This window comes from Cupriavidus sp. UME77 (assembly GCF_014170355.1).
Taxonomy (GTDB): domain Bacteria; phylum Pseudomonadota; class Gammaproteobacteria; order Burkholderiales; family Burkholderiaceae; genus Cupriavidus; species Cupriavidus basilensis.
In genome coordinates this window covers 56,521-168,941 of sequence record NZ_LZZU01000045.1, presented here as the reverse complement: position 1 = coordinate 168,941, position 112,421 = coordinate 56,521, and the positions used below count along the sequence as shown (strand labels likewise).

Below are 112,421 nucleotides of genomic sequence, written 5' to 3'. Positions count from 1 at the left end.
GCCCTGCACGCGGGCGACGGTCAGGGCGACCTGACCCAGGATTTCGGGCAAACCGTCACCACGAATCGTGACAGTACGGTTGGACAGGAACGGCGGGCGGTTGCCCATAGGCGGCACTCCGGCGGGGTGAAGGGGCCCACGAGTGGCACATGCAGCGAATGCTGTATGGCGCGGGGTAGCCAATCAGGCTACCGTGAAATGTGCCGAATAAGTGTCAAAAATTGTGACGTCGGATGCGAGCGGGAGCATTTTCGGAAAAATCCGAAAAGGAGCGAGTGGGAACCCTGCCTTGCTCGCCCAGCGGCGGAAATCGCAGACATTACCGCAAGCATGATGTGGGTAATCGAAAATGCCCATGAAATTGGTATTTGCAATTTACCCATATTATTTGTAAAGTGAGATTACGCATTTGATCGGTAACTCCGGATCACCAAGATGAAACAGCTGCTCACCACCCCCAGCCAGCTCGGGCAAGTGCTGCAATCCGCACGGCGTGCCGCCAAGCTGTCGCAGACGGACCTTGCCGCGCGGCTGGATGTCAGCCAGAGCCGCATCTCCCATATGGAGCTCAACCCGGGCAGCATCAGCGCCGATCAGTTGCTGGCGCTGATCGGCGTCCTCGGCCTGGAGCTCATCGTGCAGGATAGGCACGCGGCAGGCGCCGAAGCTTCGCCGGTGGAGTGGTAGCCATGGGCCGCAGATCGCATGCGCGGGCGCTGTCGGTATGGGCCAATGGCGAGCGGGTAGGGACGTGGCGCATCCCCGCGCGGGGCGACATGGAGTTGCAGTACGACCCAGGCTGGCTGGCCTCGCCCGCCGGACGCCCACTTTCCCTGTCGCTTCCCTTCGGCGTCGATACCTCCCCGCTCAAGGGCGACCGGGTGCGCAACTACTTCGACAACCTGCTGCCCGACAGCGACGCCATCCGCAAGCGCCTGGCCACGCGTTTCAAGGCGGCAACCACGGAAGCCTTCGACCTGCTGGAGGCCATCGGCCGCGATTGCGTCGGCGCTGTGCAATTGCTCGGCGAGAACGAACAGCCGGCGGGCCATGACCGCATCGAAGGCACCCCGCAGTCCGACGCCGATATTGAAAAACTGCTGCGGCAGACGGTCAGCCCCACCGGCATGGGCGCACAGGACGATGACGAAGACTTGCGCATCTCCCTGGCCGGCGCGCAGGAAAAGACCGCGCTGCTGTGGCACGGCAACCAGTGGATGAAGCCCCACGGCGCCACGCCCACCACGCACATCCTCAAGCTGCCGCTCGGGTTGGTGGGCAACAAGCGGGCCGACCTAAGTACCTCGGTCGAGAACGAGTGGCTCTGCCTGACCATCCTTGCCGCCTATGGCCTGCCGGTGGCGCATAGCGAAATCAAGACCTTCGCCAGCCAGAAGGTCCTGAGCGTGCAGCGCTTCGACCGGCAGATGCATTCCTCGGGAGGCTGGATCCTGCGCCTGCCGCAGGAGGATTTCTGCCAGGCGCTTGGCGTCGCCCCGCACCTGAAGTACGAAGCGGATGGCGGCCCGGGCATGCGCGACATCGCCCAGATCCTGCGGCAATCGACCCACGCCGACGAAGACCTGGAAATCTTCCTCACCACGCAGATCCTGTTCTGGATGCTGGCGGCGCCCGACGGGCATGCCAAGAATTTCAGCATCCGCCTGCTGCCTGGCGGGCGCTACCGGATGACGCCGCTCTATGACGTGATGTCGATCTGGCCGGTGGTTGGCTTTGGGGCAAACCAGTGGTCGTGGCACAAGGCCAAGCTGGCCATGGCGGTGGCCGGCAAGAACCGGCACTACCTGTTCAAGGACGTGCAGCGCCGGCATTTCAACGCCATGGCGCCCAAGTGCTTCCACGGCCCGGATGCGGAAGGCATCGTCCAGCGGCTCGTTGCGCAGACGCCGGCGGTCATTGCGACTGTCAGCGCCGCCTTGCCGAAAGGCTTCCCGCAAAAGGTGGCGCACAGCATCCTGCAAGGGCTGGAGGCATCCGCCCGGCAGCTCGATCGCATGCCGCCTGGCTAAGTGGTTGGTTGGGGAGTTGGGGTCTGCCGGGGCCAACCACTTTGCGCAAGACGAAGTGCACGGCGCGGCCTATGGTCGAGGGATGCCGACTTGCATGCAGCACGCCACCCCCGACCCGAAAGCCCACTGACAGCCCCACTGACAGGACCCACGATGAGCCTCCTGACCCTGCCGCCCCTTGCGCACTATTTCACCGCCGAGCACGAACAGTTCCGCAGCACGCTGCGCGACTTTGTGGCCCGCGAGATCACACCTTACGTAAACGAATGGGACGAAGCCGGGACCTTTCCCCGCTCGCTATACCGCCGCGCCGCGGAAGTCGGCCTGCTCGGGCTGGGTTACCCGGAACACTTCGGCGGCACGCCCGGCGACATCTTCTATCACCTGATCCAGGCCGAAGAGTTTGCCCGCTGCGGCTCCGGCGGCGTCAACGCATCGCTGCACTCCCATTCCATCGGCGTGCCGCCCATCGTCGCGGCCGGCAGCCAGGCGCTACAGGAACGCGTGTTGCCCGCGGTCATTGCTGGCGACAAGATCGCCGCCCTGGCCATTACCGAGCCCGGCGGCGGCTCCGATGTGGCCAGCCTGAAGACCACCGCCGTGCGCGACGGCGACCACTACATCGTCAACGGCGAGAAAACCTTCATCACCTCCGGCATGCGCGCCGACTTCATCACCACCGCGGTGCGCACCGATCCCGCCAACAAGGGCGCGGGCGGCATCTCCCTGCTGCTGATCGAAGGCAACCCGCCCGGCCTGACCCGCACCGAACTCAAGAAGATGGGCTGGCTCGCCTCCGACACCGCCCACCTGCACTTCGACAACTGCCGGATCCCGGCCGCCAACCTGATCGGCGAAGAAAACCGTGGCTTCCAGGTCATCATGCGCAACTTCAACGCCGAGCGGCTGGGGATGAGCGCCAGCGCCTATGGCTATGCCGAAGCCTGCCTGCAGGAAGCGCTCGACTGGGCGCGCCAGCGCAGCACCTTCGGCCACCCGCTGGTGGAGCGCCAGGTGATCCGCCACAAGCTGGTCGACATGGCCCTGCGCATCGAAGCCGCCCGCAACCTCGTCTACGACCTGGCTTACCGCGTGCAGCATCAGGCCGGCGACCCGGCGCAACTGGTGGCGCGCACCTGCATGGCCAAGATCCAGGCCACCCAGGCCATGCAGTTCTGCGCCGACCAGGCCGTGCAGATCCTGGGCGGCATGGGTTTCATGCGCGGCACCCTGAGCGAGCGGGTGTACCGCGAGGTCAAGGTCATGATGATCGGCGGCGGGTCGGAGGAAATCATGAAAGACCTGGCCGCGCGGCAGCTGGGGTTTTGAGGCATCTCGTTATACAGAAGTGATGGCCTCCCCTCGACTACATGCAGCCGGGAACTGACGGAATTCAGACTCAGGGGGTTGTAAACATGCGCGGACTCGCGTTTACTCTCGACTTTTCGTTGCGACACGAGGTCGCTTGCAGAAGTTGTTCCCGCGGCAACGGAGGGAACCAACCGTGTCACCGGTTGAATCTAGGAGCCTGAATAAAGAGCGGCTCTGACAACGTAACGAAGCATCGTAAGGTGCGGGGTATCAATCGCGAGAGGCATACCCTTCTGGCAGCCACGCGCCGGTGAAGTGCCAGATAGTCGGTAGGGTGAAAACATTTGAATCTGCGATAAAGATCGTGACGAGAAACAAGCGGAAGTGGCTTCTACGCTTGAACCAAAACGGTAATGGAGGTGGGAACAGGGTTTCGAAAATGCGCTCTCGTGACCCATATGCCTCCCGGTCAATAGCAGGCACCTAACCCGACGTACTTTTGCAAGCGGAACGTGGAAACCCCGTATCGCTCCCTTCGGGGACAGCAGGCTGCAAAGTCTGCCCATGGCGGTGCGGGCACAGGAACGAGGAAAAAGCGAACGCCGACCTGTAATGGGACGGATAGAGGTTGCAACATCACCTCACGCGAAAGCGGGCAGACTTCCTCATGGTCTCTCCTCACCAGAGAGTTTCCAGAACCATCTTAACGGGAGGAAAGCAAATGAGTGCTGCAACACAGGCGCGTGCACCTTCTGGCATGACGTGGGACGGCATCAATTGGGCCGAGGTCCAACGGCATGTAAGAGGGCTGCAAACGCGTATAGTGAAGGCGACACAGGAAGGTCGCCATAACAAGGCGAAAGCCTTGCAATGGCTACTGACCCACTCGTTCAGCGGCAAGGCATTAGCCGTCAAGCGGGTGACTGAAAATCAAGGCAGGAATACCCCCGGTGTGGACAAGGTAACGTGGAAAACACCCGGAGGCAAAGACCAACGCGATGGCGTCGTTGAAGAGGCGGGGCTACTCGCCCCTTCCGCTTCGGAGGGTGTTAATTCCGAAGAAAAACGGCAAGACGAGGCCGCTGGGCATACCCGTGATGAAGTGCCGCGCCATGCAAGCGCTACATTTGCTGGCATTGGAACCGATCGCGGAAACCACCGCCGATCTGAACTCCTATGGGTTCAGGCCGGAGCGCTCAACCGCGGATGCCGGGGGACAGTGTTTCGTCTCGCTCGCGAAAAAGGCAAATGCACAATGGGTGCTAGAGGCCGACATTCAAGGCTGTTTCGACAAAATCAGTCACGACTGGATGCTCGCCCATGTCCCTACGGATAAGGCGGTCCTAAAGAAGTGGCTCAAGGCGGGATTCGTGTATCAAAACGAACTCTTCCCAACTGAGGCAGGTGCCCCGCAAGGGGGAATTATCAGCCCTGTCTTAGCCAACATGACGTTGGACGGTCTCGAAGCAAGGCTAGCGGAGAAGTTTCCGCAGGCAAGGCGGGCAGGCTTAAAAATGAACATGGTGCGTTACGCGGACGACTTCATCATCACTGGCTTCTCGAAAGAATGGCTGGAGAGCGAAGTCATGCCTGCCGTGGTCGAATTCCTGGCGGAGCGTGGGCTTGTCCTATCGCCGGAAAAAACCAAAATAACGCATATCACGGATGGGTTCGACTTCCTCGGATGGAACCTTCGCAAGTACAACGGCAAGCTGTTGGTCAAGCCGTCGAAAGCGAACGTCAAGGCTCATCTTGACAAAATCCGTGAAGTCATCAGGGCCAACAAGACGGCTAAACAGGCAAACCTGATAAGGCTGCTCAATCCGGTATTGCGTGGATGGGCGAATTACCACAGCCATGTAGTCGCCAAGGAAACCTTCGCTCGGGTTGATGCCAATGTCTGGTCAATGCTATGGCGATGGGCGGTGAGAAGACACCCCAATAAAGGAGCCAGATGGGTCAAAGAGAAATACTTCAAGACCCGAGGCACCCGGAACTGGGCATTTACCGCCACAGAAAAACAAGAGGATGGAACGGAACGGGAGCTTACCCTGCTGCAAGAGTCGGACACGCCAATACAGCGGCATGTCAAGATCAAAGCCAACGCGAATCCGCACGACCCCAAATGGGAACAGTACTTCGAGTCCCGGTGGGGCAAGAAAACGCTGAACTCGTCAAGAGGCCGTGCGAAGCTCTACCGCGTCTGGCTCAGGCAAGATCGCCTGTGTCCTACCTGTCAGGAACCTATCACAAAGGGCACTCCTTGGGATGTCCGCCACATTGTGAAAAGAACCGAAGGCGGATCGGACTCAGCGAGCAATCTCGAACTGCACCATCTCGATTGCCGTAGAACTCGGTAGTACGCCAGAACTACAGTTGTGAGACCGGGTACCGAAAGGTGCCTTCGTAGAGGCTTGAGCCGTGTGCGTCGAAAGAAGCATGCACGGTTCTGAGGGGGCCGGGCGCGGGTAACCGCGTCTGGCTACCCGGCAGTGCGAATGGACAACGAGTCGGGGGCGTGGGTGGACGAAGAATTTGAGGGGCTGAATCTAGGCGATCCCAGGCGGGACCGGCGGGCGAAGGAACTGCTCAAGCGGTTTGCAGCCAACCCGACGGCTAGCATTCCGGGCGCTTGCGATGGATGGTCGGAGACCATGGCGGCGTATCGATTTCTCGGTAACGAGGAGATCGAATGGACGGATGTGATGCAGCCACATTGGGAGCGCACCGCTGCCAGGGCTGGCCAATTCCCGGTGGTGTTGTGCATCGCTGACACAACCGAATTGAACTTCAACGGCCAGGAGGTGGAGGGACTAGGGCCGCTGAGCTTTGAAGCGCAGAGGGGAATGTATCTGCATCCGACGTACGCCGTCACGCCGGATCGGGAGCCGCTGGGCGTGATCGATGCATGGATGTGGGCTCGGGAGCCTCGGGACGCTAACGGACAGCGTGGCGGCATCAAGGAAAGCATACGGTGGATCGAAGGGTACGAACGGGTTGCGGAGCAAGCGGCGCTGCTACCTCAGACACGCCTGGTCTATGTGACGGATCGGGAAGGCGACATCGCGGCGCTGATGGCCCGCGCATGTGAACTCGGTCAGCCCGCTGACTGGCTGATCCGTTCCCAATACAACCGCAACCTTGCCGAGGCAGGGAAGCTGTGGGACAACGTCGACGCCAGCCAGGCGCTTGGGGAAATCACCTTCATCCTGCCGGGGCGCGCAGGCCAGAAGGCGCGCGAGGTTAAGCAGGAACTACGCGCACAACGTGTGAAGCTGCCGGGTCAGGCAGGCTCGGTTACTTGTGTGGTGGCCCACGAGACCGGTGCGCCGGCGGGCGTCACACCTGTGGTGTGGCGACTGCTGACCAATCGCGAGGCGCAGAACACGGACGCCATTGTCGAATTAATTGATTGGTATCGAGCCCGATGGGAGATCGAGATGTTCTTCCACGTCCTGAAGACCGGATGCAAGGTCGAGGCGCTGCAGCTATCGCAAATGGAGCGTGTGGAGCGGGCCTTGGTGTTGTACATGGTTGTGGCATGGCGCATTGCCAGGCTGATGCGGTTGGCCAGAACCTGCCCTGAGTTGGACGCATCGCTGTTCTTCGACGCTGACGAGATACGAGGGGCATATGTGCTCGCGAAAAAGGCCCGTCCAAAGACACCGGTTACGCTCAATCAGATGATCCGTTTGGTGGCTTCTCTGGGCGGATTCCTTGGGCGCAAGAGTGATGGCGAGCCCGGCGCCAAAACGATCTGGATCGGCCTCCAGCGAACAATGGATGCCGCGTTCATGATTCAGGCGCTGCGGGAGGACTCATGACTTCTGTATAACGACATGGTTTTGAGGGGGAGCGGGGAGGGGGCTGGGATAGCGGTTAATGTATTCGATCATGCTTTTTAAGAAGCAAAACCAACCGTCACCAAGCTAACGTATCAGATCGAATCTCATATCTGGAATTTTGCTAGGCAGCGTTCTATACTGTCGTCGTACTGATACGTTATCTACACGACGAAAGGCGCAATGCAGCACCTCATTACCGCAACCGCAAGCCTTGGCCAGCTCGCCCGCGCTGCGCGCATGACCCAGAAGCTCACGCGCGACGAACTGGCGCGCGCCACGGGCCTCTCGCCAGCCTTTATCTCAGCGGTTGAACGTGGCAAGGAGACCGCGCAAATCGGCAAGGTGCTGCTCCTGCTACAGGAGCTCGGCGTGACGCTGTTCGGCGAGGCTTCCGGCGTCCAGCAACTGATGGCGGACAAAGACGGGCTCGCCAACCGGCGAGTACGTAAATGAGCGAAGAAGAGCGCACGCTCATCGCCTTTGCCAACGGCGTAAATGCTGGCGTACTACGGCGCGGAATCGGCCGGGGCCATCACGCTTCTGGCGCCGGGCCAGCAGGAACCCGGCGCAGGCCGGGTGCCGCTATCGTTCGAAGAATTGCACCGCCGTATCGCGGACCTGCCGGGGCGCCCGCTTGACGCGAAGGCGCCCAAGCACATGTCGGTGGGTGGCGCGCAGCACAAGCTGGCGGCAATCCTGGAGGGCAGGCAAGGAGAGCAGCGATTGCTGGAACCAATCGGCGCAGAGCCTTCCACCCATATCCTGAAGCCGGAAGCACGCTCTACCGCATGGCCACATACTGCCATCAATGAGTTCTTCTGCATGCGGCTGGCTGCGCGCGTGGGTCTGCCGGTGCCAGCCACGGCGTTCCTGCGCGTGCCGGCGCCGGTCTTCGCTATTTCCCGTTTTGATCGTAAATCGCTGCAGGGCCAGGTGCGGCGCCGGCATGTCATTGACGGCATGCAGCTGCGCGGAAAGAGCCGAACACTAAAGTACACGCAAGCCTCGACGCAGACCCTGAAAGCGCTGATCGAGCTGACACGTACCCGCGCCGCCTCGCGCCTGGCAATTTACCGCTGGATTGTGTTCAACGTGCTGGTTGGCAACGGCGACGCACATATGAAAAACCTGTCGTTCTTCGCGGACCCTGACGGCTACAGCCTTGCTCCGTTCTACGATATCGTCAGCACCGTGGTGCACGACACCAAGAGCTTTCGCGACACCGAGCCGTACTGGCCGGACTCCAAATTGTCCATGCCGATCGGGGCCGCCAGGCATTACGGCGACCTCCAGCGCACCGACCTGATTCAAGCGGGGCAGGAACTTGGGCTGAGTCCAACGGCGGCAGCCTATGAGCTCGACGCAGTGTTGGTTGCCGTAGCGCAGGCCACGAATGAGGTCCGAGCGCAAGTCGAAGCTGAGGCCACGCCGGATGGTGGCGAGGCCCGGCTGCTCAATGCCATCCTGGCCATGCCACTCAAGGAGATGTCCGATCGGCTAAGACGGCCAGTTCGAAGTCCGGCAGCATAGCTGCCTGCACAAGAGAGGAGAGCATTCGTCCAGGGAAGCGCCCAAGCCTTCCCGCGACACGGATCGGCCCCGCCGCGCCGCCTTATAATCCGACCGGAGAATCCACCGCTGGCGCTGCCAGCGGGCGTGTCCTGGAACCGGCCGAATGCCTTCGTACCCCCTTGTCCTCTGCCTCACCTTTGCGGTCGTCGGAAGTCTGATGGTTGCCGTCGCAACCTGGACGCGGCGGGACGACCCCATCGTCAAGGCCTTCCTGGCGCTGGCCCTGGGGAGCGCGCTATGGAGCGGTGGCCGCCTGCTCGAGTTGAACTCCGTCGACCTGGAAACCCGCATCCTGTGGGCCAAGGTGCAATATGTCGGCATTGTCGCCGTGCCCATCGGCTGGCTCTGCGCCATCGTCCAGCTCAGCCGGCCAAGATTCGTCATCCCTTGGTCGCTGCTCTCGCTGCCCATCGTCATCAATATCGTGACGCTGGCCCTGGTCTTTACCAACGAACGGCATCACCTGATCTGGACATCGATCCGGCTGGTGCCGGGGGGCGCGCCGCCGGGCGCCGTCTTCGGCCATGGCCCGGGATACGCCGCCGCGGCGGTCTACACCTACCTGCTGTTGCTGATCAGCGTCTACTTCCTGCTGACGGCGCGGGTGCCAAGCAGCAACCTGACCCGCGGGGGAAGGGCAGTGCTTGCGGGCGGCCTGGCGTTGCCGCTGGTGGCCAATATCGCGTACTTGCGCGGATGGACGGGTCCGCTGGGCGGCGACCTGACCCCCGCCACTTTCGCGGTGACGGCGGTGCTGGTGTGGGTATGCGCGCTGCGCAGGCACCTGGATGACGTTGGCCACTACGCCAGGCTCAGGGTCTTCGATGCCTTGCAAGAGGGCTGCGTGATCGTGAATGCCAACGACATCATTGTCGATTTCAACCCTGCCGCGCGGCGCCTGCTGGTGGAGGTGGAGCGGGGCAGCGCGTTTCCGCCCGCCTGGCGGGACGCGATTGCCGCCAGCCGCAGCGACGCGCCCGGCAGCGGCGGATCGCACCTGATTTCGCAGGCGCGTGTCGACTACGAGCTCACCGTGGATTCGGTGCGCAACCTGCACCGGCAGCCGGTCGGGATCATTGTGTTCCTGCGCGACGTCACGCGCTTTCGCTCGCGCGAGCACGCGTTGACGGTGGAAAACTCCAGCCTGGCGGTGCGGCTCGGCGAGACCGAGGAAAAGCTCTCACGCATCGAGGCGGACCTGTATCGCGATGCGCTCACCGGCGCGCTCAACCGGCGCTACTTCCAGCGCGAGGCCGCCGTCGCGATAGCCGACGCGTTTGAGCGCGGCATTCCCGTCGGCCTGCTGATCATCGACGTCGATTACTTCAAGCAGTACAACGATCTGCACGGCCACGTGCACGGCGACGAATGCCTGCGCCGCGTTGCCGCCGCCATCGGCGAAGCCATGCGCAACGGCCCCAGCGACTTCTGCGCCCGCGTTGGCGGCGAAGAGTTCGTCATCGTGCTGCCGGCGATCGCGCCCGGCGAGACGAGGGAAATCGGCTTGCGCCTGCTCAATGCCGTGCGCTCGCTGGCGCTGCCGCATGGCGGCTGGCCGGAGCACCCGTGCGTCACCATCAGCGTTGGCGCGGTTTGCGAAATCCCGGCGTCGCCGTCGCTGGAGTTCCTGCTAGAAAAGGCCGACGCTGCCATGTACGAGGCCAAGCGCAACGGCCGCGACCGCTTCATGATGCACGACCCGGTGGCGTCGCCTGTGTACCCGGGCTGAACGTCTTTCATGGATTGGCCTGACCGGCCATCAACTCAGGAGTACCCCGCTCATGTCATTCGGCGAATCCGCAGCCATCTACAACCAGGCACGCCAGTCCTACAGCACGGCTGTGATGGACAAGGTCGCAGATATTTTGGCGGCAGCACAGACGCAAGCCATCCTCGACATCGGATGCGGCACGGGTATCGCCACCCGGCAACTGACCGCGTGCGGTTTTCGCCCGGTCGGGATCGACATTGACCCCGACATGATCGACGAGGCGCGCCGGCTTGGGCAGGCGGGCGCGTACCACGTAATGGGCGCCGATCGCCTGGATTTTGCCGACGCGGCATTTGGCGGGGCTACCGCCTTCGGCGCGTTCCACTGGTTCTCGGACGATGCGTCTGTGCGCAACATCCGCCGCGTATTGGTGCCAGGCGCGGCCTTCGTCGTCGTCAACAAGAATGACGCGGGCGATTTTCGCGAGGCCATCGTTGACATCGTCGGCCGCCACGTGGCCCTGAGCCAGGCGCGGCCCAAAGCTGAATACCAGCCTGCCGGGACGCTAGCCGCCGGCGGCTTTCACGCGGTCCGGGAAGACCGGATCCTAACGATGGAGTCGCTCTCCATCGACCATGCGGTTGCGCACGCGCGGTCGATGCGCTTGTGGGAAGAGGTGCCGACATCGCGCCACGCCGCCATCGAGGCTGAGCTGCGTGACTACGCGGGACGTCATCTTGACGCATCCGGCATGTTGCCGCGGCCGCTTGTCGTGACGGTAGTCTCGGGATATCGGTAGCGGCCGAGCAGGCGGCCATGCAGGCCCCAAGCGAGCCCGCCGAGGCCGGATCTCAATTCCACTGCGTGGAAATGCAGGGCTGTATTCGACCGTATTTGCGCTTAATCTGGGTTCATCGATAAACGACGGGCAGGGCAGAAAAATGGCGCCTGTCCCGTCAAGAAACCCAGACGGAGACGCAAGTGCCTAATTCACTCCCCCTCTTCAACAGGGCGCTGGCCACGTTGGCCATTGCGCTTGCCGCCACTGGCGCGCTGGTGCCAGCCGCCAATGCCGCAGCCTTCCCGGAAAAGCCCATTCGCCTCGTCGTGCCCTTCGCCCCGGGCGGTGGCACCGACCTGATCGCCAGGACCATGGGCGTGACGATGTCGCAGGATCTCGGCCAGCCGGTGATCATCGACAACAAGCCTGGAGGCGGCACCATCATCGGCTCCGACACGGTGGCCAAGAGCGCGCCGGATGGCTACACCATGGTAATGGCCACGTTTGCGCACGCGGTCAACCCGAGCATCCACGCCAAGCTGCCCTATGCCACCGACAAGGCATTTGCGCCGGTGATGCTGGTAGGCCAGTCGCCCAACGTGCTGGTGGTTCGCCCGGACAGCCCCTACAAGACGGTGCAGGACCTGATCGCTGCCGCCAAGGCCAAGCCAGGGAAAATCTCGTTTGCATCGCAGGGCCCTGGCACCTCCGCGCACCTCGCGGGTGAACTGTTCAAGTCACTGGCCAAAGTCGACCTTAATCACATTCCCTACCGAGGCGCCGGCCCAGCCATCACAGACTTGCTGGGCGGCCAGGTGGATGTGATGTTCGCCACGGCCTCCGCAGTCGGGTCGTTGCTTGAGAACGGCAAGCTGCGCGCGATCGCGGTGACCACCGCCAAGCGCTCGACAAGCCCGGTGCTGGCCAAGGTGCCCACCATCGCGGAAAGCGGCGTGCCCGGTTACGTGGCCGAAAGCTGGTACGGGCTCTTCGTTCCGGCAGGCACGCCCGCCCCGGTAATTGCCCGCCTGAACGCCGCCGCCAGGAAAGCGGTGCAGACCGAGGCGTTCCGCAAGCGCGCCGAAACCGAGGGCCTGGAAGTCAGCGCGGGAACGCCCGAGGAATTCGGCCGCTATGTGCGCGCCGAGGAGGTCCGCTGGAGCCGGGTGGTCAAGCAAGCCAACATCACCGCGGAGTAGTCCGGCAGCGCTTGATTGCGCATCGGCACGCAATACAGAGAACACCAAGCACCAAGCACAAAACACAAGGTAAAGAGACCCACCATGAACACCACTTCACTGATCACGCTCGACGTCGACGCCGGGATCGCCACCCTGACGCTGAACCGCCCTGAAAAGCGCAACGCCATGACCGACGACATGCGCACAGAGCTGATCGCCGCCCTGGAGCATGTCACGCAGGACAAGACCATTCGGGCGCTGGTGCTCACCGGCAACGGCAAAGGCTTCTGCGCTGGCGGCGATGTGGCCGGCATGCAGCGGCGCATGGACGCACCGGCGGGCGAGGTTGCGTTCAACGGCTGGTCGCGCCAGCAACGGGTGCACCATACCGTGGCGCTGCTGCACAACATGCCCAAGCCCACCATTGCCGCGGTCAATGGCGCCGCCGCCGGGCTCGGTGCCGATATGGCCATGAGCTGCGATTTTGTGATGGCATCGGAAAGCGCCAGTTTCGCCTGGTCGTACATCCATCGCGGCCTGATCCCGGACGGCGGCGGCATGTACTTCCTGCCGCGCCGCACCGGGCTGTCCAAGGCCAAGGAGCTGATCTTCAGCGGGCGCAAGGTCGATGCCGCAGAAGCCCTCCAGCTGGGCATCGCGGATCGCGTGAGCGAGCCGGAGGCGCTGTTGCCCCGTGCCCGGGCCTGGGCGGCGGAGCTGAGCCAGGGCTCCGCAACTGCCCTGGCGCTGAGCAAGTCCATCTTGAACCAGACCTTCGAGTTGCCGGCCGAGCAGGTATTCGCACAGGGCAGCCAGGCACAGGGCATCTGCTACACCAGCGCCGAGCATCGGGAATCCGTGCAGGCATTCCTGGCCAAGATGGCTGGAAAGGAACAGGCCTGACACCATGGAAGCAGATAACGCCGATAACGCAGATAACGCACTCTCCGCCATCGCCCGCCTGGTCAAGCCGCGCAGCGTCGCCATCATCGGTGCATCCGCCGATGCGGCCAAGACCGCCGGGCGCCCGGTCGCCTACCTGAAAAAACACGGCTTCGCCGGCGCCATCTACCCGGTCAACCCGAAGGTGAGCGAGATTGACGGCATCCGCTGCTATGCGGATATCGACGCGTTGCCGGAAGTGCCGGATGTGGGCATTGTGCTGCTGGGCGCGCAGCGCGCCCACCTGGCCGTGCGCGAACTGGCCGCGCTCGGCACCGGCGCCGCCATCGTGCTGGCCAGCGGCTACTCGGAGACGGGCGCCGAAGGCGCGCGCCGCCAGGCGGAACTGATCGAGGCAGCCGGCGCCATGCGCCTGCTCGGCCCCAACACCATCGGCCTGGTCAATCTCACCGACAATATCCCGCTTTCCGCCAGCGGGGCGCTGGAGATGGATCATTTCCCCGTCGGCAACATCGGCGTGGTCTCGCAGAGCGGCGGCATTCTTGGCGCTTTGCTCTCTCGCGCCGCCGCACGCGGCATCGGGCTTTCCAAGCTGGTTTCCACCAGCAACGAAGTGGATCTCGACCTGGCCGATTTCATCGACTACCTGGCGGATGATGAGGCCACCCGCGTGATTGCGCTGTATGTGGAAAGCGTGCGCCACCCCGACCGATTCCGCGCCGCCGCGCTGAAGGCGGCCAGGGCAGGCAAGCCGGTGGTCGCGTTCAAGATCGGCCGCTCCGAGGCGGGGGCCCGTGCCGCGGTGTCGCACACGGGCGCGCTGGCCGGCGCGGACCGGATGTACGACGCGTTGTTCCGGCAAGCCGGCGTGATCCGCGCGCAGACCTTCGCGGACCTGCTCGACATGCCCGCCGCGCTCGCCACCGGGAGGGCGCTGCGCGGCAACCGGGTGGCCATCCTGACCTCGACCGGCGGCGCCGGCACGCTGGTTTCGGACAGCCTCGGCTTGTCCGGCTTCGAGACGCCCGCGCCGGATGAAGCCACCGCGCAACGGCTGCGGGCGCTGCAGCAGGGCGATCACGCGGCACTGGATCGCAACCCCATCGATGTCACCCTGGCAGGCCTGCAGCCGGACCTGCTGCGCGGCGCAATCCGGGCGCTGCTGGATAGCCCGAGCTATGACGCCGTTGCCATCATCGTCGGGTCGTCCGGCCTGGCCATGCCAGACCTGATGGCAGGCGCGATCCAGGAATGCCTGCCCACCAGCGACAAGCCGGTGGTGGCCTTCGTCAGCCCACATGCGCCGCAGGTGGCCAGCCTGCTGACCGCGCGCGGCGTGCCCGCATTCAGCGCGCCCGAGGGCTGTACGGCCGCGCTAAGCGCCATGCTGCGTGCCGGGCAATGGCGCGAGGCGCCTGACGTCCCGGCCCCTGCGGCAGCCCGCATCGCCGGGGAGCTGCCGCACGGCGCGCTGGATGAGGCAGAGGCAAAGCAGCTCTTCGCGCGCTTTGGCATCCCGTCGGTGCGCGAGCGCATCGTAGGCAATGCGCAAGAAGCCAGCGACGCCGCCGACGCCCTCGGTGCCCGCGTGGTCCTTAAGATCCTCAGCGCCGAGATCACGCACAAGAGCGATGTGGGCGGCGTCGCCGTCAACCTGACGCCGCAAGACATAGCGGCGCGGTTGTCGGCGATGGCCGACGAAGTGCGAGCGCATACCGGCGTGGTGCCCCAGCGCTTCCTCGTCCAGGAGATGGTCACCGGCGGCGTGGAGATGATCCTTGGCATGCACCGCGACGCGCTCGGCACCGCGATCCTGCTGGGCATGGGCGGCGTGACCGCCGAGCTGTTCAAGGACACCACCATGCGCATGCTGCCGCCGGCCGGCGGGCTGTCGCACACCGAAGCACTCGGCATGATCCAGGAACTGAAAACCTGGCCGCTGCTGGACGGATTCCGCGGACGGCCCAAGGCCGACGTTGCGGCGCTGGCCAATGCCATTGTAGCGTTTTCCGGCATGACGGCCGCGCTGGGAGAGCAGTTGGTGGAGGCGGAGATCAACCCGGTCTTCGTGCTGCCGGCAGCGCAAGGCGTGCGGGCGGCAGATGGCGTGGTTGTGATGGCGGGCTGACTGCAGAGAGCCGGGCAGGGAGCAAGTTAGTGAGCCGGGCAGGGGAGTCTGGCATAGTCATGCCAGATGATGCGAGACTCCCCCTCTGATGCTTCAATTCCGGCAGTCGGAAATCAGCCCCACCCAGGAGCATGACCTTGGATCCCGAACTAGCGTTGTCGCGAGCGCGTGGCAGGGCGAGCAGCACGTCGGCCAATCGCTCGCTCGAGCGCGGCATGGAGATACTCCGGGCATTTCGTGCTGGCTCGGAAGTGCTCGGCAACAGCGACCTGGCCGAACGCACGGGCCTGCCGCGCTCGACCGTCAGCCGGCTCACGCAAAGCCTGGTCGAGGCCGGCTTCCTCCTGTACGACGCCACGCTGCGCGCTTACCGGCTTGGCCCGCCGGTCCTGAGCCTGGCGCACGCCATGCGCACCGGCTCTGCCGTGCTTCAGGCAGCGGCGCCGTTGATGCGCGAGCTCGCGCAAAGCCAGCACATCAACGTCGGGCTGGCCATGGCCGACCGCGACGAGATGGTTTACCTGGAATCCATCCGCTATAGCCGCAAGGTTTCGCTGCGCAGCGTGGTGACCGGACAGCGTGTGCCCATGGAGCTGACCTCGCTGGGACGCGCCTACCTGGCCGCGGCCCCCGAGCAGGAAACCAAGGCCTTGCTGGAAGGCTTCGGCAAGCGCCTGCGCGCTAACTGGCCCGCGCTTGCACAAGACATCGAGCAAGCCATCGGGCAGGTGCGCAAGCAAGGCTGGTGCATGGCAAGCTGGCAGCCGGAAGTGGTCGCGCTCTCCACGCCACTGGTGTTCAAGCGCTACGCCATCCACGTGCTGAACGTCAGCACCGCCACGCAGGCAACGCCGGCCAGCGCCGCGCGCATTCTCAAGCCACACCTGATGAAGCTTGCCGCGCAGATCCGCAGCGCGATGGGCGACGAGGCCGTGTAGCAGGCGGCTCACGCCTTTGGCTTCAGCATGTGTTCATCCAAGCTCAGGCGCAGGCGCCCGGCGTCGATGCGCAAGCGCAGGCGATGATATTTCGCGAGGTAACGCACGCCGACGATCGCAGCGGCAAAGCCCGCGCCGGCGCCGATGCCAAGCGCCCAGCGTGGCCCGAACGTATCGGCGACCCAGCCGACGATCGGCGCGCCAAGCGGGGTGCCGCCCAAAGCCAGGGCGAGGAGGATGGCCACCACCCGGCCGCGCATGGCGGGTTCGGTCGATAGCTGCACCAGGCTGTTTGTCGACGTGGTCACGGTCTGCGCCGCCACGCCAACCATGATCAGAGCAAGACCAAACAGGGCGTAGCTGGGCATGATCGCGGCTAGCGCGCAGCCTGCCCCGAACACCGTTGCGCCAGCGAGCAAAAGCGAGAAACGCGGCTTGGCCCGCCTTGCCGCCAGCAAGGCGCCGGTAACCGACCCGATCGCCATGATCGACGTCAGGAAACCAAACCGATCCGCCCCGGCATGAAAGACGGTAACCGACATCGTCGAGATGAAAATCGGGAAGTTCAGCCCAAACGTGCCGATCAGGAACAGCATGAGCAAGGCAGCTTTCAGGTCCGGGCGCCGCCAGACATAGCGAAAACCCTCGGCAAAGCTGCCTCGCGTGCGGACCGCCCGGGGCTTCCGATGCAGTTCACCAAGGCGCAGGCGGCTCAACGCCCCCAGCACCGCGACAAAGGACGCCGCATTGATCAGGAATACCCATCCGGTACCCACCACGCTGATCAGCACACCGGCCACCGCAGGGCCAATCATCCGCGCTGCGTTGAACGAGGTGGAATTCAGCGCCACGGCGTTGGACAGATCCGAGTCCCCGACCAGCTCGGCGACAAAGGTCTGGCGCGCGGGAGAATCGAATGCCGTGACACAGCCGAGCAGGAACGCAAACAGGTACACGTGCCACAACTGGACGTGCCCGGACAAGGTCAGGAGTCCCAGCCCGAGCGCCAGCGTGCCCATGGCGGCTTGCGTGGCAAGCAGGAGCTTGCGCCGGTCGAAATGATCCGCCGCAAAGCCGGTCAAGGGTAACAAGAGCAACTGGGGCCCGAACTGCAGCGCCATGACCACGCCCACGGACGTTGCGTTCTTGTGCGTCAGATGCGTGAGCACCAGCCAGTCCTGCGCGGTGCGCTGCATCCAGGTTCCTACATTGGATACGATTGCCCCGCCGGCCCAGAGCCGGTAGTTGAAGTTGTTCAGCGAACGGAAGGTGCCTCTCACCGGCTACCGCCCTTTTCGAGCAGATCGATGATCTCGCGGGTTGTGCCTGTCTCACCCAGCCTCGGGAAAATCCGCGCAATGCTGTTCGCGTGCGCATCCAGGCTCAGGTCGGTCATGGCATCGACGGCGAGAGCAACGTTGAACCCAAGCTCATACGCCTGGCGCGCGGTCGACTCCACGCCGATGCTGGTCGCAACGCCGGCAAGCACCACCTGCGTAACCCCCAGCTTTCTCAGTTGCGCCTCAAGATCGGTATTGGTGAATGCTCCCCAGGTCCGCTTTGTCACCATGTGGTCAGCCGGCTGCCGGTTCAACTCGGGCACCAGATCGGCCCACCCGGCGGGAAGATCGCCAAGCCTGCGTCCCTGTTCCGTACGGCCGGGAGCGCCGCCGGCAACGTTGACCAGCACAACTGGCAGGCCGTGGCCGCGGAACGCGGCGGCAAGTGCCGCAGACTGCTTCACGACTTCGTCGACCGGGTGCACAACGGGAAGCGAGACGATTCCCTGCTGCAGATCGATGACAACGAGAGCGGCTTTGGGATCAAGAACGGTGACTGGCATGGTGTTTTCTCTCGGTCGATAGGGACTACTGGCGGGACTACGGCAGGGACTTCGGCAAGTCCGGAGTGGGACGCTGGCCGGGACTTTGAAAGGGCCCCGTCACGAGTCGGCTAGTCGTTTGAGCAGGGCGATGCCGGCCGCAAGCTCCTCTTGCTCCTTCCCCGCGAGCTTTGTCCGGATGGCACGTAGCAGCCAGTCTTCGCGCGCTGCCCGGGTCGCCAGGATCATCTCCCGCGCGTCAGCCGTGAGCGACAAGATGGTCTGCCGCCCGTCGACCGGATCCGGCGCACCGCTCACCAGCCGGGCTGCTTCCAGGACGGCAACCGTGGCGCCCATGGACTGGGACCGCACACCCTCGGCCCGCGCCAGGGTTGTCACGGTGGCCGGACCGTCGCGCTCCAGGCGCCCCAGAACCGACATCTGGGCCCAGGTGAGATCGCCCGGATGCACCTCTTCACGCAGGCGGCGCCTCAGCTGGCCGATCACGATACGAAGATCGGTTGCCAGCGCGGATGCGCGGGCAACCTGCGGATCATCTTGTTTATGGTTGGAATGCATCTCCCCAATGTAGTCGATACGAAGGAAAACTACAAAGGTAACCTTCTTATTTTGTTCAGGTCCGTCATGATTGACGGTCAGGGAGATCCAATCAGGACGGCGCCAGGTGCGCCGACAAGGTCATAGTCCACCAGCGTTTCCGTGCCTGCATGCGCGCGAACAGGGCTCAGTAGCTCAGCCGCAGGCCCAGGCGCACAGTACGGCCGGCGCCGGGCATGACCCACACGCTGCTATAGGAGCTGGCGTAGTAGGTCTTGTCGAACAGGTTGTCGACGTTAAGCGTCACGCGTGCCGTCTTGCTGTATTGCCAATAGCCCAGCACGTCGGCCAGCGTGTAGGCGGGCAGCGAGAAGCTGTTCTGCGAGTCGCCGGAGCGCTTGCCGACATAGCGGATGCCGCCGCCCACGCCGTAGCGCTGGCCGATGGGGGCCGCATCCTCGTACACTGCCATCACGCTGCCGCTGGTGCGCGGGATGTTGGCCAGCGGCGTGCCGGCGGCGAGCCTGCTGTCCTGGGTGATTTCGGCGTCGGTATAGGCAAAGTTGCCGGTCACGCGCCAATGCGTGCCGAGTTGCCCGGAAGCGTCGAGTTCCACCCCGCGGCTGCGCGCCTCGCCGGCGGCCACCGAGTAGGAGGGATCCAGCGGGTCGGTGGTCAGCACGTTGCGCTTGCGGATCTCGAAGACCGACAGTGTGGCGCCGAGACGGCGGTCGTCGCTGTCGAGCTTCACGCCAGCCTCGACGGCCCGCCCGTGTTCCGCAGAGAACGGGTTGCCAGCGGAATCAGTGCCGGTATTGGGGCGGAACGAGCGGCTGGCGTTGGCGAACAGCGAGACGTTGTTGCTGGCCAGATAGGTGAGGCCGATGCGCGGCGAGACCGCGCTCTGATGCTGGCTGGCACTGGTGCCGAGCAGGCGGTTGTCCAGCGACTGGTTGTAGGCATCGAAACGCACGCCGGCCAGCAGGCGCCAGCGTTCACCCAGCCGCAGTTGGTCCTGGGCATAGAGGCCGAGATTGGTCTGGCGCTCGTAGGTGTCGGTGTTGGCTGCCAGTGTGGGTGGGGTCTGCCCATAGACCGGGTTGTAGATGTCGATGGCATAGGGCGCGCTGGCGGTGGGGTTCTTGCGCAGCTGCACCTGGGTGTTGCCGAAGCGGTAGGCGTCCACGCCGACGATCAGCTCGTGGCCGATCGCGCCGGTGGTGAACTTGCCGGTCATGTCGGCCTGCAGCGAAACGTCGTCGGACTGGTAGTCGCGATAGCGACGCTGGCGTCTCAGGGTACGCTGGTCTGCGGACAGCGCGCTGGCCTCGGTGGAGTAGCCCACCAGGCTGCCGCCGCGGTAGGCCGCGGCCAGGCGGCCCTTCCAGTCCGGCGAGAACTGATGTTCAACACTCAACTGGTGCGACTGGCTGTCGAGGCGGATGTCGCTATCGTTTGGCTCGCCGAGGAAGCGCGAGCGCGGTACGGCGCCCAACTGCCCGTTGATGGCCACCACGCCGCGGTCCAGCGGGGCGGTGTAGCGCTGGAACTCGGCCGCGTACTGCACGATGGTGTCAGCGCCCAGGGTCCAGGTGAACGACGGCGCCACCAGGTAGCGCTTGCTGTTGACGAAATCGCGCGTGCTACCTTCGTGGTCGCCCACGGCGACCAGCCGCCCGGCCACGTTGTCGCTGATGGCGCCGGTGACGTCGGCCGACACACGGTAGCCATCACGGCTGCTGACCTCCATGTCGTAGGCCTGGCTGGGCTTGAACTGTGGCTGCTTGGTGATGACGTTGATGCTGCCGCCGGGTTCGCTGTTACCGTACAGCGAGGAGGTCGGGCCCTTGAGCACCTCCACGCGTTCGATGGTGGCTGCGTCGCGCGGCGCGGTGAAGCCGCGGTTGGCGGCAAAGCCGTTGACAAGGTAGCCAGCGCCGGTGTTCTCGTTGCCGGTGAAGCCGCGTATCGCGTAGTTGTCCCACAGGCCGCCGAAGCTGTTCTGGCGCGACACGCCGCTGGCGTAGTCGAAGGTCTGATCCAGCCGCGTGGCGCCGATATCGTCGAGCAGCTCGCGCGGCAGCACGCGCACGGATTGCGGCACCTCACGCAGCGGGGTTTCGGTACGGGTCGCACCCGTGGAGGTGGAAGGCGCGTAGGTCTTGTCGACGGTGCTGACCACCGAGACTTCGGGGAGCGTCGTCGCGGGCGCCTCCTCGGCATCGGCGAGAGGAGCGGTGAACGCCGTGGCGGCGGCCAGTGCGGCGAGAGGAATACGCCGTCGTTGGCCGGCTGGAGTGACAGAAAGTATCGGCATGTTCGGATCAGAGGAAAGCGCTGGTGCTGGGTAGCCCGTTGGGGATTCGGCAGTGGCGCGACGCGAGACGGCCGGTCCCAACGGGTGGGCCAACGTGATTGACTTCTTATTGCAACTAGGTTGCATTATAAGGGTCTTCTCCATCACTTGTGTGGAATTTCCCGGAGCCGCGGCGCGATGCCACAGGGTCGACATGCCGGCAAGCAGGGCTGGGGGCTATGCCGCTTCCACCAGCCGGTGCAGCGTGAGGTTGCGTGCCACGTCCCGACTGCACTCGATATGAGCGCGCAGCAACCTGCGCGCACCTGGGCAGTCGCGCGCGACGATCTCGTGCAGAACGCCTGCATGCTCATCGTCCGCGCCGCTCGTGGTGCGCTGAAGATGCCTATTGCCGAGCCGCTGAGACACTTCCAACCACATGGCCATCTATGACGGGCTCCGTGGCGCTGGAAGCCGTCAAGCTTACGCTGGCCAAACTCGGACATTTGAGCTTAGCCAAAAGCGGACATTACCGCTTAGCCGCTACAACGTTCCGCAGCATCCCTGCGGACTGTCAAAGCGGCGGCCTACAGGAACAAGTGATAAGCGTCCATTCCCCGTGTCTCCTCCAGTGAATCCACCGATCAACACTACTAAGCGGTATCCCATGCCATCCAATCACGCTGACTATCCGGTCCGTCGCGGTTACACGTGTTGATATCTGGCCGTCCTAAGTCAAGAGATGATTCGATCGTAGAGACAACGTCTGTGGAACATCATCATTTCCCGGTCATTCAGACGTCTTCCATTGCCTCACGTACACTGGTTCTGCTCCGATACTGGTCGATGCAGCAATCGGCGTCTGTGGCAGCGTCACCATCGGCAGGACACCGGCCCAAATTGGCAAATCCAGGTCCGATTCGTCATCAATCGGCCCGCCAGTTCGAACTTTCGCGGCGGCTTCATCGAGCGCGATGCCTAGAATTGTCGTCGCGGCAAACTCCTTCGCGCTCCCCGGCCGGGCATCCCCCTCGCGGCCTGGCGCAATCAGTCTCATGAAAATATCCATCAGTCGGCGCTTTTCCACCTCGTCATTTACAGCATTAAATCGGCCATAAATAATCGCGGATCGATAATTCATGGCGTGATTAAACGCAGACTTTGCCAACACGAGTCCGTCCAGGTGGGTAATGGCCACCGCTGCCTCTTTGGCACTAGTTAGTTTGCGAATAAGCCGCCCGCCATTGGAACCATGGATGTATAGCCTATCGCCATCGCGCCAGCACGCAGTGGGAATGACATGACTGGATTCGCCATCGTAAAAAGAAATATGGCAGACATAAGCTGAATCGATTATCGAATAAAGCGCCGCCTTTTCGTAGAGCGCAAGCTCCGGGAGCCGGCGTATGCGGGTGCGGGGAGTGGGGGACGGCATCCAGCCGAGCCCAATTATTAAGAGCCAGCAAAGGCGTACTCGTTCGACCAATTCTGCCGTAGAACGGTCCGCGCAAATCGTCGTGAGTGGACTAATTTAGAGGGCTAGGGCCAGCGAATGGCCGTTATGGAGAAAACGGAAGGTCTCTTTTTGGGTCGAGGCCGAGTGGAAACGCACTTTGAGTTCCACCAGGACTTTGGTGACCGTCAAGTGGTGCGTGGCCAGCCAGCCCAACATCTGCACGATGAGCCCGCAGCTGTAGAGCAGAGTGGCCTCCGCATGCTCGATGCGATCGGGGAGGTCGACCTGCGCGGAGAAGGTTGGCGGGGCCTGTAGCCATTCGAAGATCTCTGGCGCTTGGCCGAGGGCGCGATCCATCGCCTCGTTCAGTGCATCTGCGGGCGGACGCCAGCCTCCGCCGCCAGGCGTGAGGCGAGGTGCACGAGGTCCCGATAGCATCAAGGCGGGATGTCGCAAGCATCATTTGATTTGCTTGACATATAGTACGCATACAGTATTATATGGACGAAGTGGCGTACCAAGGGTATCCCGGCAGCGCCGCTTCTTGCCACCTTACATTCGCAAAAGGAGCCAGACATGGCTATCGAGATTCTTGAGCTTCATCATCATGCGGTCCGCATGCCTTTGGACAAGGTAGAGGCCATGGGCGCCTTCTACGGCGGCGTGCTGGGCTTGGACACGGACACCGGGCGCTGGAATATTCCCGGCGTTCCAGGCTATTTCCTCGACATGGGCAACGATTGCCAGATCCACCTGTTGGGCAGCGACGGCGTGTCTCCCTACGCCCAGGGCCCCGGGCGCGATCCGGTCGGTAATCACGTTGCGCTGGCCGTGCGCGATATCGTTGCCACCGAGGCAGAACTGCTGCGCATGGACGTGGACTTCTGGAAGCAGGAGAACGTGGCGGCGCCCGAGCTGAAGCAGCTATTCCTGCACGACCCGGCCGGCAACATGATCGAGCTGCACCAGATCGGCCGTTGCCGCTGCAAGCGCAGCGACCGCATTTTCGCCGAGCAGAAAGCGGCTGCCGGCGCCGCGCCAATGGCGCGATCCTGAACTGCGCCGGCCCTTCCACCAGTATCGCCAATCGCTGAAACCCCATGTACATAGATCTGCAAGCGCTCGACGGCGCCGCTCGGCATAAGGTCCTGTCGACCATCGTCGTGCCCCGGCCCATCGCCTGGATTTCCTCGATGGACGAGCATGGCGCGGTCAATGTCGCGCCGTTCTCCTTCTTCAACCTGCTGTCGGCAGACCCGCCTCTGTTTTGCGTGGGGATCGGTGCACGCGATGGCATGCCGAAGGACACTGCCCGCAATATCCGCGCGCGCGGCGAGTTCACGGTGAACATGGTGTCGGCCGCGCTGGCCCGGCGCATGAACGTCACGGCCATTGAGTTTCCCGCCGGAGTAAACGAAGCGCAGGAGGCGGGGCTGATGCTGGCGCCCGGCATCGAGGTGGCGACCCCGCGCATCGCGCAGAGCCCGGCATCCTTCGAATGCCGCGTGCGGCATCTGCTTAACGTCGACGGCCTGCGCACCCTGGTGGTGGCCGATATCGTGGCGATGCACGTGATGGACGAAGCCGTGCTCGACCCCGGCCAGCTCTACCTGGACACGCCTCGCATGGATCTGGTGGGCCGGCTGCACAACCCCGGCTGGTATTGCCGCACCGGCCCGGCCTTCCAAATGCCGCAACTGAGCCTGCAGCAGTGGGATGGGCTCAGGCAGGGCGGAGAGGCCGAACCCTATCTTGTTGGCGGGCCTTAGTGCCTGGCCGCATTTTCCGTATTGAATCTGGAGTCAATCATGAAGTGGTATTTGAACGTCTGTGTATCCGCCTGCGCGATGCTTGGCGCGCCAGGCCCATTGCTCAACGCGATCGGCACCGCGCGCGCGGCGGACCTGCCCGGCACGGCCGCTTGCGTTGCCGCGGTGGGCACATCCCATCGGGCAAGCGAGCGCCGCGACCCCTTCACCGATGGGGCAAGGGCGCCCGCCGGCGCCCGCCATGCCTGCGCTGACGGGCATGCGGTGGACCAGCGCGACCCGTTCTCGCAGGGCGCGTAGGTCATCGCGGGTGATTGCGGTTTGGGCTGCACGCGAAGTCTGATACGATCGGCAAACCATACGCCAGCCGTACCAGCAACTGCATCCCGCCGCGCCATGCGCGGCCACCATCGTACGCAATGACCACTAAGACCGAACTTACGCCGCCCTCCGGGGCCGACCATGCCATAGCCCCGCACCTCAAGCTGCTTGCCGCCACGGCCGAGCGCGGAACCAGCCGCAAAAAGGCTGGTGCCGGCCTGATGCTGCTTTGGCTCAGCGACGACGTCATGAGCGTGGTCAACGCCGGCCTGCGCGAGCATGGCATCACCGAGAACAAGCTGAACGTGCTGATCCTGTTCTCGCTGGCCGAACGCGGCCTGCTCGATATCGGCCCGCTGACGCCTTCGGCGATTGCCGATTACGTCGGCGTGACCCGCTCGTCGGCAACCGGGCTACTGGACTGGCTGGAGACGCGCCAGTTGCTGGCGCGCGAGCATCGCAAGGATGACAGGCGAAGCCTGGAACTAGTGTTGACGGAGAACGGGCGGGCGATTCTCGATCAGGCGCTGCCTTCTTTCTGGCGAGCCTGCGCGCACCTCACGCGCGAACTGAGCGATGAGGATTGTCAGGCGTTGCAGACGATATTGGGGAAGATCTGGCGGGGGATTGAGTAGTCCGGGATAGGGATCACTGTCGTGGTGCGGGGTCACGACATGCTGGTGGCCCAGTTCGCCGACAAGGATGCTCACGCCCAAGCGCTGCAGGAGCAGCTGACGGCGGCGTTGGCACAAACCGGCAGTCTGTCGACACAGGTGCGCGAGCTTGAGCTGGCCCTGGCGAAAGCACAGGCTAAGAATGAGGCGCAGCAAGGCGTCCTGGCCGAGTTGCGCACCTATCTGGTCCGTGCGAAGTCATACCCTTTGTCGGCATGAAGCTTGTCGGGGCGGCTTCGCGGCAGCGAGGGTCGGACCCTAATCGGCGTAATGTTCCTGGATTAGCGCGCGTGGCTGCGCTTCGAGCATTCATGGTGATCAACCCTCGATCCTTCACGGCGCGCTCCCGTCCAACCCAGGCGCTACCAGTATAGGTCTATCCAGAGGACATTCTGATGTGGCTGGAAGCGGACATTCTGATTTGGCCTTTACAGTTCGTGTCTAGGCCAAATTCAAATGTCCTCTCTTTGGCCAGATCAGAATGTCCGGTTTAATGCAGGATGGTTTTGATTCTTTTACGTCTTTTTCCTGGCTGTTTCCGTAAGGCAGTCGAGCTGGCCTGAGGCGGTAAGGTATCTACAGGGTGGGGCGGTTGCGTCAGTTCATCGATGGCGCGACGCAAGTCTTCCGCATTCAGCTGCCGTTGTGGTTTCGTGCCCGGGGCCGCCTGTTCGGGCCGTTGCCGCGGTTTTTGACCGGTCAGCGTGCGCGACGGTGTCGCTAGGGTGCGACGATTGTCGCGCTGGGCCTGCACGCGCTGGGCGATCTCCAGCACGTGCCCCAGTCGCTTGTTCTCCACCACCGCACCCTGATTGATCTCGGACAGCCGGTCATAGAGGACGTAGGGCAGGGCAGCGCCATCGGCCCACAACTCGATACGGCCGTCCGGATACTCGGCTACTTCGATATAGCGATGAATCAGGGGGCGCCGCTCGGGTTGGTCGGTGATGAGATACAGCTTGCGGTCGTACTGCAGCGTCAGCCGGTTGGAGACTTTGCGCCATTCGCGCCAGGTAAAGATGCGCTCGAGGTCCTCGTCGGGCCGTACGGGACGGTGCGCATTGAAGTCGCTTCTGGGCATCTTGGCGAACCGCACATTGAAGTCCGCCAGGAAGATCGGGGCAAAGGCATTGGCCTCGGCCAGCGTCGAGATGCCGCGCTGGCGCAACTCCTTGACCAGCCGGTCCTGCAGCGTGCCATTCATTCGCTCCACGCGGCCCTTGGCCTGGCTGCTGTTGGCGCACAGGCTCTCGATATTCAGCTCGTACAGCGCGCGCCCGAACTGCGTATGGTCTCGCCCTGTGGTGACGCCTTTGGCATTGACCCGGAAGATGCTGGCCTTGTCGCTGTAGAAGGACACCGGCTTGCCATGGCGCTCGATGTAAGCACGCGTCGCGGCAAAATAGGCGAAAGTCGATTCGGTCGGCACGAACAGCAACTGCATCAGGCGGCTGGTGGCATCGTCGACATAGACCAGCAGCGTGCACATGGGCGAACGCTCCTCGAACCACGCGTGCTCGCTGCCATCGATCTGCACCAGTTCACCCAGGCAAGCGCGGCGCTTGCGCGGCTGGTGCAGCTTGGGCGGACGCAGCTTCCTGGGGATCCAGAATCCGGCGTCGATCATGATCCGCCGCACCGTCTCCTTGGCCAGCGCGATGCCATGGCGCTCGCGCAGCTTCTCGCAGGCCAGCGTGGGGCCGTAATCGGCGTAGTGCTGCTGGATTAGCGCGCGTGCCTGCGCTTCGAGCATCCGTGGCAGCTGGCGATGGCCTGGCTGCCCACGCTGGCGCGACAGCAAGCCCATCGGGCCATCGGCTCGCCAGCGCTGGACCAGCCGCCGGACTTGCCGCGCGGTCAAATCCAGGCGCTCTGCGGCGCGCCATTGCGCCAGCAGGCCCTCGGCCGTTGCCTGAATGACCTTGAAGCGGTCAACTTCACGCAGACTCATGGTGATCAACCCTCGATCCTTCACGGCGCGCTCCCGTCCAACCCAGGCGCTACCAGTATAGGTCTATCCAGAGGACATTCTGATGTGGCTGGAAGCGGACATTCTGATTTGGCCTTTACACCGTTGCTGACGCATAATCAAGATTATGTTAAATTTAATCCTTCGTGGACCGGGTGCTATGTCAAATGCTCGCGGAACAAGCTAGAGGGTCTGCAAGACTGCCGTTGTCGTGAACGATCCTACTTAGGTCCGGGTGTTCGCGCAGCAGCGGCCGAGGGGTGCTGCTGCGCGAACTGCCGTTCATGCCGCATGCTACGGCGTGCTGTTGGCGTATCGAGCCCGGATGGCCTTCTTGTCCAGCTTGCTGACCGCGGTCAGCGGCATCAGCTTCAAAGATCACGGTCTTCGGCAGTTAGCCCCGCCGTTTTCGCCAAACCGTGATAGCGCAATTTCGCCCCCCCCCGTGCAATCATGCCCCGCATCAAGCCGGCCGGCTCCTGCTGCGCGACACCGCCCGCAGCTTGCCGATGGGCGCCATCAGCGCGGCGGTGCAGTAATCCACCAGGTCCGCGACGGGAGGCTGGCCGCGCTTTGCAGGGCCCTGGGTCTGGCGGCACCACTGCGCCAGCGAATAGACCACGCTGTTGTTGAACCACATCTGGCGGTTATGCAAGACCTTGCACGGGATGCCGGGCAAGGCAGCGGCAATCATCTTCCTGGACCGCAGCACGCCGGACATCGCGTCGAAATCGATCATGTCCGCGTTGACCAGGCTCGGGCTGAAGGTGGCCTGCGCCAGCACCTGCACATAGAGCGCGCCCCAGGGCGTGTCGCAAATGGTATCGGCAAGCGCGCTGATCGATGCTTCCACGATGGCCCGCACATCGCCACCCAGGCCGGCCGCCTCGACTTCGTCCAGGTAGTGGTTGCGCACCTTGTTGATATGGGTCAGGCGGAAATTAAGCAACTGGCTGACCAGCGCCTCGCGCGAGCCAAAGTGATAGTGCAGCGCCGAGCGGTTGCGCTGGCCCGCTTCGACCACGATCTGGCGCAGCGGCACCAGTTCGACGCCATGCTCGGCAAACAGACGCTCTGCGATCTCGAGCATGCGCCGGGCAGTCTCGCTTTCCAGCGGATTGCTGGTGGCCTGCCCGGCCTCGGCCGAAGCCTTTCGTGCCGGCGGCTTTTCCACTAGCGCGCCATCGGCAAGGACCGTTGCAAGAGAACGCTGGCGTCCATGGCTCATAAACTGTTGCCCCCATATTTTAATATTTGGAATTATGGGTGCAATGCCATCAAGCGGGCAAGCCTGCCGCCCGCGTCCGAGATAAGTACCACTAGCCGTGCAAGCGCCGCAGCGAGCGCGCGGGATTCTGGCCCAGCACGCCGATGATGGCGCCAACCAGCATGACTGCGCCGCATACCATGAAGCCGAGCTCGAAACCATGCGCGCCGGCATGGCCCTGCACCTGCACTAGGCGCCCCATCACCACCGGTGCGATCGCGCCGGCACTGGTCGCTACGGCCGTGCTCAGCGCGATGATGGCGCTGCGCTGCGCATCGGGAACGATCTCGGCAAGAATGGCCGGCCCGACCGCGAACGCAACCGGCGGCAGCGTAGCCGCCAGCGCCAGCAACGCCACCTTCCCCCCCGGCGCAAGCGAAAGCAGCGGCAGCGCGAGGAACAGCAAGCCGCCGGCGCCCACGCAAGCGCTGCCGAACACCGCCCGCGCCACGCGCGAGGAAGCGCCCCGCCGCAGCAACTGCTGCGAGCACCAGCTCAGCGTCAGGCTGACCGGCACGCCAACAGCCACAATGACCGCGAACATCCTGCCGGCTGCCACATCGTCATATCCCAGCCCCTGCCCCAGGTAGGACGGCATCCAGGTCAGCACCAGGGCGAGCCCCCAATAAGCCGCGAAGCCGGCCACGAAGCCCGACAACACGGTCGCGTCCGTGAGCAGCCGGCGGTAAGGCACACGCCGGCCCGCTGCGCTGCGCCGCACCGGCTCGGCTTGCAGCATGCCTTCGCGGCCGAAGCACAGCCAGCCCAGCGCCCACAGTGCCGACGCGGCCGACAAGATGAGGAAATTGGCGCGCCAGCCCCAGTGCTGCGTGATGAAGGGCACGGCTAGCCCTGCCAGCAGTAAGCCGAATACCGCGCCCTGGTTGATCAGGGCCACCGGCAGGTTTCGCTTCTCGTGTGGGAACCACTTGTACAGCGCATGCACCGATACCGGAAAACCCGGTCCCTCGCCAGCGCCGAGAATCACGCGCGACGCCAGCAGCGCCGCGGCGCCGGAGGCGAAAGCCACCGGAAACTGCACCAGCGACCAAAGGATCGCCATGGCCAGCAGCAGCCAGCGCGCCGCCACCCGGTTGCCGATAAAGCCCACGATGGCGGCCGACGCCGAGAACAGCCAGAAGAAGCTGCCCGCGATCAGGCCGAACTGCGTCGGGCTGAGGTGAAGCTCGCGCATGATCGGCACGGCCACCATGCCCAGCACCACTTTGTCCAGGAAGTTGATGGAGGAGAACACCGTCAGCCAGGTGGCCATCGCCCATGCCTTGCGGGGCTGGTACGCGTCGGCGCGCACGGCGGCACCCTGGTCGTGCATGGCGCCCTGCGGCGGGGAAGTTGTCAGCGAATCGGGCATGGTTCAGTACTCCATGGCGCATTCGGCGGGCACGCCGAGAGCCACCTCGGGTGCCGCACCGACCACCTTGAATTAATCCCCAGGATTACCCCGGGCATCGAGCTTAGTTGTAATCGAACGCAGTGCACACGGGGGTTTTCCCCGTATGCGCGGGATCGGGCTTGCTTGCGGCGCGCGCAGCGCCGTACGCGGCGACAGCGCCCTCAGAAGATCGTGCGGATGCCCAGCGAAATCCCGAGCTGCCCGCTGGCGCCCGGCGTCTTGTAGTACGTCTGCGAGGTGGCCGGCAAATAGCCGACCGACTGCCCGTTGGGCAGGTAAGCGATGTTGTCCCAGTTCAGCGAAGCATTGCGGGCATACATCGCCGCGGCGAAGAAATCGGTCCGCTTGGAAATGCTGTAATCCGCCAGCGCCAGATATTGCTGCGGATTCTGCGGATTGACCTTGGTGCCGGCGATGGTGGCCTGCTTGATGTCGTCGTAGTAGTAGGCCAATGTCAGGCGCAGCGCCGAAGTCGCCTCCCAGTTCAGGCCCAGCCAGTACATATTGTCGCGATGCGGAAGCAGCGTAGGCGTGCCGGTGGCGGGCGCCACCGAATTGCCCCAGCGGTAGCCGCCCATCAGCTTGACCTTGCCCAACGTATAGCTCGCGCCGATGGCAGCGCGCATGTCGCGGCCATAGTCGTTCGAGCCGGAGGCGCCAGTGGCCTGGGCAGTGTTAAGCGTCTTCACCTCGTCATAGGCCACACCGAGGCCGAAGCCATCGGAAAAGTACGAGGCGCCAAGGCCATAAGCGGACCCCGCGGCCAGGCTGCCGCTGCGCTCGCCAAGGGACCAATGTGTGTTCAGCGAGACCCCGCCGAACTGGCCCTGGTATTGAACCATGTTGTTCTCGCGGAAGTTCGGACCGGCAAAGCCCACAACCGGTTCGAACTCGGGCGCGTAGGCAGCGGGCATGAAGTTGCCCATGGTCAGGAATGAAGACGTGTACTGGCGCCCGAAGGTCACCCGCCCGTAGCCGCCCTTCAGGCCCACAAAGGCTTGCCGGCCGAACAACAGGCCACCGCCAAGCTGGCCATTGTCGGTGTTGAACTGACTTTCCAGCACGAACAGGCTCTGCAGCCCGCCGCCGAGATCCTCCACGCCGCGCAGGCCGAAGCGCGACTGGGCGATGCCCGACGAGTTCATCAGGTATTGGGAGCCGCTGCCCGGCGCCAGCACGCCGTTGGTCACGTTTTGCGCATGGTTCACGTACTGCATGCTTGCGGTCACGACGCCGTACAGCGTCACCGACGATTGCGCATAAGCCCCCTGCCCCAAGACGCTGGCAGCGGCCACGGCGAACAGCACTTTCTTCTTCATCAGTCTTCCTCCGTTGTGTTCGCTGAAGGGATCGCGCATGGACATGCGTGCTGCGCTCTACCACGCCACCCCTCCTTTTTAATCCTTCGTCTTAATTTGTAATTCAAGAGATTAAGTGCGCGAGTTCGTTCGGGCACCTGGGGATTTCCCGATCTCGTTGCATCCTGTTCCCGGCTCGCTAGGGATAATGCTAGGTATTAATGCATAGGATTATTGCTATCCTGACCTGCCCAGTACACGTATGCGGCGCCCAAACATGGAGAGAGACAGCATGGAAAAGACCGAAAAGACTGAGGCCGGGTCCGGTATCGGCACCTACAACACCACCCCCGGTGCGGGTAGCCACCTGCCCTTTCCAGCGCCACCCAGTGCCAGCGTGGCCGGACGCAAGCTGTCCGAGTCCACCCACCGGCGCCGCAAAGCGCAGCCGCTGCTGCGGGACGCGCCCAACGTGATGATCGTGATGCTGGACGACGCGGGCTTTGCGCACCCGGATACCTTCGGCGGTGAAATCCATACGCCCACGCTCACGCGGCTAGCCGACAGCGGCATCCGCTACAACGCCTTTCATAACTGCGGCGTGTGCTCGCCCACGCGCGCCTCGCTGCTCACCGGGCGTAACGCCCACCGCGTCGGCTACGGGCATATTTCCGAATACGCCACGGACTGGGACGGCTACGTTGGGGTGATTCCCCAAAGCGCCGGCACCCTGGCTGAAGTACTTCGGGCCTGGGGCTACAACACCGCCGCCTTTGGGAAATGGCACAACACACCCGCCAACCTGACCACGCAGATGGGCCCGTTCGACCGCTGGCCCACAGGTCACGGCTTTGACCACTTCTACGGTTTCCTGGGCGGCGAAAGCTCCCAGTACGAGCCGCGCCTGGTCGAGAACACCACGCTGATCGAGCCACCGCATGACGAGAGCTACCACCTGACCGAGGACATGGCCGCGAAGGCCGCGCGCTGGCTGCGCCGCCATAGGGCCATCACACCGGACAAGCCATTCATGATGTACTGGGCGCCTGGCGCGGTGCATGGGCCACATCAGGTCTTCAAGGAATGGACCGACAAGTACAAGGGCAAGTTCGACGATGGATGGGATGCCTACCGGGAACGCGCTTTCGCGCGCCAGAAAGAGATGGGCTGGATCCCGGAATCCGCAGAGCTCACGCCGCGCCCCGACACCCTGCCAGGCTGGGACAGCATCCCCGAAGCCGAACGCCCTTTCCAGAGGCGGCTGATGGAAGTCTATGCGGGCTTCCTGGAACATACCGACGCGCAGCTTGGCAAGATCATTGATGAACTGGAACGCCTGGGCTTGCGCGAGAACACGCTGGTGTTCTTTGTGTTCAGCGACAACGGCGGCAGTGCGGAAGGACAGAACGGCACCGTTGTCGAATTGCTTGCGCAGAACCGCATCCCCAGCACGATCGAGCAGCATCTTGACGTTCTGGATGGCCTGGGAGGGCTCGACGCGCTGGGCGGCCGCAAGACCAGCAATATGTACCACGCCGGCTGGGCCTGGGCCGGATCCACGCCATTTCAGAGCACCAAGCTGATTGCCGCCCACTTCGGCGGCACGCGCACGCCCCTGGTGGTCTCGTGGCCACGCGGCATCAAGCCGGATAGCGTGCCGCGCACGCAGTTCCATCATGTAAACGACATCGCGCCCACCATCTACGACATCCTGGGCATCGCTGCGCCGCTTGAACTCAACGGCGTGGCGCAGGATTCGCTGGACGGCATATCGATGGCCTACACCTTCGCCGAGCCGGCTGCGGCCGGCCGCAAGGGCGTGCAGTACTTCGAGGTCGCCGGCAGCCGCATGGTGCATCACGATGGCTGGACGGCAGGTGTGTTCGGGCCGCGCATTCCCTGGGTTACCACGACGCCTGGGCTGGATACCTGGGATCCGGACAACGATGTCTGGGAGCTTTACCACATCCGCGCGGACTATTCGCAGGCACGTGACCTGGCGCAGGAACAGCCCGGGAAACTGGCGCAGATGAAGGATATGTTCGCCGCGCAGGCAGGGATCAACAAGGTCTACCCGTTGGGCGCGGTCTATCGGGTGGTGACCCATCCGACTGATCGCGTCGCCCCCAGGCAGACTGCCTGGCGCTTTAGCGGGGACATCACGCGCATTCCCGAGAACGCCGCGCCGAACATCCGCTCCCGCGACCACATCGTCACCGTGGATGCCGAGTTCGGCGAGCGCGCCAGCGGCGTGCTCTACGCCATGGGCGGTTTCAGCGGCGGCGTCAGCCTCTTCATGGACGACGGCTACCTCGCCTACGAATACAACATGCTGGGGATGTGCCGCTACAAAGCGCGCTCGCCCGATCGCCTCCCTGCAGGCAGGCACGCCCTGGAGATCGAGTTCACGATGTCCGAAGGCCGCGCACCCGGGCGCGCCGCCAGCTATGTGCTACGCGTGAACGGCGAGCCGATTGCCGCGACAAAGGTAGGCATCACGGTGCCTGGCGCCTTCAGTGCGTGTGAAACCTTCGACGTCGGGTGCGACCTCGGCTCGCCCGTCGCGCACGAGTATTTCGACCGTGCACCGTTCCGGTTCAGCGGCACCGTCCATGAAGTCTGGCTGCGCTACAAATAAGGAGACAGAACATGCAAGATATCGAGGACCGCCCTTCGGCACTCGTGACAGGCGCTGGCTGCGAGGCCGTGGCAGAAGGCGTATGGCTGCTGCACGGCCAAGGCCAGTCTTTCGTGGCCGACGTTGGCGGCGGCTTGCTGGTAGTGGATGCTGGCCCCGGCGGCGCGGTCACGCGCGGCATGATTGCCGCCCTGCGCGCCAGTACGGACCTGCCGGTCATCGCCATCTGCTTTAGCCACGGCCACATCGGCTACAACGCCGGCCTGCCCGAATGGCTGGCACATGCGAGCGGGCGCGGGGAGCCGGCGCCGCGCGTGATCGCCCACGCCAATGTGATCGGCCGCCGGGCCCGTTACCAGGCCACCATGGGCCTGCAGGAACGCATGGCCGAAATCCAGTTCCGGCACCGCGCCGGCAAGCTCGCCGGACGCCTGGTTTGCCCCGCCCCAACCGAGACCTTCACCGATGGGATGGCCCTTGGACAGGGTGCGCGGCGCGCCGAGATCATCTGGGCCCCGTCGGAAACCGACGACGCCATCGCCGTCTGGCTGCCCGGCCCGCGGCTGCTGTATGGCGGCCCGGCCGTCATCGATTCGATCCCGAATATCGGCACACCTTTGCGCACCCTGCGCGACACCGTGCGCTGGGCCGAGACGCTGGAGCGGCTAGCTGCGCTCCAGCCAAGCACGGTGGTACGCGAGTTTGGCGCAACCCTTGAAGGCAGCGAATCGTGCCAGCACGTCTTGACGCAGACTGCGCGCGCGCTGCGCTGGCTGCGCGACGAGGTTGTCAGGCTGATGAATGCGGGCTGCGGCGAGCGCGAGGTACTGGCGTCGCTGGAACTGCCGCCCGAGCTGTTCGACCAGCCCTGGATGCGGCCGACCTATGGCGATCCGAGTTACATCGCACGCGACATCTACCGCTCGGAGAATGGGTGGTGGGACCGCAACCCGACCTCCCTGCATCCGGCACCACCCGAGCGCGCGGCTGCGGAGATCGTCGCGGCCATCGCCGACCATGACGCCGTGATCCGCCATGCGCAGGCGCTGGCAGAACGTGGTGAGACCCAGCTCGCCCTGCATGTGATCGACGTGCTGGCCACCGCGCGCGACGATACGCCCACGCTCGCCAAGGCAAGATCGCTCAAGGCACGCTGGCTGCGGCAGCGCGCCGGCCAGGTCCGAAGCTATGTGTCGCGCAGCCTCTATACGGCAACCGCTGACATGATCGAGCAAGGCAACGGGCACGCCTTTGGCATCCGCTGACCCCGGCACGGGCCCCTCACGGGCTCCAAGGGAGACAAACATGTTCAACATCGCAAAGGACCGCCCGTCGCCCAACCCTGTGCGCAGCGGCGTCATCACGCGGCGGCATGCCATGCGCAGCCTCGGCAGGATCGCCATGGCGGCATTGGCAAGCGCCGGCAGCCTGGCGGCGGCAGGCGCGGCCCATGCCGAACCCGCTTGGCCGGCTCGGCCAATCCGACTGGTTGTGCCGTCTTCGGCCGGTAGCGGCACCGACCTCTTTGCCCGCCTGCTAGCCGAGCGCCTGGGCAAGGCGCTCAAGCAAAGCATCGTGATCGACAACAGGACCGGTGCTACCGGCATGATCGGCAACGACGCCGTCGCCAAGGCCAAGCCGGACGGTTACACGCTGTTGTTCACCTACGCGGCGTCCTTGGTGATCAACCAGACCCTGCAACCGAAGCTGCCCTACGATGCCTTGCGCGACCTGATCCCGGTGGCCCAGGTTGGCTCAGGGGGCAATTTCTTGGTGGTGTCGCCGGATTTCCCCGCGCGCAACCTGAAAGAGTTCGTCGCCCACATCAAGGCCAAACCCGATGCCTACGACTACGCCTCCTGGGGCGTGGGCTCCGGCGGCCACCTGACTATGGAGTCGCTCAAGATGCAGGCCGGCATCAAGCTGCGGCACGTGCCATACAAGACGGTGCCGCAGATCCTGAACGACCTGCAGGGCGGCATCATCAAGGTGGCCTTCGTCGATTCTTCCTCGCCCTTGCAGTTGATCCGCGCCGGCAAGATCCGGGTCCTGGCACTGAGCGGCACGCGCCGCGGGCCGGCCCTGCCCGACCTTGCCACCATGACCGAGCAGGGCTTTCCCTTTAATACCAATAGCTGGTATGGCATGTTCGCGCCGGCCGGCACACCAGCGCCGATCGTGCAACGCCTTAACGCGGAGGTGAACCGCGCGCTGGCCGTCCCGGAGATGCGGGAGCGCTTCGTCCAGTTGAACATGTCCGAGATGCCGCCCAAAAGCAGCGAGCAGTTCGCGCAGACCGTGCGCAGCGATATCCGGATGTGGAGCGAAGTCATCCGAGCAAACCACATCAGCGCCGAGTAAGGCGCTCTCGATCGCCGGATTGCCAGTCACCAACACTCTAATGCCTTGCGGTCTTGGTGGCTGGGGCGTTGCTGCCGCAGGCCGGTACATTGCCGGCCTGTTTTGAAACCGGGGCGCGCTGGCGCCCCTCCCCGTTCCCCGCTTACTTGACAGGCTTACGCGGGCGCTGCACGGGCGTCGTCGAGCGCGGCCAGTCGCGCCAGATGCCGGCTGGTCCTTGCTCGCCATTGTCGGCACCGAGGCGCCCAGCGTGGACGCCCGCTCCAGCGCGAGCATTACTCCAGTTACGGGTTCATTCTGTTCCTCTCCGACACCTGTTCATTCAGCGTCCAGAAGTCATACAGCACGCCGATCAGGAATAGGCCGCCGGTCAACAGGTAGATCAGGCCACTAATCCATTTTCCGATATACATCCGATGCACGCCGAAGATACCGAGGAAGGTCAGCAGGATCCACGCCACGTTGTAGTCGTACTCGCCGGACGCAAACCGATAGTCCGCTTCGCGGTCCATGCCGGGGATCAGGAACAGGTCAATAAGCCAGCCGATCCCGAGCAGGCCCAACGTGAAGAACCAGATCGTCCCGGTCACCGGCTTGCCGTAGTAAAAGCGATGGGAACCGGTAAAGCCGAAGATCCACAACAGATAACCGATGACTTTGCTGTGCGTATCACTCCGGGGATTGCTCGATGGATGCATCGTTCGTCTCCTGCAGTGGTTTGACGCGATGATGCCATAGCCAGTAGCACCGAAGCTACTTGGGTACCCATCGCTGAATCAGCGGATGCGGCGGCGACCTGCGAACGCCAGCAAGCCGCCGGCAAGGAGTAGCACCGCCTCGAAGAGGCTAAACGCTCCGCCACCACCTCCATCCCCACTTGCGCTGCTACCACTACTTGCGTTGGCAGGCACCGCTGCCGACAGCAGCACACTGGTGCCGGCCGACAGTCCTGAGGCGTTGTCAGTCACGGTCAGGCCGAACTGGTAGTCGCCGGCCACCGTGGGGGTGAACGAGGCGATCGCCGCATTGGCATTCAGCAACGTAACCCTCGGACCGCTAAGCTGGGTCCAGGCATACGAGACGTTGGCGCTGCTGGACTGGCTGCCATCAAGTGCCACCGTCGTGCCAGTACTCACCGATTTCGGCGCAATCGCTGACGCGTTGGGAACAACGGCCTGCGCTGCCAGGGTAACGGCTCCGAATGCGTCGAGCATGCCGGCGCCGCAAATCCACGTGTTGCAGCTTGAGTCTACGAAGGACCGGGCGCTCTTGCGCAACAGTTGGCGTACAGCGGCTGGCGTCAGCGCCGGTCGCTGAGCAAGCATCAATGCCGCAACGCCAGCAACCTGTGGAACGGCATTGCTCGTGCCGATCCCAACCGAGTTGTAAGCGGGAAGGCCATCGTTATCATAGGACGTGGCGCCGATGGTCCAGAGCGACCAGCCATTGACTGGATCGGGCTGCCCCACAGAACCGCCACCTCCCGGGGCAGCAACCGCAATTGCCGGGCCAAAATTGCTATACGACCCGAGAGCGCCGGCGTAAGTCAATCCGGCAACGGCAATCGCGCCATGACATGTTGCGGGCGTCGTCACCGGGCCACTTTCGTTACCAGCGGCCACCACCACCACGGCTCCCTTGGCGCTTGCATCTGCGATGGCCGCTTGCGTTACCGCATCGCACTTCGAGATTCCGGCAGCGCCAAGACTCATGCTGATGACCCGGGCCGGGTTCGGGTTGGCAGGAATGCCAGGCACGCTGGAACCTGCGGCCCATCGAATTGCGTCTGCGACGTCGAAGCTGCTCGCCTGGCATTCATCCATGACCTTTACCGGCAGAATGGACGCATTCGGGGCGACCCCCGCGATGCCCAATCCATTGTTGGTTGCTGCTGCCGCGATGCCTGCCATGTTGGTGCCGTGATAGACCATCGTCGGCGCGCTGCCGTTCTGCTGGGCAGCGTTGGCGCACTTCGCGCCAAAGACCGGCGGCTGCGTGTTGGTGCCACGGCCGGTACGCGTGATGAAGCTGTAGCCTGGGAGCATCTTGCCCTGCAAGTCGGGATGGGTTGCGTTCACGCCGTTGTCGACAATGGCGATCACGATGCCATCGCCCTTGCTGCTCGACCAGGCATTTACCGCGTTGATCGCGCCCTTGGCGTTGCCCGAGATCGCCGGGTCATGCAGGTTCCATTGGTTAGGGGCCAGGTTGGGATCGTTCGGAATCCAGCCGCCGTTCAGCGTGTTCGTCCGATGGTGGGTTTCCGCTTCGACCCAATCCACGCCGCGGATCGTCCGCAGGGCATCCAGGATGCGAGCGCGCTCCTGGTCATTGATGTTGTCCGGCAGTGAAATCACCCAGGCATTTCCGGACATCAGGCGAACCATTTTAAGGTCCGCCCCGGTGGCGCTGCGAAAGGTCTGGATGACAGCCTCCGCATTCGAAGCGCCGTCGAACTTGACGGCCACCTGCTCGCCGGCCCAGGCCGCCCCAGAGAGCAACAGCGCTGCGCAAACACCAACCAACCATTTCTTCTTCACATTCTTCCTCCAACTTGCGCAACTTCCGAACACAGAGCGCCAGGTAGGCGGCGGTGTCCGCGTGAGTTGCTACGGCGATTTGAAAACGACGAACCAGGTGGGATCTTTGGCCGACTTTTATACAGCGCGTGAATTCTCGTGGCGAACGTAGCCGCCTGCCTATTCGTAAAATTACAAGTGTTGTCTGAGCATAAAAATCCGACTTTTCTCACGAAAAATCGGACGAGTCCGATTCCATCATCTCCGTCACTATGCTAGGTTCGCCATGGATGACAATCTGCGCAGGCCATTTGGCAACTTGATGGAAAGACAAACTGCACAGGAATGGATGGCCTGTATGTTTAGCCATCGCTTGTACACATATCTGACCTGGCCATTACGGCAAGTCGTGATAACTGAATCATGGATGCCATTAAGGAGAATAATGAGATTTTTCTTATAGAGAAATTTCCGATTCATTGAATCGGTTTTGACGAATCAAACCAAGAAATATAAAGTTGTATGAAAATAAAAAATAGAATGCCGACTAACTTTCATTTTTTCATTGTCATTTTTTACGACGAAAGTCGCGGGAAGAGTTTGACGGATGGATCGCACGTTGTACTGACTACGCCAGCATCAGGCTTCCACATTGCAGAGGCAAAGCCGTGACAGCATTTGAGCCCGGGCTTTTGCAGTTCCTATATGCGGCCTGCGCAAGTCTCTCTGCATCAGCGGGCCGCATCTCCTACGCGCCTGGGATTGCAGTGCCGCTGATCGTGCAAGAGTTTGGAGACGTCGGGATGGACTTTCCTCCCGTAGCATCTCCATTTCGATGGAGCGGCCCCGCCCTGCCGCGGTTGCTTTCCGCCGACCTCATTGAGAGCGCCTTCTATGGGCCTGACGGCTCGGCGTCGCGCCTTCTTATCCAGAGCGCCCCTCGTCCCGACGTCGGCGCCATTCTCGCTGCTCACGCGAAACTTCACGCCGCCTATGACAATGCGTATTCAAGGAACACTGAAACATCGAGCAGTCCCGCTCGACTAAACGATAGGGAGAAAAATGTACTGGCGTACGCGGCGCTCGGCCTGTCAAGCAAGGAGATCGCCCAAGAGCTTGGGATTTCAGCTCGTACCGTGGACTACTATGTGGATCTCGCGCGCGATAAGCTAGGCGCTCACAATCGCACTGAAGCGATCGTTCGAGGAATCCTCACACGCCAGATTTGCGCGCTCAAACTGCCAGGTGAGCGGGAGACGTAACGCATAGTGGCGGAACGTTGCACGTGAGCACAAGGTCGACGGGAGAAAGGCGGCTTGCAAAGATGGAAGTGGGCCGGACAGGCTGCAAGCAATGGCAAAGGTGGTCGCACTTCCCACCCTGCCCGAGCCCGCTGATGCGCCCCCATGCCTCGATAGAGCCATATTCTTTGAAACCGCATCTGGCTGAACAATATGCTCTATCTCCAGGACCGATTATGGCGCCGTGGGGCGGAGGGGGGCACGGTGGAGATCAAGCGTTTGATCAGGCCTTCACGGAGCCATAACGCGCAGCCAGTCCGTCTACGGCCTGGCTGAAATCCCGAATCGTTTCTTCAATGATCTGCCGTACCGTTTTTACGGAATCAATACGCCCGCAAACCTGACCGGTCAGCGGAACGGCCGCCTCCATGTCGCCGCCGAAGTAGAGTTGCTGCACGCCGGCGAATTCGCTTTTGATGCTCTCCGGCACCTGCTCTTCGATCCGGGACGTGCGTGCCGTGCGCAGGGCCCGCAGCGCTGGGCCATTGCCGCCGCGATTGAGAAAAACGGTGTCCGTCTCGCGGGCATCAACAATGGCGTTCTTCCAATTGTCGTGAACGGGTGACTCTACCGACGACAACATGCGCGTGCCCATCTGGATCCCCTCGGCACCCATGGCGAAGGCCGCCGCCATGGTGGCACCGTCGCAGAAGCCGCCGGCGGCGATGACCGGGACATCGACCTTCGAGCAGACCAGCGGCAACAGCACCATTGAGGCGACGTCACGCTGATTCTTGAAGCCCCCGCCCTCGCTACCTTCCACGATCAGGCCATCCACGCCGGCGGCGACCGCCTTGAGCGCGCCGGCCAGCGTAGGCACCACGTGGAAAACCGTCAGGCCGGCGGCCTTCAGTTCGGCGCAATAGCGCGTCGGGTCACCGGCGGATGTGGTCACGAAGCGGATCCCCTCATCGACGACGAATTTCACGATGGCCGGGTCGCGCACATAAGTCAGGGCAATGTTGACGCCAAACGGCTTGTCGGTCAGTTCACGCATCTTGCGGATCTCACCACGGATGGTGTCCAGTTCTCCGGATGAGGTCTCGATGATGCCCATGCCACCTGCGTTGGAGACTGCCGCGGCAAGCTGAGCCCGGGCGATCCATCCCATGGGGGCCTGGACGATAGGATGCTGGACGCCAAGCATCGTTGTAACGCGATTGTTTATGGTCATGCCTATTTGTCTCCGCTCGGTAACCCGTGATCGTTGATTGGGCATTCTATTTCGCAAGGCCGACTCAATGCAACTGGTTGCATATTCATGGCGCCCCGCCGGTCGGTCGATCGGCAAGTACAAGTTCCTTTAGATCGCGCGCTGAAATTGTTCAGATCAACGGCGAATGATCCATGGCACTCTGCGCTGATAGCGCTCGCCGTCACAAAATGGCCCGTTGCGCACCCTGCACAAATTCCCGATTGCTCAGCTTGAGGAGTGTCCAATGGAAGAGATCGACCGCCGGCGCCTGCCGCAACGCATGCTGACCCGGATCGGCGCAATGCTGATCGCGCTGACGGTAGCCGCCTGTGCCGGCACCGGGACGCCCACCGCCGGCCCGACAGGTGCACCGCCGGCGGGCGCAACGAGCACAACGAGCGCGGCGGCGGCCGCGGATCCGTTGCCTTCCTGGCAGGATGGCCCCGCCAAGCAGTCGATCCTGAAGTTCGTGGCCAGCGTGACCCGCGAAGGCGCTCCCACCTATGTGCCGCTATCGGAGCGCATTGCCGCGTTCGACAACGACGGCACGCTCTGGAGCGAACAACCGCTCTACTTCCAGTTCCTGTTCCTGCTCGACCAGGTGAAGCAGGCAGCGCCAAAGCACCCTGAATGGAAAAACAACCCAGCCTTCAAGGCGCTGGTGGCGAATGACCGTGCCGCGCTGGCCAAGTACCAGAAGGAACTACTGGCGCTGATCGCCACGGCAAATAGCGGGATGACGGTGGAAGCCTACGACGAGACCATTCGCACATGGCTGGCATCGGCGAAACACCCCAAGTTCCAGCGCCCTTTCACCGAGCTGGTCTATCAGCCGCAGCTTGAGTTGCTGGCCTATCTGCGCGCCAATGGCTTCAAGACCTATATCGTTTCCGGGGGCACCATCGAGTTCATGCGGCCGTGGGTAGAAAAAGTGTATGGCATCCCGCCGGAGCAAGTGATCGGCTCCAGCCAGGTCGTGAAGTATCAAATGCTGAATGGCCAGCCTGCCCTCGTGCGCCAGCCGAAACTGGATTTCATCGACGATGGCCCGGGCAAGCCGGTCGGCATCTACCGTGGCATCGGCCGCCGGCCCATCCTGGCTTTTGGTAATTCCGACAGCGATTTGCAAATGCTGCAGTACGTCGCGGCAGGGCCCGGTGCCCGTCTGGCGCTGCTGGTGCATCACGACGATGCCGATCGCGAGTTCGCCTATGACCGCCAGTCCAAGGTCGGCAAGCTGGACAAGGCCTGGGACGAGGCAGTCGCCAAGGGATGGACGGTCGTGAGCATGAAGCAGGACTGGAAGCAGGTGTATCCGCCGGCGCAACGGTGATTTAAAAACGCGAATCACAGCTTCCCTGGTTTGCATTTGCTGCGATGCGCAATGTCACCCTGGACGGGCGCGGCCATTTTCGTCGCGTCTGGCGCGATGCATGCGGACGTTGGCCCAGTGGCCTGTCTTATGAAATGCCCGATCTGCGCGATCGCGGCATCTGACTCCCGCAGCACGCCTGCGTGCAGCTGGAATAGGTGCCAGAGGCCATCGAATTGCTGGGCCGGCGTCATGCGCACGGGCCCGGCCAGACAGGCCGGCCCCGCAACCAAGACCGCTTCAGTGCCCGGCTCCGGCCTGCGCGGCCTCAATCGATTCCATCACCACGCGGCGCGCGTCAAACTCCTCCGCGATCTTCTGGTCCTGCGCGAACTGCGCCTCGACGTCGACATTGGCGAACTCGATCGCGCCCATGTCGGCAAACGCGGCCTGCACGCGCGGGCTCCACAGGCCGATATCCTTGACGGTCGGCACGATCCGGCTGAACAACCGCTGGCGGAATTGCCGCATGGTCTCGGACTCCCGCACGGCCTTGGCGCACTCTTCTTCCGGCAGGCCTAGGCGGCCCCAGACTTCCTTCTGGTCGAAGCGATCGCGCATCAGGTAGCAGGCCTCGATCACGAAGTCCTCGCGCTCCTTGCGCTCGGCCTCCGTCAGCTGTGGATAATAGCCGCGCAGCGCAGTGCGGCCGAAGGCAACGTGGCGCGCTTCGTCCTGCATCACGTAGGCGTTGATCGACGCCGCCAGCGGATTCTTGGAGAAGTCGCGAATGCGCTGGAAAGCGGCCAGTGCCAGGCCTTCCACCAGCACCTGCATGCCGAGGTAGCAGAAGTCCCAGCGCGAGTCGGTCAGGATGGTTTCAAGCAGCGATTTCAACCCGGTCGTGATCGGATAGATGATCCCGACCTTTTCGTGCAGCAGGCGCGAATAGGCTTCCACGTGCCGCGCTTCGTCCATGGTCTGCGTGGCGGCATAGAACTTGGCGTCCATCTCCGGCACCATCTGCACGATGCGCGCAGACACCATCAGCGCGCCCTGTTCGCCATGCAGGAACTGCGACAGCGAATGCGCCTGCTGGTGGCGGCGCACGTCGATGCGGTCGTGCTTGCCCATCTTCTCCCATAGCGGCGTGCCATAGATAGGGATCATCCGGTCATCGAGTTCCTGCGGGTTCTCCGGGTCGAGCTCCTGCGACCAGTCGATCCGGTCCGTGGCGTTCCATTGCTGCTTCTTGCTGGTCTCGTAGAGCTGCAGCAGCTTGGAATTCTCGTTGTCGTACTCCCAGTTGAACTCAGTGGAAACCTGGCTGCCGATCGACCAGCCTGTCTGGACCACCGGCAACGTGTAACGATGAAGGGATGACATGCAATCTCCTTTGGCGCTCATGGGTTTTGACCGTTCTCCCCGCCTGTCTTGCTTACCCTAGCCGGTGGTGGGATCGGTCTTGAATTTGCTTTTGCTTCCGGCTATAAACAGAATCATAATTCTCTTTCTTGTTATTTCAAGGGTCCGGCACAGGGCCCGCAGAAGCCAGGAGACATTGATGCAGTTCCACAATCTGACTGTCGCGCAGATCACTCGGGAGACCGAAGACGCTCGTTCCTACGCGCTCTTGGTCCCCGATGCGCTGCAGCAATCCTTCGTGTATCGCGCCGGCCAGCACCTTACCTTCCGGGTAAACGTGGACGGGAAAATACTGCTACGCAGCTATTCGCTTTCCAGCTCGCCCGAGGCGGGCGGCCTTCCGGTCGTCACCGTCAAGCGCATACCTGGGGGCCGCGCGTCGGGCTGGTTCCATGCGCATGTCGATGTGGGCACGCAACTGGAGGTAAGCGCGCCGACCGGCCGGTTCGTGTGCGAGGACATGGACGCCCCGCTCTTCTTCTGCGCGGCGGGCAGCGGCATTACGCCGGTGCTGTCGATGATCCGTTCGGCGCTGGCATCCACCAGCTCCGCGATGACGCTCTACTACGCCAATCGGGATGCCGACAGCACGATCTTCGCGGCGGAGATCGCCAGGCTGTCCCGCGACCATGCCGATCGGCTGGCCGTGCATCTGCACCACGACGACACCGATGGTTTTCCCGAAAGCGGCAAGATTGCCGCCTTGCTCTCGGCGGTGCCACACTGCCAGCTCTACCTGTGCGGCCCCGGGCCATTCATGCAGACCGTGCTGGAGGCCGCCGAAATGGCCGGCATGGCGCCGGGACGCGTGCATCTGGAGCGGTTTGACGCGGCCGCGCAGGAGGCCGAGCTGGCAAGCGCGGCGCCAATGCCTGCGCACGCTTGCGACGCCACGATAACCCTCGGCGGCGCCCTGCACGTGGTGCGGGTTGCCAGCGGCCAGTCCCTGCTGCAGGCCGCGCTGGCCTGCGGCGTGGATGCGCCCTATGCCTGCGAGGAAGGCTATTGCGGCTCGTGCGCGGCCAAGTGCGTGGATGGCGCGGTCGTCCATGCACGCAACGATGTTTTCAGTGCCGACGAACTTGCCGCCGGCTGGATCCTGACCTGCCAGGCACGCCCGCGCCAGGCGCGGCCGGTCGCCATCACCTTCGACGTATGACACCCGAAACCACGGCCCCCACTGACGTCGCGGCGCCAACACTGCGCGCGGGGCTGAAACAGCCCCGCCAGGAGAGAAGCGAGGCCACGCTGAAAGCACTGCTTGCCGCGGGCAGAGCGCTGATCAACGAGGCCGGCAGCCTGACCGGCTTCTCGCTCGCCGATCTCGTGCGGGCCGCATCCACTTCCGTTGGTGCGTTCTATGCGCGCTTTCCGGACAAGGAGACCTTCTGCGCGTTGGTGCTGGAAGACACGCTGGCGGAGCTGCGCGCCGAGCTGGACCATTCGCTGGCCACGGACCCCGCCTGGAACGCAGGGCCGGCCCATGCGATCTGCACGCGCATCGTCAGCTTCTATATCGGCCTGTTCCGCAAGCACCGTGGCCTGTTCGCCGCGTATATGCGCCATAGCCCCGCGCAGAACCCCTTGTGGCAGCCCATTCGCGAGGCCAACCGGCAGATCCTGGATGCCATGGTGCCGCGCCTGGCCAGCCGGGTGCCCGCCGGGCGCTTCAGCGGGCCGGATGATGAGATCCGCATCGCGGTCCAGCTTGTCATCAGTGCATTGACCACCATCGTGCTGCATACGCCCAGCGCCCTGGATCTGTACGATCCGCGGCAGGAGCAACGGCTCACCGAGATGCTGCGCCGCTACCTTGCCTTGCCAGCGGCGGGCGACGTCTCGCCTACGCCTCTGGCAGCATCAGATAGCGGCTCATCATGCGGATCAGGTGGGTTTCCAGCTTGCGTTGCTCCAGGTGCAGCGGGCCCGGATCGTTGAGCAACAGATTGGCCAGCGTGCCCACCAGGAACTGAATGGCGACGCGCACCTCGAAGTCCGCGGTGCCGGCGCGTGGGGAATCGAGTTGCCTGGCCAGCAATGGCACAAGCAAATCCTGGACGCGGCGGTTGGCCTGCCGCATGGGTTTATCGCCGGCCCCGGTTGCGGAGTAATGCCGCAGGAAGCCTTTGAACAGGCCACGATTCTGGCGAAACTGGCCTACGTAGACGCGCACGATGCGCTCCACGATGGCCGTAGCCGAACCGGCTTGCCAGACCGGATCCCTGGCGATCGATTTTCTCGTGAGCGCTTCGGCCTCGTCCAGCGCTGCCTCAAGCATGAACTGGAGGAACGCCTCCTTGTCCTTGAAGCGGGCATAGAAGGCGCCGATCGACGTCTCGGCGGCCTTCACGACGTCATTCAGGGAAATGTCATCCAGATCGCCGCGTTGCTCTGCCAGCGCGCGCCCCGCCTTGATCATGTTGATCAGGTTCTGCTCGCTGCGCGGCTGGCGTGGGGGGCGCATGGCTGGCGGGGTGACGGTGACTGCGACAGGTCCCTTTGCGGCTCGCCGCGCGGGCGCGTCCTGGCGAGCGGACACGCTGGCTGGCGTCGAGGATTTTCGGCGAATGGGCATGGAGTACAAATAGTCGATAAGCGCAAGCAATGCCGCATTATGCGGCCTTCTTACCCTTGCCCCGCTGTCTGAAGTGCGATCGCACGCTGCCTGGCGAGACCCGCCTGGGGGTTATCCCGATCCATGGGCGTCGTGATCAGGAGAGCCTGGCGTTCACCTCGCCAGCGACCCGCGCGATGCACGCGATGGCATTTTGCGCCATCGGTGACGGCGTCCGGTTGCGCAGGCTGACAACGCCCATCTCGGAGAACAGCGACGGCAGCCCCTCGATGCGCAGCGGCAGCAGCGCGCCGGCATCGAGATCGGCTTGCACCGATGTCTGCGTGGCGGCGAGAACCGTGTCGGTGGACAGCGCCACGGCCCGCAGGATGGCAATGTCATCGCACTCGAGCGCAAGCACGGCTTGCTCGCCCGCCGGCAAGCCGAGCACCCTGGCCAGCTCGGTACCCAGGACGCTTGGCAACTTGGTCGCCGCGACGCCGTACTGCCAGGCATCGGCCACCGTGCATTGACGCCCGGCAAGCGGGTGCGCGGTGCGTACGTAGAAGAAACCGGGTTGCGTCCCCAGTGGACAGATTTCCAGTGCAGGGTCTTGCGGCAGGTCGCGCACGTCCGCGACGAAAAACTCGATGTCTTCGGCGCGCAGGCGTTCCAGCAACTGCTGCCAGTTGCTCTCTTCCACGCGCAAGGCCACTTTGGGATAGAGGCGCCGCAGTTCGGACAACGCCCGCGGCATCAGGGTCGCTGCCGGGAATGGCCCGGCGCCGAAGGCGGTGTCGCCCAGTTGGCTGTCTCGGAATAGATCGACATCGCGCTGCAGGCACCGCGCATCGAAGAGCAGCCTGCGGGCCCGCCCGATCACGAACTCGCCGGCCGGGGTCGGCCGCACGTCGCCGACGTCACGATCGAACAGGCGGATGCCGAGGTCCGCCTCGATAGCCTGGATGCTGCGGCTGAATGCAGGCTGGCTGAGGTGCACCCGCTCGGCCGCCCGCGCGAAATGCAGAACATCGGCAAGCGCCAGAACGTGGCTCAGGCGGCGAAGATCCATCGTGATGCGTTGCTCCATACGCATTGGAACGTTGCATAGTATGCATTGGACGCATTGGCAGGGCAAGCCTACAGTCAGCCGGACTCAGAGCCTTTGAGGCCAAAAAGCGAGATCGGAGACAACCCCCAATGAGTCCGCACCTTCAGAACACCTTGATCGTGATCGCCATGCTTGGCTTTGCCTGCATGGAGTGGATCACGCGGCGCTACAAGAATAGCGTCAACGCCACCCTGGACGATACGAAGCTGGAACTAGCGATGTTCGTGAGCCTGCTCGCGATCACCCAGCCCCTGGCCTTGCTGGGAGCCGGCAAGCTTTGCGCCTGGCTGATGCCAGAGCAGCAAGGCGCGTGGACGCACCTGCCATGGTGGGCAATGGCCGCGATCCTGCTGATTTGCGACGACATGACGCAATACTGGTGGCATCGCGTGTCGCATTCGCCGTTGTTATGGCCTTTGCATCGCGCGCACCACACCGCGCAGTACATGAGCATCCGCATCACGTACCGGAACAATTTTTTCTATTACCTGATGATGCCGGGCTTGTGGATTGCGGGCGTATTGCTGTATCTGGGCTTCGCTAAAGTCTACGGTGCGTACCTGGTCATCAAGCTGACTGTGATCCTTGGCGCGCACAGCGCATGGCGGTGGGACGAGCCCTTGTACCGGATCCGTGCACTGCGTCCGCTGATGTGGGTACTGGAACGCACAATCTCCACGCCCGCCACCCACTGGGCGCACCACGCAATGACGAATGAGGACGGCATTGGCCACTACAAGGGCAATTTCGGCAATCTGCTGTTCTTCTGGGACATCCTGTTTGGCTCGGCGCACATCACGCGCAAGTATCCCGCCAAGATTGGCTTGGAGGACGACGTGCTGTTCGGGCAAGAGCGCTGGTTCACCCAGATGTTCTACCCGCTGTTCCAGTCGCGCCGGGCACACTCCGCGTTGCGCTTTGGCGGTCGGGCTTATGCGGAAACCGACACCCATTCCGATGCAGCACCGCAGATCGATAAACAGCAGAGGTCCACATGAATGTTCGCGCTCTGACAGAAGAACTGGCCAAGCCAGACATCCTGAGCGCCCGCGTTCAGGCCATGTTCGCCGCGCAACAGCAAGCCTTCCTGCGCCACACCTTGCCCGATGCCGGGCAGCGGCGTGGACACTTGCGCGCTCTCAAGCATCAACTGCTGCGTTACCAGGACGTGCTTGCCGAAGCGATTTCCCAGGATTTCGGTGGGCGCTCTCTGGCCGAGACCAAGATGCTGGAAGTGCTGCCGACCACGCTGGAGATCCGTCATGCCATCGCGCATGTGCGCCGCTGGATGCGGTCGAGCCGTCGCCGGCCCGAACTGCTGTTCGCCAGCAACAGCCTGCGCGTCACCTACCAGCCCAAGGGCGTCGTCGGTGTCATCGCGACCTGGAATTTCCCGGTCTATCTCTCGCTGGGCCCGCTAGTGGCCGCACTAGCCGCTGGCAACCGCGTCATGATCAAGATGCCGGAGACAACGCCAGCCACCAACGCCACGCTCAAGGCCATGCTTGGCGAGATCTTCGCCGAAGATCACGTTGCATTGATCGGCGGCGAATTGCAAAACCCTGGCGTCTTTAGCGACCTGCCCTTCAACCATCTCGTTTTCACCGGCTCGCCGGCGGTAGGCCGTGTCGTCATGGGCCAGGCGGCGCGCAATCTCACGCCGGTCACGCTCGAGCTCGGCGGCAAGTCGCCTGCCATCGTGTTGCGCGACTATCCCGTTGGCGAGGCCGCCCGGCGCATCGCGCACGGCAAGGGCATCAACTGCGGGCAGGTTTGCGTGGCGCCCGATTACGCGCTGGTGCCGCGCGAACGCGTGGACGAATTCGTCAAGGCGGTGATCGAGGGTTTCGGCGAGCTGTTCGGCGAGCGGACCGGGCACAACCCCGATTACACGGCGCTGGCCACCGATCGCCACGCTGCGCGCATCCAGGCCATGCTGGACGACGCGCGCGCCAAGGGCGCAACGGTGGTGGCCTGCGGCGAGGTCGGTCCCGGCCGTCGCTTGCCATTGCACGTCGTGACAAACTGCACGCCCGACATGCTGCTGATGCGCGAGGAGATCTTTGGCCCCATCCTGCCAGTCCTGCCGTACGACACGCACGAGCAGGCCATCGCCATGGTGCAGCAACGCTCGCGTCCGCTCGCCCTGTACTGCTTCAGCCACGATGCGGCCGAGCGCAATAAGCTGCTTGCACGCACGCATTCAGGTGGCGTCACCATCAACGACTGGGCCTGGCACGTGGTCAACCACGACGCACCCTTTGGCGGCGTGGGTAACTCAGGCATGGGCAACTATCACGGCGAAGAAGGGTTTCGCGAACTTTCGCATGCACGCACCGTGTTCAAGCGGCACAGGTTCTTTCCCATCGGGCTGTTCTATCCGCCTTACGGCAATCTGGCGCAGCGCCTGACGATGAAGCTGTTTGTCGGCCAGGGCGATGTGGCGGTGAAGAAACCGTTCTGAAGCCGTTCTGAAGCCGCTCTAAATCCGCGGCATTCGATCGCACTTTCGATCGAGCAAATCCGCAACAGCTCCATTTGTTCAGGAGTCACAGGCTTGGCACCGGCCCCATTGAGCTTGCCCGCCTCGGCGGCCTTGCGCCAGTTGCGCAGTGTCTGATCAGACACGCCCAATTCCGCAGCCAGCTCTCCTGTCGTCTTCCCGGCACGCAGTTGCCTGACCGCCTGTTCCTTGAACTCCGCAGTGAATTCCTGTTTCGGTATCTTTCGCATTTCGCTTCCTTCCAACTAGTTGAGGAAGGCGAGCGTGACCCTGAGATGCACCAAGTCAAGAAGGGGAACCAATGGCATTTCGGCATGAAGGCGCATATTGGTGTGGATGCGGAATCGGGGCTGGTGCACACCGTCGTGGGCACAGCAGCCAATGTCAACGATGTCACGCAAGCTCATGCCTTGCTGCATGGCGAGGAGAGCGATGTGTTCGGTGATGCTGGTTACCAAGGTATTCAAAAGCGTAGCGATACCCAAGACATCGCGGTCAACTGGCACGTCGCAATGCGCCCAGGCAAGCGGCGCGCTTTGGATAAGAGCACACCGAGGGGCAAGCTGCGAGACGACATTGAGCGCGTCAAAGCCCGCATCCGCGCCAAGGTGGAGCACCCGTTTCGCATCATCAAGCGCCAGTTCGGCCACATGAAGGTGCGCTACCGTGGCTTGATGAAGAACACGCAGCAACTGCAGACGCTGTTTGCCTTGAGCAATCTGTGGATGATGCGCCATCGACTGCAGCCGGGCGCCAAAGGATGAGTGCGCCTTCGCCGACGCGAAACGCGGGCGACAACGCCGGTGATGATGCCGAAGCCGGTGCCGAATTCTGGCCGAAGCGCTCATCAAATTCATCTTGTCACGCTCACACTGTCAGCACGAACCTGCTGACGTCGTTTTGAACACCATCCTTAGCGCTACCCGCTCAGTTCTTTCCGAGCGGTTTCGGGTGATCCACGCTTGGGCCGCCGTGGTCTCCATTACGTAGATGGACCCGCTCCCTTACCTTGCCCCCGCTTAATTATGTATTCCGTAATCTGATTACATATATAGTAATCTCATCAGAGCGTCAGTCCACTCCATACAAACCACTAGTTGCATGGCTTCGTGGGTGTCTCTGAGGCTACTTTCATTGGACTCCCGCGTCTGTTAGGCAACCCCGGCTAGAAGAGGCACACAGTCATACAGAAGAGCCCCGCCGTGATCGGCGAGGGCCGAGGTCTCACCTTGCGAGGGCGGAGCAGCGTGTGCGGGACGTTCCGATATTGGTTGAGCACCGTTCCGGGTAGCTGAGCGCCGACCCAGTCCGTTGGGATCTACTTGTCGCGCGGGTTATGTTTCGCTGAACCAGATTTGCCGCGCCTCCATGTAGTCGGCGGTTGCGCATGGAGGTAGCTGGAAGACAACTATCCTGCGACTGCTCCGCCAGACTCGAGTTGACGGCGCTGAGACCCACCCGCGCCATGAATTGCACCGCAAGATGTGCTGGACGATGTTCGAGAAGGCGCTCACGCGCTCTGCACCCGGCCTGCTCTCTCGATTTCCCGGCCAAGGAGGCAGCCGAGAAGTGGCTTCTGATGCTCAATGACGAGAAAGGACATCATCCACACCCTCGCTGCGGGCCCGCCCAAGCCTGACGGACGTCGCACGGACTAAGGCACCAGCTAGATGGCACCGGTGCGCACAGTTCCACGAGTTCCTCGCCCCGGGCCGGCCAATTTCTTGTAGAATCAATCACTGTATCGATAACTAAATTACGCCACACGTAACCACCGCAACAAGAGCATTCAGACCTGCGGGTATCCCCAATGACTTCGTTGCGCTAACTGCGAGTTGACGCATGGCAGGTCAGGTGTCGACCTCCTCTCTGATCGGGAAGCAAACATCGTGTGCTTCCAGGCCGGTGGGAGTCGAAACACACGGTCGATCAATTGCCAAGAACGGGTGACGTCAGCGCGTAGGGAGACTAGTGACATGAAGTTAGAAATGCTACCGATTGGTCGTGACACCTTAGGTGAATGCCCCGTGTGGAGCGCTACCGAAGGAGCGCTGTACTGGGTGGACCAGATGACGCCCCGCGTGCGGCGATTTGTTCCGGCTACAGGTGCCGTTCATGAATGGCTCACCCCCGAGTCGATCGGCTCCATTGGTCTCGCCGGAAAGGACCGCCTGATAATGGCACTCTCCAGCGGTTTTCATCACCTGGACCTAAATACAGGCTTAGTCACACCTCTGGCCGAAGTCGCGCATGCGGGACCTGGTATTCGAATGAACGACGGGCGCTGCGATCGATCGGGTCGCTTCGTGGCAGGCTCGCTCGCTTTTGAAAAGGGAACACCTGATGGTTGCCTGTACAGACTCAACCCTGGCGGTTCCGTCGAGGTACTCCATCGCGGAATCATCGTAACCAACGGAGTGTGCTTCAATGCGGCTGGAGATCGGATGTACTTTGCCGATAGCCGTACCGGTATCTTGATGGTTTGTGAGTATGAATCCGCCGGAACATCAGTTGGTGAGCCAAAGCCGTTTGCCGACACGCGTCCTTTTGGATCGGTGCCGGACGGTGCAACAGTGGATGAGGAAGGCGGTGTCTGGATCGCGTTGATCGAGAATGGACAGGTGGTTCGATTCCTTCCTGACGGAACGATGGACCGTACCATCCAGTTGCCAGTCCCGCACGTGACGTCAGTGTGCTTCGGCGGCCCGGAACTCGATACGCTGTATGTGACAACCGTACGTGATACCGGCATGCGCTTGCGTACCGACCATCCCTCGGCGGGCGCAGTGTTCCGGGTGACCGATCTCGGGGTGCGCGGTGTAGAAGAAGGACATTTTGGGAATGGATCGTAAGTAGTTCACCATCCCTAAAGCGATGCTTCAGTGCCCGGAGGAAGGATGCTAGCAGGCGCCGAACTCTAAACGGCCGCCCCGACCGACCGCGCCCCCTTCTCTTCAATCGACTTCTGGAATTTGTTCACCAGAAAATCGATGAAGGCGCGCGCGCTGTCTGAATACGGCGCTGTGAGTAATAGACAAAGAGGTCAGCCGATGGCAGGCAGAACTGCGGTAAGACGACTCTCAAGCGGCCGCCTCCAAATACTTAGCCAAGTCCCACTCGGAACGGATGAGAATGGCGTGCCCGTCAAGAGCCCAGCCAAGAGCGATATCCCCATCGTTGCTGGATAGCGCACCGGCGACCTTCACGCTTTCTTGATGACCATCATGCTCGAACCGCCAGGTGGCGTGGGCTTCGTCGTTCTGCCGGTGAATGATGCACTGATGGTTGGAGAGATCAAACAGTGATTTGGGCAAACCGAATTTCTCAAGGTAGACCGGGGACGCGCAGAGGAGGCGACGGTTCGACATGATTCGCCTGGCACTCAGTCGCTTGTCACCCGAGTTCGACAGTTAGAAGCGTAAGTCTTTGATTTGATTGGAGCCGACTGCGAAACGCTCCACTACAAGAGAGTCAGTTGGGTCGTTTTGGCTGGTTTGCGAACCTTCAATGCGGAGAGAACCCGGGCCTGCTCCTGGCTGATGGCCGAGAGCCCTGCCTCGGACTTGGATTGGTCGATGACGATGCGATGGTGCTGAATGCGATTGAGCATGGCAAGAGCTCGCGCGGGCGACAGCTCGCTGTTGGCGGCCTGCAAGCGCATCCGCATCACCCGATACAGAATCAGTGCCATGAAGCAGATCGCCGCATGGGCGCGGATGCGGTCTGGCAAGCGGTGGTAGACCGGGCCAATCTCGATCTCGGACTTGAGCACACGGAACCCGCGTTCAATATCCGCCAATGACTTGTAGCGGTCGACGACTTCACGTGGTGAGAGATTCGCGGCATTGGTGACCAGCAGCAGCTTGCCAACGCAGGCTCTCCGAATGGTGAAGGACGCCATCGAAGTCAAGAAACAGTACGCTAGGAGATGCCAAGGCGTGAATAATGGGATCGCAAAATACAACGGGCACGACTGACGCGGTGCTCAACGCATGCTGGCCTCGACTACGCGGAGCTGCGCCGGTCAGCCTGCTTCCACGTCGAGGCGACTATGCCTAGCGTCGCTGCTTCGCCGAGCCACGTACCCACTTCGACGGCGTGCCCGCGCGTCGGGATCACCATTTCCTGGATCCTGTGACGTCACGTAACGCGCGCAGCAACATCCTCAGCGTGATCTCATGGTATGTGTCCGCCCGGCTCACTGGCGGCACCACTCGAGCGGGGAGCCCTCGCATCTTTCGCACCTGCTGCCGCAACCAAGCGCGCCGGGCCGCGACACAGAAGCACCGCTCCGCTTCGTTTGGGTCGGCGGACACGATGCAAAACTCCGTCCCGTCCACGTAGCCGCTGACCTCATATCCCGTCGCGCGCTGCGTGCGCCACGCCGTATATCCCCAACACGCTATCTCAGTTGCCACGTCGGCCTCCAGCAATGAACGATGCCCAATAGTCTGTACCGCGCCTTCGCGGCATATTTGCCTTGGGGGAGCGCAAGCGTTGCATAACGTGCCATTGCTCAGCCCCTGTCATGATCGCCTCCAATTCACGATGTGCGTTGGCTCAAACTGACGGACGGTTGCGTTGCTCTACGCTCCGGCCTACCCGGCGTTTGGCTGAGTGCCGTCACAATGAAGGAGGGGTCGTTGCCGGTCGCCTTGTTCAGTGAGGCGGCTTGCTATGTCAATATCGCGACTGGCGGTCTTAGGGAAAGACATCAAACGCGTGCACGTGCCCGAGGGATCAGGTTGCCAATGATGGTATGGCGCCAGCGCATCGTTCAAACCAGCGTAGGCGTAAAACAATGGGCCGTCGGATTCGAACTGATAGCTCCACAACGCGTGTACTTCCTCGAATTTCCGATTGCGGAGGATCTGCACGAGCGCGCTGCTACGGGCGTTTGCCGGAAGCTGCGGCCACACCGCCAACAACGCTTCCACGGATGCGACCACAAACGCGCACACGAACTGGCTGTCCTCCAGGGAGGACGGGTCAAGCTGAACGAGGAATGGCGGCGCCTCCGGGGTGATCCCAACAACACACCAAGCCTCTGAGGGCCCGGCCATGTACCGCTTTGCTTCCGAGGGTTCGCGCCAAGATGGGTCTGTAACAAACATGAGAACAGAAGATGAAGGAGGTGAGGCCGCGTCAGCAGGAGTAACTCTCCCCTACTTCCGCGGTCGATTCAAACCGAAATCGGTCTTGCTACAACCGCGCCGGGCATGGGGCGACCGAGTATCCAGACGAAGGCTTTGCCTCCGATTCGGCCGGCATTAGCGCTGCACGCAGAGACTATCCGGATAGTCCCAGGCATATGCGCAATTCCACGGCTTGGGATCGAACTTAATGGCCGGGCGACTGGAATTGCGGATGCTGTGGTCGAAGCAAGTACGGGTCAACTGCGGCATTTCGGAGAGGTGCACATAGCGCAACCTCGGGGATATACGGGACGCTCAGGCAACGTCTCACTTCCTGTCAGGCCAACTGCAATAGCGCGTAGCACCAGGTCCCAGATACTGGCGCTCCACCGGGGATACTGGCTCACGGAACTCGATCCCATCGCGCCCAGGCGGTCTTCATGCAGGTCGACCTCGTAGTCGCACAATCGGTCGGTTCTGACCCGACCAATGTCAGCAGTGGCGATCTCGATCTTTCCCGATTGACGGCCGCCCGGCCAGAGTTCGACGGTCACACGTGACATAGACTCCCCCTCTCAAAATTGTTATTGATGCGTGGGTGACTGAATTGCCCTCTTTCGTGCTAACTCGGTGACCCTGGCTACCGTCATCGCCACTGGGCGAGGGCCTCCCTTGTCAGCAGCCGCCCAGTTCCCCAGATTGCTCTGCCCTCCGCCGCCTCCAGCGAGAGATCGATCCGCAAATAGTCGCGCCCGAAGATGCCAACTTCGATTTGCGTGATCTGCCTATGCACGCTATTCAGCTCTGTTGGGTCGGCGTCGATGTAGAGCCGATACGTGGTGCTCTCACTGACGCTGCGCAGCGCATCGATACTGGGCCGCTCGATGCGAGCATCGAATCCCAGCTCATGCACCAGATTCAATAGTGCATAGGCTGCGGCACCCCATCTTTGCAGCGCACGTGCCGCGGCGATTGGTAACGTCTTCGCCCATGCAATCCAAGCTTCCAGGCAGGCGTAGTGCTCAGATATTCGTTCGCGCAGGGCTTCACTGCCCCCCACCACATCCTCCAGCAAGTGCAGCACCGGGCTACACTGCGGCTTCTCCAGGGTCGACTGCACGGCTCGTGGCCGCCAGTCCAGCGCGTCACCAACGTTGCTGACAATTTCGTCCAAGGTTAGCTGGAAGGCGTGGCTATTGGCGCAAATCACCCGGCGCACGCAGGAGGCGACAAGGTTGTCGTCGGCTGTTACCTTGGACATCAGGCCACAGGTGTCGCCCGCGATCGCCTCGAGCTGCGAGAGCGGCACCCGTATACGACGTGCTGCCGGCAGCGCCAAGCCGTCCTCGAGATCCAGCAACAGCCGGTTGTCAAATTCGATGCCATCACCAAGATAGGGGTTGAGCCGATGCATGGCCTGGCTGCGCTCCACATCGGCGGCCGAAACCGGCGCACCGAAGAGTTGGCGCAACGCGGCATCCGCTGCTGTGATGGGCTTTCGGGCGTAGCCGCGGGGATTGCATAAGACTCGCACTCCTCCTGCCAGGACATCGAGCCGATGATGGAGGTGCCCGTGCACCCAACATAGAATGCGCTCGCGATGCTCCGCCAGAACGGCATCACGGTCGGAAGCATAAGCGGCTACCCGGCGCAATCCTGCGTTTCGCGAAGCTTCCCAGCCATCGGCACAGAGGTTGTGCTCGGCCACACCAAACTCACGCAACGAGGCAAAGCTGGGGGCATGGTGCGTCACCACGATGGTGGGTTGGCGCAGGCCGCTAGTCAGCATTCCCTCCAGCCAAGTGACAGAACGCAGATGCTCCGCATAGGCGATAGCGGGATCAAACCAGATGTTTTCGGACTCCGGCAGCGCCGCAATTTTCTGGTAACAACGGCGCAGCCAGGTGCGATTGCGCCGCTGCGCATGCCAGTGTGTGGCGCGGATCTGGCGATAGTCATTGAGGTACTGTCGCGCGTTGGCGACGAGGCCCGCATGCCAGCCGCCGAAGTTCGACCAGAGGGTGGCGCCAAGAAACCGGATACCGCCAATGACGACACTGCCGCGCTCGAGCACATGGACCTGGGTTCCCTTGGCGGCGGCCCGGGCAGCCGGCAGGACCTCATGCCACTCCCGGCCATAGTATTCATGGTTGCCCATCACATACACCACGGGCTTGCCCAAGCTGGCCAGCCAGGGAATCGAGAGTTCGACAGGACCCATATCGCCGGCGGCGATCAGGATGTCGTACTCCAGGTCGGCGGGAATCTCATACGCTCCGGTCTCCAGGTGGAGATCCGAAAGAACATGGATACGCGGCAGCGGCTTTGCGCCCACGAGCGGCCAGACCACCGAGGCGCTCGCGTTCATTGCGCGACGAAGATGGGCGTGCTGCCCGCCAAAGCGCGCCGGAACATCTCTGTCTCGCGCGACGTGAAGTCGCGGAAACGCGCACTGAGGATGGCGGCCTCGCACAGCCAATCTAGCCCTTGCAGAATCTCTGTACCCAACTCGTCCAGCGCGGCGAAGGCCAGGGCACAAACGATCTCCACCTCCGCCTCCAGCATTCCTGTGGTGACACGAAGCTGTGACCGCTGGTCGGCAACATAGGCTTCCCGCTCCCCCACCGGCAGCTCACGAGCGCTGAGAAGAAGTAAGTCCCGATAAAGCCGGATCAATTCCGCGCGCATCTCCATCTCCCCAGCGATTTCGTGAGCGGGAAGTTCATAGATTGCTCCGGCGTTTTTCCAATAGACCTTCGCGTCAAACAGGCGAGCGAGTGCTCGTAGTGACGGGGGGTAGTACTTGCCTTCAAGGATTCCGCTGAGGGCCACAACCTGTAATTCAACGACGTTCATGATCCAACCTTTGAGCTAACCCCACTGCACTCCCCCGCGAAGTCAAAATGACGCCGAACGGAAAGCGAAGCGTGATCTGACTCTTACGGTAGAGCCGCGGCCCCATACACAACCCTGGGGCTCAGTCATCCCCCCTCATGTGCAAGCCGATTCCAACCACCATGGAGGCGCAATGCTGGTTGGTGCGAAGCTAAGCTATCAGAGTCGGAGCCGCTTCGCTTGTGGGTGCCATCGCTTTGCTCGGGAGTCCGTTCGGCCCGAACCGACCATTTATTGTAGATGTTTAGTCAGTAGATGTATACACAGTAGATGTTTGCACATGTAGATTTTTAAGCTGACTTTAGCCAATCTGCGCGGATGTCAAAAAGTGCAGAAAAGAGCTACGGCCGCATTCGCTTTGCCACCAATTTGCGCGCGGCTCGGTTAGCGGCGGGCCTATCTCAGGAGGATCTCGCTGAAAAGGCTGGATTCCATCGCACCTATGTCAGCCAAGTAGAGCGAGGTATCACGAACATCACTGTGGACAATGCTTGCCGGCTTGCGGACTTTCTGGGAGTGGATCTAGGCGTTTTGTTCAGCGAACCTAGCTGAACAAATAAACAGCAAACTGCTGACCGAGTTCAGATGACAAATCGTCCACACTTGTGCGATGGACATTCCATAAGCCCGTTGCACCTTCTTGTGGAAGGTGACCAAACTGCCGGTGAGGTTCTTGGCAAGCGTTCTGGTGTTGTGAATATCGGAACTGCTGTATGGAAGCTACGCACCGACCGACATATTTCTCAGCGTGAGCTCAGTGATCGGCTGGGACTTGACCGCAACCACGTCTCTCCCATTTAAACCGGAACGGCGAATCTTCCACTCGATAAGATTGTTACTGCTCTCGAGGTCAACGTCGCAGATGTGTCTGGCCTTTGAGACGGGCGCGACAGAGCAGCCCTGGCCGGCTGCCATTCTTGGATCGGGCTTGAGGTGAGCCCGTCGAATTCCTCACTTCGGTGACAGAGGAATTAATGGAGAACGATATGGCAACCTACGCGGAACTGTTGCTCCAAAAGGAAGCTCTCGAAGCGCGGATAGCCATAGTGCGGGCTGAGGAGATTTCAGGCGCGATAGCCCGAATCCGCGCGCTGATGGAACAATATGGGCTGACTGCCAATGATCTAGAGGCCAAGCGAGAACGGGGACGTCCGCAAGCAAACGCAATCGACAACCCTATTGTGAGCCTCCGGGCTCGTCCTCCTGCGAAGTACATGGACCCCAAAACCGGCAGGACTTGGTCAGGACGTGGTAGAGCACCCGCGTGGATTGGAACGAGGCCTGATCGCTACTTGATTAGCGGGTTCTAATCCAAGTTCCAAGGCCCCGCCGACTCTTTCTAGGCGGCCGCCTCCTGCTACGGAAGTGAAGATCCAGGACCTGGATGCATGCCCTTCACACTGTCAACAAACACAGTGACGGCGAGCGCTTCCTGACCTATATTAGGCGTGGTTCCTGCCGCACGTCTGCCATGAACTCAGATGCAATTCCGAGGGTAGGGCCCCTCTCCCGCGAGCGTGGAGGAAGATGCGCAGAGACTGGAAAATCGTTGTCTGGAGCCGGTTTGCAGGTAGCTCTCGCACTTTTTCCAAACTTAACGATAGCGGTTTCCAGTCTTTATTCCCGCCGTACATCTTTTTGCCGGGCGCAAAACGTCGCGCTTACCCCAGATACTTGAACAGATTCATCCCCTGGATCTGCATGAACGACTGCTGCGCCGCCTGCAGCGAAGTCTGGCGCTGGTAGTACTCGGTCATGGCCGAGTAGTAATCCAGGTCCTGCAGGCCCGATAGCGTCTCGGTGTAGTTCAGCCCGCGGTTGGTGCCGATGGTGTTGAGCGCATCAAGCTCATTCATGCGCGAGCCGACCGAGGTCTGCACCGTGCTGACGTTGTCCAGCGAGTTGGCCATCTGGCGGTTTGCCGTGGACAGCGCGTTGGCCAGCGTGGCGCGGTCGGTGTCAGTGACGATCGGCTGCTTCAGGGCGTTGATGACGCTCTGCAGGTTGGCAAAGATGTCGGTGCCGGCTTGCTTGGCGGGTTGCAGGTTGACGACATCGCCATCCTTGGGGGTGCCCTTGATCGACAGCGAGAGCCCGCCGGCCGAGATGCCGGCGCCGTCCACATAGTCCACCGGGGCGCCAACGGCGGCCGGCGGCGCGGCGCTCTGGTCCATTACCTGGTACTGCATCTTGCCGGTGACGGCATTGGTGGCGAAATTGAGCGAGAGGCTGTGGCCGTACAGCGCGTTGGTCGGATCCGTCACCGAGATCGCGCTGAACTCGCCGGTGCCCGTATTGGTGGTGGGCGATGAAGCAACGTAGGTGGCGGTGGACTGCACGCTCATGAAGATCGCGTTGCCGTTGTCGTTGGTGGGCATCTGACGGGCAACGTCGACCTGCAGGAGTTGCTGGCCGGTATCGCCGCCATAGACCACCGCGCCGCTGCCGTTCTTCGCGAACGGCGGCGTGGACGACTGATAGCCCGCGAACAGGAACTGACCGTTGCCGTCGTCGGCGTTGGACAGGCCGAGCAGCTGGTTGTATGAGTCCTGCAGCGAGGAGGCGACCGAGGCGCGGTCGGCGTCGCTCATGGTGCCGTTGCCGGCTTGCACCACCAGCGTCTGGATGTTCTGGACGGTGGTGACGACGCTGTTGAGCGAGGTCAGTTCCATCGACAGGTTGGTGTTGGCCTGTTTGCGGGACGTGGCGTACTGGCTGTTGACCGCGCTGGATTGCGAGACCACCAGCGCCCGGGTGGCGCCCACCGGGTCGTCGGACGGTGTCAGGATACGGCGGCCGGTGCCAAGCTGTTGCTGCACATGCAGCAATGAACCTTGCTGGCTGTTCATCGAGGCCAGGCCGAGTTGGTAGAGCGTGGAGCTTGCAACGCGCATGTCTGTTCCTTTAGGAGATCCGGGTCTTCAGAAGCGATCAGCGGCCGATACCGATGATGGTGTCGAACAGCGTGGTGGCAGTCTGGATGACCTTGGCGTTGGCCTGGTAGAGCTGCTGGAAACGCAGCATGGAGACCGTTTCCTCATCCATGTTCACGCCCGAGACGGCTTGCTGCGCCGTCTGCACCTGGGTAGTGACGCTGTCTTGCGACGTCGACGCGATCTGCACTGATTTGGCGCGGCTGCCGACGTCGTTGACCAGCTGCGCGAAGGCGTCGTTGTAGCTCGACACGCCGCCGATGGTCTTGGTGGTTTGCAGCTTGGCCAGCGCGAGCGCGTTGCCGTTGTCGGACACACCGCTCAGGTTGGGCGCCAGCGTGAAGCTGTCACCGGTCTTGGGCGTGCCGTCGAAGCTGACCGTGACACCGTTGAACGAGTATTGCGTCGCGGTGCCGCTCGGGGTCGGGCCGCTGGTGGGCACGACCGGTGCACCGGTCGCATCGGTAAAGACGTAGTTGGCGCCGTTGTACTTTGCCGTGATCGTGGTAGCGGGCAGGCTGAAGCCTTGCGCGACATTGCTGACCTTGACCGTGCCGGTACCCGTGTTGGTGGTGCCTGCGCTGGCGCGCAGCGGGCCTGCGGCAGCAATCTTGGCGGGATCGGTAATGGCCATGTCCATGCCCGCGGCCACATTGCGGGTCGGCTGGATCTGGTAGGAATCATTGGCCGACATCGCCGTCGGGATCTTGACGTCCACGCCGTCCGCCGACAGCGTCAGCGGATAGGTGGCGGTAGCGCCCGCCTGGGTGGCCACGACCGTGTTGTCCGACATGCGCGTGAGCGAGTAGTTGGTGCCGTCGTAAGTCAGCGTGTAGTCGCTGGTGGTCAGCTGCGACGTATTGCTGATGCTGGCCGATACCAGCGAGGTGCCGGTATTCGAGCTCTTGGGCAGCGTGACGGGCGTGCCGAGCTTGAACAGGTTGCCGCCGATCTGGCCGGTCAGGTCCACGCCGAGCTTATGCTGGTCGTTGAAGGTCTGGGCCAGCGTCACCGAGAGCCGCCCGATGGCGTTCTGCGCGGGATCCAGCGACTCGGTGCGGAATTTGAGCAAGCCGCCGACGGAGCCGCCGGTGAGGGTGCTTTCGTCCATCTCGGTCACGTTACCGTTGGCCTGCGTGTAGGCGATCGTGGTACGCGACGGATCGGCCGACGATTGCACCGCCTTCAGGTCATAGGAGTTCGACCCCATCACCAGGGGCTGGCCGTTTCCGACGAACACGTTGTATGTATTGTCCTGCGGCACCACCTTGACGCCTACCAGCTGGTTCAGCTGCGAGACCATCTGGTCGCGCTGGTCGAGCAGGTCATTGGGCGGCTGGCCGCCGCCGGCAGCGGTGGCCCGCGTGATCTGGTCGTTAAGCTTGGCAAGCTGCTGGGAGTAGGCGTTGATCTGCGTCACCGAGCTCTGCAGCTGGGTATTGACGCCATCGCGCAATTGCTGGAAGTAAGAGTTGGCGGCACGCACCTGACCGGTGAGCGATTGCCCGGCATTGATCATGTTCTGGCGCGCGGCCGGATCCGCTGGCGTGTCCGACACCCCTTGCACGGCGGCGAAGAACTTCTGCATCAGGGGTGCGATGCCACCCGTCTGGTCGGCCAGCAGGTTGTCGATCTGGCCGATCTGGCTGGAGTACGTCGAGAGCTGGGCGCTGGCGGACTGGGCGCTGCGCAACTGGCCGGTCAGGAATTCATCATAGACGCGGACCACCGAGGTCGTGTTGGAGCCTTGGCCGTAAAAGCCGCTGCTGGTGTACTGGCCACCTGCGGACGCAATGATGGTGTTCTGCCGCGTATAGCCTGCCGTGGCGGCATTGCTGATATTGTGGCCAACCGTCGTCAACGCGTTCTGCGCCGTGTTCAGGCCGGAAAGTCCGATATTGAAGAGAGACATGCTCTAACCCCGCATCTGGTGGCTGCCGTGTGCCTGACCTGGCGATCCGTGCACCGTGGCCGCTTGTCGCGGAGCCTTCGATGCCGGTTCGCCGCTGCCGGACATGGACGGCGGTGAATGATGTAAGTAACGGCAGAAGTACAAGGAGACTTTAGAGCGCGGCGCCGACAATTTACGTCCGGCCGACCTGCGCCCCGCCAGGGCGCGGCATGCGCTCAGACGGGCACTTTCCGCATGATCCGGACCAGCTTCTCGCCGTAAGCCGGATCCGTGGCATAACCGGCACGCTGCAGGCCCCGGGCCGCATCGTCCGGCGTGGCCGCGGCCAACACCTCGGCGTAGCGCGGGTTGTTGCTCAGCAAGCGGCCATAGTCGGCAAAGGCTTCATCGTAGGAACCGTAGGCACGGAAGCGTGCGCGCACCTTTTGCGGCTGGCCGTCGACATATTCGGTGGTGGTGATTTCCGCGACCTGGCCCTTCCAGTTGGCGCCCGCCTTGATGCCGAAGACATTGAAGGTGGTGCTGCCGTCCGGGTAGGCAATCTCGCGCCGGCCCCAGCCGGATTCGAGCGCGGCCTGGCCCAGGATCAGCTTGGCCGGCACGCCGGTGGCGCGCGCCGCGGATTGCGCCGGCCCCGCCATGCGGGAAACGAAGGCGCTGATGTGGGCCGGCGTGTCTTCCGGCAACACGGCATTGCCGCCCTGCCAGGCACCGGTGTCCTGCGACTGGTATTGGCGCAGGCCCGCGGTGGGGTTCCAGCTGGTGCCGGCCACCACGCTGCCTGCGCGCGGCGCGTCCGCGTCGCCGTTGCGCATGTCCAGCGTGCGCGCAAGGCCGGGGGCCGCGTCGTCCATGCCCGCCTGCACGGCGGCCTGCTTGGCGGCAGCGCCGGCGAGCTCGGGCGGCAGGCCCGCGCCGCTGGCGCGCGCGAGCTGGCGCACCATGACGTCGGCCAGGCCGATGCCGCGCGTGGACATCTGCTGGGACAGCTGCTGGTCCATCATCGACATGTACAGCTTGGTCTGCTCGTTGTCGAACAGGCCATCCTGCGGCGTGGCGTCGCGCATGCTCTTGAGCACCATCTGCGTGAACACCGCCTCGAACTGGCGCGCGGCGGTGCGCAGCGTCTCCGGGGTGGCTCCGGTACGGGCACTTTGCTTGAGGCCTTCGAAGCCTTGCGTATCCAGGGCGAAGCGTTGCGAGAGTTCGGCCTGTGCGGCCACGCGGCTGGCTGACATGATCAGATGATCTCGAGGTCGGCGCGCAGCGCGCCCGCCGCACGCATGGCTTCAAGGATGGTCTGCAGGTCGGCCGGGGTCGCGCCCAGCGCGTTCAGGCCCTTGACCACCGCGGCCAGCGATGCGCCGGCCTTGACCATCTGCAGTGCGCCGCCTTCTTGCTTCATGTTGATCTGCGAAACCGGCGCCACCACCGTCTGGCCGCCACTGAACGGCGCCGGCTGGCTGATCACCGGCTGGGTATTGATCACCACAGACAGATTGCCATGCGCCACCGCGCAGTCGTCCACCGTCACGGCCTGGTTCATCACGATCGAGCCGGTACGCGCATTGAGGATGACCTTGGCGGCGGCCTTGGCGCGCGTGACCTCGATGTTCTCGATGCGGGCCATGAAGCCCACCCGCGCGCTCGGCGCCGCAGGCGTGCGCACCTGCACCACCCTGCCGTCCAGCGCGCTGGCTACGCCGCCGCCCATCGCGCGATTGATGGCCTCGACAACGCGTTCGGCCGTGCCGTAGTCGGTTTCGCGCAGCTCCAGGTTCAGGATGCCGCCTTCGGGCTGGAACGCGGGCACTGCGCGCTCCACGATGCCGCCATTGGCAATGCGGCCCACCGCCAGCTGATTGACCTGCACCTTGCTGCCGTTGGCCGACGCGCCCGCGCCGCCCACCAGCATATTGCCCTGCGCGATCGCGTAGACCTGGCCGTCGGCGCCCTTGAGGGGCGTCATCAGCAAGGTGCCGCCACGCAAGCTCTTGGCATTGCCCATCGACGACACCACCACGTCGAGCTGGCTGCCGGGCCGTGCGAACGGCGGCAGCGTGGCGGTGACCATCACCGCCGCCACGTTCTTGAGCTGCATGTTCTTGCCGGCCGGCAGGGTGATGCCGAGCTGCGAGAGCATGTTGGTCAGGCTCTGCGTGGTGAACGGCGTCTGCATGGTCTGGTCGCCGGTGTTATCCAGCCCCACCACGAGCCCATAGCCCACCAGCGGGTTGTCGCGCACGCCCTGGAAGTTGGCCAGGTTCTTCAGCCGTTCCGCATGCGATGCGCCTGCTAGCAGGCCCAGCGTCAGCGCCAGGAAGAGAGCGCGGACGAAGCGGCTGCGCGAGGCGGGGAACGAAGACAGGGACATGACGCGGTCAGTGATCAATACGGTGAAACATTGAGGAAGAAACGCTGCAGCCAGCCCATGTTCTGCGTCTCGTCGATATAGCCCTTGGCGGTGTACTCGATGCGCGCATCGGCCACCTGCGTGGACGGCACCGCGTTGTCGCCGGTGATCGTGCGCGGATTGACCACCCCGGAGAAGCGGATGTATTCCGCGCCCTGGTTGATGGCCATCTGCTTTTCGCCGGAGACAATGAGGTTGCCGTTGGCCAGCACTTCCAGCACCGTCACGGTGATGGTGCCGTTGAACGTGTTGGTGGCGCTGGCTCCGCCGCTGGCCTTGAGCGCATTGGCGCCGCTCATGGTTGCGTTCTGGGCGCTGCTGAACAGCCCGCCAAGCGCCCTTGGCACGGCATCGAAGGCCAGCGCGCTATTTGACGTGCGGCTGGCGTTGGTGCCGGAGTTCTTGCTGGCGTTGACGTTCTCGCTGATCACGATGGTGAGGATATCGCCCACGTTGCGCGGCCGGCGATCCTCGAACAACGGATTGCCCGCGTACGACGACTGGTAAATCGATCCGCTCGCCGGCGCCAGCGCGCGCGGCTCTGCGCGCGCGGAGGTGGGCAGCTGGACCAGCGGCTCGCGCGGCATCATCGCGCAACCTGTCGCGAAGCAGCAAAGGGCAAGCGCGCCCAGGCGAGTCAGCGAGGCAATCATGATCATCCCAGCTGGGTGAGGCGCTGCAGCATCTGGTCGGAGGTCTGCACGGCCTTGCTGTTGATTTCGTAGGCGCGCTGGGTCTGGATCATGCTCACCAGCTCTTCGACCACGTTCACATTGGACGCTTCGACGTAGTTCTGCTGCAGCGTGCCGGAGCCGTTCAGGCCAGGCACCGTGGTGTTCGGCGCGCCCGACGCATCGGTCTGCACGTACAGGTTCTCGCCCAGGCTCTCCAGGCCGGCCGGGTTCGCGAAGGTAGCCAGTTGCAGCTGGCCGACCTGCACGTTGGCGCTCGAACCGGGCTGGGTCACCGAGACCACGCCGTCGCGAGCAATCGTCAGCGCCGTGTAGTTGGCCGGCAGGGTGATGGCGGGCTGGATCACGAAACCGCTGGACGTCACCAGTTGGCCGTTCTGGTCGGCCTGGAACGAGCCATCGCGCGTGTAGGCAGTGGTGCCGTCGGGCATCGTGACCTGGAAGAAGCCCTGGCCGATCACGGCCACGTCCTTGCTGTTGCCGGTCTGCTGCGGATTGCCCTGGGTATGGATCCGCTCGGTAGCCACAGGGCGCACGCCGGTGCCCAGTTGCAGGCCGGACGGCAGCGTGGTCTGGTCCGAAGACAATGCGCCGGGCTGGCGGACGGTCTGGTACATCAGTTCCTCGAACACGGCGCGCCCACGCTTGAAGCCGTTGGTGGAAACGTTGGCCAGGTTGTTCGAGATCACGTCCATCTGCGTCTGCTGCGCATCGAGGCCGGTCTTGGCAATCCAGAGAGAGCGGATCATGTTTGTCCTCACAAGGCCGCCGCGAGCCGCGGCGGCACATCAATTCAAAGTTCAGTTATTCGAGAGCAGTTGATTAGCGCGCTGATCGTTGGTGTCAGCGCCCTGGATCATCTTCATCTGCATCTCGAAGCGGCGGGCGTTGGCGATCATGTCGACCATCGCCTCGACCGGGTTGACGTTGCTGCCTTCGATCGCACCGGAAATCACGCGGATGTTGGCGTCAACCTGCAGCGGCTGCGCGCCGGGGCGCAGCCGGAACAGGCCATCGTCGCCTCGGGCGATCGAATCGGGCGGTGGATTCACCAGCCGCAGCTTGCCCACCTGGGCCAGGCCCGCGGAGGTCTCGCCTGGGCCGCGTGCAGTGATCGTGCCATCGCTGCCGATGGTGATCTGCGCGCCCGGCGGCACCGCGATCGGGCCGCCATCGCCCATCACCTGCAGGCCGGTGCTGGTAACCAGCTGCCCGTCCGCCGACACCTGCAGCGAACCGGCGCGCGTATAGGCTTCCGTGCCGTCCGGTGCCTGCACCGTCAGCCAGCCGTTGCCCTGCAGCGCCACGTCCAGCGGACGCTCGGTGTAGGTCAGCGGGCCGGCCTTGAAGTCGGCGCCAGGCGTGGACGCCAGCGTGAATGCGCGCGTTGGCGAGGCTTGCCCCACCACCGGCACCGCGCGGAACATGTTGACCTGCGCGCGGAAGCCCGGCGTGGAAGTATTGGCCAGGTTGTTGGACACCGCGGCCTGCTGGTCGAGCGTCTGCTTGGCCCCCGACAGGGCGGTATAGATCATGCGGTCCATGGCGTCCCTTTAGTTCCTGGCCGTGCGGCTCGTCTTGCCAACGCTGCGCATTACAGGTTGACCAGCGTCTGCATGACGGTGTCCTGCGCCTTGATCGTCTGCGCGTTGGCCTGGTAGTTGCGCTGCGCCACGATCAGGCTGACCAGCTGGCCGGACAGGTCCACGTTGGATGCCTCCACCGCATTGGACTTGAGCGTGCCAAGGCTGCCGCCGGCCGCGCCGACCACGGCCTGGCCCGATGCGCCGGTCGCGGACCACACATTGTTGCCCTCCGGCTTCAAGCCCTGCACGTTGCCGAAGCCGGCCATCACGACCTGGCCCAGCGACTGCGTCTGCTGGTTCGAGTAGCTGCCAAGGATGGTGCCATCCGGCTGGATCGCGAAGCCGAGCAGGCTGCCCGCGGTATAGCCGTTCTGCACAGGCGGCTTGGTGTCGTTGGCACCGGCGAACTGCGTCGTGCCGGTCAGGTCCATCGCGATGGCCAGGGGTGCCGCACCGTTGGCTGCGGCAATGTTGATGGTGGTGGTAGCGCCTGCGGCCGGCGACTGCAGCGTGCCCTTCGAGTCGAACTTGAGCGTGATCGGCGCGCCAACCACGTTGCCCGCCGCGTCGGTCAGGTTCATCGTCCAGTCGGTGCCGCCGCCGCCGGGCGCCGGGAACGTGCCCGCGCCGGGCGTGCCCGTGGAGAAGTACGCCGTGAGCTGCTTGGCGTTGCCCAGCGAATCATAGACGGTGACGCCGGAGCTGTAGTTGAACATGCTCGACGTCGGCAGCGCGGCCGGCGTGCTGGCGAACGGCGTGGTCGGCACGGTGCTGCCGGAGTTCAGGTTGAAGGAGATGCCGAGGGTGGTGGTCGCCTTGGCGGCCATCGTGGTGTTCGGCACCACCAGCGGCTGCGGCTGCACAGCGCCGCCGCCCGTCGTGCCAGCCGGGTAGCCGGTCAGTTTCAGGCCTTGCGCGTTGGTGATGCTGCCGTCCTGCTGGCGCTGGAACTGGCCGTTGCGCGAGTAGAAGACCGAGCCCGAGGAATCGGTCAGGCGGAAGAAGCCATTGCCATTGGTGATGGCCACATCGAGCGCATTGCCGCTCGACTCGATATTGCCCTGGTTGAACGACTGCACCACCGAATTCACGGTCGTGCCCAAGCCGATCTTGGTGCCGGCGTACACGTCGGCGAACTGCGCGGTCGATTGCTTGTAGCCGACCGTGTTGGCGTTGGCGATGTTATTGCCGATGACGTCCAGATTCGATGCGGCGGCATTGATGCCGCTTACCCCTTGACCGAAACCCATGATTTTCTCCTAGTTACCTGACATCCTGCCGGCGCGTCTCGCGCGTGGCCACGTGATTAAAGAATGCGGCGCACGCCGTCGACCGGCGCGGTGCGGCCGCCGCCGATGTCGACCAGCACGCCCGTGGAGTCGCCACTGATGCTGTTGACCTTGCCGTAGACCAGCGCGACCGGCGCGACATCCTTACCGTTGGCGGTAGCGGTGACCTTGAAGCTGTAGTCGCCGTCGGCAACGGCGACGCCTGCATCGTTCTTGCCGTCCCAGGCGATGTCGTGCACGCCGGCGGTCTGGCCATTCATGTTGATGTTGCGCACCACGTTGCCGTTCGCGTCGACCACCTGGACCGTGACCGCATCGGCGGTGGACGGCAGGTCCACGCCGATCTGGCCCGGCACGCCGCTGGCCACCGTGGTGGCATTGCCCGGCACCATCACGGTGTGGCCAATCAGCGCTGCCGAATCCATCGCGCGGCTCGCGCTGACTTGCGACAGCAGCGAGTTCAGCGTGGTGTTCAAGGTCTGCATGCCGCTCACCTGGCTGATCTGCGCGAGCTGCGAGGTCAGCTGCGAGTTGTCCATCGGGTTAAGCGGATCCTGGTTGTTCATCTGCGTGACCAGCATCGTCAGGAAGTTGTTCTGCAGGTCAGCGGCGGAGGCGCTGCCGCTTTGCAGGGTATTGGCGATCCCGGCGGCGCTGGTGCTGCTGCCTGTGGAGGAGGTCGTGGTCATTGCGTATCCCGGTTTTACTGACCGATGGTCAGTGTCTTGAGCATCATGTTCTTGGCGGTGTTGAGGACTTCCACGTTGGCCTGGTAGGAACGCGAGGCCGAGATCATGTTGACCATCTCCTCCACCGGGTTAACGTTTGGCATCGTGACGTAGCCGTCGGCATTGGCCAGCGGATGCGTGGGGTTGTGCACCATGCGCGGGGGCGACGGATCTTCCACCACGCCCTCCACCTGCACGCCGCCCACGTCGTTCTGGCCTGGTGTGGCGGCAAGGCCGAACACCACTTGCTTGGCGCGGTAAGGCTGGCCGTTGGGGCCGACCGCACTGTCGGCATTGGCCAGGTTGGACGCGGTCACGTTCATGCGCTGCGACTGCGCAGCCATGGCCGAACCGGCGACTTCGAAGATGTTCATTGCGGGCATGGCGTGCTCACTGCTGGATGGCCGACAGCATGGTCTTGATCTTGGCGCTCATCACGGTCAGCCCGGACTCGAAGTGCACCGCATTGTCGGCAAAGGCGACGCGCTCGGTGTCCATCTCGACGGTATTGCCATCGATGCTCGACTGCATCGGGATGCGATAGTCGAGTTGCATCTTGTCGGCGAACGCAGACGTCACGCCCGGCAAGTGGCGCGCCGAGGTGGTGGACAGCGACACGCCTTCGGCTTGCTTTCCGCGCTCGACGCTTTGCGCCAGCGTGCTGGAGAAATCGAAGTCGCGCGCCTTGTAGCCGGGTGTGTCGGCATGGGCGATATTGGAGGCAATCACCGATTGCCGCTGGGTCCGCAAGCTCAGCGCTTCTTGTTGGAAGCGCAACGCCGCATCGAGTCTGTCAATCATGTCTGTGTCTCGCTGGAGGGGGAGAGCAACGAAGGTCGACCTTCTTCAGGTGTGCCATCTTAGGGGCGGCCCCTTCATGCCAATCGCACGAATAGGGCAAAGAAAACCGCGCATTTCGACTCGAGCAAGAACGCGGGGCTGCCTACAATAGGACCCGTTGACACGCACGCGGCACCCGCTTTCGCGGTGCAGCCCGCGTCGTTTCCTTGCCTGGATGTACACATGAACCCTCGTTTCCGGGCCGCCGCGGCGCGCGCCCTGCTCTGCGTGCTGGCCGCTGGCGGCACGCTGCCCGGCAGCGCCGGCGCGGCGCCGCCCTCGCCGTTCCCCGAAGACCCGGTGCGCGCCGCGGTCGAACAATTCCTTGAACGCCAGACTGCCGGCCTGCCCGGCAAGGCCACCATTCAGGTGGTGCCGCCTTCGGGCGGGCGCGCGCCGGATTGCCCGCTGCCCGAGCCGTTCCTGCCGCCGGGCGCGTCCCCCTGGGGCCGGGTCTCGGTCGGCGTGCGCTGCGCCGGCGAACGTCCCTGGACCCGCTACGTGCAAGCGCGCGTGTCGGTGGTGGCCGACTACTATGTGGCCGGGCGTAACCTGATGCCCGGCGAGGCCATCGATGCGGCCGATATGGAAGTCCGCCAAGGCGACCTGGCGTCGCTGCCGCGCGCGGTGGTGACGGATCCCGCACAGGTGACCGGCGCGGTGGCGGCCAACCGCATCGCCGCGGGTTCGCCAATGCGGATGGACCTACTGAAGAAGGCCATTGCCGTACGCCAGGGCCAGAACGTGACGGTGCTGGTGGAAGGCGATTCGTTCCAGCTCAGCAGCGAAGGCAAGGTCATGGCCGAGGCTGCGGTGGGCAACAACGTCCAGGTGCGGCTCAAGAGCGGTCAGGTGGTTAATGCGCTGGTGCGCAATGGCGACACGGTGGTGCTACAGCAATAGGAAATCGGGACGGCGACACCCGGAGTTGCGTACGCGTCTCATGAGCCGGCTCATGAGACAATATGGCGCGCTCCGGGGCCGGAAAAACGGCGCTGCGGCGTCGCAATTCGACCTAAAGTTTCGCCCGAAGCATCCGATAAGCCAAAGGTACCCAGCAAGGAATCATCGTGAAGATCAATCAGACCACCTCGTCGAGGCCGAGCGACGCCATCGACGGCGCCGTGCGCAGCGTGGCCGGCGCCCCCGGTTCGACGGCTGCTCCGGAGACGTCCAGCGTGCGCGTCAGCAGCCCCCTGTCGGCCCAGGTGCGCGAGATCGGCGCGCGCATGGTGGAAGACCATGACGACGATATCGACACCGCCAAGGTCGAAGAGATCCGCCAGGCTATTTCCGAAGGCCGCATCAAGATCGACCCAAGCAAGATCGCCGACGGCCTGCTCGCGTCCCTGCGCGAACTCAGCGGCGGCGCCTGACACCGCGGCTTGCTACGGGCCGCATCGCCAACCCCACCCTAAGATAGGCAAGCCATGAGCCAGTCCCTGATCCAGAATCTGCGCCGCGAAACCGAGCTCGCGCAGGAGTTCGCCACCGTACTAGGCGAAGAGAGAAGCCTGATCAAGGCCGGCGATTACCAGGCCCTTGCCGGGCTGCTGGAACGCAAGGTCGAACTGGCCGGATTGCTGAGTGCCCTGACGCGCACGCGCGAGGCACAAATGGGCGCCATGGGAATTCGCACCGGCGCGGGCGGCCAGCTGTTCGGGCGCCAGATCGATCCGTCGGTGGAAGCCGCATGGCGCACGCTGGTGTTTGCGGCACGCACTGCAAGCGACGCCAATGCGCTGAATGCCGCGGTTGTGGATGCGCATCTCGAGTTCACCGAGGAAGCGATCCTGGCGTTGCGGCAACGGGGTGACAACACGACGCTCTACGGGCGCGACGGGCGCACGCAGACCGGGCCGCAAGGGGTCAGCCTGGCCAGTGGTTGAATTTGGTAGTTCATGGCATCTCGTTCTTGCGAGTGCCCGTCCTCTCCCCCGGCCCCTCTCCCACAAGTGGGAGAGGGGAGCAAGCCAGCGGGAACAGAGGACGATTGGGATGGTGAAACTGCCTTTGACTTTAGGCTGTTGACGTTGAAGTTAAGCCGTTGAAGCTAAGACGTAGCAGCGAAGCAACCACAGCCCCCCTCACCGAAACCCAACCGTCACCTCATTGGCCTGCCCAATCAAGACCGGCGTCAACGCGCCCTTTCCCGGCACCTGAAAAGCAAACACAAAGCCTTTGGCGGCGTCATCCCCGCTAAACGCCTCGGTCAGCCCCTCAGCCCCCGACAGCAATACACATCGTTGCGCATTGCATAGGTAAGCCTGCAGTTCATTCGGCGGCGTACGCGAGAAGCTATAGCGCCACCGCACCGTCGTGATCGCGCCCTGCGCCTGCGGCAAATAACCGGTCGGTGAAATCGGGACGGAAACGGTGCGCAAGCCTCTGCTGTACAGCGCGGGCCCGTTCACCGAAGCCGACCAGCTATGCAGCGCCTGCCCGCCAGGCGCTGCCAGTGCCGGGCAGCACGCCACGGCCAGCGCCGCCGCGGCGAAGCGCTTGGGCCAGCCGCTCACAGCAATCCGCGCAACTGCGAACGCAGCCGTGTAATCGCCTGGCTACGGATCTGGCACACGCGCGACTCGGTGACTTCCAGCACCGCGCCGATTTCCCGCAGGTTCAGCTCCTGGTCATAGCACAGCGACAGCACCAGCTTCTCCCGCTCGGGCAGACGCTCGATGGCGCGGATCAGCGCTTCGCGCATACCGCTCTCCATCAGCACAGTGAGGGGGTTGCCGTCATCGCTCACGCTCAGGTGCCGGTCCAGGAAGTCTTCTTCGCCGGAGCGCTCGAAGTCTTCATAGTGCAGCAACTGGCAGCCATAGACCTCGTTGAGCAGCGTCTGGTATTCGTCGAGCGGCAGCTCCAACTCCTGCGCCACTTCGGAATCGAGCGGCGCACGGCCCAGCGTTTGCTCCAGGCCGCGCACGGTGCGCTCGATCCGCCGCGTGAACTGGCGCAGGCTGCGCGACTGCCAGTCGTTGGCGCGCACCTCGTCGAGCATGGCGCCGCGAATGCGCTGGCTGGCGTAGGTCTCGAAACGCGCACCGTGGGTGTCTTCATAGCGCTTGGCGGCGTCAAGCAGGCCAATCATGCCGGCCTGGATCAGGTCATCGAGCTGCACGCTGGCCGGCAGCTTGGCCGCCAGTTGCAAGGCGATGCGACGCACCAGCGACGCATGCGCCGTCACGGTATCAGTCTGTTCGAGCTTTCCCTGAATCGTATACATGGTGGAATTCTCGTGAGTCCTAGCTTGCAGGGCCCGGCGCTTAAGCCAGGGCCGTGGCCGTCGGCGCCATCGGCGCCGACAGGGTTGAACGGGGATCGGTGGACATTGGCCAACTGGCAATGCCCGTGGCAATTCGGCGTAATGCGGCAGTGGCGGGCGCGGCCGGGAAGGCCTCGACCACGCAACGGCCCAATGCGGTACTGCGCTCAACCAGCGGATCGTGCGGCAGGCTGCCTGCGGGACTGGCCTCAACGCCAAGGTACTGGCTGGCGGTACGGGCCAGGTTGCCCAGCACCGCACTGGCGGCGGCGTCTCCGGCGGCGGCATTGATCACCAGGTGGAAACGCCGGCAGGCGTAAAGGTGATTGAGCTGCTTGATGCAGGCGTATGCGGCCTTGATCGAGGCCGGCTCCGCGCGCAGCACCACCACGAGGTTGTGCGCCGCGCCAGCCATTTGCGACAAGCCGCCATCCGCATCGCGGCGGGCATCGCTGAGCACGGTGCGAAACGACTTGAGCAACTGCAGGTCGCCATTGGCCTGGGGGCTGCCCGGCAGCACGGCGATGGTGCCGGCAGGACGCTTGCCGAGCGCGGCATCGAGCATCACTGCGCCGCCCAGCACCGCGGCCAGGGTGCCTTCCGGCATGGCGCCGGCAAGCCGCGTGGCGCGGGCGCCGAAGCGGTCCTCATCGACGAGCAGTACGCGTTCACCTTGCAGGGCAAGGGCGTTGGCCAGCCCCAGTGCCACCGTAGTGGCGCCGGCACCGGCATCGCTTGCGACCACGGCAATGCGGCGCGTGGCGCGGGGCGCCAGCATGCGCCGCAGGCTTTCCGCCTGGTCGGATGCGAGTGAATTCACGGCTTATTCTCCCTGTGCCAGCGTCTCGAACACGCGGCTTGCGCTCATGCGCGCCTCGAGCAAGCCGCCGGCGCCGCCCAGCTGGAACGTCTCCGGCGGGGCTTCCTGAACAACGGGCTGCGCGGCGCGGCCGCCACGGGCCGGATAGTTTTCCAGCACGTCGAGCAAGGCCAGCAGGCGGCCGATGCCTTCGACCAGCACGGCGGCGCCGCAAGCCTGGCGAGCCGGCGCACGGCCGGTCAGCCGCGCCAGGAATGCGCCGACCGAATCGTCGCTGGCCTGCTCGAGGCGCAGCGCGGCCACGCCCATCTGCAGCGCGAGCAAGCGGGCGCAGGCCTGCGCTTCGGCCTGTGCGGGTTCATTGCCGCCGTCACCTTGGCCCAGGTGGTCCAGCGCATGGCGCAGCGTGCGCAGTTGCGCTTCGCCGGCCTCGGCCCAACGGGCCCAGCGGGCCAGTTGCGCGCCCTCGGCGGACAGCGCCGGGTCGCACAGCAGGTAATGCACAGCGAGCGTCTGGCCGTTCTCGCGGTCGACCACGCGCGACACCAGCAAACCTGCCTCGGTACCGCCCTCGGCGCCAGCGCGGGCGCCGCGTGCCTGGCCTTCGAGCACACGAACCGGGCTTTGCGCGATCCACTGCACAGCATCGCGGCCGCGATAGTCCATGTCTTGCACGGCGTGGAAGGTCAGCGTCTCGGCCAGCGCATCGAGCTTGACGGCAGCCCCGCCGCTGGCCACGCGGGTGGTCTTGCGCGCGGTGGCCAGCCAGCGCTCACCCGCTTGCTGCCAGCGTGCCAGCGTGGGGGCGGCAGGCATGGCGTCGAGTACGTTGACCACAGTACGGGCGGCGGCGATGGCGGCGCACAGGGTGGCGGCATCAGCCTCCCATCCGCCCTGGCCGCCTTGCAGCGCCGGGCCGGTGCGGCCGGCGGGCGCGGCGGCGGCCGCCAGCGGCAGGCCGTCGCGGTCCGCCAGGAACAGCGTGTGTTGCCAGGGGCGCGGCGCGCGCCGTCCCGCCACCGGCGTGGCCACCGTGGCGCTCAGCGACAGCACGAAGCGGTCGCAATGGCGGGCGAGGTCGCGGCAGGCGGCCTCGCGCACTTGCTGCGCCATCAGGCGCGGCGAGGGTGCGCCCTCATTGCGTTGCTGCCACAGCGAGCGGACCAGCTCAAAGCTATAGCTGCCAGCGTTCAGTTGCTCCACGCAATCGCCCACCGCGTTGGCGCTGTCGGTCAGCGAGCGCAACATGCCGTCGGCACCGCCGGGGCTGGCCGCGCGCGTAGCTTCGCTATCGTCCTGCGCGGGCATGGCGCGGCGCGCGGCTTCCGCGTCGGCAAACACCGAGCCGCGGCGCGGCGTCTGGAAGGCACGCTCGACAAGGGCCGCGCCGTTGGCGAGCTCAAGGTGCTCGGGCACGCGCTGGCCCGTGGAGGCGTAGTACACCGGCAAGCGGTGGCGGATCACCACGTCGAGCACGGAGCCCAGGTGCGTGGCCTCGTCCAGCTTGCTGACGATGCAGCCGTCGATGCCGCCGTCGGGCGTGGCATCGTGGCGGTAGGCGTGGACGACTTCGTTGAGCGTGTCGCCATGGCTGGCGCCGTTGAGCAGCAGGATGCGCTGCACCGGCGCCTGCACGCCGGCCAGCATGGCAATCTGCTCGGACAGGTTGCGGTCGCGCTGGCTCATGCCCACGGTGTCGATGATCACCAGGTGCTTCTCGGTCAGCGCCGCCAGCGCAAAGCGCAGGTCGGCCGCGTCCTTGACCGCGTGCACGGGCACGCCAAGGATGTCGCCGTAGATGCGCAATTGCTCGTGCGCGCCAATCCGGAACGTGTCGGTGGTCAGGAGCGCCAGGCGTTCCGGGCCGTGCTTGAGCACGAAGCGCGCGGCGAGCTTGGCGGTGGTGGTGGTCTTGCCAACGCCGGTGGGACCGACCAGCGCCAGCACGCCACCCTGGGCAAAGAGCGCATCTTCGTCGTTCAGCACCGGCACCTTGCGGGCGAGCTCCTGGCGGATCCAGGTCATGGCGGCAGGCCGGTCATGGCCCAGCGGCAAGTGACCCAGCAGCGAACGGGCGAGCTGCCCGGAGAAGCCAGCGGTCACTAACCAGGTAAACAGCGAATCGCGCAACGGGTCTCCGCCTATCGACGGCAGGCTGTGCGTGCCCACGCCGGAGAACTGGCGCTCCATCATGGCGCGCATGGTCTGCAGTTCGCCGCGCAGGTCGCCAAGGGCGCCGTCGACAGCGACCGCGGCAGCCGGCGGCGGCGTGAACACCGGCGCGTTGCTGGAGATGGCGCCGAGATCGGTGTCGCGCATCGCGACAATCTCCACGCCACCTTCAACGGTGCGGTTGGACAGCACCACCGCGTCCGGACCCATCGCCTCGCGCACCTGGCGCAAAGCCTCGCGGCCATTGGCCGCCACGAATTTAGCTACGCTCATTTTGCGAAACCCCTCACGCTGTGCCACCGATCATGGCGGTGATCCTGATATTTCGGTTGTCCGGCACCTCGGCATGCGAGAGCACCTTGAGTTGCGGCATAGTCCGGCGCAGGAAGCGCGCCAGCAACGGGCGCAGCGGATGCGGCACCAGCAGCACCGGATCCAGCCCCAGATGTTCTTGCCTGGTCACCGCGGCTTGCGTCTGCTGCAGCAGCGCATCGGCCAGGCCCGGCTCGATGCCGCCGCCGTTGGTGAGCGCTTGCGACAGCACGCGCTCCAAGCCAGCGTCCAGGCCGATGACCTGGAGGTCGGCGCCGTTGGGGAACCACTGCTGGGTAATGGCACGGCCCAGCGCCACGCGCACCAGCGAGGTGAGCTCGTTGGGATCACTGACCTTCGGCGCGTGCTCGGCCACCACGTCCAGCACGGTGCGCATGTCGCGGATCGGCACGCTTTCGTCCAGCAGGTTCTGCAGGATCTTCTGCAGCGCGGTAAGCGTGATGACCTTGGGAACCAGGTCTTCGGTGAGCTTGGGCGATTCCTTGGCGATGCGGTCGAGCAGCGCCTGCACTTCCTGGCGGCCAAGCAGTTCAGCCGCGTGCATGTGGATCAGGTGGTTGAGGTGAGTGGCCACTACCGTGCTTGCGTCCACCACGGTGTAGCCGTAGGTCTGCGCCTGCTCCTTGAGGCCGCTCTCGATCCACACCGCGGGCAGGCCGAAAGCCGGGTCCTGGCTGGGCGTGCCCGGCAGCGCGCCGGACACCTGGCCAGGGTTGATCGCCATCCACTGCCCGGGCGCAGCTTCGCCGCGGCCGATCTCCACGCCCTTGAGCGTGATGCGGTAGGCGTTGGGCTTGAGCTCCAGGTTGTCGCGGATATGCACCACCGGCACCAGGAAGCCGATCTCCTGCGCCACCTTCTTGCGGATGCTCTTGATGCGCCCGAGAAGCTCGCCGTTCTGCGCGCGGTCCACCAGCGGGATCAGGCGATAGCCCACTTCCATGCCGAGCGGATCGACCAGGGTGACATCGTCCCAGCTGGCTTCGGTCGATTCCGGCGCCACCGCGGGAGCGCGTTCCTCGCGCTTCTTTTCCTGCGCCTGCGCCACGTCGCGGCGTGCCACATAGCGGCCGAACCACACCAGCGCACCAGCAAAGGCCAGGAAGGCGAAGTGCGGCATGCCCGGGATGATGCCCATCATGCCAATGATGGCGCCGGTCAGGTAGAGCACGCGCGGATTGGAGAACAGCTGGCCAGTCAGCTGCTGGCCCACGTCCTGCTCGTTGGAGACTCGCGAAACGATCACACCCGCGGCGGTGGAAATCACCAGCGCCGGGATCTGTGCGACCAGGCCATCGCCGATGGTCAGCAGCGTGTAGTTGCGCACCGCGGTGGCGAAGTCCAGGTCATGCTGCACCATGCCCACCACCATGCCGGCGCCGACGTTGATGAACATGATCATCAGACCCGCCACGGCATCGCCGCGCACGAACTTGCTGGCACCGTCCATCGCGCCGTAGAAGTCCGATTCCTGCGAGACCTCGGCGCGACGCTTCTTGGCGCCTTCTTCATTGATCAGGCCAGCGTTGAGGTCGGCGTCGATCGCCATCTGCTTGCCGGGCATGGCGTCGAGCATGAAGCGCGCGCCAACTTCGGCGATACGCCCGGCGCCCTTGGTGATGACCATGAAGTTGATCACCACCAGGATCGCGAACACCACGATGCCCACCGCAAAGTTGCCGCCGACCAGAAAGTGGCCGAAGGCCTCGATCACCTTGCCCGCGGCATCCGGCCCGGTGTGCCCTTCCATCAGCACGACCCGGGTCGAGGCCACGTTAAGCGACAGGCGCAGCAGCGTGGTGAACAGCAGCACCGCCGGGAAGGCGGCGAAGTCCAGCGCCTTCTGCGTGTACATGCCCACCAGCAGCACCATGATCGACAGGGCGATGTTGAACGTGAACAGCAGATCCAGGATAAAGGGCGGCAGCGGCAGGATCATCATGCCGAGGATCATGATGATCAGCAGCGGGCCGGCCAGGGCCTTCATCTGCCCGCCTGTCTGGCCCCCCGGCAGTTTGAACAGCGAGGTCAATGCGTTCATGCTTGGCTTTCCGGTACGGCTAACTCATCCGGCACCAGCAGATCGGAGGGTGCCGCCGGATGCGGGCCGCTGCTGTGGTGCCAGTGCTTCAGTTGATAGACCCAGGCCAGGACTTCGGCCACGGAGGTGTACAGGCCGGCAGGGATTTCCCTGCCCAGCTCTACGTGACGATGCAGCGCGCGCGCCAGCGGCGGCGCGGACAGCAACGGCACGCCGTTCTCGACGGCAATCTCGCGAATGCGCGCGGCAATCGCGTCACTGCCCTTGGCGACCACGCGCGGCGCGCTCATGCGGCCTTCTTCGTAGCGCAGCGCCACGGCGAAGTGGGTGGGGTTGGTGACCACCACATCCGCCTTCGGCACTTCCGACATCATGCGGCGCTTGGCCATGGCCCGCTGCTGCTGGCGGATGCGCCCCTTGATGTGCGGGTCGCCTTCGCTATCCTTGTGCTCCTGCTTGACCTCTTCCTTGGTCATGCGCAGCTTCTTGTAAAAGGTCCAGTACTGCCAGGGCACGTCGAGCGCCGCTACCAGCACCAGCGAACCCGCCACCATCGCGCAGCCGCTCAGCACCATCTCCAGCATGTGCAGCAGCGCTTCGTGGATCGGCGCACTCATCAGCGCGATGGCCTCGGGCAGCCGCCGCCACAGCACCCAGCCGGCCACGCTGCCAACCAGCAGCGCCTTGGCAATGGCCTTGACCAGCTCCACCAGCGACTGTGAGGAGAGCAACCTGCCCAGCCCCTTGAGCGGCGAGAGGCGGGAGAAATCCGGGGCGAAAGACTTCGCGGAGAACATCCAGCCGCCCAGCAGCATGGGCCCGGCCAGCGCTGCCGCGCCAAAGAACAGCAGCAGCGGCAGGAAGGCCAGCAGACCCTCCCAGACCGCGATGCCAAAGCGCGACATCATGCGCGTGGTGTCGAAGGCAATCGCCGGCTCGAAGGCCAGGCTGGCGTGCAACACGGCATCGAGCTTGCTGGCAAGCGTGCCGCCCAGCGTCCACAGGCCCACTACGCCGCTCATCAGCATGATCAGCGTGGCGAGCTCGCGCGAACGCACGACCTGCCCCTCTTCGCGCGCCTTTTCCAGGCGTCGGGCTGAGGCGGGTTCGGTTTTCTCGAGATCGCTTTCTTCGGACATGGCCGCTCCGTTACGAAGCGGCATGCGGCCGTTCGTCAGGATCGATTATCGGAGCGCAGACCGGCGGGCATTAGCCGGAATAGGACTGGGATTCTGGCGCTGTTTGCGCGATGGCGCCGCTTGGGCGCGGCGCGCGGGGGATGGCCGGCATGCGCGATGCGCAGCCCTCGCCTTGGCGGCGAGGGCGCTCCGGCAGTGCACTCCGCGCAAGGGGTCCACGCGGGATGGCGCGGCGCCGCTAGCGGCGCCACGGTCCATGCCTGGCGATCAGAAGCCCAGGCTGGCGAGCAGGTCGTCGACCTGCGACTGGTCGGAGACCACGTCGGCCTTGCCTTCGGGGTTGACCTGCGGCCCATTCATCAACGTAGCCGGCGCTTCCACGCGGCGATCGGCCGGGACATTGTCGATCAGCACCTGCAGCAGTTCCTGCTCCAGGGAGTGGATCATGTCCATCATCTTCTTGATGACCTGGCCGGTCAGGTCCTGGAAGTCCTGCGCCATCATGATGTCGAGCAGGTGGCTGCCCGTGGCACGGGCCTGCTGCGGCACGTCGGTCAGGAAGGCGCGGGTGTCGAGCACGAGCTCGCGTGCGTCACCCAGCTCCACCGGCGTTTCGAACCAAGCTTCCCAGCGCTTGTCGAGCGCCTCGGCCTGCTTCTCCATGCCGGACTGGATCGGCTGCGCCAGCTCCACCGCGGTCAGCGTGCGCTCGGCAGCCTGCTCGGTCATGGAGGCGATATAGCTGAGCCGGTCGCGCGCATCGGGGATGGCCTGTGCGGCACGCTCGATTTCCTTGTCGAGCCCCAATTCGCGCATATTGTCGCGCAGCATCCGTGTCAGGGCGCCAATGCGCTGGAACAGCTGCTCGGCAGATTCGTTGCTGAGAGTCGGAGTCGTCGACATGTCGCCCACCTTATGCCCCTTCCTTCGCCAGTTTCTCGAAGATCTTGGTAATTTTCTCGTCGAGCGTCGCTGCCGTGAACGGCTTGACCACATAGCCGTTCGCGCCGGCCTGTGCCGCGGCGATGATGTTCTCCTTCTTGGCCTCTGCCGTCACCATCAGCACCGGCAGCTTGGCCAGCGGGCCTTCGGCGCGAATCGCCTGCAGCATGCTCAGGCCGTCCATGTTCGGCATGTTCCAGTCGGAAATGACGAACTGGAAGCTGCCGTCCTTGACTTTCTCCAGGCCCGCGGCGCCGTCTTCGGCTTCCTCGACGTTGGCAAAGCCCAGTTCCTTAAGCAGGTTGCGGATGATGCGACGCATGGTGGGGAAGTCATCGACCACCAGGATCTTCATGTTCTTGTCCACTCTAACGGCTCCAATACAGTTGTGGAAAGTTGCTGTGATACTTGCGCTGGCCAGGCCGGCATGCGGCCGGGCCAGCGCTTGTGCCCTGTCAAACTCGCTGCGCGCGTGCCCCGAAGGTGGCCAGGCGTGCCATCACGCGCTGGCTCATCGCGTGCAGCGGTACTACCTCATGCACCCCGCCGGCGGCAATCGCCTCCTTGGGCATGCCGAATACGATGCAGCTGCTTTCGTCCTGCGCCAGGTTGTAGGCGCCGGCCTCGCGCATGCGCAGCATGCCTTGCGCCCCGTCCTTGCCCATGCCCGTCAGCATCACGCCGATGGCGTTCTTGCCGGCGTGCCTGGCGGCCGAATCGAACAACACCTCGACCGACGGCCGGTGGCGGTTGACCGCCGGCTCCTGCGACAGGTGGGCCACATAGTTGGCCCCACTGCGCGCAAGCAGCAGGTGCGAGTCGCCCGGGGCAATATAGGCGTAGCCGGGCAGCACGCGCTCGCCGTGCTCCGCTTCCTTGACCGTGATCCGGCACAGGCCGTCCAGGCGCTGCGCGAACGAACGCGTGAAGCCGGCCGGCATATGCTGGACGATCAGCACGGCGGGGCAATCGGGCGGCATCGGCATCAGGAAGTCCTTGATGGCCTCGGTGCCGCCGGTGGACGCCCCGACGATGATCAGCTTCTCCGTGGACAGCAACGGGCTGCGCAGCATCGGGGTAGCCGGCGCAGCCGCCTCCCCGCTGACGGGTGCCTTGCTGCGGATGCGCGCGCGCGACGCGGCGCGGATCTTGTCGGCGATGGTGTCGGTGTAATCCATCAGGCCGTCGCGGATGCCGAGCTTGGGCTTGGTGACGAAATCCACCGCGCCGAGCTCCAGCGCGCGCATCGTGATTTCCGAGCCGCGCTCGGTCAGCGACGACACCATCAGCACCGGCATCGGGCGCAGGCGCATCAGCCGCTCTAGGAAATCCAGCCCGTCCATGCGCGGCATTTCCACGTCCAGCGTAAGCACATCCGGATTCAGGCGCTTGATCAGGTCACGCGCCACCAGCGGATCAGGGGCGGTACCAACCACCTCCATATCGCTCTGGCTGTTGATGATCTCCGTCATCAGGCTGCGTATCAGCGCGGAGTCATCCACGCACAATACCTTGATCTTGGCCGCAGTCATGTCTCGAAAAAATCCTTGTCGTATCAGGAAACGGCAGCCGATGGCGCGCGCCGCGAAAACAGTTCCGCGCCGCCCTTTGCCGGCGTCGTCGCGGAGCTGGCAATGGCGCGTGCCAGCGCGCGTTCGTTGCGCTCGACCACCACCTGGTCGTCCTGCCGGGTGAGCCGGCGCACCAGCGCCAGCCCGGTAAGCGGGAAATAGCTGACGCGGCGCGCGTGCGGGCCGCGCAGGTCCTGGGCGGCCACGCGGATCTCCTCGGCCTTCAGGTACCTGAGCACGAACTCGGCGTTGCGATCGCCGATATTGAGCGTGGTCATGTTGGCCAGCACCGCGCCGCCGCCGAACACCTTGGCTTCGAGCCGCTCACGGCGCGCGCCCATCTTCAGCAATTCGTTGATCAGCACTTCCAGCGCGTAGGAGCCGTAGCGCATCGATGCGGAGAGCAGCCGATCCGCACCCGCACCCGCACCATCGTCGTCCGGCAGCATGAAGTGGTTCATGCCCCCTACCCCGGCCGTCTCGTCGCGGATGCATGCCGCTACGCACGAGCCGAGCACCGTGGTCAGCACCACGTCCTCGCGGGTCACGTAATACTCGTTGGGCAGCAACTTGATGGCTTGCTTGCCGAATTCGCGGTCAAAGTAGCTGCGGGTGGCGATCGCCTCGGGCAATTGGGGCGTGCGCATCACGATCCTCCCAGCCGGGCCGACTGCGGCGCCAGTTCGTAGACAGTCTGCCCGCGCAGCTGGAAGGCGCGCGTCACGTAGGAGAAATTCTCGGAGTGGCCCGCGAACAGCAGCCCGTGCGGCTTGAGCAGCGGCACGAAACGCTCCAGGATCTTGCCCTGGGTAGGCTTGTCGAAATAGATCATCACGTTGCGGCAGAAGATCGCGTCGAACTTCTCGCGAATACCCCAGTCCGGCGCCAGCAGGTTGAGCGGCTCGAAACTGATGGTGCCCGCCAGTTCTGGCTTGACCTTGACCGCGCCGGCGCGCTGGCCGGTGCCCTTGAGGAAGAAGCGCTTGAGCCGCTCCGGCGAGAGCTTGTTCACCTGCTCGGCCGTGTAGACACCGGAGCGGGCCTTGGCCAGCACCTGGGTGTCGATATCGGTTGCCAGCACCGTGGCGGCGCGCTCGCCGAGCGCCTCGGCCAGCGTGATGGCGATCGAGTAGGGTTCCTCGCCGGTGGACGCGGCCGAGCACCATACCGAGTAGGGCCGGCCGGTCTTCTTGGCGTGCTCCGCCAGCAAGGGGAAGTGATGGGCTTCGCGGAAGAACGACGTCAGGTTGGTGGTGAGCGCGTTGGTAAAGAACTCCCACTCGTCCGAGCCGTCGTCGGCATCCAGCATCGCCAGGTAAGTGCCGAAATCGACCAGCTGCAGCGTGCGCAGCCGTCGCGCCAGCCGGCTGTACACCATCTCTCGCTTGTGGCTGCCAAGCGAGATGCCCGCGCGGCGATGAATCATCGCGCGGATCTTCTCGAAGTCCCGCTCGGTCAGCAGGAAGTCACGCGGCTCGTCGCGCCGCAGGGAAGCGGGCTGCGCTGATTGCGGGCCGGCGGCAAAGGCGGTTGGGCGAGGCTGCGTCATGTGTTGCAAGGGCTTTGGGCCGTGGTCTTACTGGGGCTTGCTCTGGTGAACTCTGGCGGATCCGCGCGGGATCAGGCGAGTTCGGCTTCGACCAGTTCCATTTCGGCACTGGTCATCAGCTTCTCGATGTCGATCAGGATCAGCATGCGGCCGTCGACAGTGCCAAGGCCGGTCAGGTGATCGTTGGAAACCGAGACGCCGAACTCCGGCGCCGGCTTGATGGCTTCGCCGGTCAGGGTCAGCACGTCCGATACGCCATCCACCACGATGCCAACCACACGGCCGGCGATATTGAGGATGATGACCACGGTCTGGTGGTCGTAGCGCACGTTGCCCAGGCGGAACTTCAGGCGCAGGTCCACGATCGGCACGATCACGCCGCGCAGATTGGTCACGCCCTTGATGAAGTCAGGCGCATTCGCCAGGCGGGTCACCGCGTCGTAGCCGCGGATCTCCTGCACCTTGAGAATGTCGATGCCATACTCTTCGCTTCCCAGCGTGAAAACCAGGAACTCCTGCCCGGAAGCTTCGCTCCCGGGGGTATCGATGTGTCCGATGCCGGCCATGATGTCTTGTTCTCCTGAGCGTTAAGCAAGCGCCGGGTCTTGGCGGCGCACTCCGGTGCGCTGCAGCGCGCCGACGTCCACGATCAGTGCCACGCTGCCGTCGCCAAGGATGGTGGCGGCGGAAATGCAAGGCACCTTGCGGTAGTTGGTTTCGAGATTCTTCAGCACGACCTGGTGCTGGCCGATCAGTTGGTCCACCAGCAGCGCGAAGCGCTTGCCTTCGGCCTGCAGGATCACGGCGATGCCCTGGGTGGGCTCGTGCACGGCTTCGGCCACGTTGAACACGCGGTGCAGCTCCAGCAGCGGCAGGTACTCGCCGCGCACATGCATCACGCGGTCGTTGTTGGCAGCCGTGTGGACGTCTTCCGGCTTGGGCTGCAGCGACTCCATCACGCAGTTCAGCGGCAGGATGAAGGTCTCGGCGCCCACCTTGACGGACATGCCGTCCAGGATCGCCAGCGTCAGCGGCAGCACGATGCGGGTGGTGGTGCCCTGGCCGGGACGCGAGGTGACCTCGACGTGGCCGCCCATTTCCTGGATGTTCCGCTTGACCACGTCCATGCCCACGCCTCGGCCGGACAGGTCGGTCACCGCTTCGGCGGTGGAGAAGCCCGGCGCGAAGATCAGTTGCCAGACTTCATCGTCGCTGATGTTCTCCGACACCGGCAGGCCATTCTGCAGCGCCTTGGCGAGGATCTTGTCGCGGCGCAGGCCGCCACCGTCGTCGCTCACTTCGATGACGATGTTGCCACCGTGGTGCTGGGCCGACAGGATCAGCTGCCCGGTGGGTTCCTTGCCCGCGGCAACGCGCAAGTCCGGTGTCTCGATGCCGTGGTCCAGGCTGTTGCGCACCAGATGGGTCAGCGGGTCGATGATGCGTTCGATCAGGCTCTTGTCGAGCTCGGTGGCCTTGCCGAAGGTGACCAGGTCGATCTGCTTGCCCAGCTTGGCGGCGAGGTCGCGCACCAGGCGCGGGAAGCGCGAGAAGACGTAGTCCATCGGCATCATGCGGATCGACATCACCGCTTCCTGCAGGTCGCGCGCATTGCGCTCGAGCTGGCCCATGCCGGAGAACAAGCGGTCGAACAGCACCGGATCGAGCGCGGATGCGGTCTGCGCCAGCATCGATTGCGTGATGACCAGCTCGCCCACCAGGTTGATGATCTGGTCCACCTTTTCGGTGGGCACGCGGATGGAGCCGTTCTCCTGCGCGTGCGCGGCCGCGGCGGGCTGTGCCTTGGCTTTTTCCTTGGCGGGAGCGGGCGCGGCCGGAGCCTGCGCCGGTGCGGCGGCCGCCGGCGCGGGCGCTGCAGCCACAGCAGCCGCGGCTACCGGCTCGGCCGCTGCGGGCGCCGGCGCATCCGCCGCTTCCACGACGATCTGGTCGCCGTCGACGACGAAGCAGCACACCGCGATGATGTCATCGGCGCTGCACTGGCTCGACAGCCATACGGTGAGATCGCCGCCCTCTTCCTTCTGTCCGGTGATCTCGCCCAGGTTGGCGAGTTCCTCGCGCAACAGCGCCTGGTCCGAAGGCGACACCTTGACCAGCGTCACCTTCAGGCCGCCGCCGGCGGGTGCGGGTGCGGCCGTTGCCGCGGCTGCCGCTGCGGCAACAGGCGCAGCCGGGGCGGGTGCCGGCGTGCCGCCCGCGGCCTCGAGCGCCAGTTGTTGAAGAACGGCGCAGATACGCGCCAGCGTTTCCGGATCGGGTTCCGTACCGTTACGGTAGGCGTTGAGCTGATCTTGCAACACGTCCTTGGTTTCCAGAAAAGTGTCGATGATGGTCCGGGACAACGCCAGTTCCCGCCGCCGCGTACGGTCAAGCAGGTTTTCCAGCAGGTGCGTGGTTTCGGTCAGGGCGGCGAAGCCGAACGTGGCCGCGCCGCCCTTGATAGAGTGCGCCGCGCGAAAAATCGCGTTGAGCTCTTCTGCATCGGGGGATTCGAGATCCAGCCCAAGCAGCAGTTGCTCCATTTCCACGAGGAGCTCTTCCGCCTCCTCGAAAAAGGTCTGGTAGAACTGCGTGATATCGATATCGACAGACATAACCGTCCTGGCTCACTGAATTTTGCTGCGAAGCCCGCTGCCGGCATGGCAGGCGGTCTTCATTGAACACTGCCCGGCTTGGCCGGGGCCGCGGCGGCGTTGCCCGGCGCAGCCGCAGCCGGGGCGGCCGAAGCGGCCGGCGCGACTGCGGTTGCGGGGGCGGAGGCGGCCGCCAGGCCTGCCTGCACTTCCTGGCCGGCTTCACCGGCCTTTGCTGCGATCGAAACCTCGGCGGCGCTGGCATTCTCAGCCTCGATCCGAGACTGCGCGCGCTGGTTCAGCACCACGATGCTGATGCGGCGATTCACCGGCGCGAGATCGTCCTTCTTGTCGAGCGGCATGGTGGCGGCCAGGCCAATCACGCGCAGCACCTTGCCCTCGTTCATGCCGCCGGCGATCAGCTCGCGCCGGGAGGCATTGGAGCGGTCTGAAGACAGCTCCCAGTTGCTATACGTGCGCTCGCCATTGGAATAGTTGGCGGAGTCGGTATGGCCGGACAGGCTGACCTTGTTGGGCATCTCGTTGAGCACCGGGCCGATCTCGCGCAGGATGGTGCGCATATACGGCTCGACCGCGGCGCTGCCGGTACGGAACATCGGCCGGTTCTGCGTATCCAGGATCTGGATGCGCAAACCTTCGCTGGTGATATCGAGCAACAACTGCGGGCGGAACTGGCGCAGCACGGGGTTGTTCTCGATGATCTGCTCAAGACGCTTCTTGAGCGAGCGAAGGCGCTCGGCTTCCTGGCGTTCCTTGGCCTTTGCCGTGGCGTCCTCGGGCGTCTTCCTGACTTCCGCGTCCTGGCGGGTCACGTCCGTGCCGCCGCCAGGAATCACGCTGGAAGACAAGCTGCTCTTGTTGCCGCCCGCAATGGCCACTTTCAACGGCGTGCGGAAATACTCGGCCAATTGCACCAGGTCCTTGGGCTGGGCAGCCTTCAGCAGCCAAAGCACAAGGAACAGCGCCATCATTGCCGTCATGAAGTCGGCGTACGCGATCTTCCACGATCCGCCATGATGCCCGGCGCTGCTCTTCTTGATGCGTTTGACGACAATGGGGTGCGCACCGTGCTCACTGCTCATCGCTGTCGCTCCTCTTCGTCAGGTGATGCTCTTGACTTCGCGGACGTGGTCGTCCAGTTCGAGGAAGGATGGCCGCTCGGTCGAGTACAGCACCTTGCGGCCGAATTCCACCGCCACCAGAGGTGCATACCCATTGAGCGAAGCCAGCAGCGTGACCTTGATGCACTCGTACATCTTCACGGTTTCGTCCACCTGGTGCTCGACCCGCGCCGCCAGCGGCGAGACAAAGCCGTAGGCGAGCAAGATGCCGAGGAAGGTGCCGACCATGGCGTGGGCAATCAGCGCGCCCAGCTCGGCCGGCGGCAGGTCTGCCGAGGCCAGCGCGTGCACCACGCCCATCACCGCGGCGACAATGCCGAATGCGGGCAGGCCGTCGCCGATCCGGGTCAGCGCGTGCGCCGGCACCTCGGCCTCGTGGCGGAAGGTCTCGATCTCGTGATCCATCAGGGTCTCGATCTCGAAGGCGTTCATATTGCCGTTGACCATCATGCGCAGGTAGTCCGTCAGGAACTCCATCATTCCCGGGTCGGCAAGAATGCGCGGATACTGGCTGAACACGCTGCTGGCCGCCGGATCCGCGATTTCCTTCTCGAGGAACAGGATGCCTTCGCGGCGGGCCTTGGACAGCAGGACATAGAGCAGCGCCATGACTTCCATGTACAGCGCCTTGCTGTACTTGCTGCTGCGAAACAGTGTCGGCAGCACGCGCATGGTGGCCTTGATAGCCTTGCCATTATTGGAGCTGATGAACGCGCCGACCGCGGCGCCCCCAATGATGACAAGCTCTGCCGGTTGATAAAGCGCGCCCATATGGCCGCCGGTCATGGCGTATCCACCAAGCACCGCCACTATCACGACAACAAAGCCAATTACAACTAGCACGATTGATTCCCCGTCAGAAAAACACGCGTCAGGCACGCACAAGCGTCACCCCTCCAGCCAGGCGGATATACCGCCTGTCCTGGCAGGGCTCACCTGTCACGCAGGCTGCCATCGGATCTGAGACCTTGGGACTATCGGGCCTTGAAGCCTTGGGTCCTGAAGTCTGGTCCGTCTAAAGACTTAACGACTGAAGACGGCAAGACTTGAAGACTTAGTGCCCTATCGACCCAAGGATTTCAGTCAGGCGACAGCTTGCGCTGGTGCGATGTCCTTCGAGAGCTTCTTGGCTTTGCCAGCACGCGAGGGCGGACGGCACAGGCTGCATACGAAATTCGCATGCGGCTCGTACGCGTGCGTCACGAAACGCCCGCCGCAGCAGGTGCAGCTGGAAAGCTGCAGCATGTTGCTCTCGAAAAACCGTACTAACGTCCAGGCACGGGTGAAACTTAAGACAATTTCGCTTTCGAGCAGCGATACGTGCTCAAGATAGAGCCGATAGGCTGCCACCACGCCGCGGATGCCAACCGTCTCGCCCTGCTGGACCATGAACTGATAGGCCGAGAAGAACAGCGAGGAATGGATGTTTGGCAACCAGGTGGTGAACCAGTCGGTCGAGAAGGGGAGCATGCCCTTGGGCGGCGAGGCGCCGCGCAGCTCCTTGTAGAGGCGGATCAGGCGATCGCGCGAGAGCGTGGTCTCGGCTTCGAGGACTTGCAGGCGCGCACCCAGGCCGATCAGCTCAATGGCGAGCTGGGTCTGGTTGGCATCCTGCAGGACGCTCTTGCGATTGGGGACTGGAGTGGCCGTGGTACTCCGGGCTGACGGGGCTTGCAGGAGCGCGGTCAATTGAGCGACTCCACGGGCTGCCGTGCGAGCAGGATCGCAGCATGGATCTGCTGCATATCATGGCTCTTGGCCGTATGGGTGAGTGTCGACAGCAAGGCATGGTCGTCGAACCGAAAACGGCACAGGACCATGTTTGATGCTGCCAGTTTGACAAGCTGGGCCGGTGTCAACTTGGCGAGAATGTCGGCAATTTCCTTGCTGACGCCAAGCCTGAACATGGCTTCCAGATGATTTTCGCGCACCAGGCGTTGCGCGAGCAGCAGATAGGCGAGATTGACCTCCCTGATCTCCTGGAGAACTTCACTGCTTTCCAATTTTTCCCCGCTACCAAAAGCCCTTCGACCGCTTGTCCGGCGCTTACCCGCAGCCGAAGGCTGAAGGCGACCAGATCGTTTGAGTGCGTGTGCGATGGGTACTGCGTACAACTACGGAACTGCGCTTGGTCAGACTTTTCTGAAACATTACAAATGTTACAGAGTGTAAGTACGACTGACAGAGTTATATCGGCAATTTGAGCAGACTGCCAATCCCCTCTTACGTTGGGGTACGGCAATGTCGCATGAAACATACATGGGACTCAAACTTTGTAACAGTCATCTCCTTGTCATCTGATTTGCATCAAAACTGTTACGCGGATGTAACAGAGGAAAAGCTCTAAAATGGCCCGTTAGGTCATCCCGCCCGAGGGCGTACTAGTCGCATTCCTCTATTGACGAGACAGCTTCTCTACACTAGGACCCTGCGCAGCCATGCAGCCACCCGTGCGAACAGGTCGTCTGGCTCTTCGCGAAACAGATGCGGGCAGGTTTGCTCGACTTGCTCCATCACGCGTGCGGCTTCTTCGGCACTCACAGTGCCGTAGTCCATCGACAGCCCCAGCAAAGCGCGCAATTCGCCCAGCCGCGAGCGTGCCGTGCCGGTGGTGCGCTCAGTCTGCACCATGTACATGAGGTCGTAGACCCGGCGGCGCAGGCTTTCCGCGACGCGCCATGCCGGCGTCTGCATCTGCTCCTCGAGCGTGCGGATATCCACCGCCGAGGTAGCCAGCTGGGATGCCAGGGAATCGGTAAAAGCCAGGTCTGCCCCGGCGTCCTCCAGAATCTGCCGGGACCAGTCGCGGGCGTGCGCAAGGCGCTCCTGGGGCGTCCACTCGTAGCGCACCGCCAGGCCGTAGCCAAAGCGCTGCGCGTCGCGCATGAGGGTCGCCATGGCATTGGGCAGCTGCTTGTTGAACACGCGCTTGGCCCAGGCGTATTCCCCACCCGAGAGCAGCCGCGTGACGGCACGCTCGGTCAGCGGGCCGTCATGGTGCAGCAGGCGTGCCCGCAGGAAATCATCGAAGCCGGGCGGCGTGAACTCGTTGTCCAGGCCGGTCGAGAGCTTGACGAAGTGCTCGAACTCGGCACGCAGCTTGGCTGCGGCTTCTTCGGGCAGCGCCAGGGTGATTTCAGTAGTCATGATGTGCAGATCTGGCTATGTCGCCGACGGCCGGAGCATCTTGTTCGCCGTCAGAAAGCGCTCCAGTCGCCGCTGTCCGAAGTGGCCAGGGCTGCGGGACGCGCGGCGCGTGCCGTAACCGGCGCAGGCGCTTCGCGTCCGCCCTCGCGCTCAGCCTTGTCTACCGGCGCGGGTTCGGCGTGACCGGACTCTTCGTGGCGGGCGGCCGGCGCCGAGGGCTCAATGCGCCTGGGCTTGGCCTTGGACGCGGTGATCACCTTGGGCTGCGGCGCTTGCACGCGGGAGCCGGCAAAGGCATCCGTTTCGGCCAAGCGGAAGCTGGCTACCGAGGATTGCAGGCGCGTAGCCTGGTCTTCCAGCGAACCTGCGGCAGCCGCGGCCTCCTCGACCAGCGCCGCGTTCTGCTGCGTCACCTCGTCCATTTGCGCCACGGCCTTGTTCACCTGCTCGATGCCCGAGCTCTGCTCAGCGGACGCCGCGCTGATCTCGCCCATGATGTCCGTCACGCGCTTGACCGCCTGCACGATCTCACCCATGGTGTGCCCGGCCTGGCCCACCAGCGTCGAGCCGTTGTCCACCCGCGCCACCGTGTCGCCGATCAGGCCCTTGATTTCCTTGGCCGCATTCGCGCTGCGCTGCGCCAGGCTGCGCACCTCGCCTGCCACCACCGCAAAGCCCCGGCCTTGCTCGCCGGCGCGCGCGGCTTCCACTGCCGCGTTCAGCGCCAGGATATTGGTCTGGAAGGCAATGCCTTCAATCACGCCGATAATGTCGACGATCTTCTTGGATGCATCGTTGATCTCATCCATGGTCTTCACCACGCGGCCCACCACTTCGCCGCCCTTGACCGCGGTCTCGGAGGCGTTGGCTGCCAGGCCGCTGGCCTGGCGCGCGTTGTCCGCGTTCTGGCGCACCGTGCTGGTCAGCTCTTCCATGCTCGATGCGGTTTCTTCCAGCGAGGCTGCCTGCTGCTCGGTACGCTGCGACAGGTCGCTGTTGCCCGCGGCAATCTCACGCGAGGCGGACGCGATCGATTCCGCAGAATCCTTGAAGTCGCGCACCATGGCCGAGAGTTGCTGCTGCATCTGCTTCATGGCGTGCAGCAGGCTGACCTTGTCGCCCGCACGCAGCTTCACGTCGGCCGAGAAGTCGCCCTCGGCGATACGCGAGGCAATGTCCACCGCGTAGGCCGGCTCGCCGCCCAGCTGGCGCGACAGCGTACGGGCCAGGAAGGCGCCCAGCAGCACGGAGACGGCCAGGCCGCCCAGCACCAGGCCCAGCATCCACAGGCGGGAGCTTTCGTAGACGCCACGTGCTTCGTCCATGTTGGCCAGCGCGCGATCGTCGCGGCGCTTGACCATCTTTGCCATCACGTCTTCGAGCGCGCGGCTATCCTTGATCAGGTCGGCGCTTTCGCTAAAGACCTGGCTTTCAAACTGCGAGGTATCGAGCGGCTGCTTGCTGACGAGCGCCACATACTTGGCCAGACGCTCACGGTAGGCCGGCAGCAGGGTATCGAATTGCTTGACAAGGGCCAACCCCTCCGGCTGGCCGAACGCCGGGCGCGCACGCTTCATGCTCTCGTCCAGCAGGACCAGCGACTTTTCGATCTGTTCCTTCTCGGCGGCGCGCTCGCCCATGGTCGAAGCCGACAGCAGCGCAATCTGCGCGCGGCTGGAATAGAGCAGGTCAATGTTGCCGCTCTGCACCGCCTTGAGCGCCTGCAGGTCGCCGTGATAAATCCTGCTGGTCCAGTCCGTCATGCGTCCCATATTGATGACGCCCAGCAGACCCATCACCACGCCGATAAGCGACACGACCAGAAAGCCAACGACCAGCTTGGTCGTGACGCGGAGCTGATTGAACCATTGCATGCAGACTACCTCTTTTTTCTGAATGACTTGACCGGGGGCCTCATCTGTCCGCTGCCGGCGGGTTGCCGGCAGTACGCACGACAGGCGCTACTTCTTTTTCTAGAACACGCTTTCAGGCCGATTGCCTCGGCACTGCTTGATCTCTTTGTCTTTTCAGGCTTGCGCCAGATGCAGCGCGTCACCCTGACGGGCGCGCACCGGCCGAGCCTCAGGGCGCAAGCTGACGCGGAAGGTGGCTACCGCATCGCGCAAGCGCCCGGCCTGGTCTTCCAGCGCGCCGGCCGCGGCAGCGGCCTGCTCCACCAGTGCCGCGTTCTGCTGTGTCACTTCGTCCATCTGGGCGACGGCCTTGTTCACTTGCTCGATGCCCGAGCTCTGCTCGGCGGACGCCGCGCTGATCTCGCCCATGATGTCCGTCACGCTCTTGACCGCTTGCACGATCTCGCCCATGGTCAGCCCGGCCTGGCCCACCAGCGCCGAGCCGTTGTCCACCCGCGCCACCGTGTCGCCGATCAGGCCCTTGATTTCCTTGGCCGCGTTCGCGCTGCGCTGTGCCAGCCCGCGCACCTCTCCCGCCACCACCGCGAAGCCGCGGCCCTGTTCGCCGGCCCGCGCGGCTTCCACCGCCGCGTTCAGCGCCAGGATGTTGGTCTGGAAGGCAATGCCTTCGATCACGCCGATAATGTCGACGATCTTCTTCGATGCACCATTGATGTCGTCCATGGTCTGCACCACGCGGCCCACCACTTCGCCGCCCTTGACGGCAATCTCGGAGGCGTTGGCTGCCAGGCCGCTGGCCTGGCGTGCGTTGTCCGCGTTCTGGCGCACCGTGCTGGTCAGCTCTTCCATGCTCGATGCGGTTTCTTCCAGCGAGGCTGCCTGCTGCTCGGTGCGCTGCGACAGGTCGCTGTTGCCCGCGGCCACCTGGCGCGTGGCCGTGGAAATGCTCGTCATGCCTTCCTGGATCTCGCCCACCACCGACAGCAAGCTGCGCTGCATCGTGCGCATGGCACGCGCCAGCGCCCCCACCTCGTCGCTAGCGCGGTAGTCCAGGCGCGTGGTGAGATCGCCCGCGCCCATGCGCAAAGCAAAGTCGAGCATGTCCTGCACCGGCCGGTTCACGCGTGCCAGCAGCAGCGTGCCGCCGATAAAGGATGACGCGACCGCCAGCCCGAAGCCGCCCCACAGCCAGGCCCGCAACTGGCTCGTGGCTTGCGCCCCGGCCAGCGCCTCGAAGGCCAGCAGCGCCGCGAGGAACCACACCAGGCCCGCCGCCTGCGATAGCAGGATGCGTCGCTTGAGGGTGATCTTGCCCAGGCGTGCCGGCAGCCCCGCCAGGCCCCTGCGTACCACGGCACCGTCGCGCACGGTCAGGCCAGAGCGGCCGCCCTCGCGCAGGCGTCCATAGGCGGCGTCTGCTGCCTCGACCTGCCCGCGCTGCGGCATCGATCGCACCGAGGTATAGCCCACCAGCTGCCCGTCGACGACCGTGGGCGTCACCGTGGCGCTGACCCAGTAGAAATCACCGTCCTTGCGGCGGTTTTTGACGATGCCGACCCACGAGCGTCCGGCCTGGATGGTCTTCCACAGGTCGACGAATGCCTCCGGCGGCATGTCCGGGTGGCGGACCAGGTTGTGCGCGGCGCCGAGCAATTCCTCGGCCTCGAATCCGCTGGCCTCGATAAAAGCGCGATTGGCGAACGTAATGCGACCCTTCAGGTCGGTCCTGGAGATCAGGTAATCGTCTGCGGAGAGCTTGTACTCTCGGGTGGTAACGGGTTGATTATTTCGCATGGATGGAAGACTGCGTGGATCGGACTCTCGCTACGTGCGCACCGCCTCAGGCGGCCGCGGCTGCCTCAATGGCCGCGAGTTCTTCGGTGTCTAGCAGTTTCTCGATATCGACGAGGATGAGCATGCGGCTTTCGACCGAACCGATGCCGCGGATGTAGTCCGTCTCGCCGGAGAGCTGGGGTGCTTGCCGGATCTGGCCCGGGGCCAGCGTCAGCACGTCGGACACACCGTCGACCACGATGCCGGTGGTGCGATCGTGCAGGTCGACGATGATCACGACCGTGTACTGGTCGTAGTTGATCTTGTCCTGGCGAAACTTGATGCGCAGGTCGATGATCGGGACGATGATCCCGCGCAAGTTGACCACGCCCTTGAGATAGGCTGGCGCATTGGCAATCTGCGTGACGTTCTCATAGCCACGGATCTCCTGCACCTTGAGGATGTCGACGCCGTACTCCTCGCCGCCCAACCTGAACGCGAGGAACTCTTCCCCCACGCCCTCTGTCTTGTTCCCGGTTTTCATTTGCTGGCTCCCGCTGCCATGACCGGCCATGCGGCGCTGCCAAAGCCATAGCCGGCCGGCCCGCGGGGGGGCAGCCAGGCCGAGACTCAGCCTGCGACGAGGCACGAATATCGTTTACCTCTTAACGGCAGCCCTGGACGTGACTGAAGGGCAACAATACCAAGGCATTTACCCTACCTTGGAGGGGTCTAGCAGCGCATTCACGGCTTCCATCAGCTGATCCGGATCGAACGGCTTGGCCAGGAAGCCAGACGCGCCGGCCACGCGAGCCTGCTCGCGCACCTGGCTGTCGGCCTCGGTGCTCAGCATCAGCATCGGGACGGCGGCATAGGCAGCGTTCCCACGCAGCGTGCGGATCAGGGTCAGGCCGTCCGTTCCCGGCATCACCTGGTCGGTCACCAGCATGCCGAAGGTAGCGTCGAGGGCCAGCGCCAGCGCTTCGTCGCCGTCGGCGGCTTCGGACACGCCGTAGCCCCCCGCGCGCAAGCAGGCGCCGATCATGCGGCGCAAGGAGGGAGAATCATCGACAACTAGAATATGAGGCAAAGACATAGCGGCTCCGTTGACAGCGCGATGGTGTGTCCACAAGCCGGGGTTCTGGCACCGTGGACCGATGTTCCTGCGGACGGGGCTGCGGTGTGCGGCGAAGCGCGACTGGCGTGGCCGGTGCAAACAACGCCCCTTTGGGGCATATCGGCAGCAACGGCCGAATCCGTAGTACGGTTGCGTCGATCGGCGGAATTTGTTACCCCACGAGCATGGGGTGCATCTGGCGGCGGCGGGTGGGCATACTACGGCCTCGCCGTAAAATGGCCCGCGCACCGGCGGGCCATGGCACGCCTGCGCTACCCGCGACTGAGGCACTGTAATACCATCGGAACGTCATCATGTCGAACTTGCCAGGCCCGCAGTGGAGCAAACGGGATACCCCTGACCCGCGCCAACCCGACAAGCTCACCGTCTTTGTCCAGGGCGCGCCAGACGCATTGCTGGCGCCGCTGCCGGATTTTGGTGGATGCCTGCACTGGGTATCGCGGCGCCCTCGACAGCCGGCCGATGCGCAGTTTGTGATCGTGGAGCGGCAGATCAACGCTACCACCGCCCAACGCCTGCGCTCCTTGCGCCATCCCGATCGCCTTGTCCTCACATTGCTGGTCGACGGCCTGCCACATGCCGCCACCGGCTGCGGACCCATCGTGCCGACCACCGCCGAGGCACTGCCGCATACCCTGCAGCTGCTGGCTTCAGTGCTGTTCGCGCCGGTGCTCGGCGACGGGCCCATGCCGCTGAACTGGCGGGATGTGCAGACGGTGGCGAATCGCGACGCCATCGGCCTGCCCTTGGACCTGGACACCAGCAGCGAGGCGGGCATGTCGGATGAGCTGCTGATGCAGCTAGCGCGCTTTCATGGCCGCACGCGGATCGAGCCGGAGGCGCTGCTGGCGAGCATTTACCTGCCGCGCGGGCTGCCGTCGCTGGTTAGCTGCAGCCAGCAGTTGCGCCGGCTTGGGGCCGTTACCGGGCACCATTGCGAGACCCGGTTTGCCTTGCTGGTGCCGGAGAGCGGGCGGTTTACCCGGCTTTTGGCGCTGTTTCCGCCTGGGGGCGCGTTACCGGAGCCTTTCACGCCCAGGAAGTGAGGTTTGACGGCGAGACGTATTTCGTCCGATTCGTCCGATTCGCCCGCCCCTCCTCACGCTCCCGATAACAAATTGGCAAACGTGACCGGGTCCAAGGGATGCGACAGCAGATACCCCTGCGCCTCGTCACACCCCATCCCCGCCAGGATATCCATCTGCGAATGCGACTCCACGCCTTCCGCCACCACCCGCATCTTCAGCTCGTGCGCCAGCGCCACCATCGACCCGACAATGGCCCTGCCCTGCGCATCGACATCCAGCCCGCCAATCAAGGTCCGATCGATCTTCAGCGTCCCGACCCGCAAGCGCTTGAGATAACCCAGGCTTGAATAGCCACTGCCAAAGTCGTCCAGCGCCACGTGGATGCCCAGGGCCTGCAACTCCAGCAGCGTTTCCAGCGATTGGGCGATGTCCTTCATCGCCGCGGTCTCGGTAATCTCGAGCGTGACGGCCGATGGCGGGATGTCATGCTGGTGGATCTGCTCGAGCAGGTACTGCGGGAAATCGCGGCTGGCAAAGCGCAAGCCGGACACGTTGATGGCCACCGGCACCACGGGGATGCCGTCGTCCTGCCACTGGCGGATCTGCCGGCAGACCGTGGCGATCACCCAGTCGTCGAGCTTGTCGATCTGGCCGGACTGCTCCGCCACCGTGATGAACTCGGCGGGATTGACCTGCCCCAGGGTCGGATGGCGCCAGCGGCACAGGGCCTCGGCGCCGATCACGGTGCGCTGGCGCACGTCGAACTTCGGTTGGTACTGCAAGGCGAGGCCATCGTCCTGGATGGCCAGCCACAGGTCGCGTCGGATCACCCGCATGCGCCGGGCGCGTTCGCCGGCTGCCGAGTTGAATACGCGCACCTGGTTCGAGCCGCTCTCGCGCGCCTCGCTCAGGCTCACGCGTGCCGCCTGCATCAGGGCCTCGGAGGTTTGCGCATCGCGCGGGTAGATGGCGATGCCGATGTTCACGCCGATCTGCATCTGCAGGCCACGCGCGGCCACGAACTCCGCGAGCGAGCCCAGCAGGCGCGCGCCCAGCTCATTGGCGCGGTTCTGGTGCACCATCTCCGGCACGCCGACCGCAAATTCGTCCCGCGCCAGGCGCGCCAGGAAGTCATGCGGCTCCAGCGCTGCCTGGGCCAACGCCCCGGCATCCTGCGCCAGGATATCGTCGGCGCGCACCTCGAAAACCTCGTCGACCTCGCGAAAATCGGCGATATGCACCAGCAGCACGGCGCAGCTGGTCTCGGCCAGGCGCGCCTGGGCGATCGACTGGTCGAGCCAGCGAGCAAAGCCGGTGCGGTCCGGAAGGTCCGTGCTGACGCTGTACTCCCCGACCGTGCCATGCCCGCGCGCGGTTGCGCGCACGGTCAGGCGGCCCGGGATACGGCCACGGCGCCGCATGGTCGGGCCGCCGCCGGCGATGCCGCCAGTGCCGGGCGGATGGTCCTCGAACATCTCGTCCAGCGCATGACTCTGTGGACTTGCGAAATTGCCGCTGCTGGCCAACCGCCATCCGGGCAGGTTGGCGCGGCGCAGGGCGAAGAATACCAGCGGCAGCAAAAGCAGCGCGCCCGCCGCCACCCAGGCCGGTGGCATGAACCTGCCGGGATCCAGGCAAAGGGCGGACGGGTGCGCGGCCTCGCCGCACAGGGTGCTCAAGCGCATGCCGGCAGCCACCACCACGCCGGCGCCGGCCAGTGTCATCACCAGCGCGGCGCCACGCAGTGGCACATTGCGGCGCAGCCAGGGGATGGCAAGCGTGAGTGCGGCCGTCGCGACGAGGGCCGCCGCGGTCTGCAACACGTCGTGCGTGACGCGCAGGCTGCCGGAACCCAGCGCGACCCATAGCGGCAGGCCTACGGAAGCAGGAGAGAGCAGCAAGACCGCCCATTGCAGCGACCGGGCCGGCCCGCTGGGCTGCTCCCGGTCCGGCTTGGCTGCACGTATCCCCAACCCGACCGCGAGGCCGGATAGGGCAGCGAGCAGCAGAAGGCTAGCACTCATGTCAATAAGGAAGCTGCGCAAAAATTGGGGGCGATAGCGCGACGATCCAGGCGATGCGGGCGCAAGACCCGCATCATCGCATCACACGCGCTTCCCCGGTGATGAAAACGGCGGCAAACGGTCAACCATGGCTCAGAACGCGCTCCAGTCATCACCGCCAGCGTTGGCCGTAGCCATTGCCGGGACGGCCGGACGGGCCGCGCGTGCCTGGCGCTGAACCGGCGTGCGCGGGCGCGCCGGCACGGCCGGCTGGCGCGCGGGTGAACTGCTCGCTGCGGCCTTGACGGCCACGGGCGCGCGCGTTGCCGGCGGCTGTGCTGCCATCCCGTGGCTGCCGGAAAGACGGAACACCGACACCACGCCATTGAGCTTCTGCGCCTGCTCTTCCAGGGCGCCGGCCGCCGCAGCGGCCTCTTCCACCAGCGCAGCATTCTGCTGGGTAACCTGATCCATCTGCGTAACCGCCTGGTTGACCTGCTCGATGCCGCTGGTCTGCTCCTGCGTGGCCGCGCTGATTTCGTTCATGATGTCGGTGACGCGCTTGACCGCATTGACGATCTCGCCCATGGTCTGGCCGGCTTCGGCAACCAGCTTGGTGCCGCTTTCCACGCGCTGGCCGGATTCGCTGATCAGCGCCTCGATCTCCTTGGCGGCGGCGGCCGAGCGCTGCGCCAGGGTGCGCACCTCGCCTGCCACCACCGCGAAGCCGCGGCCTTGCTCGCCAGCGCGCGCGGCTTCCACCGCGGCATTCAGCGCCAGGATGTTGGTCTGGAAGGCAATGCCTTCGATCACGGCAATGATCTCGACCACCTTGCGCGACGAACCATTGATCTCGTTCATGGTATCGACCACGCGGCCCACCACGTCACCGCCCTTGAGCGCGATCTGCGAGGCATCGCTGGCCAGCACGCCGGCCTGGCGCGCGTTGTCCGAATTCTGGCGCACGGCCGAAGTCAGCTCTTCCATGCTGGCAGCGGTCTCCTCCAGCGATGAGGCCTGCTCTTCGGTACGCTGCGACAAATCCAGATTGCCGGTAGCGATCTGCTGTGTGGCCGAGGCGATCGAGTCGGTGCCGCCGCGCACCTGCGAGACGATGTTCGACAGGCTGTCCTGCATGGCGACCAGCGCCTGCATCATACGGCCCACCTCATTGCGCGACACATTGGTGATACGCGAGGTCAGGTCACCCGCGGCGATACGCTCGAAGACCGCCAGGGCCTCCTCCACCGGCCGGACGATGGCCCGCTGCAGGGTGGTCGTGCACAGGGCGGCCACCACCAGGCCAAAGGCGATCAGCAGGAAGCAAAGCGCGCGCACTTGCTGGAAGCGGGCCTGGGCGGCATTGAAATTGGACTCGCCGGTACGGTACTGGAAAGCCTGCAGCGCTTCGTAGGCGGTAGCCATGCTGCGCTGCAGTTCCGGCAAGTCCTTCTTGGCAACCTTGAGCGCCGCGTCCGCGTTGTTCTCCTTGATAGCTTTTTGCAGGGGCAGGATGCCCTTTTCCATGAATTCCTGACGCTTGCGGCCGAACTCCGTGGCCAGCGCCTTTTCTTCGGCATCCTGCGGCAGCGCCGAGTATCGCTTCCAGGCCGCCTCGGAACTGTCGATGAATATCATCGAGCGGTCCACCACCGCCTTGCCATCATCCCCCTCTCCCGGCATGACGCCGCGATCGAGGGCCAGGCGCATGCGCGTCATGCCTAGCATGGCCTCGCCCAGCGCTTGCGACGAGGCAAGCTGGTTACCATAGGTTTCCTGAAGCGCGTCATTGCTGTGCGACATGCCATACAGGCCAACGCCGCCAACCAGCATCAGAAGAAGCGACAACATTGCCATTGCGCCGCGCAGCAGAGTTTTGATCTGGATATTGTTATGGAAAGACATGAAGCACCCGATACGGTAAGGAATGCGCAAGGCCTCCACCGGCCCCGGCCCGGCGGATCGACACCCCAGCGACCCGCTCAGGGCAGATAACGGCGGTGTCCCGCGATTCCTTGAGCCGGGTGCCGTGCCCGCCACGCCAGACCGCGCATGGCGGGACGCCCGCGGCGCGGCGCCCTCGCGCGGCTCATTCGCGCTCTCCCGGCACGACCTGAAAACCCTCGCCCGTGGCAAAAAAGGCGCCGCCGGCCAAATAGTGGATTGAGCGGCACTCGGCGTCCGGAAAATGCCATCTGCCCTCTGAAAATGCGGCGGAATCAGCCCACGCGGCCACCACTTCCGCGATGAACAAGTCATAGCGGCCAGCCACGGCTGGCTCGGGAATGACGCGGCATTCCAGCCAGGCTAGACAACCGGCCACCAACGGCGCGGCAATTTCAGCCGCTGCGAACGTGGCCAGCCCCGCGGCGGCGAACTTGTCCAGCTCGCGGCCGGAACGCGAGCCCACAGCCAGCGTGGCGGCGGCCTGCCCACGCGTGGGTATGTTCAGCGCGAACTCACCACCGGCATCCACCAGTTCGCGCGTGAGCGTGCTGGCGTCGATCACTACCGCGACTTTCGGTGGCTGGAAATCCAGCGGCATGGCCCAGGATGCCGCCATCACATTGCGCCGGCCAGCATGGGCGCTGGTGACCAGCGTCACCGGGCCGTGATTCAGCAGGCGATAGGCTTTTGCCAGTTCTACGGGAACGCGCCGGGAGGCGGCGCCGACGTTAATCGAGTCGTCAGGCATGTCGGATACGGATGAAGGTTCGCTCAAACTGAAATCGGATCGGCATTGTTGCAGCAAAAGCACTTTATGACCCTCGCCATTACGAGGGGAAGGGTTATTGCGCAGCGCGAATGTAAAAAAACCGAATCTGCGCCACGCATGGATTTCGGCGAGATGCCAAAGTGAGCACCACGCCGGAGAATCCGGCCCCACCGGGGACCGGCGACCCGCGCGGAAGTTCATTAATTAGATGGAGCAGACGATTTATCAGAATTCTCCCCATCGGGGTTAAAAGCGTTTGCAGGATCGCTTGCGGCCGTTATAATTCATCCGATTCATCATGCTCACCCAGTAAATCGAGGCTCGTAATGGCGACTTATCAGGAAATTGTTCAGAAAATCAGCGAACTTCAAAAGCAGGCCGAGGAAATCAAGGCCCGCGAGCAGGCTTCCGTCATCGCCGATATTCGCCAGAAAATCGACCAATATGGACTGACCGCGGACGACCTGGGCTTCGGCACCAAGCCCGCCGCCGGCAAGAAGGCTACCCGCAAGGTGCCGGTTCGCTATCGCGACAGCGCAGGCAATACCTGGACTGGCCGCGGCAAGCGTCCGGGCTGGCTGACCCAGGCCCTGGCCGCGGGCAAGACCATCGAAGACTTCCTGATTCGCTAAAGTCGGGCGCAACGCAGGGCATGGCGGCCGACTGCGCCGCGAGCCCGCAGGACTCCTGAAGACGGCCGGGCATTTGCCCGGCCGTCTTTATTTCCTGCTGCGCTGCCCTGTCCGCGCCCCGCTTGCCTGCGTGCCCGCGCGTGCGGGCACGCAACTCAGCCGGCAAACCCCAGCGGGTTCATCGACTGCCAGCGCCAGGAATCCTCGCACATGCGATCGATGTCGTGCTGCGCGCGCCAGCCGATCAGCTTTTGCGCCAACGCGGGATCGGCGTAGCACGAAGCGATATCGCCAGGGCGGCGGTCCCCGATCACGTAGGGCACCGGGCGCCCGCTGGCGCGCTGGTAGGCCGCGACCACTTCCAGCACGCTGTAGCCCCGCCCCGTGCCGAGATTGACCGTCAGGCACTGCTGCTGGTCACGCAGGTAGACCAGGGCCGCAAGATGGCCGGCTGCCAGGTCGCAGACGTGGATGTAATCGCGTACACCGGTGCCGTCGACCGTGGGATAGTCGCCACCGTGCACCTGCAGTTTCTCGCGGCGCCCGCCGGCGACTTGCGCCACATAAGGCATCAAGTTGTTCGGCACGCCACCCGGGTCTTCGCCGATCAGCCCGCTTTCGTGCGCGCCAACCGGATTGAAATAGCGCAGGTAGGCGATCCGCCAGGCAGGGTCCGACAGTTCCAGGTCACGCAGGATCTGCTCGCTCATCAGCTTGGTCTGGCCATACGGATTGGTCGCCGACAGCGGAAAGTCCTCCAGGATCGGCACCGTATGCGGATTGCCATAAACGGTGGCGGAGGAGCTGAACACCAGTTGCTTCACGCCGGCCGTGTTCATGGCCGAGCAGAGGGTGAGCAGGCCATTGAGATTATTGTCGTAATAATCCAGCGGTTTGCTGACCGATTCCCCCACCGCCTTGAGTGCCGCGAAATGAATCGCGCCCGAGATCCGGTGTTCGGCGAACAAGCGGTCCAGCAAAGCGCGGTCCCGCACATCGCCTTCGACAAAATGCGGGCGCTGGCCGGTAATCTGCGCAAGGCGCTCGACCACGACGCGATTGCTGTTGCACAGATTATCCAGGCCGATCACGTGATAGCCGGCCTCGAGCAAGGCGACCCAGGTGTGCGAGGCGATATAACCGGTAGCTCCCGTGAGCAGCAAGGTTTCAGACATAGCGATTCATCAAATAGTTGTGAAAAGAGACGTAACGGGCGCCAGGACAGGGCGCACGATGCAACAAGCGGACTCCATGCTTCAGGCTGCAATATCGCGGCGCCGTCCTGGCGGGCCGCAGCCAAGCCCAGCCAGGGTTGCCCGCATCGGATCGAAACACGTTGAAACAGGTTGAAAGAGGTCGGCTAAGCATAGCAGGCCACATCTGTCGTGCCTGTGTCACCGGCACCGCCGTGCGCCGGTTTCTGGCCAGCACGCGCCTGCCAGGCCTCAAACGCCGCGCGCAAGCGCCAGCCCGACTCCAGGTCGCGCATGCCGAGACGCTGCGCCACCTCGGCCGGGCCGGCTCCGGCCTCGAAATGCAGCGCGCCGCAGGTATTGCGCAGCGTCTGCGGCGACGCGCGCTCGCTGCGCCCCGCCAGCACGCCAGCCTCGTCGAGCAGGATCTCCACGCGGCGGTATAACGAGGCCGCGTGCAAGTGCCGCCCGCTTGGCATGGCCGGGAACACCAGGTTACCCAGCGTGCCGGTCCGGGAGCGGATTTCCAGCCAGGCCAGCAGCGCCGCCCGGGCGAAGGCAAAGACCGGCGCCTCGTACGCGCGGCCGTTGTCGGCGCGGACCAAACGCAGCCTGGCGGCATCCTCGGCAATGCTGTCAATGCCCAGGCCGCGCGCTTCGCCCACTTTCAGGCCGGCGCCCAGCAACACGGCCACCAGTGCGATATCGCGGGCGCGCTTCCATTGGGTGGCCGACAGCGGGGCGCCGTCCTGCCCGTCCGCCAGGACCGCCGGGGCCAGCACGCGGGCAATCAGGGCATCGCGCTCGGTGGGCAGCAAGAATGCGGTCGGATCGTTCTCACCTTCGGCGAGGTGAGCGCGCACTGCCTGGCTGGCCGGGTTGTGCAAGCCTTCTTGCAATAGCGACAGATGGTGGAAGACACGCTCGATCAGCCGCGTGTAGCGGTAACGGTGGTGCTTGTGCAGATCCTGCTCATCGAGGAAGGCCCCGATCTGCTCCGCCGACCAGGACAGCGGCGCCAAGCCGCGCTCGCCCGACCAGCGCAATAGCTTGCCCCACATCGCGCGGTACACCACAGCCGTGCCATGGCGAAAACCGTGGCTGGCCAGCCAGCCATCGAAGGCTCGCTCGGGCTGCTTGCGCCAGGCCTCCAGGTCGGCATCGAACAGGTCGGGGGATGGCCCGTTGGCGCTCATGTCAGTACTCACTCGCGCTCCTGCATTGGTTTTCGGCAATGCCGCTATTGTAGACAAGTCGCCACAAAAGACGGAGTTCGTTTGACCACTGCCCAAGCAATGGCGGGCCTCATCCGGCGATCCGGAACGCGCCGGTCCCTGCCCTCGCAACGTCAGGCCATTGCATTTGGCGTCGTCTGCTGCTACCTTTCACACATCGCTATGCAACTGGTTGCATAGCGATGTGTAAGCCGCCGCTGCCGCAGCCCCTGAGGGGCCAAGCGGGCAAGCGTTGCGCAGCGTGCCGCAACGGGCGACTCCCACGCCCTCGGCCCAACTGGAGGAGACACCGTGACCCAAGCAACCTTGTCAGCGGCGGCGCAGGCCTCGCTAGCCATCTGGCACCGCATGATCGCCACCCATTCCATGTCCGACCTCGACAGCATCGTGGCGGACGAAGTGGTGTTTCACTCGCCCGTCGCCCACACGCCTTACCCGGGCCGCGTTGCCCTGCGCATGGTGCTGGAATCCGTCAACCAGGTATTCCAGGACTTCCGCTACCACCGCACGTTTGTCAGCGACGACGGGCGCAGCGTGGTGCTGGAGTTCAGCGCGACGGTCGATGGCAAATCCGTCAAGGCCATCGACATGATCCGTTTTAACGACGCCGGCAAGATCGACGACTTCGAAGTCATGGTCCGCCCGAAGAGCGGCCTGGACGCGCTTGCCGCCGCCATGGGCGCCCGCCTCGCCAGCCAGAAATCCGTGCTGCAGGGCGCCAGCGCCTGAGCGCATTGCCGGTTCCCGTACCCCGTATCCCGATCCGTTCCACTGTATTCACTCTCGCAGAAACGCCATGTCACTTCCCGCCATTCTCCAGAACCGTCTTTCGCTGCCGGTGGTTTGCTCGCCGCTGTTCATCATCTCCAACCCCGACCTGGTGATCGCCCAGTGCAAGGCCGGCGTGGTCGGCTCCTTCCCAGCGCTCAATGCGCGCCCTGGCCCGGTGCTCAACGACTGGCTGGACCGCATCACCACCGAGCTGGCCGAGCACGACGCCAAGCATCCGGACCGCCCGTCGGCACCGTTCGCGGTCAACCAGATCGTGCACAAGTCCAATGACCGACTCGATCACGACCTGGAACTGTGCGTGCGCTACAAGGTGCCCATCGTCATCACCTCGCTGGGCGCGCGCAAGGAAGTCAACGATGCCGTGCACTCCTATGGCGGCATCGTGCTGCACGACATCATCAACAACACCTTCGCACGCAAGGCCATCGAGAAGGGCGCCGACGGCCTGATCGCGGTCGCCTCGGGTGCAGGGGGCCATGCCGGCGTGCTGTCGCCGTTTGCGCTGCTGCATGAAATCCGGGAGTGGTTCGACGGCCCGCTGCTGCTGTCGGGCGCCATCGCCAGCGGCGACGGCATCCTCGCGGCGCTGGCCGCGGGCGCCGACCTGGCCTATGTGGGCTCGGCCTTCATCGCCACCGAAGAGGCCAACGCGCAAGCGGGCTACAAGCAGATGATCGTCGACAGCACCGCGTCGGATATCGTCTACTCGAACCTCTTTACCGGCGTGCACGGCAACTACCTGCGCCAGAGCATCGTCAATGCCGGGCTCGATCCGGAAGCGCTGCCGCAATCGGATCCGTCCAAGATGAACTTCGGTTCGGGCAGCGCCAAGGCGTGGAAAGACATCTGGGGCGCTGGCCAGGGCGTGGGCGCCATCAAGCGCGTGGTGCCGGCCGCCGAGCTGGTACGCCGCTTCGCCGAGGAATACGCGCTGGCGCGCCGCCGCCTCGGGCTGGCCCCGGCAGCGGCTTACGCCAACGGCGCGACGGCGGCCGACCTGGCCTGAGCGCGTTGTTGACGGTGGCCAGCGCGCCGCGGCGCCTGGCCACCTGTCCGCCCCCCTGCTGCCGCCCGTTTCCACGCATTTCCATCCGCCGGGCGCGATCGCCCGGCGCGACTTCAAGCCGCGTCGTCCTGCTTATCCAACAGCGGCAACAATTCCTCGGCCCACGACACCCAATCCTCTTCATACCGGATGCCGCGCTTGAGCAGGGCGTGCTGCACTTGTTGCGCGCGCGTGGGCTGCGCGGCGGAGAAATCGCGCCGCTCGATCTGGCGATAGGTCTCGAGCCGCTCGCGGTGCAGGCCGATCAGCCGCGCCATCTCCGGCCTCAGCCCGAGCGGGCCCACCACAGCATCGGCGCGCAGCTTCACCAGGATTTCATCTCGCACGTCCAGGCCGGCGGTAGGCGCCAACACCCAGCGCGCCAGTTCGTCGCGCCCTGGCGGCAGCACGAAGTAGACCTTCTTTCGGTTCCTGGCGTCACCCTCCCCCTCATCCGCGGCAATCCAGCCGTGCTCGGCCATGCGGCCCAGCTCCCGATAGATCTGCTGATGCGTCGCATGCCAGAAATAGCCGATGGAGCGGTCGAAGCGGCGAGCCAGCTCGTAGCCGGAAGATGGTTTTTCCAGAAGGGAGGTCAGGAGTGCGTGCTGAACGGACATGCGGGAAGCGTGACGTGGAGGCCGGTCGCCCGGTGGCGGCATATGGCTGCCGCCTTGGCTTTGGGTGGCGAGGGCCTATGGTAGCGCAAAGCCAGGCCCCGCCAGGGCTACCGCCGACGGATACCGCCAATTTCCGGCAGCTGGAGACACGAAAAATGACAAGGCGACGACAACGCTGATGCAGATCTAAAAAATGCTAAATAGCATTTTTCGGCAAGGTGCAATACATTTGCAGACATAGTCATTCCGCATGCCTGTTGCCGGTTCTCGGCCACGGCACAGCCATGCCAGTCATTCACCAGGAGTGGTCCATGCTAGGACGAACAGATTTTGCCGAAGACCGGGATGTCCCGTGGGAGGCCGATGGGCCCCAAGCTACCAACCAGCCCGCATCGGCCACAACGATGCCCGTGTACTACCGCCTGCCGGATACGCCGGACGGGCACCATATCAAGGAGTACGCCAGCGGCTTGCGCCAGCTGGTGCGTTTCGTGGGCGTGGAAGAACAGGTTGTCAAGTACAGCCTGGCCTGACGGCCGATGCGCGGCGTGCGCCGCGCACCGTCTCCTGCCAGTGTTTCCCCCTGTCTCCTCCTGCCCTGTGTGTGGGCCAGGATTGGGCCCGCAACCTATCGCGGGCTTTTTTCTGTCCTGAGCGCGTCCACACGTCAAGCGCACGTAAAAAGGCCGGCCCCGAAAGGGCCGGCCTTTTTACTGTCATCGGCCCGGGCCAGAAGTCCGGGCCGGGGCAACCGTGCGGAGATCGATCAGTCCACCGTGGCGCCCGAAGCCTTCACCACCTTGGCCCACTTGGCGGTCTCGGTCTTCATGAAAGCGGCCAGTTCGGCCGGCTTCTCGGGATGCGGCTCCGCGCCCTGGTCGGCCATCTGCTTCTTCACTTCCGGCATGGCCAGGATCTTCACCACTTCCGCATTCAGGCGATCGACGATCGGCTGCGGCGTGCCGCCGGTGGCGTACAGCGCGAACCAGGAAGTCGCTTCATAGCCCGGCACGCCGGATTCAGCCACGGTCGGCACGTTCGGCAGTGCCGGCGAGCGCTTGGCCGAGGTCACGGCGATGGCGCGCAGCTTGCCGGCCTTCACGTGCGGGTACGACGACGGCATGTTGTCGAACATCAGGCCGATCTGGTTACCCAGCAGGTCGTTGACCGCCGGGGCGCTGCCCTTGTACGGGATGTGCTGGATATGCAAGCCCGTCATCGAGTTGAACAACTCGCCCGAGAGGTGCATCGAGGAGCCGCTGCCCGACGAACCGTACGACAGCTTGTCCGGGTTGGCCTTGACGTAGGCGATCAGTTCCTTGACGTTGTTGACCGGCACCTTGGGGTTCACCACCACGATGTTCGGCACCATCGCCACGCGCGAGATCGGCGCGAAATCCTTGACCGGATCGAACGGCAGCTTGGAATAAAGCGACTGGTTGATGGCGTGGGTACCGATGGTGCCCATGAATAGGGTGTAGCCATCTCCCGGAGCCTTGGCCGCGATCGATGCGCCGATATTGCCGCCCGCGCCCGGACGGTTGTCGATCACCACCGGCTGGCCGAGCGCCTTGCCCAGTTGCAGGCCGACGATGCGCGCCAGGATGTCGGTGGTGCCGCCGGCCGAGAACGGCACGATCATGGTGATCGGCTTGGTCGGGTAGTTGCCTTGCGCGTAGGCCGCGCTGGTCATGCCGCCGAAGGTGGCGGCCAATGCCACACCGGCAGCCAGCAGGCGACGGCGCGCGCTGTTGTGCGGGGTGCGAGCTTGGGAATGGGATTTCATGTTTGCTCCAGGATAAATCGCTGTAAGCCCGCGCTTGTGGCACGGGTCATCTTTTTTAGTTTTCTACGGACTAAATGCTGCGGCGTGATGACGGGTGCGCGCTTTGCACCGGTCACGCCGCGGGACTACACGGGTGCGACGCCGAGGGTGGTGCCACCGCACACATAAAGCACCTGGCCGGTCACGAAGCCGTTCTCCGGCGACAGAAAGAACATCGAGGCGCGAGCCACGTCTTCCGGCGTGCCCATGCGCTTGACCGCGATGCTGGCGAGGATCCGCTTGGTCTGCTCGCTGCCTTCGGGGTTGCTCTTGCGGAACAGGTCGGTAGCAATCGGGCCGGGCGCCACGGCATTGACCGTGATGCCGTCGCCGCCGAGTTCCATCGCGAGCGTGCGGGTCATGCCGATCAGGCCGGCCTTGGTGGCGGAATACACCACGCGTTCCGGCTTGCCCAGCGCCGCGCGCGAAGCCATGTTCACGATGCGGCCAAAGCGTGCCGCGCGCATTGCGGGCAGGCAGGCCTGGGTCAGCAGCAGGGTGGCTTGCAGGTGCAGGCCAACCACGTAGTCCAGGTCTTCTACGCTCGCCGTGTCGGCCGTGCCGGGGCGGGTGGCGCCGGCATTATTGACCAGACGGGTCACGGCAAAGCGCGAGGTCACCTGCTCGGCCGCGGCGCGGGTCGCGTCGGCATTGGTCAGGTCGGCCTGGACAAATGTCATGTTGGGATGGGACCAGGCGGGGGCGACATAGTCGACATTGACCACCTGGGTCACGCCATCGGCCAGCAGCATTTCGCTGATGGCGCGGCCGATACCGGAACTGGCGCCGGTAACGAGCGTGGCAACGGGAAGGGACATCACATACTCCGACCGGCGAGGGGCACCGGGTCATGCTGAAGAGGATGCGACGAGAGCCGGCGAGCCAGTCGGCCCCGTCGCGCTGCTTCTTTGCGTTGGGAAACTTCATCAGCCTGCACTTCCACCATGTACTAACGGCAGCCGCGCGGCATTCTTTAGCGCACGGCGCCCGCGAGCCGAAACCCGCGGGCGCCCAGGCGTCAAACGGTCAGGCAGTTGACGATCAGACGCGCTCGATCACCATGGCGATGCCCTGGCCCACGCCGATGCACATCGTGCACAGCGCGTAGCGGCCGCCGGTGCGGTGCAGCTGGTACATGGCGGTGGTGACCAGGCGGGCGCCGCTCATGCCGAGCGGGTGGCCCAGCGCGATCGCGCCGCCATTCGGGTTAACGCGTGCGTCGTCGTCGGCCACGCCGAGTTCGCGCAGCACGGCCAGGCCTTGCGCGGCGAACGCTTCGTTCAGCTCGATCACGTCCATCTGGTCGATGGTCATGCCGAGTTGCTTGAGCAGCTTTTGCGAAGCCGGCGCCGGGCCAATGCCCATCACGCGCGGCGCCACGCCGGCGGTTGCCATGCCGACGATGCGAGCCTTGGGCGTCAGGCCGTGCTGGCGGGCCGCGGCTTCGCTGGCGAGCAGGATGGCGCAGGCGCCGTCGTTCACGCCCGAGGCATTGCCGGCAGTCACGGTGCCATCGGCGCGAACCACGCCGCGCAGCTTGCCCAACGCTTCCATGCTGGTGGCACGCGGGTGTTCGTCGCGGTCCACCACCAGCGGGTCGCCCTTCTTCTGGGCGATCGTGACTGCGGTGATTTCCTGCGCCAGCGTGCCGTCGGCTTGCGCGCGCGATGCCTTTTCCTGGCTGCGCAAGGCCATCAGGTCCTGGTCTTCGCGGCTGATCTTGTAGTCGGTGGCAACGTTCTCGGCGGTCTCGGGCATCGAGTCCACGCCGTAAGCCGCGCGCATCGCCGGGTTGATGAAGCGCCAGCCGATGGTGGTGTCGAAAATCTGCGCATCGCGCGAGAAGGCGCTGGTGGCCTTGCCCATCACGAACGGGGCGCGGCTCATGCTTTCCACGCCGCCGGCGAGCATCAGGCCGGCTTCGCCGGACTTGATCGCGCGCGCGGCGGTACCGGTAGCGTCCATGCCAGAGCCGCACAGGCGGTTGATGGTGGCGCCCGGCACGCTTTGCGGCAGGCCGGCCAGCAGCAGCGACATACGCGCTACGTTGCGGTTGTCTTCGCCGGCCTGGTTGGCATTGCCGTAGATCACGTCGTCAATGGCGGACCAGTCCAGGTTCGGGTTGCGTGCCATCAGGGCCTTGAGCGGCACCGCGCCCAGGTCGTCCGGGCGAACGCCGGACAGGCTGCCGGCGTAGCGGCCGATGGGGGTGCGGATGGCGTCGCAGATGAAGGCTTCGGTCATGGTTGTCTCTCTTGCTTGTTCGTGATCGTGAAAACGGGAGGCTTGCAAGCGTGCTAGCCGGGGCTCGCCCCGGCGCTCAGGCCAACACTCAGGCGCTCAGGCAGAAGCGCCCTGCTTGAGCGGCACGCCGGTCAGGCGTTGCAGTTCGTCGAAGGACAGGCCTTCGACCAGGTCGCGCGCCACCAGCCCGTCAGGCGTGACGTCGATGGTTGCCAGATCGGTATAGATGCGCGTGACGCAGGTCATGCCGGTCAGCGGATACGTGCATTCCGCCACGATCTTGCTCTCGCCCTGCTTGGTCTGGTGTTCCATCATCACGAACACCTCCTTGGCGCCAATCGCCAGGTCCATCGCGCCGCCCACGGCAGGAATCGCGCCCGGCGCGCCGGTATGCCAGTTGGCCAGGTCGCCCTTCACCGAGACCTGGAAAGCCCCTAGCACGCAAAAGTCGAGGTGGCCGCCGCGCATCATGGCGAAGGAATCGGCATGGTGGAAATACGAGCCGCCCGGCTTGATCGTGACCGGCTGCTTGCCGGCGTTGATCAGGTCGCCGTCTTCTTCGCCGGCGGGGGGTGCCTTGCCCATGCCGAGCAGGCCGTTCTCGCTGTGCAGCAGGATTTCACGGTCGGCCGGCAGGTGATTGCCAACCAGGGTGGGCAGGCCGATGCCGAGATTGACCACGGCACCGTCGGGAATGTCTTTGGCCACGCGGGCGGCCATCTGATCGCGGGTCAGGCGTTGCATATTCTGGATCTCCTTGGCGCTCAGGCAGCGGCCTGGCTGGCGCCGTCGACCTTGACGACGCGCTTGACGAACAACCCCGGGGTCACGATGTGCTCCGGGTCCAGCTCGCCGAGTTCGACGATCTCGCTGACCTGCACGATGGGGCATTTGGCGGCCATCGCCATGATGGGGCCGAAGTTGCGCGCGGTCTTGCGGTAGGTCAGGTTGCCCCAGCGGTCGGCGCGCAGCGCCTTGATCAGGGCGAAGTCGGCA

Annotated in this window: 100 protein-coding genes and 5 pseudogenes (1 of these 105 running past the window's edge); 39 read left to right on the top strand and 66 right to left on the bottom strand. The window is 64.1% G+C overall.

Features of this window, described 5'->3' with window-relative positions:
* Window positions 1-435 precede the first annotated feature (435 nt).
* The 13 genes and pseudogenes from A9975_RS17900 (at window position 436) to A9975_RS17840 (ending at window position 16,400) form a co-directional block, all read left to right on the top strand.
* A complete protein-coding gene (locus tag A9975_RS17900; protein ID WP_183033995.1) occupies window positions 436-687 on the top strand; it encodes a helix-turn-helix domain-containing protein in 252 nt (83 codons plus the stop codon).
* A 2-nt stretch (window positions 688-689) separates the two neighbouring features.
* Window positions 690-2,030: a type II toxin-antitoxin system HipA family toxin gene (locus A9975_RS17895; protein WP_183033994.1), complete on the top strand. Its 1,341-nt coding sequence runs from the start codon at window positions 690-692 to the stop codon at window positions 2,028-2,030.
* 153 nt (window positions 2,031-2,183) lie between these two features.
* A complete protein-coding gene (locus A9975_RS17890) occupies window positions 2,184-3,359 on the top strand; it encodes an acyl-CoA dehydrogenase family protein (protein WP_183033993.1) in 1,176 nt (391 codons plus the stop codon).
* Window positions 3,360-4,062: 703 nt separating this feature from the next.
* Window positions 4,063-5,701 (top strand): annotated as a pseudogene (gene ltrA, locus A9975_RS17885) (group II intron reverse transcriptase/maturase).
* 138 nt (window positions 5,702-5,839) lie between these two features.
* Window positions 5,840-7,165, top strand: coding sequence for an IS4 family transposase (locus A9975_RS17880; protein ID WP_183033992.1), 1,326 nt, complete (start codon window positions 5,840-5,842; stop codon window positions 7,163-7,165).
* Between the two features lie 201 nt (window positions 7,166-7,366).
* Entirely contained in the window at window positions 7,367-7,639 is a 273-nt protein-coding gene (locus A9975_RS17875) for a helix-turn-helix domain-containing protein (protein WP_183033991.1), read from the top strand.
* Window positions 7,640-7,681: 42 nt separating this feature from the next.
* Window positions 7,682-8,716 (top strand): HipA domain-containing protein, encoded by a 1,035-nt coding sequence (locus A9975_RS17870; RefSeq protein WP_183033990.1) that lies wholly within the window; start codon window positions 7,682-7,684, stop codon window positions 8,714-8,716.
* A gap of 145 nt (window positions 8,717-8,861) precedes the next feature.
* On the top strand, window positions 8,862-10,487 hold the full coding sequence (locus tag A9975_RS17865) for a histidine kinase N-terminal 7TM domain-containing protein (protein WP_183033989.1): 1,626 nt from the start codon (window positions 8,862-8,864) through the stop codon (window positions 10,485-10,487).
* 52 nt (window positions 10,488-10,539) lie between these two features.
* On the top strand, window positions 10,540-11,268 hold the full coding sequence (locus A9975_RS17860) for a class I SAM-dependent methyltransferase (RefSeq protein WP_183033988.1): 729 nt from the start codon (window positions 10,540-10,542) through the stop codon (window positions 11,266-11,268).
* A 215-nt stretch (window positions 11,269-11,483) separates the two neighbouring features.
* Window positions 11,484-12,449, top strand: coding sequence for a tripartite tricarboxylate transporter substrate binding protein (locus A9975_RS17855; protein ID WP_220810811.1), 966 nt, complete (start codon window positions 11,484-11,486; stop codon window positions 12,447-12,449).
* Between the two features lie 84 nt (window positions 12,450-12,533).
* Complete coding sequence (locus tag A9975_RS17850; protein ID WP_183033987.1) at window positions 12,534-13,334, top strand: enoyl-CoA hydratase/isomerase family protein; 801 nt, start codon at window positions 12,534-12,536, stop codon at window positions 13,332-13,334.
* A gap of 4 nt (window positions 13,335-13,338) precedes the next feature.
* The gene (locus tag A9975_RS17845; RefSeq protein WP_183033986.1) at window positions 13,339-15,462 is read left to right on the top strand and encodes an acetate--CoA ligase family protein; all 2,124 of its coding nucleotides are present in this window, start codon (window positions 13,339-13,341) and stop codon (window positions 15,460-15,462) included.
* A gap of 137 nt (window positions 15,463-15,599) precedes the next feature.
* Window positions 15,600-16,400, top strand: a complete 801-nt coding sequence (locus A9975_RS17840; RefSeq protein WP_183033985.1) for an IclR family transcriptional regulator — start codon at window positions 15,600-15,602, stop codon at window positions 16,398-16,400.
* An 8-nt stretch (window positions 16,401-16,408) separates the two neighbouring features.
* On the opposite strand, the gene A9975_RS17835 is transcribed toward A9975_RS17840, so the two are convergent.
* The 7 genes from A9975_RS17835 to A9975_RS17805 form a co-directional block, all read right to left on the bottom strand.
* Window positions 16,409-17,680, bottom strand: a complete 1,272-nt coding sequence (locus tag A9975_RS17835) for an MFS transporter (RefSeq protein ID WP_183033984.1) — start codon at window positions 17,678-17,680, stop codon at window positions 16,409-16,411.
* The gene (locus A9975_RS17830) at window positions 17,677-18,243 is read right to left on the bottom strand and encodes an isochorismatase family protein (RefSeq protein WP_183033983.1); all 567 of its coding nucleotides are present in this window, start codon (window positions 18,241-18,243) and stop codon (window positions 17,677-17,679) included. The genes A9975_RS17835 and A9975_RS17830 overlap by 4 nt, the downstream gene beginning before the upstream one ends.
* 99 nt (window positions 18,244-18,342) lie before the next feature.
* Window positions 18,343-18,801 (bottom strand): MarR family winged helix-turn-helix transcriptional regulator, encoded by a 459-nt coding sequence (locus A9975_RS17825; protein ID WP_183033982.1) that lies wholly within the window; start codon window positions 18,799-18,801, stop codon window positions 18,343-18,345.
* Window positions 18,802-18,967: 166 nt separating this feature from the next.
* On the bottom strand, window positions 18,968-21,097 hold the full coding sequence (locus A9975_RS17820) for a TonB-dependent siderophore receptor (protein ID WP_183033981.1): 2,130 nt from the start codon (window positions 21,095-21,097) through the stop codon (window positions 18,968-18,970).
* Window positions 21,098-21,313: 216 nt separating this feature from the next.
* Window positions 21,314-21,523, bottom strand: a complete 210-nt coding sequence (locus A9975_RS17815; RefSeq protein WP_183033980.1) for a hypothetical protein — start codon at window positions 21,521-21,523, stop codon at window positions 21,314-21,316.
* Between the two features lie 343 nt (window positions 21,524-21,866).
* Entirely contained in the window at window positions 21,867-22,511 is a 645-nt protein-coding gene (locus A9975_RS17810; RefSeq protein WP_183033979.1) for a pyridoxamine 5'-phosphate oxidase family protein, read from the bottom strand.
* A 96-nt stretch (window positions 22,512-22,607) separates the two neighbouring features.
* Window positions 22,608-22,889: a hypothetical protein gene (locus A9975_RS17805; RefSeq protein ID WP_183033978.1), complete on the bottom strand. Its 282-nt coding sequence runs from the start codon at window positions 22,887-22,889 to the stop codon at window positions 22,608-22,610.
* A 219-nt stretch (window positions 22,890-23,108) separates the two neighbouring features.
* Here A9975_RS17805 and A9975_RS17800 point away from each other — a divergent pair, with 219 nt between their 5' ends.
* From A9975_RS17800 to A9975_RS17780, 5 genes are all read left to right on the top strand, one after another.
* Window positions 23,109-23,588: a VOC family protein gene (locus tag A9975_RS17800; protein ID WP_183033977.1), complete on the top strand. Its 480-nt coding sequence runs from the start codon at window positions 23,109-23,111 to the stop codon at window positions 23,586-23,588.
* Window positions 23,589-23,632: 44 nt separating this feature from the next.
* Window positions 23,633-24,301 carry a flavin reductase family protein gene (locus tag A9975_RS17795; RefSeq protein ID WP_183033976.1) on the top strand — a complete coding sequence of 223 codons (669 nt, stop codon included), beginning with the start codon at window positions 23,633-23,635 and terminating at the stop codon, window positions 24,299-24,301.
* Between the two features lie 39 nt (window positions 24,302-24,340).
* Entirely contained in the window at window positions 24,341-24,601 is a 261-nt protein-coding gene (locus A9975_RS17790; RefSeq protein WP_255503286.1) for a hypothetical protein, read from the top strand.
* Window positions 24,602-24,720: 119 nt separating this feature from the next.
* The gene (locus A9975_RS17785) at window positions 24,721-25,257 is read left to right on the top strand and encodes a MarR family winged helix-turn-helix transcriptional regulator (RefSeq protein ID WP_183033975.1); all 537 of its coding nucleotides are present in this window, start codon (window positions 24,721-24,723) and stop codon (window positions 25,255-25,257) included.
* A 39-nt stretch (window positions 25,258-25,296) separates the two neighbouring features.
* Window positions 25,297-25,515: a hypothetical protein gene (locus A9975_RS17780; RefSeq protein WP_183033974.1), complete on the top strand. Its 219-nt coding sequence runs from the start codon at window positions 25,297-25,299 to the stop codon at window positions 25,513-25,515.
* A 271-nt stretch (window positions 25,516-25,786) separates the two neighbouring features.
* Here the strand turns inward: A9975_RS17780 and A9975_RS17775 are convergent, their stop codons facing one another.
* From A9975_RS17775 to A9975_RS17760, 4 genes are all read right to left on the bottom strand, one after another.
* The gene (locus A9975_RS17775) at window positions 25,787-27,247 is read right to left on the bottom strand and encodes an ISNCY family transposase (RefSeq protein ID WP_220810805.1); all 1,461 of its coding nucleotides are present in this window, start codon (window positions 27,245-27,247) and stop codon (window positions 25,787-25,789) included.
* A 481-nt stretch (window positions 27,248-27,728) separates the two neighbouring features.
* Window positions 27,729-28,493, bottom strand: a complete 765-nt coding sequence (locus tag A9975_RS17770) for a TetR/AcrR family transcriptional regulator (RefSeq protein WP_183033972.1) — start codon at window positions 28,491-28,493, stop codon at window positions 27,729-27,731.
* A 91-nt stretch (window positions 28,494-28,584) separates the two neighbouring features.
* Entirely contained in the window at window positions 28,585-29,904 is a 1,320-nt protein-coding gene (locus A9975_RS17765; RefSeq protein WP_370564879.1) for an MFS transporter, read from the bottom strand.
* Between the two features lie 203 nt (window positions 29,905-30,107).
* Window positions 30,108-31,265 carry a porin gene (locus A9975_RS17760; protein ID WP_183033971.1) on the bottom strand — a complete coding sequence of 386 codons (1,158 nt, stop codon included), beginning with the start codon at window positions 31,263-31,265 and terminating at the stop codon, window positions 30,108-30,110.
* Between the two features lie 271 nt (window positions 31,266-31,536).
* Here A9975_RS17760 and A9975_RS17755 point away from each other — a divergent pair, with 271 nt between their 5' ends.
* The 3 genes from A9975_RS17755 to A9975_RS17745 all read left to right on the top strand — a co-directional run bounded on the left by A9975_RS17755 (window position 31,537) and on the right by A9975_RS17745 (window position 36,243).
* A complete protein-coding gene (locus tag A9975_RS17755; RefSeq protein ID WP_183033970.1) occupies window positions 31,537-33,882 on the top strand; it encodes an arylsulfatase in 2,346 nt (781 codons plus the stop codon).
* Window positions 33,883-33,893: 11 nt separating this feature from the next.
* Complete coding sequence (locus A9975_RS17750; RefSeq protein ID WP_183033969.1) at window positions 33,894-35,147, top strand: alkyl sulfatase dimerization domain-containing protein; 1,254 nt, start codon at window positions 33,894-33,896, stop codon at window positions 35,145-35,147.
* A gap of 112 nt (window positions 35,148-35,259) precedes the next feature.
* The gene (locus A9975_RS17745; RefSeq protein ID WP_183034003.1) at window positions 35,260-36,243 is read left to right on the top strand and encodes a tripartite tricarboxylate transporter substrate binding protein; all 984 of its coding nucleotides are present in this window, start codon (window positions 35,260-35,262) and stop codon (window positions 36,241-36,243) included.
* A 284-nt stretch (window positions 36,244-36,527) separates the two neighbouring features.
* On the opposite strand, the gene A9975_RS17740 is transcribed toward A9975_RS17745, so the two are convergent.
* Window positions 36,528-36,941 carry a TM2 domain-containing protein gene (locus tag A9975_RS17740; protein ID WP_183033968.1) on the bottom strand — a complete coding sequence of 138 codons (414 nt, stop codon included), beginning with the start codon at window positions 36,939-36,941 and terminating at the stop codon, window positions 36,528-36,530.
* 78 nt (window positions 36,942-37,019) lie between these two features.
* Window positions 37,020-38,783: an MprA protease, GlyGly-CTERM protein-sorting domain-containing form gene (gene mprA / locus A9975_RS17735; RefSeq protein WP_183033967.1), complete on the bottom strand. Its 1,764-nt coding sequence runs from the start codon at window positions 38,781-38,783 to the stop codon at window positions 37,020-37,022.
* A gap of 647 nt (window positions 38,784-39,430) precedes the next feature.
* Here mprA and A9975_RS17730 point away from each other — a divergent pair.
* Entirely contained in the window at window positions 39,431-40,024 is a 594-nt protein-coding gene (locus A9975_RS17730; protein WP_183033966.1) for a helix-turn-helix transcriptional regulator, read from the top strand.
* A gap of 262 nt (window positions 40,025-40,286) precedes the next feature.
* On the opposite strand, the gene A9975_RS17725 is transcribed toward A9975_RS17730, so the two are convergent.
* Window positions 40,287-41,237, bottom strand: a complete 951-nt coding sequence (locus A9975_RS17725) for a nitronate monooxygenase family protein (protein ID WP_183033965.1) — start codon at window positions 41,235-41,237, stop codon at window positions 40,287-40,289.
* A 265-nt stretch (window positions 41,238-41,502) separates the two neighbouring features.
* On the opposite strand from A9975_RS17725, the gene A9975_RS17720 reads away from it, so the two are divergent.
* Window positions 41,503-42,591 carry an HAD family phosphatase gene (locus A9975_RS17720; RefSeq protein ID WP_183033964.1) on the top strand — a complete coding sequence of 363 codons (1,089 nt, stop codon included), beginning with the start codon at window positions 41,503-41,505 and terminating at the stop codon, window positions 42,589-42,591.
* A gap of 279 nt (window positions 42,592-42,870) precedes the next feature.
* Here A9975_RS17720 and A9975_RS17715 read toward each other — a convergent pair whose 3' ends face one another.
* The gene (locus tag A9975_RS17715; RefSeq protein ID WP_183033963.1) at window positions 42,871-43,956 is read right to left on the bottom strand and encodes a ferritin-like domain-containing protein; all 1,086 of its coding nucleotides are present in this window, start codon (window positions 43,954-43,956) and stop codon (window positions 42,871-42,873) included.
* A gap of 178 nt (window positions 43,957-44,134) precedes the next feature.
* Between A9975_RS17715 and A9975_RS17710 the strand changes: the two genes are divergently transcribed.
* Together A9975_RS17710 and A9975_RS17705 are read left to right on the top strand one after the other, a co-directional pair.
* A complete protein-coding gene (locus A9975_RS17710; RefSeq protein WP_183033962.1) occupies window positions 44,135-45,154 on the top strand; it encodes a ferredoxin--NADP reductase in 1,020 nt (339 codons plus the stop codon).
* On the top strand, window positions 45,151-45,933 hold the full coding sequence (locus tag A9975_RS17705; RefSeq protein WP_183033961.1) for a TetR/AcrR family transcriptional regulator: 783 nt from the start codon (window positions 45,151-45,153) through the stop codon (window positions 45,931-45,933). The genes A9975_RS17710 and A9975_RS17705 overlap by 4 nt, the downstream gene beginning before the upstream one ends.
* On the opposite strand, the gene A9975_RS17700 is transcribed toward A9975_RS17705, so the two are convergent.
* Window positions 45,839-46,459: a TetR/AcrR family transcriptional regulator gene (locus A9975_RS17700; RefSeq protein WP_183033960.1), complete on the bottom strand. Its 621-nt coding sequence runs from the start codon at window positions 46,457-46,459 to the stop codon at window positions 45,839-45,841. The two genes, A9975_RS17705 and A9975_RS17700, sit on opposite strands and share 95 nt — an antisense overlap.
* A 247-nt stretch (window positions 46,460-46,706) precedes the next feature.
* Complete coding sequence (locus tag A9975_RS17695; RefSeq protein ID WP_304523895.1) at window positions 46,707-47,639, bottom strand: LysR family transcriptional regulator; 933 nt, start codon at window positions 47,637-47,639, stop codon at window positions 46,707-46,709.
* A gap of 110 nt (window positions 47,640-47,749) precedes the next feature.
* On the opposite strand from A9975_RS17695, the gene A9975_RS17690 reads away from it, so the two are divergent.
* Together A9975_RS17690 and A9975_RS17685 are read left to right on the top strand one after the other, a co-directional pair.
* Window positions 47,750-48,658, top strand: a complete 909-nt coding sequence (locus A9975_RS17690; RefSeq protein WP_183033959.1) for a sterol desaturase family protein — start codon at window positions 47,750-47,752, stop codon at window positions 48,656-48,658.
* On the top strand, window positions 48,655-50,124 hold the full coding sequence (locus A9975_RS17685) for a coniferyl aldehyde dehydrogenase (RefSeq protein WP_183033958.1): 1,470 nt from the start codon (window positions 48,655-48,657) through the stop codon (window positions 50,122-50,124). Before A9975_RS17690 ends, A9975_RS17685 begins: the two co-directional genes overlap by 4 nt.
* On the opposite strand, the pseudogene A9975_RS38130 reads toward A9975_RS17685, so the two are convergent.
* Window positions 50,121-50,393: pseudogene (locus A9975_RS38130) on the bottom strand (transposase); the annotation flags it as partial. The gene A9975_RS17685 and the pseudogene A9975_RS38130 overlap by 4 nt on opposite strands.
* A 24-nt stretch (window positions 50,394-50,417) precedes the next feature.
* On the opposite strand from A9975_RS38130, the pseudogene A9975_RS17675 reads away from it, so the two are divergent.
* A pseudogene (locus A9975_RS17675) lies at window positions 50,418-50,927 on the top strand (IS5 family transposase); the annotation flags it as partial.
* Between the two features lie 1,212 nt (window positions 50,928-52,139).
* On the top strand, window positions 52,140-53,015 hold the full coding sequence (locus A9975_RS17670; protein WP_174424076.1) for an SMP-30/gluconolactonase/LRE family protein: 876 nt from the start codon (window positions 52,140-52,142) through the stop codon (window positions 53,013-53,015).
* Window positions 53,016-53,080: 65 nt separating this feature from the next.
* On the opposite strand, the pseudogene A9975_RS17665 reads toward A9975_RS17670, so the two are convergent.
* The 4 genes and pseudogenes from A9975_RS17665 to A9975_RS17650 form a co-directional block, all read right to left on the bottom strand.
* Window positions 53,081-53,558 (bottom strand): annotated as a pseudogene (locus A9975_RS17665) (LysR substrate-binding domain-containing protein); the annotation flags it as partial.
* Between the two features lie 65 nt (window positions 53,559-53,623).
* Window positions 53,624-54,031 (bottom strand): annotated as a pseudogene (locus tag A9975_RS17660) (IS1634 family transposase); the annotation flags it as partial.
* A gap of 1,913 nt (window positions 54,032-55,944) precedes the next feature.
* Window positions 55,945-57,666 (bottom strand): metallophosphoesterase, encoded by a 1,722-nt coding sequence (locus A9975_RS17655; RefSeq protein ID WP_174424077.1) that lies wholly within the window; start codon window positions 57,664-57,666, stop codon window positions 55,945-55,947.
* Entirely contained in the window at window positions 57,663-58,154 is a 492-nt protein-coding gene (locus tag A9975_RS17650) for a hypothetical protein (RefSeq protein ID WP_174424078.1), read from the bottom strand. The genes A9975_RS17655 and A9975_RS17650 overlap by 4 nt, the downstream gene beginning before the upstream one ends.
* Window positions 58,155-58,511: 357 nt before the next feature.
* On the opposite strand from A9975_RS17650, the gene A9975_RS17645 reads away from it, so the two are divergent.
* Both A9975_RS17645 and A9975_RS17640 read left to right on the top strand, forming a co-directional pair.
* Entirely contained in the window at window positions 58,512-58,745 is a 234-nt protein-coding gene (locus A9975_RS17645; protein WP_174424079.1) for a helix-turn-helix domain-containing protein, read from the top strand.
* Between the two features lie 434 nt (window positions 58,746-59,179).
* Window positions 59,180-59,503: an H-NS histone family protein gene (locus tag A9975_RS17640; protein WP_183033956.1), complete on the top strand. Its 324-nt coding sequence runs from the start codon at window positions 59,180-59,182 to the stop codon at window positions 59,501-59,503.
* A 351-nt stretch (window positions 59,504-59,854) separates the two neighbouring features.
* Here the strand turns inward: A9975_RS17640 and flgL are convergent, their stop codons facing one another.
* The 11 genes from flgL to flgB all read right to left on the bottom strand — a co-directional run bounded on the left by flgL (window position 59,855) and on the right by flgB (window position 70,547).
* Window positions 59,855-61,087 (bottom strand): flagellar hook-associated protein FlgL, encoded by a 1,233-nt coding sequence (gene flgL / locus A9975_RS17635; RefSeq protein ID WP_183033955.1) that lies wholly within the window; start codon window positions 61,085-61,087, stop codon window positions 59,855-59,857.
* 37 nt (window positions 61,088-61,124) lie between these two features.
* On the bottom strand, window positions 61,125-63,038 hold the full coding sequence (flgK, locus tag A9975_RS17630) for a flagellar hook-associated protein FlgK (protein WP_183033954.1): 1,914 nt from the start codon (window positions 63,036-63,038) through the stop codon (window positions 61,125-61,127).
* A gap of 215 nt (window positions 63,039-63,253) precedes the next feature.
* Window positions 63,254-64,276 (bottom strand): flagellar assembly peptidoglycan hydrolase FlgJ, encoded by a 1,023-nt coding sequence (flgJ, locus tag A9975_RS17625; RefSeq protein WP_043356992.1) that lies wholly within the window; start codon window positions 64,274-64,276, stop codon window positions 63,254-63,256.
* 2 nt (window positions 64,277-64,278) lie between these two features.
* A complete protein-coding gene (locus tag A9975_RS17620) occupies window positions 64,279-65,412 on the bottom strand; it encodes a flagellar basal body P-ring protein FlgI (protein ID WP_183033953.1) in 1,134 nt (377 codons plus the stop codon).
* A 14-nt stretch (window positions 65,413-65,426) separates the two neighbouring features.
* Window positions 65,427-66,104, bottom strand: coding sequence for a flagellar basal body L-ring protein FlgH (flgH, locus tag A9975_RS17615; protein ID WP_370564869.1), 678 nt, complete (start codon window positions 66,102-66,104; stop codon window positions 65,427-65,429).
* 2 nt (window positions 66,105-66,106) lie between these two features.
* Window positions 66,107-66,892: a flagellar basal-body rod protein FlgG gene (flgG, locus tag A9975_RS17610; protein ID WP_183033952.1), complete on the bottom strand. Its 786-nt coding sequence runs from the start codon at window positions 66,890-66,892 to the stop codon at window positions 66,107-66,109.
* Window positions 66,893-66,943: 51 nt separating this feature from the next.
* Window positions 66,944-67,687: a flagellar basal-body rod protein FlgF gene (gene flgF / locus A9975_RS17605; protein ID WP_183033951.1), complete on the bottom strand. Its 744-nt coding sequence runs from the start codon at window positions 67,685-67,687 to the stop codon at window positions 66,944-66,946.
* A 50-nt stretch (window positions 67,688-67,737) separates the two neighbouring features.
* The gene (gene flgE / locus A9975_RS17600; RefSeq protein ID WP_183033950.1) at window positions 67,738-68,979 is read right to left on the bottom strand and encodes a flagellar hook protein FlgE; all 1,242 of its coding nucleotides are present in this window, start codon (window positions 68,977-68,979) and stop codon (window positions 67,738-67,740) included.
* A 56-nt stretch (window positions 68,980-69,035) separates the two neighbouring features.
* Window positions 69,036-69,707, bottom strand: a complete 672-nt coding sequence (locus A9975_RS17595) for a flagellar hook assembly protein FlgD (protein ID WP_183033949.1) — start codon at window positions 69,705-69,707, stop codon at window positions 69,036-69,038.
* A gap of 14 nt (window positions 69,708-69,721) precedes the next feature.
* A complete protein-coding gene (flgC, locus tag A9975_RS17590; RefSeq protein ID WP_183033948.1) occupies window positions 69,722-70,129 on the bottom strand; it encodes a flagellar basal body rod protein FlgC in 408 nt (135 codons plus the stop codon).
* A 7-nt stretch (window positions 70,130-70,136) separates the two neighbouring features.
* On the bottom strand, window positions 70,137-70,547 hold the full coding sequence (flgB, locus tag A9975_RS17585; protein WP_183033947.1) for a flagellar basal body rod protein FlgB: 411 nt from the start codon (window positions 70,545-70,547) through the stop codon (window positions 70,137-70,139).
* Between the two features lie 222 nt (window positions 70,548-70,769).
* Between flgB and flgA the strand changes: the two genes are divergently transcribed.
* The 3 genes from flgA (at window position 70,770) to A9975_RS17570 (ending at window position 72,475) form a co-directional block, all read left to right on the top strand.
* Window positions 70,770-71,489, top strand: coding sequence for a flagellar basal body P-ring formation chaperone FlgA (gene flgA / locus A9975_RS17580; protein ID WP_183033946.1), 720 nt, complete (start codon window positions 70,770-70,772; stop codon window positions 71,487-71,489).
* Window positions 71,490-71,656: 167 nt separating this feature from the next.
* Entirely contained in the window at window positions 71,657-71,962 is a 306-nt protein-coding gene (gene flgM / locus A9975_RS17575; protein ID WP_183033945.1) for a flagellar biosynthesis anti-sigma factor FlgM, read from the top strand.
* 54 nt (window positions 71,963-72,016) lie between these two features.
* The gene (locus A9975_RS17570; RefSeq protein WP_183033944.1) at window positions 72,017-72,475 is read left to right on the top strand and encodes a flagella synthesis protein FlgN; all 459 of its coding nucleotides are present in this window, start codon (window positions 72,017-72,019) and stop codon (window positions 72,473-72,475) included.
* Between the two features lie 198 nt (window positions 72,476-72,673).
* Here A9975_RS17570 and A9975_RS17565 read toward each other — a convergent pair whose 3' ends face one another.
* From A9975_RS17565 to A9975_RS17460, 22 genes are all read right to left on the bottom strand, one after another.
* Window positions 72,674-73,105 carry a flagellar protein FlhE gene (locus tag A9975_RS17565; protein WP_183033943.1) on the bottom strand — a complete coding sequence of 144 codons (432 nt, stop codon included), beginning with the start codon at window positions 73,103-73,105 and terminating at the stop codon, window positions 72,674-72,676.
* The gene (locus tag A9975_RS17560; protein ID WP_006162649.1) at window positions 73,102-73,818 is read right to left on the bottom strand and encodes an RNA polymerase sigma factor FliA; all 717 of its coding nucleotides are present in this window, start codon (window positions 73,816-73,818) and stop codon (window positions 73,102-73,104) included. The genes A9975_RS17565 and A9975_RS17560 overlap by 4 nt, the downstream gene beginning before the upstream one ends.
* Window positions 73,819-73,858: 40 nt before the next feature.
* Entirely contained in the window at window positions 73,859-74,677 is an 819-nt protein-coding gene (locus A9975_RS17555) for a MinD/ParA family protein (RefSeq protein ID WP_370564864.1), read from the bottom strand.
* Window positions 74,678-74,680: 3 nt separating this feature from the next.
* Window positions 74,681-77,122 (bottom strand): flagellar biosynthesis protein FlhF, encoded by a 2,442-nt coding sequence (gene flhF / locus A9975_RS17550; RefSeq protein ID WP_183033942.1) that lies wholly within the window; start codon window positions 77,120-77,122, stop codon window positions 74,681-74,683.
* Window positions 77,123-77,135: 13 nt separating this feature from the next.
* Window positions 77,136-79,223: a flagellar biosynthesis protein FlhA gene (gene flhA, locus A9975_RS17545; RefSeq protein WP_183033941.1), complete on the bottom strand. Its 2,088-nt coding sequence runs from the start codon at window positions 79,221-79,223 to the stop codon at window positions 77,136-77,138.
* Window positions 79,220-80,362: a flagellar biosynthesis protein FlhB gene (flhB, locus tag A9975_RS17540; protein ID WP_183033940.1), complete on the bottom strand. Its 1,143-nt coding sequence runs from the start codon at window positions 80,360-80,362 to the stop codon at window positions 79,220-79,222. The genes flhA and flhB overlap by 4 nt, the downstream gene beginning before the upstream one ends.
* A gap of 267 nt (window positions 80,363-80,629) precedes the next feature.
* Window positions 80,630-81,265, bottom strand: coding sequence for a protein phosphatase CheZ (cheZ, locus tag A9975_RS17535; RefSeq protein WP_043358525.1), 636 nt, complete (start codon window positions 81,263-81,265; stop codon window positions 80,630-80,632).
* A 10-nt stretch (window positions 81,266-81,275) separates the two neighbouring features.
* Window positions 81,276-81,671 carry a chemotaxis response regulator CheY gene (gene cheY, locus A9975_RS17530; protein WP_043357014.1) on the bottom strand — a complete coding sequence of 132 codons (396 nt, stop codon included), beginning with the start codon at window positions 81,669-81,671 and terminating at the stop codon, window positions 81,276-81,278.
* Between the two features lie 88 nt (window positions 81,672-81,759).
* A complete protein-coding gene (locus A9975_RS17525) occupies window positions 81,760-82,836 on the bottom strand; it encodes a chemotaxis response regulator protein-glutamate methylesterase (protein WP_183033939.1) in 1,077 nt (358 codons plus the stop codon).
* Window positions 82,837-82,859: 23 nt separating this feature from the next.
* A complete protein-coding gene (cheD, locus tag A9975_RS17520; protein WP_174424107.1) occupies window positions 82,860-83,522 on the bottom strand; it encodes a chemoreceptor glutamine deamidase CheD in 663 nt (220 codons plus the stop codon).
* Entirely contained in the window at window positions 83,522-84,424 is a 903-nt protein-coding gene (locus A9975_RS17515) for a CheR family methyltransferase (protein ID WP_150992423.1), read from the bottom strand. The genes cheD and A9975_RS17515 overlap by 1 nt, the downstream gene beginning before the upstream one ends.
* 71 nt (window positions 84,425-84,495) lie before the next feature.
* A complete protein-coding gene (cheW, locus tag A9975_RS17510; RefSeq protein WP_006162638.1) occupies window positions 84,496-84,990 on the bottom strand; it encodes a chemotaxis protein CheW in 495 nt (164 codons plus the stop codon).
* A 21-nt stretch (window positions 84,991-85,011) separates the two neighbouring features.
* A complete protein-coding gene (gene cheA, locus A9975_RS17505; protein ID WP_183033938.1) occupies window positions 85,012-87,039 on the bottom strand; it encodes a chemotaxis protein CheA in 2,028 nt (675 codons plus the stop codon).
* 59 nt (window positions 87,040-87,098) lie between these two features.
* Window positions 87,099-88,121, bottom strand: a complete 1,023-nt coding sequence (motB, locus tag A9975_RS17500; RefSeq protein ID WP_183033937.1) for a flagellar motor protein MotB — start codon at window positions 88,119-88,121, stop codon at window positions 87,099-87,101.
* 18 nt (window positions 88,122-88,139) lie between these two features.
* Window positions 88,140-89,003 carry a flagellar motor stator protein MotA gene (motA, locus tag A9975_RS17495; protein ID WP_183033936.1) on the bottom strand — a complete coding sequence of 288 codons (864 nt, stop codon included), beginning with the start codon at window positions 89,001-89,003 and terminating at the stop codon, window positions 88,140-88,142.
* Between the two features lie 240 nt (window positions 89,004-89,243).
* Window positions 89,244-89,849, bottom strand: coding sequence for a flagellar transcriptional regulator FlhC (gene flhC, locus A9975_RS17490; RefSeq protein ID WP_183033935.1), 606 nt, complete (start codon window positions 89,847-89,849; stop codon window positions 89,244-89,246).
* Window positions 89,846-90,163 (bottom strand): flagellar transcriptional regulator FlhD, encoded by a 318-nt coding sequence (gene flhD / locus A9975_RS17485; RefSeq protein ID WP_006162633.1) that lies wholly within the window; start codon window positions 90,161-90,163, stop codon window positions 89,846-89,848. Before flhD ends, flhC begins: the two co-directional genes overlap by 4 nt.
* A 412-nt stretch (window positions 90,164-90,575) precedes the next feature.
* Window positions 90,576-91,307 (bottom strand): DUF4088 family protein, encoded by a 732-nt coding sequence (locus tag A9975_RS17480; protein WP_183033934.1) that lies wholly within the window; start codon window positions 91,305-91,307, stop codon window positions 90,576-90,578.
* Between the two features lie 50 nt (window positions 91,308-91,357).
* A complete protein-coding gene (locus A9975_RS17475) occupies window positions 91,358-93,181 on the bottom strand; it encodes a methyl-accepting chemotaxis protein (RefSeq protein ID WP_183033933.1) in 1,824 nt (607 codons plus the stop codon).
* A 153-nt stretch (window positions 93,182-93,334) separates the two neighbouring features.
* Window positions 93,335-94,975 carry a methyl-accepting chemotaxis protein gene (locus tag A9975_RS17470; protein ID WP_183033932.1) on the bottom strand — a complete coding sequence of 547 codons (1,641 nt, stop codon included), beginning with the start codon at window positions 94,973-94,975 and terminating at the stop codon, window positions 93,335-93,337.
* A 46-nt stretch (window positions 94,976-95,021) separates the two neighbouring features.
* The gene (locus tag A9975_RS17465) at window positions 95,022-95,498 is read right to left on the bottom strand and encodes a chemotaxis protein CheW (RefSeq protein ID WP_183033931.1); all 477 of its coding nucleotides are present in this window, start codon (window positions 95,496-95,498) and stop codon (window positions 95,022-95,024) included.
* A 168-nt stretch (window positions 95,499-95,666) separates the two neighbouring features.
* The gene (locus A9975_RS17460; RefSeq protein ID WP_174424116.1) at window positions 95,667-96,050 is read right to left on the bottom strand and encodes a response regulator; all 384 of its coding nucleotides are present in this window, start codon (window positions 96,048-96,050) and stop codon (window positions 95,667-95,669) included.
* Between the two features lie 335 nt (window positions 96,051-96,385).
* Between A9975_RS17460 and A9975_RS17455 the strand changes: the two genes are divergently transcribed.
* Window positions 96,386-97,138, top strand: coding sequence for a hypothetical protein (locus A9975_RS17455; protein WP_183033930.1), 753 nt, complete (start codon window positions 96,386-96,388; stop codon window positions 97,136-97,138).
* Between the two features lie 53 nt (window positions 97,139-97,191).
* Here the strand turns inward: A9975_RS17455 and A9975_RS17450 are convergent, their stop codons facing one another.
* The 3 genes from A9975_RS17450 to A9975_RS17440 all read right to left on the bottom strand — a co-directional run bounded on the left by A9975_RS17450 (window position 97,192) and on the right by A9975_RS17440 (window position 101,818).
* Complete coding sequence (locus A9975_RS17450) at window positions 97,192-99,144, bottom strand: bifunctional diguanylate cyclase/phosphodiesterase (protein WP_183033929.1); 1,953 nt, start codon at window positions 99,142-99,144, stop codon at window positions 97,192-97,194.
* A gap of 132 nt (window positions 99,145-99,276) precedes the next feature.
* Complete coding sequence (locus A9975_RS17445; RefSeq protein WP_183033928.1) at window positions 99,277-101,028, bottom strand: methyl-accepting chemotaxis protein; 1,752 nt, start codon at window positions 101,026-101,028, stop codon at window positions 99,277-99,279.
* 184 nt (window positions 101,029-101,212) lie between these two features.
* A complete protein-coding gene (locus A9975_RS17440; RefSeq protein ID WP_183034000.1) occupies window positions 101,213-101,818 on the bottom strand; it encodes a flavin reductase family protein in 606 nt (201 codons plus the stop codon).
* A gap of 347 nt (window positions 101,819-102,165) precedes the next feature.
* Here A9975_RS17440 and A9975_RS17435 point away from each other — a divergent pair, with 347 nt between their 5' ends.
* Window positions 102,166-102,471 (top strand): H-NS family nucleoid-associated regulatory protein, encoded by a 306-nt coding sequence (locus A9975_RS17435; protein WP_043357044.1) that lies wholly within the window; start codon window positions 102,166-102,168, stop codon window positions 102,469-102,471.
* Window positions 102,472-102,626: 155 nt separating this feature from the next.
* On the opposite strand, the gene galE is transcribed toward A9975_RS17435, so the two are convergent.
* A complete protein-coding gene (gene galE / locus A9975_RS17430) occupies window positions 102,627-103,646 on the bottom strand; it encodes a UDP-glucose 4-epimerase GalE (protein WP_183033927.1) in 1,020 nt (339 codons plus the stop codon).
* Between the two features lie 185 nt (window positions 103,647-103,831).
* A complete protein-coding gene (locus A9975_RS17425) occupies window positions 103,832-104,860 on the bottom strand; it encodes a tyrosine-type recombinase/integrase (protein WP_183033999.1) in 1,029 nt (342 codons plus the stop codon).
* Window positions 104,861-105,247: 387 nt separating this feature from the next.
* Here A9975_RS17425 and A9975_RS17420 point away from each other — a divergent pair, with 387 nt between their 5' ends.
* Entirely contained in the window at window positions 105,248-105,628 is a 381-nt protein-coding gene (locus A9975_RS17420) for a nuclear transport factor 2 family protein (protein WP_220810808.1), read from the top strand.
* A 67-nt stretch (window positions 105,629-105,695) separates the two neighbouring features.
* Complete coding sequence (locus A9975_RS17415) at window positions 105,696-106,697, top strand: nitronate monooxygenase family protein (protein ID WP_174424123.1); 1,002 nt, start codon at window positions 105,696-105,698, stop codon at window positions 106,695-106,697.
* A 113-nt stretch (window positions 106,698-106,810) separates the two neighbouring features.
* Here the strand turns inward: A9975_RS17415 and A9975_RS17410 are convergent, their stop codons facing one another.
* On the bottom strand, window positions 106,811-107,356 hold the full coding sequence (locus A9975_RS17410; RefSeq protein WP_150993161.1) for a PadR family transcriptional regulator: 546 nt from the start codon (window positions 107,354-107,356) through the stop codon (window positions 106,811-106,813).
* A gap of 311 nt (window positions 107,357-107,667) precedes the next feature.
* Between A9975_RS17410 and A9975_RS17405 the strand changes: the two genes are divergently transcribed.
* The gene (locus A9975_RS17405; protein WP_183033925.1) at window positions 107,668-107,889 is read left to right on the top strand and encodes a hypothetical protein; all 222 of its coding nucleotides are present in this window, start codon (window positions 107,668-107,670) and stop codon (window positions 107,887-107,889) included.
* Window positions 107,890-108,122: 233 nt separating this feature from the next.
* On the opposite strand, the gene A9975_RS17400 is transcribed toward A9975_RS17405, so the two are convergent.
* From A9975_RS17400 to A9975_RS17380, 5 genes are all read right to left on the bottom strand, one after another.
* Complete coding sequence (locus A9975_RS17400; protein ID WP_150993157.1) at window positions 108,123-109,142, bottom strand: tripartite tricarboxylate transporter substrate binding protein; 1,020 nt, start codon at window positions 109,140-109,142, stop codon at window positions 108,123-108,125.
* A 125-nt stretch (window positions 109,143-109,267) separates the two neighbouring features.
* Entirely contained in the window at window positions 109,268-109,999 is a 732-nt protein-coding gene (locus A9975_RS17395) for an SDR family NAD(P)-dependent oxidoreductase (RefSeq protein ID WP_174424127.1), read from the bottom strand.
* 223 nt (window positions 110,000-110,222) lie between these two features.
* Window positions 110,223-111,425 carry a 3-oxoadipyl-CoA thiolase gene (pcaF, locus tag A9975_RS17390; protein ID WP_183033924.1) on the bottom strand — a complete coding sequence of 401 codons (1,203 nt, stop codon included), beginning with the start codon at window positions 111,423-111,425 and terminating at the stop codon, window positions 110,223-110,225.
* A 96-nt stretch (window positions 111,426-111,521) separates the two neighbouring features.
* Window positions 111,522-112,169, bottom strand: coding sequence for a 3-oxoacid CoA-transferase subunit B (locus A9975_RS17385; RefSeq protein ID WP_043357060.1), 648 nt, complete (start codon window positions 112,167-112,169; stop codon window positions 111,522-111,524).
* 20 nt (window positions 112,170-112,189) lie between these two features.
* Window positions 112,190-112,421, bottom strand: the end of a protein-coding gene (locus tag A9975_RS17380; RefSeq protein ID WP_043357062.1) for a 3-oxoacid CoA-transferase subunit A. Its footprint extends 452 nt past the window's final position; the window shows 232 of its 684 coding nt (coding positions 453-684); the start codon falls outside the window, past its right edge; its stop codon occupies window positions 112,190-112,192.

Coding starts and splice junctions, on each gene's coding strand:
- A9975_RS17900 (WP_183033995.1), top strand. CDS start 436: ATGAAACAGCTGCTCACCACCCCCAGCCAGCTCGGGCAAGTGCTGCAA.
- A9975_RS17895 (WP_183033994.1), top strand. CDS start 690: ATGGGCCGCAGATCGCATGCGCGGGCGCTGTCGGTATGGGCCAATGGC.
- A9975_RS17890 (WP_183033993.1), top strand. CDS start 2,184: ATGAGCCTCCTGACCCTGCCGCCCCTTGCGCACTATTTCACCGCCGAG.
- A9975_RS17880 (WP_183033992.1), top strand. CDS start 5,840: ATGGACAACGAGTCGGGGGCGTGGGTGGACGAAGAATTTGAGGGGCTG.
- A9975_RS17875 (WP_183033991.1), top strand. CDS start 7,367: ATGCAGCACCTCATTACCGCAACCGCAAGCCTTGGCCAGCTCGCCCGC.
- A9975_RS17870 (WP_183033990.1), top strand. CDS start 7,682: ATGCTGGCGTACTACGGCGCGGAATCGGCCGGGGCCATCACGCTTCTG.
- A9975_RS17865 (WP_183033989.1), top strand. CDS start 8,862: ATGCCTTCGTACCCCCTTGTCCTCTGCCTCACCTTTGCGGTCGTCGGA.
- A9975_RS17860 (WP_183033988.1), top strand. CDS start 10,540: ATGTCATTCGGCGAATCCGCAGCCATCTACAACCAGGCACGCCAGTCC.
- A9975_RS17850 (WP_183033987.1), top strand. CDS start 12,534: ATGAACACCACTTCACTGATCACGCTCGACGTCGACGCCGGGATCGCC.
- A9975_RS17845 (WP_183033986.1), top strand. CDS start 13,339: ATGGAAGCAGATAACGCCGATAACGCAGATAACGCACTCTCCGCCATC.
- A9975_RS17830 (WP_183033983.1), bottom strand. CDS start 18,243: ATGCCAGTCACCGTTCTTGATCCCAAAGCCGCTCTCGTTGTCATCGAT.
- A9975_RS17825 (WP_183033982.1), bottom strand. CDS start 18,801: ATGCATTCCAACCATAAACAAGATGATCCGCAGGTTGCCCGCGCATCC.
- A9975_RS17820 (WP_183033981.1), bottom strand. CDS start 21,097: ATGCCGATACTTTCTGTCACTCCAGCCGGCCAACGACGGCGTATTCCT.
- A9975_RS17815 (WP_183033980.1), bottom strand. CDS start 21,523: ATGGCCATGTGGTTGGAAGTGTCTCAGCGGCTCGGCAATAGGCATCTT.
- A9975_RS17810 (WP_183033979.1), bottom strand. CDS start 22,511: ATGCCGTCCCCCACTCCCCGCACCCGCATACGCCGGCTCCCGGAGCTT.
- A9975_RS17805 (WP_183033978.1), bottom strand. CDS start 22,889: ATGGATCGCGCCCTCGGCCAAGCGCCAGAGATCTTCGAATGGCTACAG.
- A9975_RS17800 (WP_183033977.1), top strand. CDS start 23,109: ATGGCTATCGAGATTCTTGAGCTTCATCATCATGCGGTCCGCATGCCT.
- A9975_RS17795 (WP_183033976.1), top strand. CDS start 23,633: ATGTACATAGATCTGCAAGCGCTCGACGGCGCCGCTCGGCATAAGGTC.
- A9975_RS17790 (WP_255503286.1), top strand. CDS start 24,341: ATGAAGTGGTATTTGAACGTCTGTGTATCCGCCTGCGCGATGCTTGGC.
- A9975_RS17785 (WP_183033975.1), top strand. CDS start 24,721: ATGACCACTAAGACCGAACTTACGCCGCCCTCCGGGGCCGACCATGCC.
- A9975_RS17780 (WP_183033974.1), top strand. CDS start 25,297: ATGCTGGTGGCCCAGTTCGCCGACAAGGATGCTCACGCCCAAGCGCTG.
- A9975_RS17775 (WP_220810805.1), bottom strand. CDS start 27,247: ATGAGTCTGCGTGAAGTTGACCGCTTCAAGGTCATTCAGGCAACGGCC.
- A9975_RS17770 (WP_183033972.1), bottom strand. CDS start 28,493: ATGAGCCATGGACGCCAGCGTTCTCTTGCAACGGTCCTTGCCGATGGC.
- A9975_RS17765 (WP_370564879.1), bottom strand. CDS start 29,904: ATGCCCGATTCGCTGACAACTTCCCCGCCGCAGGGCGCCATGCACGAC.
- A9975_RS17760 (WP_183033971.1), bottom strand. CDS start 31,265: ATGAAGAAGAAAGTGCTGTTCGCCGTGGCCGCTGCCAGCGTCTTGGGG.
- A9975_RS17755 (WP_183033970.1), top strand. CDS start 31,537: ATGGAAAAGACCGAAAAGACTGAGGCCGGGTCCGGTATCGGCACCTAC.
- A9975_RS17750 (WP_183033969.1), top strand. CDS start 33,894: ATGCAAGATATCGAGGACCGCCCTTCGGCACTCGTGACAGGCGCTGGC.
- A9975_RS17745 (WP_183034003.1), top strand. CDS start 35,260: ATGCGCAGCCTCGGCAGGATCGCCATGGCGGCATTGGCAAGCGCCGGC.
- A9975_RS17740 (WP_183033968.1), bottom strand. CDS start 36,941: ATGCATCCATCGAGCAATCCCCGGAGTGATACGCACAGCAAAGTCATC.
- A9975_RS17725 (WP_183033965.1), bottom strand. CDS start 41,237: ATGACCATAAACAATCGCGTTACAACGATGCTTGGCGTCCAGCATCCT.
- A9975_RS17720 (WP_183033964.1), top strand. CDS start 41,503: ATGGAAGAGATCGACCGCCGGCGCCTGCCGCAACGCATGCTGACCCGG.
- A9975_RS17715 (WP_183033963.1), bottom strand. CDS start 43,956: ATGTCATCCCTTCATCGTTACACGTTGCCGGTGGTCCAGACAGGCTGG.
- A9975_RS17710 (WP_183033962.1), top strand. CDS start 44,135: ATGCAGTTCCACAATCTGACTGTCGCGCAGATCACTCGGGAGACCGAA.
- A9975_RS17705 (WP_183033961.1), top strand. CDS start 45,151: ATGACACCCGAAACCACGGCCCCCACTGACGTCGCGGCGCCAACACTG.
- A9975_RS17700 (WP_183033960.1), bottom strand. CDS start 46,459: ATGCGCCCCCCACGCCAGCCGCGCAGCGAGCAGAACCTGATCAACATG.
- A9975_RS17695 (WP_304523895.1), bottom strand. CDS start 47,639: ATGGAGCAACGCATCACGATGGATCTTCGCCGCCTGAGCCACGTTCTG.
- A9975_RS17690 (WP_183033959.1), top strand. CDS start 47,750: ATGAGTCCGCACCTTCAGAACACCTTGATCGTGATCGCCATGCTTGGC.
- A9975_RS17685 (WP_183033958.1), top strand. CDS start 48,655: ATGAATGTTCGCGCTCTGACAGAAGAACTGGCCAAGCCAGACATCCTG.
- A9975_RS17670 (WP_174424076.1), top strand. CDS start 52,140: ATGAAGTTAGAAATGCTACCGATTGGTCGTGACACCTTAGGTGAATGC.
- A9975_RS17655 (WP_174424077.1), bottom strand. CDS start 57,666: ATGAACGCGAGCGCCTCGGTGGTCTGGCCGCTCGTGGGCGCAAAGCCG.
- A9975_RS17650 (WP_174424078.1), bottom strand. CDS start 58,154: ATGAACGTCGTTGAATTACAGGTTGTGGCCCTCAGCGGAATCCTTGAA.
- A9975_RS17645 (WP_174424079.1), top strand. CDS start 58,512: ATGTCAAAAAGTGCAGAAAAGAGCTACGGCCGCATTCGCTTTGCCACC.
- A9975_RS17640 (WP_183033956.1), top strand. CDS start 59,180: ATGGCAACCTACGCGGAACTGTTGCTCCAAAAGGAAGCTCTCGAAGCG.
- flgL (WP_183033955.1), bottom strand. CDS start 61,087: ATGCGCGTTGCAAGCTCCACGCTCTACCAACTCGGCCTGGCCTCGATG.
- flgK (WP_183033954.1), bottom strand. CDS start 63,038: ATGTCTCTCTTCAATATCGGACTTTCCGGCCTGAACACGGCGCAGAAC.
- flgJ (WP_043356992.1), bottom strand. CDS start 64,276: ATGTCAGCCAGCCGCGTGGCCGCACAGGCCGAACTCTCGCAACGCTTC.
- A9975_RS17620 (WP_183033953.1), bottom strand. CDS start 65,412: ATGTCCCTGTCTTCGTTCCCCGCCTCGCGCAGCCGCTTCGTCCGCGCT.
- flgH (WP_370564869.1), bottom strand. CDS start 66,104: ATGATTGCCTCGCTGACTCGCCTGGGCGCGCTTGCCCTTTGCTGCTTC.
- flgG (WP_183033952.1), bottom strand. CDS start 66,892: ATGATCCGCTCTCTCTGGATTGCCAAGACCGGCCTCGATGCGCAGCAG.
- flgF (WP_183033951.1), bottom strand. CDS start 67,687: ATGGACCGCATGATCTATACCGCCCTGTCGGGGGCCAAGCAGACGCTC.
- flgE (WP_183033950.1), bottom strand. CDS start 68,979: ATGGGTTTCGGTCAAGGGGTAAGCGGCATCAATGCCGCCGCATCGAAT.
- A9975_RS17595 (WP_183033949.1), bottom strand. CDS start 69,707: ATGACCACGACCTCCTCCACAGGCAGCAGCACCAGCGCCGCCGGGATC.
- flgC (WP_183033948.1), bottom strand. CDS start 70,129: ATGCCCGCAATGAACATCTTCGAAGTCGCCGGTTCGGCCATGGCTGCG.
- flgB (WP_183033947.1), bottom strand. CDS start 70,547: ATGATTGACAGACTCGATGCGGCGTTGCGCTTCCAACAAGAAGCGCTG.
- flgA (WP_183033946.1), top strand. CDS start 70,770: ATGAACCCTCGTTTCCGGGCCGCCGCGGCGCGCGCCCTGCTCTGCGTG.
- A9975_RS17570 (WP_183033944.1), top strand. CDS start 72,017: ATGAGCCAGTCCCTGATCCAGAATCTGCGCCGCGAAACCGAGCTCGCG.
- A9975_RS17560 (WP_006162649.1), bottom strand. CDS start 73,818: ATGTATACGATTCAGGGAAAGCTCGAACAGACTGATACCGTGACGGCG.
- flhF (WP_183033942.1), bottom strand. CDS start 77,122: ATGAGCGTAGCTAAATTCGTGGCGGCCAATGGCCGCGAGGCTTTGCGC.
- flhA (WP_183033941.1), bottom strand. CDS start 79,223: ATGAACGCATTGACCTCGCTGTTCAAACTGCCGGGGGGCCAGACAGGC.
- flhB (WP_183033940.1), bottom strand. CDS start 80,362: ATGTCCGAAGAAAGCGATCTCGAGAAAACCGAACCCGCCTCAGCCCGA.
- cheZ (WP_043358525.1), bottom strand. CDS start 81,265: ATGTCGACGACTCCGACTCTCAGCAACGAATCTGCCGAGCAGCTGTTC.
- A9975_RS17525 (WP_183033939.1), bottom strand. CDS start 82,836: ATGACTGCGGCCAAGATCAAGGTATTGTGCGTGGATGACTCCGCGCTG.
- cheD (WP_174424107.1), bottom strand. CDS start 83,522: ATGCGCACGCCCCAATTGCCCGAGGCGATCGCCACCCGCAGCTACTTT.
- A9975_RS17515 (WP_150992423.1), bottom strand. CDS start 84,424: ATGACGCAGCCTCGCCCAACCGCCTTTGCCGCCGGCCCGCAATCAGCG.
- cheW (WP_006162638.1), bottom strand. CDS start 84,990: ATGGCCGGCATCGGACACATCGATACCCCCGGGAGCGAAGCTTCCGGG.
- cheA (WP_183033938.1), bottom strand. CDS start 87,039: ATGTCTGTCGATATCGATATCACGCAGTTCTACCAGACCTTTTTCGAG.
- motB (WP_183033937.1), bottom strand. CDS start 88,121: ATGAGCAGTGAGCACGGTGCGCACCCCATTGTCGTCAAACGCATCAAG.
- A9975_RS17480 (WP_183033934.1), bottom strand. CDS start 91,307: ATGACTACTGAAATCACCCTGGCGCTGCCCGAAGAAGCCGCAGCCAAG.
- A9975_RS17475 (WP_183033933.1), bottom strand. CDS start 93,181: ATGCAATGGTTCAATCAGCTCCGCGTCACGACCAAGCTGGTCGTTGGC.
- A9975_RS17470 (WP_183033932.1), bottom strand. CDS start 94,975: ATGCGAAATAATCAACCCGTTACCACCCGAGAGTACAAGCTCTCCGCA.
- A9975_RS17465 (WP_183033931.1), bottom strand. CDS start 95,498: ATGAAAACCGGGAACAAGACAGAGGGCGTGGGGGAAGAGTTCCTCGCG.
- A9975_RS17460 (WP_174424116.1), bottom strand. CDS start 96,050: ATGTCTTTGCCTCATATTCTAGTTGTCGATGATTCTCCCTCCTTGCGC.
- A9975_RS17455 (WP_183033930.1), top strand. CDS start 96,386: ATGTCGAACTTGCCAGGCCCGCAGTGGAGCAAACGGGATACCCCTGAC.
- A9975_RS17450 (WP_183033929.1), bottom strand. CDS start 99,144: ATGAGTGCTAGCCTTCTGCTGCTCGCTGCCCTATCCGGCCTCGCGGTC.
- A9975_RS17445 (WP_183033928.1), bottom strand. CDS start 101,028: ATGTCTTTCCATAACAATATCCAGATCAAAACTCTGCTGCGCGGCGCA.
- A9975_RS17440 (WP_183034000.1), bottom strand. CDS start 101,818: ATGCCTGACGACTCGATTAACGTCGGCGCCGCCTCCCGGCGCGTTCCC.
- A9975_RS17435 (WP_043357044.1), top strand. CDS start 102,166: ATGGCGACTTATCAGGAAATTGTTCAGAAAATCAGCGAACTTCAAAAG.
- galE (WP_183033927.1), bottom strand. CDS start 103,646: ATGTCTGAAACCTTGCTGCTCACGGGAGCTACCGGTTATATCGCCTCG.
- A9975_RS17425 (WP_183033999.1), bottom strand. CDS start 104,860: ATGAGCGCCAACGGGCCATCCCCCGACCTGTTCGATGCCGACCTGGAG.
- A9975_RS17420 (WP_220810808.1), top strand. CDS start 105,248: ATGATCGCCACCCATTCCATGTCCGACCTCGACAGCATCGTGGCGGAC.
- A9975_RS17415 (WP_174424123.1), top strand. CDS start 105,696: ATGTCACTTCCCGCCATTCTCCAGAACCGTCTTTCGCTGCCGGTGGTT.
- A9975_RS17410 (WP_150993161.1), bottom strand. CDS start 107,356: ATGTCCGTTCAGCACGCACTCCTGACCTCCCTTCTGGAAAAACCATCT.
- A9975_RS17405 (WP_183033925.1), top strand. CDS start 107,668: ATGCTAGGACGAACAGATTTTGCCGAAGACCGGGATGTCCCGTGGGAG.
- A9975_RS17400 (WP_150993157.1), bottom strand. CDS start 109,142: ATGAAATCCCATTCCCAAGCTCGCACCCCGCACAACAGCGCGCGCCGT.
- A9975_RS17395 (WP_174424127.1), bottom strand. CDS start 109,999: ATGTCCCTTCCCGTTGCCACGCTCGTTACCGGCGCCAGTTCCGGTATC.
- pcaF (WP_183033924.1), bottom strand. CDS start 111,425: ATGACCGAAGCCTTCATCTGCGACGCCATCCGCACCCCCATCGGCCGC.
- A9975_RS17385 (WP_043357060.1), bottom strand. CDS start 112,169: ATGCAACGCCTGACCCGCGATCAGATGGCCGCCCGCGTGGCCAAAGAC.